Source organism: Microcoleus sp. FACHB-1515, from assembly GCF_014696105.1.
Classification (GTDB): Bacteria; Cyanobacteriota; Cyanobacteriia; order Elainellales; family Elainellaceae; genus JAAUTJ01.
The window spans coordinates 1-108,217 of sequence record NZ_JACJPO010000008.1 but is presented as its reverse complement, the minus strand read 5'-3'; the positions used below and the strand labels follow the sequence as shown (position 1 = coordinate 108,217).

Genomic DNA, 108,217 nt, shown 5'->3' with positions numbered 1-108,217 from the left:
AGCACGCCGAACCAGCCCACGTACAGGCGGTTCTCGGTGCTGGTCACCCACTGGCAGAACCGCTCCCACATCGTGGCGCTTTCGCGCCGCTGTAAGGTGGTTGTCATGGTATTAGAGCCGTTGTCACAATGATTGGTATGAATTCAGGCAAGTTTCTTTGCCCTTGTGTTTAGATTAATGGATTTGTTGAGATTTGTAAAGACCCTGTTTCAAAAAACTTTGTCGGCCACTGAAATTAGCCAGGAGGCCACTGCATCGATCGCCCGCCGAGAATGTGCAAATGCAGGTGATACACCGTTTGTCCGCCATCGTTCCCGGTGTTGATAACGACGCGATAGCCGTTGGTGAGTCCTGCTTGCTCGGCGACGCGCTTGGCTGTCATCAACAAGTGCCCCAAAATTCGATGATCTTCGGGTTGAGCATCTGAGAGTTTGGTGATCGGCTGCTTGGGGATCACGAGCAGATGCACAGGCGCTTGGGGATTGACATCGCGAAAGGCCAGAGCCAGATCGTCTTCGTACACGATGTCAGCGGGAATTTCGCGGCGAATGATTTTGCCAAAAATGGTATCGGTTTCGCTCATGGTAGTTTTGCCAGTCTTGCCCCTGCAATTCTATAGCGCTTCACTGCGCGATCGATCCCGCTGCATTTGTTCAGCCCAATCGATCGCCCTAATTTCAAGAACGACTCAAAAACTGAACAAGCGGTTGGAAGACCAAAATCAAATCGGGCTGGCTGACGAGCAGCGTGGGAAACGATCGATCGCGATAATTTTCTCCTGCTTGTAGCGGAAATATTGGCTCAGGCTCCAGCGGCATCCACATGGCTCCGGCAGCCTGTGCGATCGCCCAAACTGCGGCAATATCCCAGATTTTTGGGGTTGCTTCCACTGCGCCCAGCGTTGCACCTGCGGCCACCGTCAGCAAATTGTAAGTGGCAACACCCAGCATCCGAATTTTGCAGGGAAACGGATTTTTCAAGGCCGAAACGCTGCGGGCGCAAAGATTAAAAAAGTGGTTGGCAGTCAGTTTGTCGCTGCTGACGTGAATGGGCTGGTGATTGCGAAATGCTCCGGTAGGGCCAGTCAGTCCGCTACTGCCGTACCAGTAGCCGTAAAAGGATTGATTGAGCGGCGGCAAATGCACGTAGCCAAAGACGGGTGTTCCCTGATAGAGCAGGCCGATCGAAATGCCCCAGATTGGCAAGCCTCTCGCAAAATTGGTTGTGCCGTCCAGCGGGTCGATCACCCAGCACCAATCACCATTTGGCAACATATGCTCGACTTCTTCAGTGAGAACGCCGTGATCGGGAAATTGAGCAGCGATCGCGGTTCTAATTGCTTCATCTGCCCAGCGATCGGACTGTGTGACCAAGCTACCATCCGCTTTTTCTGCTGCCTGGACACGGCCAAAATCGGCAAGAAGCTGCTGGCCGACCTGCGCGGTTGTCGCTTCAGCAAACTGGAGAACTTCAGTCCAAAAATCCATCGGTGGCAAACTCTGGAGGGGCGGCTTTGCTCAGTTTGCCATAAGTCTTTTGCCATAATGCTAAGGATTCGTTGGAGCAGCTTGGCGATCGCCCCTTAGCTAGCTAGAGCAGAGCCGCCGGAAATATCGAAAATGACTGCCCCAGCAGGGATCGAACCTGCAACCGTGCGGTTAACAGCCGCCCGCTCTGCCACTTGAGCTTTGGGGCAACGAGTTGGTGCGGATACGGTTGGAATTTGAATCCGCATCCTGAGATTGGGTCGCAGCGGCGGGAGTTGAACCCGCAATGACCAAGGTATGAGCTTGGCGCTTTGTCCATTAAGCTACGCTGCAACACAGTGGAGTCCGAGGTGGGAATCGAACCCACGCTGTCAGTTTTGCAGACTGATACCTTCCCACTTGGTGACTCGGACATTGAGGTAAGGATGAAAAACTCAGTCCTCGTTCCTCATTTCAAGCGAGGCTGACCAGATTTGAACTGGCGACTTCCTATTCGACAGATAGGCGCTCTTGACCAACTGAGCTACAGCCCCAAAAATGTCAAAAAGCTGAATGGATCAACTGTTTGACAAGTTGAAAAATGGCATTTTGTTTTCAAGGTTCATGTGGCGATCGCTCGCTCGGTCAATGCAATCAGCCAATCGCCTAAAGCAAGCCGCGCCGTTCCAGAAAATAGAGATGTTCGAGCTTGCGAATGGCTTGGATGCGATCGCTTGAACGAATCCTTTTGTCCTGCATGGGCTGATTCGGTCTGCGCGGTTTCCAAAATCGACGGGCTGGAATGGGATGTAGGAAACAGAGGTTCATCGGGTTGCCTCCTGCCGTGTTCCTTTGATACTACAGTTATACTACAAACGCGCTACAGGTTGTCAAGGACTTTCTGAAACTTTTTTGGAAGGTTTTCTCCAAGCCCGCTTTTCCCTGCGATCGCACCAACTTTAAGCGTCCAAATCTGCTGCTCGTTTGGCTGACGCTTCGACTTTCCACTCGCTTTCAGGCAACCGCCAATATTGACCGCGATCGCGTGCCATCAGCCGATAGCCGATGAATTCTCGTCGCAGCGTAGCCGAATCGGAATGATAGCGCTGCAAAATTTCGTTGAGCGATCGCTCTGAATAAATCCTGTCCGGCTCGAACTTGCGTACCAGCCATTGCAGAACGACAAGGCGCTTTTTCCGACTGGCAGGAATTTCCTTGAGGCGACCATCAACCAAAAAGCTTTGCAATACTTTTTCTTCCCAAGCGGTGCCGTCCACTTCCGCTGTCAGAACTTGCTCAGCAGTCAGCAACATCTGGTTCAGCCGTTGTAGTTCTTCTGGATCGAGGCGATAGAGGTGCGTGTTGCCCTGCGATCGCATCTGCACCAGATTTAGCGCTTTGAGCTTGTTCAAATGATGCGAAACGGTCGGCTCTTTCAACCGCAGCAAGGCCGCCAGTTCCTCGACGCTGCATTCGCGCTGTGCCAAGATGCCGACCAGCTTCAGCCGACTTTCGTTCGCCAGCGCTTTAAAAAAGTTCAGCAACATCTCAAACTCTCGATCGCTCATACTACTTCGACATTCATCTAATTAGAACTATATCGAAATAGGTCAAAGTACGGCACACAAGAATTTCGCTGTCTGGACAAACATGACATCCGGATAAACGTGACAAAACTCTAAATTTCGATGAGATTCTGCCGCCGCGCTTATATTGGTGGAGCGATCGACCATCGGACAGATAGCGAAGGAGCGCAAGCGATGATGATTCGCGGCATTGAAGGCATGACCCCAGAGGCGATCGACGCCGAGCTACAGCGGGGCGCAAAATTTGTGTTGTTTCAATACTGCATTTCCGTTTTGATTTTGACGTTCAAGCGTCCGTCTGACATTTACTTTGTCAAATCGAATGAAAGCGCGATCGTCAAAGGCTTGCGGTTCTCGCTGATTTCCTTCTTTTTGGGCTGGTGGGGTATTCCTTGGGGGCCAATTTACACGATCGGCACTTTCATCGTAAATTTCAAAGGCGGCAGAGACATTACGGCTGAAGTAATCGGCTCATTCAATCAGCCATCTGATGATTGATGAAGGGTTGTTGGCGATCGTCCTGTTGGCTCGTCGATTTGCGATTTAAGCAGTCAAAAAACACTGGCGCACTCTTTGAGCTTCATTCAGTCACTTTTTCTCATCAAAAATCAGCCCGTATTGTCGATTAACAGACAGCACGGGCTGATGATTTTTAAGTCAATCGGGGCGATCGACTAAATTATCGACCGATTCCCAAATAGCGGAAACCTGCTTGCTCTAGGGCTTCTTGGTCAAGGAAGTTGCGACCGTCAATCATCACGGGATGAGTCATCAGCGCCGCCATCTTTGCATAGTCGAGCGTGCGGAACTGCTTCCAGTCGGTGACAAGAACCAGCGCATCGCAACCATCGGCCAAGCGCTCTGCATCGGTTTCGACGATGACGTTTGAGAGACCATGCCGCAATCCGGTCTGCGAAACCAGCGGGTCAAACGCTTTGACCTTGGTGCCCAGTCGGGTCAACTGCTCAATCAGGTCAAGGGCGGGCGCATCGCGCATGTCATCCGTGTCCGGCTTGAAGGTGAGACCAAGCAGGCCGACCGTTTTGCCCTTGAGGATTTTGAGAACTTGCTGGAGCTTTTCCACCGTCACCAAACGCTGACGCTGATTGACGCTGACAGCAGCTTTAAGCAGTTGCGCTTCATAGCCGTAGTCATCGGCGGTGTGAATCAGCGCGGCAACGTCTTTGGGAAAGCACGATCCGCCCCAGCCGATTCCAGCTTGCAGAAATTTACTGCCGATGCGCGAATCGAGGCCAATGCCTTTGGCGACCTGCGTCACGTCTGCCCCAACCCGATCGCAAATATTCGCCACTTCGTTGATAAAGCTGATTTTTGTTGCCAAGAAAGCGTTCGAGGCATATTTCACCATTTCCGCCGAACTGATGTCGGTCACAACAACGGGAACGGTGGGCAGCGATTTGTCTTCGGCAGCTTCGCGAGCGACGATCGGCGCATAAAGCTCTTTCATCAGTGCGATCGCTCGCGGGCTGCTGCTGCCCAACACGATGCGATCGGGGTTGAAGGTGTCGTAGATGGCGCAGCCTTCACGCAGAAATTCCGGATTGCTCACCACATCAAAATCTGCCGTAATTTCCGGCAGCACATCGACGCCACCAGCAGGAATCAGTGATTTTTGCCGTTCCGCAATGCCATCGAGCACGATCATCCGCACCCAGTCGCCCGACCCGATCGGCACAGTGGACTTATTCACGATGACCTTATAGCCGCCGTTGAGATGTGCACCGATACTGCGAGCGACCGCCTCGACATAGCGCGTGTCACTTTCGCCCGTCGGCAGGGGCGGCGTTCCCACTGCAATAAACAGAATTTCACCATGCTCAACGCCTCTGGCGATGTCGGTCGTAAATTCGATGCTTTGCGATTGAATCGCATTCTGCATCAGTTCCGACAGGCCAGGCTCAAAAATGGGCGACTGCCCTGCCTGCATCAGTTTGACTTTTTCTTCATTGTTGTCTACGCAAATGACTTGATGACCAATGTGCGCTAAGCACACACCCGTCACCAAACCAACGTATCCAGTACCAATGACACAAACACGCATGAAGTTAACTCCTTTTGGGTGCAGATGGATAAGGGAAAGGGGGGGAGTGTCAGGTGTTGAGTATCGGGTATCAGCAGGCAGCCGACGCCCGATATTTCTTGTACAAGCCAAACAGGCTGTTACAAAACAGGCTGTGCGGCGCGGGCATCACCCAGGCGAGCACGGAAATCGTCGATCGTGCGCTGAAGGCCATCTTGCAGCAGCACGGTCGGCTGCCAGCCCAGATGAGTTTGGGCACGGGTGATGTCGGGTTTGCGGCGGCGCGGATCGTCTTGCGGCAGCGGCTCAAACTTCAAAGGCACATCAGGATTGACCATTTGCTGCACGGCTTGGGCAAGCTGCAAGATCGTGTATTCGTCGGGATTCCCCAAATTCACAGGGCCGATGAAATCGCCGTTCATCAAGCGCATCAAGCCTTCGACCAGATCTGAGACGTAGCAAAAGCTGCGAGTTTGTGCGCCTTCACCGTAGATGGTGAGCGGCTGACCGCACAAGGCTTGCACAACAAAATTGCTGACGACGCGCCCGTCGTTTTCGAGCATTCGGGGGCCGTAGGTGTTGAAGATGCGGGCAACGCGAATGTCTACATCGTTTTGGCGGTGATAGTCAAAGGCTAAAGTTTCAGCAACGCGCTTGCCTTCGTCGTAGCAGCTTCGGATGCCGATCGGATTGACGCTGCCTCTGTACTCTTCGGGCTGCGGATGCACTTCCGGGTCGCCATAGACTTCTGAAGTTGAAGCGAGCAGAAATCTAGCTTTGACGCGCTTGGCAAGACCAAGCATATTCAGCGTGCCCATCACGTTGGTCTTAATCGTTTTGACCGGATTGTACTGATAGTGAACGGGCGAAGCAGGACAAGCCAGATGATAGATCTGCTGAACTTCCAGACGAATTGGCTCGGTGATATCGTGGCGAATCAGTTCAAAATATGGATGGTTTAGCCACTTGAGGATGTTGCGCCTGTCTCCGGTGTAGAAGTTGTCGAGGCAGATAACTTCGTGCCCCGCTTCCATCAGGCGATCGATCAGATGGGAGCCGATGAAACCTGCGCCGCCCGTGACTAAGATTCTCATGATTGATGTGTTGCGAGTTGAACAAGGTTATAAAAAGGCAGTGTAATACTCGGTTTGAGCCAAGCAAACTTCTTGATGCCTGTTTTTCACCCAAAGCTAACTTCTAGGTTGAATCCTGTCTAGTCCAATTCAGATTTCTGCTGGTCACTCTAGAAACTTAACAGTAATTCCAGAATTGCATTGCGAAATTGTCGAGATTCATTCCAAGATTTACAGGCACTTTACTTTATCTTTATGCTGATTACAGCAAGTCCAAACCCTCTATGCCTCCTGTACCCAAGCTCGCAAAGTTCGCAGTGCTTGGGGCAACCCGATCGCATCGCTATGTTCAAGAAACTGCACGACACGATCGGTAGTCAGCATTGGAAAGGCTTGGCTATTCGGTGTTTCCACGTAGCGATCGCCCTGAAGCTGATAGAAGGTGAGCGTGCCTTTGAGCAGTGCTTCTTCTCCGGCCTGCGTCACATAGCGCCACACTTCAGAAATCTCTAAGGCGGCATAGATTGCCAGCTTGTTAATCGCGCTTTTGGTGATGGCAACTTCGACGACCAGATCCGGCGGCAAATCGCGCATCAAATCTACAACGCGCCGATCGAGCGGGGCAGGGCGATCGAGATAGTAGCTCGAATCGGGTTCGGTCGCGCACAGCAGGTCAGCCCGCTTGAGCAAAACGGCACCTTCTGCGCTGACTGAGACATTCAGTTCATCGGCCAACAGCAAAATCAGCGATTCAATCAGTTGATTGCAGCGCTGGTGTTCGGCTGTGGGCGTCATCAATTCCAGCCGCTTGCGATCGAATGTGAGATAGCTCGTGCGATCGTCGCCGAGTTCTTGCAGCAGCATTTCAAACTGCTGCCAGCTCACGTCTGGTAGAATCACGCGCTGTTCACCAGGAATCGGTTTTTTGCCCATGCCGCTGTCACTGATTGCAATCTTCTATGAGTATGCGGCAAATGGGGTGTCACGAAGTCCGTTCCGGCAGGCCGCGATCGACTGTTGGCTAGTATTCGAGAAACGTAATGTCGTAGGAGGACGGAGTTGAAAGTGCGCTAGGGAGTGCGGGTGCGATCGATCGGGTGCGAATAGCGCTGCGATTTTCTTCAAGAATGGCGCGATCGGTTTCGATTTGGTTCAGGCGATCGCGAATCAAGGCCTGGCGAGCTTCGAGTGTGATTAGCTCTTGCTGAAGGCGGTTTTTTTCGCTGACGAGCTTGTGCAGGTCAAGCAGGATGCTGGCTTCCGTTTGCTGGCGGGGCATCGTGCTGATTTGGGGAGGATTGTGGGGGATCGGATGCATTGCGGTTTGAGAAATCGATGCTGCTAGCATTCCCAAACTCGATCGCATTCTCCTTACCGTGCTCATCTTTTTATACTGCATCGATTCGCTTTGCTCTGCGAAACGAATCGATGCAGAGAATACTCAGCGAACTCGCAAGCAGTACAAATTTTGGGTATGGGTGCGACCTGTCGTGATCCTACAGATGCATCATGTTGGTTCAATGCCAGTTCAAACAACACAAAAAGCAGGCCATTTGGCCTGCTTTTGAACTAGCAAAAACTGCTAGCTGGTGACAAAACGAACTTAGTCGATCGCTTTCTTGATTTTATCTTTGACATCTTCACCAGCGTTGCGAATTTCAGCTTCGCCCTGCTTGGCTTTGCCTTCGGCTTTGTGTTCCGGATCGCCCGTCACATTGCCATATGCTTCTTGAGCTTTGCCTTCAATGTTTTTCGCAGCGTTCTTGGCTTTATCGTCGAGACCCATATCAGTTTCCTCCTGTAGTTTCCATCAAAAGCACTCGATGAAAGTGCCTTGATTTGTTATTAACAATACAAATCATACGAGAAACATCTGCTATCTCAATCCCTCCAGAGTGAGAAGCCGAAGGATAAGGCTGCTCATCCTCAAGAGGCAGATACACAGGCGTTCTAGCTCGCTGATAAGTTCATTCCAAAGAACGATTAATATCGATTAACAAACCATATAGTGTTATACAAACGTTAAGACATCTACAAGTTTTATCAATACTTCAAACCATGTTTTCCACAAACCGAGGACGAATCGCACTCATCTCTGTACATGGCGACCCCGCCATTGAGATCGGTGGAGAAGGGGCAGGCGGACAAAACGTGTATGTCAGACAGGTGGGCGAAGCCTTGGCGCGATTGGGCTGGCGCGTCGATATGTTCACACGCCAAATCGCCGCTGATCAGCCGACGATCGTTCAGCACGCGCCAAACTGCCGCACGATTCGTCTCCAAGCTGGTCCACTGGAATACATTGGTCGCGACGATCTCTTTCCCTATTTGCCGGAATTTGTCGATCGCTTTTTGCGCTTTCAGCATGACGAGCGCACAATTTACCCGATCGTCCACACCAACTACTGGCTCTCGTCCTGGGTGGGCATAGAGATCTGTAAGCGCCAACTCACCAAGCAGGTGCACACCTACCACTCGATCGGAGCCGTCAAATATCAAGCTGTTTCCACGATCCCCATGATTGCCAAAACGCGCCTGGAGACGGAAAAGCGCTGTTTGGAAACGGTCGATCGCGTTGTTGCCACCAGCCCACAAGAAGAAGAACACATGCGGACGTTGATCTCGACGCAGGGCAGCGTGGACATTATTCCCTGCGGCACAGACACCTCAAACTTTGGCAAAATCGATCGCGCTGCCGCTCGTCAGGAACTGGGCTTCTCAGCCGATGACAAGATTGTGCTTTATGTCGGTCGCTTCGATCCGCGCAAGGGCATTGAAACTCTGGTGAGAGCCGTCGGCCATGAAAAACTGCGCGACGTGCCGAACTTGAAGCTGATTATTGCAGGCGGCAGCACGCCCGGACAAAGCGATGGACTGGAGCGCGATCGCATTGAAGGCATCGTGAATCAATTGGGACTGGCCGAAAAAACGATCTTCGCCGGACGACTTGACCACACGCAGCTTCCCGCCTACTATGCGGCGGCAGATGTCAGCGTTGTGCCCAGCCACTACGAACCGTTTGGCTTGGTGACGATCGAAGCGATGGCAAGCGGTACTCCGGTTGTTGCCAGTGATGTCGGCGGCTTGCAGTACACGGTCGTTTCCGGTGAAACAGGTTTCCTGATGCCGCCACAAGATGAAGTGGCGTTTGCGGGCGCGATCGCCCAAATTGTCAGCAGTTCTCAACTGCGCGATCAAATGGGTGCGGCGGCTCGCGATCGCGTCCAGCGGGAATTTAGCTGGGATGGCGTGTCTGAACAGCTTAGCGACCTTTACCTGATGCTGATTGAAGAGTTGTGCAACGAATTCTTCTCGGCTCCGCGTCCGGCACGGCGAGCGAAAGTCAAAGCTGCCGAGGCAGTAGCGGCCAGCGCTGCGGTGGCCGCAGGAACCGTTGCTGCTGTTGCTGCCGGAGCCGTGGCGACTGCGGCAGCAGGTGCGACCGTCAGCGTGTAAGCATCTGGATGGCTCGCTTTAGGTCTTCGGGCGTGCCGATGTCGAGGTATGACCCTTCGGGAAACACTTCAGACTGCACGACAAAACCTCGATCGATCGCCGCCTGAATTACATCTCCGATCGGCAGTTCTCGGCTAGAGGACTGCCGTTCAGTTTCGCGCAGATACTCATGCAAAAATTCAGTGAAGCGCGAACTCCAAGCGGCGATCGCCCACATGTATTTCAAGTCGGTTTGCTGAGGTTTTTCAATAATCTTCAGAACTTGTCCACTGCAATCAAATTCGACCATTCCTGCTTTATTAAACTGCTCGGTTGGAAATAGTCCCAACACAACATCGGCCTGCGTGGTGACAAGTCGATCGAGAATTTTGGCGTAAGCATCTTCCGGTTGAAACAAAATATCAGGAAATCCCAAAACGACGATCGCATTTTGCACAAACGGGTAGGCTTGATCGATCGTATACGGCACACCATGCGACACATGAACGGTTAAATATCCGATGGGCAGATTCACCACTGCCCCATCGCCAAAATAAGCGGGAATATCCCACTTTCCCGGTTTAAGAATAAAAAAAGCTTTGTGAACGCCCGATCGCTGCATTTTCTCTAGCAGATAATGCGCCACGACTTTTGGTCTTCCCTCCGAAAAGCCGATCGGGTAGAGTTCCTTACTTAACGGCAACGGGGCAAGTCGAGTTGCCTGTCCGCCTGCGGGTAAGAGCGCAATAATTTCTGGTGAATCTAAAGAAGTCATAGGAGATAGCAAATTACGATCGCTCCACTCTTTTCAGATGCGAAAAGAAGACATCCGGTAGCTTTCAATTTCCCGACCGAAACTTGATAGGACTAGCCGAAATTCGATCGAATGGGCTAGGTTGGAACTCATGTTGAAGTCTAAGCCCAAAGCTCGATCGCGCAGCAATCCCGGAGCGGTGTCGCCTGCCACGCCAACCGACCCACCGCAATCGCTGAGTTTGAAAGAACGATTGATGCGAAAGCGTAAAGCCGATCGCCTCCGCCAAGCATTGATTCGCTTCACGACGTTCACCGTTTTGTTTGCGACGTTTGTGGGATTTGTCGTTGGGCTGACGATCGCCCCCAAAGCTGGAATTGCCGTTACGGTTGGATTGCTTTACACGGCCTTGTCGTTCAAGTATCCGCGTCAGGCGCTGTGGGCGTTTTTGATCTACATGCCGTTCAGCGGATCGGTGACGTATGCGATCGGCAACAGTCCACTATTGCAGCTTGCCAAAGACGGCTTTTATATTCCAGCTTTGTTTGGTGTAATTCAATATTGCCGTCGCGAAAAACTGCCGATTCTAATTCCGAAACCGCTGATCCCCGCTGTGGGCTTGCTGTTGGCGATCGCGCTGCTCACGCTTATCTTTGTCAATTCACCAGAACAGTTTAATCCTGAAATTCTCGCGCAGGGAGATCAGCCAATTCTGATGGGAATTTTGGGTTTAAAGGTGCTAGTTGGCTATATTCCGCTGATTGTTTGTGCCTACTATCTCGTTCGGAATCGACAGGATTTACTGTTTTTAACTCGGCTGATGATTGCGATCGTCCTTGTCGCTTGTGGACTGGCATTTGTGCAATATTTGCTGCTGAAAATTGGATATTGTGCAGGCACAAGATATTACATCGGTGAAGCACAATTTCGGCCAGATTTAGACGCACGCTGTTTGGTGGGTGGGGCGGTGCTCTACAGTCCCCAGGTCGGACAGATTCGCTTGCCAGGAACGTTTGTTGCGCCTTGGCAGTGGGGCTGGTTTTTGATTTCAAGCTTGTTCTTAACGTTTGCGGCTGCCTTTAACGATCCCCGCAAACGCTGGCGAATTTTGGGACTGACGGCGATCGCTGCTGTCTTCATCATGGCCGTTTTGTCCGGTCAGCGGATTGCGCTGGCTGTCGTTCCCGTCATGTTCGGACTGCTGCTCATTGTGACGGGACAAATGATTTATCTCAAGAAATTTTTGCCGACAGCGATCGCTTTATTTACGCTGCTGGGACTGGTTGCCGTCAACAATCCGCAAGTGCTGCAAGAGCGCATCGCCAGCTTGGAATCGCGCTGGAGTGCTTCACCGCCGCCGCAGTTTGTCTATAACCAGTTTCAGCAGGCGATCGAGGCGCAAACCGGACTGCTCGGCTTGGGATTAGGCCGCGCCACCAATTCGGCTCGCGTCTTTGGCAAAACGGAACTGATCGAAACCTACTATCCCAAGCTGCTGTATGAAATTGGGCTGTTTGGCGTGCTGTCGTTTCTCTTGGTCGTGACGGTTTTGTGCTTCTTGACTCTGCGGGCTAGTCGATCGATTCGCGACAGCAGTTTGTGCAGCTATGGAACGTCGTTTTGGGTGTTTGTGCTGTTTATTAGCTACAACACCTATTTCTATCCGCTTGATGTTGATCCGGTTGCGGTTTACTACTGGTTTTTCGCAGGCGTGATCTTGAAACTGCCAGAAATTGAACGGCAAGAACGGCTCGAAGCCGTTGCTCAAACCAGCGAGACGCCGCTGAGCAAACGCCGCAGACGCCTAAAACGTCCTGGATTTGCTTAGTGGCGATCGCAGGCTATCACCTCGATCGCGCAACAAAAAAGGCCAGTCCGCAGACCAGCCTTTCCTCTGTAACGTTGTTCTCACAAACGGAAAAAATCCAGCCAGCGCGTTCCCACCGCGACGACAAGATTACTTTTCTCTACACATCGATTAATGTGCATTCCAGGAAATAGTGTAGCAGGCTACCGTCCGTCTTGTAACAAAATTTTACAGCTTCTTTGCAAATTTCCCCTGCCGAGCGAAATTTCTGAACCTAGACACTCAACTTGGGCACTTTAAGACCTGCATCTACGTCAAAGCAACGCATTCGCTAGAACTGTATCGTTCATTCATCCAAGGAACTTCGCACATGACCACCTCGACGTGGAATCGCCTGCGCCCAGTTTGCTATTTGAGTGCGTCGATCGCGATCGGCCTGAGTATCGCCGCTCCTGCTCAAGCCAATTTCAAGCAGTCCACGCCCCCGGTGACGAGCGGAACCCGCTTTAGCTGCCAAATGCAAAACGGCCAATACACCGTGATGTATGCCCCAGAAAGTCAGCCTGGACAGCTTTATCCCTGGGCAACGCCGACTGAACTTGGTGGTGGTTGGACGCCCGAACGCCGCTGTGCAGAAATCAGCCGCCGCTTGGAAGAATATCGCCCGGACGGACTGCTGCAACTGCAAACCGGAGTCGAAAATGGTTACAACACCGTTTGCGTCACAACCCAGCAGGTTTCCGGTTGCCGAATTGTGCTGACCGTTCCGCCCGGACAAGACCCGCTGTTGACGCGCGATCGCGTCTTCGAGAACATTGCGGTTGCTGACAGCGGCCAGTCTACTGATGCCGTCACCACGTTTACCGGAGACGATGACGATATTTTGGGTCAAATTGGCAACGTCCTGGGAATTCCGGGAAGCGGGCGATCGCGGCGTCCGGCTGCCAGCATCAATCTCAGGCCGTTTCTCGATCGCGCAGATGGCGGCACGGGAACGCAACTGCGACAAAATTCTCTCAATCCAAATCGCTTCCGTTAAAGCTTGCATGAAGCGGCAGCAATGTTGCGGAGCAGGACGGCGGCGATCGTAGAAACAAACAAACCGTTCGCCGCTAGCCGAATGGCTGTGGGACTCAGTAAACGTGGCACTCGGTAAACGTGATAGTATCCCTGTTGCTGCGTCAATCGGCAACGCGATCGATACCGTTCCGCAAGCAGAGCGATCGCGCCCCACCGTCATTTTTTGTTTTTCCAAAGCCGCCATGCAACTGCAATCTTCGATGCGTCGCACCAAAATTGTCGCAACGATCGGCCCCGCCACGAGTTCACCCGAAGTCCTGCGCGACTTGATCGAAGCAGGCGCAACCACGCTGCGATTGAACTTTTCGCACGGCACGCATGAAGATCATCTACGCAGCATTCGCCTGATTCGCCAAATTTCGTTTGAACTCAATCAGCCCGTCGGAATTCTGCAAGATTTGCAGGGACCAAAAATTCGCCTAGGTCGATTTGAGAATGGTTCGATTATTTTGGCGAAGGGCGATCGCTACATTCTCACCAGCCGCCCCACGCCGGGAACGCAGGAAATTAGCTCGGTGACGTATGAGCCGCTGGCCGATGAAGTTCCGGTCGGCGCAACGATTTTGCTGGATGATGGGCGCGTTGAGATGCAGGTGGAGTCGGTCGATCGCGCCGCTCGTGAACTGCACTGTCGCGTCACGGTCGGTGGCCCCTTGTCGAACAATAAGGGCGTGAATTTTCCAGGCGTCTATCTGTCGATCAAGGCGATGACGGATAAAGACCGTCAAGATTTAGTGTTTGGACTCGATCAGGGCGTAGATTGGGTGGCCTTGAGCTTTGTTCGCAATCCGCAGGACGTGCTGGAAATTAAAGAACTGATTTCCAGCGCAGGCAAAAACGTTCCCGTGATCGCCAAGATCGAAAAACACGAGGCGATCGAGCAGATGGAAGCGATTCTCTCGCTCTGCGATGGCGTCATGGTCGCACGGGGCGATCTGGGCGTCGAACTTCCGGCTGAAGAAGTGCCGATTCTGCAAAAGCGCTTGATTGCAACGGCAAATCGATTGGGCATTCCGGTCATTACGGCCACGCAAATGCTCGACAGCATGGTACACAGTCCCCGCCCGACTCGTGCCGAGATTTCCGACGTGGCGAACGCGATTTTGGATGGAACCGATGCCGTGATGCTTTCAAACGAAACGGCTGTGGGCAAATATCCGATCGAGGCAGTGGCAACAATGGCGCGAATTGCCTGCCGCATCGAGCAGGATGAATCTGCCCGCCGCAATGCCGAAAATGTGCCAGGGCGATCGATCCCGACTGCGATCAGTCAGGCAGTCGGACGCATTGCTGAACAGTTGAACGCCGCCGCGATCATGACCTTGACCAAAACCGGAGCAACCGCCCGCAACGTCTCAAAATTCCGTCCCCGCAAGCCAATTCTGGCCGTGACGCCGCACGTGGATGTGGCACGACAGCTACAGCTTGTTTGGGGCGTGAAACCTTTACTCGTCTTGGATTTGCCTTCAACCGGACAAACTTTTCAGGCGGCGTTGAACGTGGCGCAGGAAAAATCGCTGCTGCGCGAAGGCGATCTTGTCGTCATGACGGCAGGCACATTGCAGGGTGTCGCCGGATCAACAGATTTGATCAAGGTGGAAGTCGTGACGGCAGTGCTGGGTAAAGGCATTGGCATCGGCCAAGGCTCAGTGAGTGGTCGCGCTCGTGTCGCCCACAGCAGTCGCGAGGTCGGCAATTTTAATCCAGGTGAAATTCTCGTCGCGGCCAACACCAGCGCGGACTATGTGGAAGCGATTCGCAAAGCGTCGGGTCTGGTGATCGAAGATGACAGCCTCACCAGTCATGCCGCTGTAATCGGATTGCGGCTGGGCGTGCCTGTGATTGTTGGCGTCAAGAATGCAACTGCACTCATTCGCGACGGGGCAATTTTGACGCTGGATATGCAGCGGGGCTTGGTGTATTCCGGTACGGTTGGCACAATGCAGACCGACGCTGCTTTGTCGCTCTAGCTTGTTCGGCAGGGGCACGGCAGCGCCGCGCCCCTGCCGCTGGTGCGTTTCCAATTTGCAACGTGGTTTACGGGTTCGTTGGAGCGGGTAGGGGCTTGATGTCTTCGTTCTTGCGTAGACGCACCAAAACGTCATAGCGCGTAGTGCGATCGTCCACCACTGCGCCCGTCACGCCGATCGACTGCATTGCCTGAGCAAGTTCGCGGGTCTGCGGCGGCAAGAGGGGAAACAGCAAAAACGGCGTGTCCTGCTGAGTGAGGCGATCGAGGTTGACAAAAAAATGTCCGTTATTCGGAGTCAACGTCGAGTTTGTGGCCGCTTGAAATGCCGGATCAGCCGCGAGTGGCGCGTTGGTTTGCGGCAAGATCGACTGGGCGATCGTGCCATTGAGCGCTAAGAAGGCTACGTTGCCATCCAGCCAGCCGCGCGTGACGCGAATCGCGGAAAACTGCGAAGTCCAGTTGGTTACGGGTTTGCCGCCAATGTCAGCTTGCGATACCTGAAACTGATAGCGCGTCTTCATCGCTTCATCCAGCTTGGCAAGGGCGGCATCGGCAGCGCGGCGATCGCTGGCCTGCACGAGCAGCATTACGCCTGCGCTGGGCGCGGTTCCCGTTTGCGTAAAGGGCACAAGGCCGATCGCAAATTCGCCGTTCATCCAGGCCATCAAGTCTTTGTCCAAGTCGAGTCCGGTTGTGCTGCTGATTGCCCGCCGGAAATTGTCTGGACTCAACTCGCTAGGTGCCGTGACGCGATCGCTGTAGTCCTGCCAAAGCTGCCGCAGATTGCCGCCCGATGCCATCATCAGCGTATCCGCAGGCAAAATGTTGGGCATTCGCTCAGCGGAATTCGTGACGCGATTGCGTACATCGTCGTTCGCTCTGAGCCAGCTTGTGCCCTGAAAGCGAACGCCCTCAGATTCGATCGTGGCCGTTGCCACCATACCCTGATTGCGCTGAAGCGGCGTTAGAATTTGCAGCGGCAGCGGTCGGCTGGCACTGGTTGCCAAAACTGCATTCACAGCAGGGACATTCAGATAGGTTCGGGCAAACGGTTGGGGCGTCTCCAGTCGATTCACGGCCTGCGCGAATCCCGGCGTTTTCACGATCGATGCTCCGCTTTGCTGGGTGTCGATCACCTGCTCGATCGCTTTGGCATCGGGCGAAATCGCAATCAGGCGATTGTCTACAACGGTGTAGGCATAGGATTTTCCGTCGTTTTGAATCGAGCCGATCGACTCACCTTTGTATTCGCGAGTTTGCGCTTGCGACTGACGATTTGAGAAAATTTGCTGCGCTCTGGCGGCGTTGGCAATCGGCGCAAGAATGACCGGAGTTTGCTGTCCCTCGATCGGAGCTTGACTCGACGGTGAGGCAGTGGGATTAGGATTGGACGACGACAAAAACGCGATCGTCACTTCTTCCCCGACCCAAGGCCGAATGTCTTTGCTGTAGTTCAAATTGTTCGCCGTCAACAGGCGATCGCGCCAATCGGCTAAAGCGCGATCGAACGTGGCTTGCGTCTGCGCCGTGCCGAACTGTCGCAGTCTGCGCCACTGGCCTTCATTGGTCGTCAGCGAAATGGTCGCAAGGGCATTTCGCGGCACAACATCTACACCCGCAGGCAATTCTCCCACCGGAACTTGCTGCTGCATCCACCAGTAAGCTCCGCCGCCGCCAGCCGCCAAAGCGATCGCCGTTCCAGCCGCGATCAACACAGGCGCACGTTTTTTCAGCATCTCATTCACTCCTCAAGGGGCGATCGCTTAGACAATCTAGCAGACCGATGGGGTGAATGGGTGTTGTAGTGACAGTATGCGTGACGGACTTTTTGCAGCGATCGCAAGACTGTTGGCAAAATCGCGCAGCACGCATTGCAGCACACATTAAGAGAATCGCCAAGCAAATGCTATGGACGCATCGATCCATCTGGCATAATTGCCCCGCTCAAGCAAGCCCCGGTCAAATCCGCTCCCCACAAATTCGCCTGACGCAAATTGGCATGGCGCAAATCTGCGTCCACCAAACTTGCCTGACTGAGATTTGCCATGCTGAGATTGGCCTGTCTGAGATTTGCCAGCCTTAGATCCGCATGGCTGAGCGTTGCTTCGCGCAAATCCGCTTCGATCAAATTGGCATCCACCAGCGAGGCTGTATAGAGATTTGCCCCAATCAGATTGGCGCCCATCAAGGTCGATCGCGTCAAGTCGGCATGGCTTAAATTCGCCATACATAAATTCGCCATGCTGAGATTGGCCTGCACCAAGTTTGCCTTGAACAAGGTCGCCCCAATCAGATTGGCGATGCAAAATACCGTCCGCCCCAAGTTCGCTTCACGCAAATCTACTTCGCGCAAATTTGCCTGACTCAACGTGGCCTCGCGCAAATCGGCCTGACTGAGATTTGCCATATACAAAACTGCTTGTCGCAAGTCGGCTGTATAGAGTGCGGCTTCGCGCAAATCGGCGCGGCTGAGATTGGCCGCCTGCAAATTTGCCATGCATAAATCCACGTGGCTTAGCGTCGCGTGGCTCAAGTTCGCCTCGCCCAAATCGGCTTCGCGCAGTTTGGCACTGCGTAAATTTGCCATCACCAGCGAAGCCATATGCAGTTTGGCATGGCTCAAATCTGCCTCGATCAGCGTTGCTTCGCGCAGATCAGCACCGATTAAGTTGCTCGATCGCAAATTGGCATGGCTCAAATCTGCCGTATACAGCAGCGCTTCCTTCAAATTTGCGCCCTGTAAATCTGCCGATCGCAAATTTGCCATGCACACGTCCGCACAGGTCAGCGATACTTCGCGCAGGTCAGCTTGCTCCAGGGTAATTTCGCGCAGTTTCGCCTGCTCTAGATCGGCCTGCATCAGGTTAGGGCTGACTTCTGCGTGCTGTTTGCGCCAGTGATTCCAAGTGCCCACTCCTTGCCGAAGCAGCGCCAGATGTTCCGAATTTGCCATGACTGCGCGATCGAGATTTTCCACTTGTAAACCAATCCGCTGGCTTGCACGGTGTCAATTTAGCAACGAGAAGATTGCTGTCAGTAGTATTCCCACGTACAGTCGCTTTCGCTCAGAGCCGGGGCTGACAACGACTCCAATACCTCAATCTAGAAACTGTCACTTGTCGCATTCGGCTCATATTGCTTTCCGTATGAGTGGCGATCGCAGATCTTCTACCTTTTAGCGCTAGTCAGTTGACCTCTTAGTGCTTAGAATATTCGGATAAAAATTTAAGCAACTGCGTCCTTGAGCAGGAAGTATGGTAAATCCTCAGCGCGAAACGCCACATCAGCCGCAAGCATCTCGGTTCTCGGCACAGCTCAAGATGTTTCTCGTTCAGCTTCTCCAGCAGCGCCCCCTGATTTTTTGGGGCGGCATTTGGGCGATCGCACTGATCCTGATTAGCGGATCGATCGCCACGCTGCTCGATCCGACTGTTTCACGCCGCATTGCCCTGCACGAACTGTTTCCACCACCCCAGCCGATCGCCGCGCCCAGTCCAGTTGCCTCTGCTGCTCCCACCACAGCGGTTTCTCCGGCCAGTCCAACGCCGATCGCGACGCCACCTACAATTCAAGCTGAACAGCCGACGATTCCTTATCGATCGCTTGGTGCAATTATTTTAGGGTGTGGTGTAGGTTCAATCGTGATTTCACAACTGATGAATCGATCGCCCCAACCGCAACGCCTGCACAGCGCTTCCTCCACCGCAAAACGTCCGCCTGCGATCGTTCAACCGCCTAAAACGGCTACAAGCAATCTGGCTCAGGCTTCTGCCCCGACTGCTTACCAGATGCCGCCCACTCTAACCACACCGCGATCGAAACCGCGTGTGGCTCAGTCGCAGCCTGCATCCCCCACCGTCACGGTTGTCCCTGCGGAAGCGAGCCATACGCTCGACTGGGACGAAAACAGCTTGGTGAACACGATGGATATTCGCAAGCGGCGATCGCTCTCGTCTTGGATGTAGGGCTTATTGACTGTCAGAGATATCGCGCATCGGCAGATGCAGCGTAAAACAACTGCCTGCGTCTAGCGTAGATTCGCAGGTGATTCGCCGCCGTGCAGCCGAGCCAATCTACGTGAAAGTGCGAGTCCTAAGCCTGTACCCGACGATCGATCGCGGCTCCCGACTTGTTGAAACGGCTGAAACAGCAGATCTTGATCGCTGGGGCTAATGCCAATTCCAGTATCAATGACGGCAAAATCGATCGCAGTGGCCGATTGCGTCACGCGCACAGTAACTGAGCCGTCTTGCGTGTAGCTGACTGCATTGGCAAGAAGGTTGAGCAAAATTTGTTTCAAGCAGCGTTTGTCGGCCATGCAGACGCTCAAATTTGGTTCGATCGCGCAGTGAAGCTGAAGCTGACGAGCATTCGCTTGTTCGCGCACGAGCGACAAAACAGTTTGACAAACTTCTTCGATCGAAACAATTTCTAAAGCTAACTCTTCTTGATTCGCCTCAATCTTTGACAGGTCAAGCAGATCGTTAATTAGCTCTAGCAAATACTGACCAGAGGATTGAATAATTTCAGTATATTGCTGTTGCTTAGGATTGAGTGTGCCAAACGTTTGCTGCAAGATTCTTGAAAAGCTAATAATGCTTGCCAGTGGCGTTCGTAGCTCATGACTAATGTAAGAGAGGAATTCAGTTTTGGCTTGGTTTGCTGTTTCTGAAATTTGTTTTTCCGCTTCGAGTTCCTGAGTGCGCTGCTGCACCAACTTTTCGAGCCGAATTTCACTTTGTTGCAGGACATCTGTTCAAGCAATTTCGGCGCTTGATCGACGACTAAAAAAAGAAGCTAGCAGTGCCAAGACGATGATCAAAAGGGCAGCAACAGCAATTACGATCGCCAGAAAAGCATTATCAATTTCGCTGAAGCGTGACAAACGAATGGTAGCAGCATGAAAAACAGTGGCGTTCATTGCCAGACAGTGCATTCCGCAAACTGCCAGCCCTAGACAAAGCGCTCCGCCCAGCTTGCACTTGTTCTGCATGGCAGGCGGCAATGGCGTTCCGCAAGCTGGCGATCGAGACCTTATCAAAAATCCGAGCGTTGACATTACAACGGCAGATGACGCACTGCGGAATCGAGAGGCGAAACATTCAAACCTTGGCAAACTCGCCGCAAAGCGAGAGAATGAAGATCTGTTGCCTATGATGAGCCTGCTGTGAACCACGTCCGCACTGTTTCTGACACCAAGCGAGCCTTCTACGCGGCTCACACTCGCCCAATCAACTCGATCTACCGTCGCGTGGTTGAAGAGTTGATGGTTGAAATGCATCTGCTTTCGGTCAATGTTGACTTTCGCTATGATGCGCTTTATGCCTTGGGCGTTGTTACGACATTCGATCGCTTCATGCAGGGCTATCAACCCGATCGCGACAAAGAATCGATTTTCAATGCGCTTTGTCAAGCCGTTCAAGGCGACCCGCATCGCTATCGGCAAGATGCTGAACGGTTGCAAAGTGCCGCTGCTCAAATTTCGCTGTCTGATTTGCTGGCTCAACTGCCACAGCCAAGTGACGGCAACAGTTTGGTGAGTGAGCTTCGCTCGATCGCGGCTCAAGACAAATTCAAATATAGCCGTTTGTTCGCGGTTGGTGTCTATGCTTTGCTAGAGCAGATGGACGCCGATCTGGTGAAGGATGAAAAGCGCCGGAATGATGCGCTTGGTGAGCTGTCTCAGGTGCTTCATCTGCCCGCTGATAAAGTCCAGAAAGATCTAGAACTCTACCGCAGCAATCTCGAAAAGATTACGCAAGCGCAGATTGTGATGCAGGACATTCTCAAAGCCGATCGCAAGAAAAAAGAAGAACGTGCCAAGGCAAAGGACGCAGTTGTCACGCCGCCCTCAGACCCAACCTGACGCAGTAGGGCAAACATACTTAGGTTCGACAACTCGCCGATTTGCTGAAATTTGTGAGTTGGTCTTAGCGAAAAAATAGATGCACCCTGTCAGGACGATCGCTAGCAGCGGAAACTCCGAATCGCCGCGACGACTTGCGCTTGCTCGGCTTCGGTGAAGCTGTTGAAGAAGGGCAAGCGCAACAGGCGATCGCTAACCGACTCAGTCACGGGGCAGTTGCCTTCTTTTCCTCCAAATCGGCGGCCCATCTGCGACAGATGCAGCGGCAAATAGTGAAAGACGCTTGAAACGCCTTGCGCCTTGAGATGACCGATCAAGCTTTGCCGTTGCTCTAGCGACGGCAGCAGTAGATAGAACATGTGATAGGCCTGGTCACAATGGGCGGGCACAGTGGGGAGCTGTACGTTCTGCGCTTCAGCCCAGTCTTGCAGATGTTCGTAATAGTACTGCCAAATCTGCTGGCGCTTGGCTTGAATCTGCTGACGTGCTTCAAGCTGAGCGTAAAGATAAGCGGCCAACATATCCGACGGCAAATAGCTGGAGCCAACATCAACCCAGGTGTATTTGTCAACCTGGCCTCGGAAAAAGCGGCTGCGATCGGTTCCTTTCTCGCGCAGAATTTCTGCGCGTTCGATGTAGAACGGATCGTTGATGAGCAGGGCACCACCTTCACCACAGGAAAAGTTTTTAGTGTCGTGAAAGCTTTGCGCGGCCATTGCGCCAAACGTGCCAAGCTGCCTATTTTTGTAGCGACCAAACAGGCCATGAGCATTGTCTTCTAAAACAGTGACGCCGTATTCGGAAGCGGTTTCTAAAATGCTGTCCATTTCGCAACCCACGCCTGCATAGTGAACAGGCACGATCGCTCTTGTTTTGGTATTGATGTGTTTCTCAATCTGCGTTTCGTCCATATTTAAGGTGTCAGGACGAATATCAACAAAAACAGGTTTTGCGCCTCTAAGCACAAAGGGATTGAGCGTTGAAACAAAAGTGAAAGATGGCACAATCACTTCATCACCAGGTTGAAGATCAAGCAGCAACGCCATGATTTCAAGCGCATGAGTGCAAGAGGTTGTGAGCAAAACTTTATTAGCGCCCAATTCCTCCGCAAGTAGCTGGCTGCACTTTCGGGTAAATGCGCCATCTCCTGCTGTATGCCCGCTGGTGACTGCCTGCTGAATATATTCAAACTCTTTTCCAATCGCAAAGGGTCGATTAAAAGGAATGCACAACATACCTTCCTCCATCAGTGAATAGAGACACAACGTTAGTAAATAATTGACTAGAAAAGCCTATTGGTAACTCTGTTTTTGACGATCGAGAGCATGAACAAAATAGAATTAGCAAGTTTGGAGTTTTAGTCAATACTTTCGCAACTGCTAGTTGAATGAAGCTACTTTACGAAGAAAGATGAGCACAGCAGTTGCTATTTTTCTCAAAACTGGGGCAATGTACAAAACGCATTACTGCTTCATTTGGGGAATTGCGAAGTAGTAATCCAACAATCTTTTTTTAGCTTACCGCGCTTTTTTGCGGAAATTACGGAATGTAAGTAGCTTTACGGTAAGTTCGCTATTTTTTCATAAAACAAATAAAAAACCAAAAAACGCACTCAAAGCATGAGTGCGTTTCTCGTGAAATTGACATTGCTAATACCTAACCTAAAGAACCAAGTGATACAAACTCGGCTCGAAATCCGTTAAGCAGCTTGACGAATTGCTGCCACAGATTGACCGCTGTACTGAGCAATTGTCTCTTGCCAAAAACGGTACGGTTCGCGATCGGGAAAATAGCGGCTGATATATTGATGTGCCTGTTCAGAAATGTACGATCGCAATGCTTCGTCCTCAAGCTCGAACAAACATTTTGCTGCTTCTTCTGGTGTTTCTGCTGCCATCGCCGTTTCTCGATGCTGCATACAAAAGTTTGCGCCGCGAGCCGTTTTTCCAACAACCACAATTCCTGCGGCCATCGATTCCTGCGGCGGCAAAGCGCAGCCTTCGACCTCAGCCGAAGCTAAGAAAACTTGAGGACGGCGAAACTGCTGAGCAAGTTCGTGAAACGGCAAGCCGTCAATGCGCTCAAACCGCCAGAACTGCCCGCCCAAGCGCCGATAGCATTCTTCAGTTGCATCAATAAATTTAGGTCCTTTGCGGGGAAAGGCAAACACCAAACCAGACTCGCGATCGCGCTGAGGAATAAATGGAAAGGCAGTGTTGTCCACAATGTTAGGCACAATCGGCACAGGCTTACCGGGATAAGCTTGCTCACAAATCGCCTGCATAAACGGCGAGTCTGTCCAAAGCTGCACGCGATCGCTTTTGTAGTCGAAGTTGGCTTTTGTAAAAAGCGGAACTTGCAGGTAAGCAATCGCTGGCCCTTCGACTTCGTCAATCAGAGCTGTAACAAAATCCGGCACAATGCAAACATCGTCTGGGCGGCGATCAGCCCAGCGAATAAATGGCAGGTTGGCAATGCCCCGCTCTCCGTAGGTGTTGCGCCCCCGCATCGTTGCCAGCACCGCTTCAACGCCGCAACTGCGAGCCGTCTGACAGTGTCGCATCAGATTGAGCGTGCCACCATGTGCGATTTGAACGCGCATTAGTCGATGTCGCATCCAATCATGCAGTGCTGCTGAGGGGATGCGATGCATGGTGCGATCGAATACCTGCCAAGCGAAGCTGGCATCAAGGTCAGGAACTAGAAATACAAAGCGCATTGTGTCCTCCTATATTTATCGTTTGATTTTGTAAGGTTTGTCCCTTTAGCTGATGACCTTAAGGTTTGAGCGAATCGACTTCCCGTTCTGTTCGTACCCACTGCGTCTGAGGCCGTACCAAGAGCGCAAAATAAAGCGGAATTTTCCAAAGCACGTAAAAAGGCACGGCCAGCAGCGTCCGCCCTGAGATTGTTGTGCGACCGTGCTTCGCCCAAGCGCTGACGATCGCCATCAAAATCAGCAGTCCGCCGACTCCCAGCGCGATCGCAGGCCATCTCGACGCACCAAACCAAACGCCAATCACCGCCAGCCCAAACCCTGCTGCCCACAGCATCACCAGCAAAGACAGCGGCGGCACGCTCAAATCCAGCGCGATCGCCAGCAGATCAAATCGCTTTTGCGCGATCGCCTGCGCGATCAAGCGGGGAACCTGCTTCACCAAGGTTTGAATGTGACCGTGTTCCCAACGAGTGCGCTGAGTCTTCGCGGCTTGGCTTGCTTGCGGCAAACGGCCTGTGACTCTGGCTGTCGGGCAAAATTGCGGTGCAGCGTGGGCGATTGCCAAATCCAAACCAAGCTGCATATCCTCAACAATGTTGCCGCTTGCCAACGCTGCACCGCGAATGGTTTTCCAGGGAAACGCCATGCCCGTTCCGGTCAGCGCACAAGGCAAGCCAAACTGCGCCAGACCCGCAGGCCGCACCAAATTTTTCACCAGAAACGCCAGTGCAGAAACAGCATCTTTGGAACTTGGTCGCGCAGGCTGCTCCATCAGATACAACGCTTGAATCGGACGTTGAGCTACTGCTGCCTGCCGTGCAATCTGGTCGATCGCGCCGTCGTGCACCCAGCAGTCTGCGTCCACTGTGACAACGACATCAGGCGGATTTGTTTCGAGCGCACTCAGGCCAAAATCAAGCGCGTAGCCTTTACCGCGCTGATCAATTGACTGCCGCTCGATCACAGTTGCCCCACAGTGACGGGCGATTGCCGCCGTATCGTCGGTGCAGTTGTCCGCCACAACAAGAAGCTGATCGGCGTCGGTCAACTGAGGCTGCAACGCTTCAAGCGTGCGACGAATTTCGATCGCTTCATTGTGAGCTGGAATCAGTACAGCGATGCGGGGACGAGATGAACTGGATGCAGGCGAATGGCGAAGCGGCCACAGTGCGGCCATGCATTCGCCAAACAGCACTGCGATCGGAATGAACAGAACGACAGCCAGCGCGAAAAGCAAGACATTAATAAGCAGCATGACGAACAGCAACTTGAGAGAGGAGCGGCAGATGTGCGGTTGACTTTACTGTATCGGTGAAGCTTTGGACAAATCCGAATTAGCGATCGCAATTCACGCAAACTTCAGCAAAGAGCCTTGAAATTGCCTTGCTATTTGAAAATTTGTTAAAGCGCGAATATTCATTTGTCAGATTGCTCCGCACATCACCCCGAATTTCACCGACCAAATGGCGATCGTCAATGCGGCAACTACCGAATTGAATTGCGCTGGCTCGATCGTGACTTTTGATGACACTGCGGCTAGAAGTGCTTCATTTGCGGCAAAATCAGCGCTAGATTAGAAACTGCTACCGCTCTATTCCCTCGTCGATCGCAACTATGCCGAGATCCCAGCGCAACGACAACTTCATCGACAAAACCTTTACGGTGATGGCAGACATGATCCTCAAGATGATGCCCACCAACAAACAAGCGAAGGAAGCGTTTGCCTACTACCGCGATGGCATGTCCGCGCAGGCAGACGGTGAATACGCTGAGGCGCTTGCCAACTATGAGCAGGCATTGCAGCTTGAAGAAGACCCGTTCGATCGCAGCTATATTCTTTACAACATCGGCCTGATTCACGCCAGCAACGGTGAACACGATCGCGCCCTGGAATACTACTTCAAGTCGCTTGAAGACAATCCCCGGATGCCACAGGCGCTCAACAACGTTGCCGTCATTTATCACTATTTGGGCGAACAGGCCAAAGAAGAAGGTGACTACGAAAAATCCGAAGAAATGTTTGACCAAGCTGCCGAATATTGGGAACGTGCTATCCGCCAAGCGCCGAACAACTACATCGAAGCGCAAAACTGGTTGAAGACCAGTGGGCGATCGAAGCTCGACGTTTATTTTTAGGCGAGGGTCGGCCATCAACAGCCGATGTCTTTGAGCAAAGCTTGGTGCTGTGAGACGGAGGCGATCGAGTTGGCGGCAATGATTCCGCTGGCAGCGACGGCAGGCAGTCCAATTCCAGGAAAGGTCGAGTCGCCGCAGCACAACAGGCCAGAAATGGGTGTGGTTCCGGTTGGAAAAAATCCTTTGGCCGCAGAAATTGCGGGGCCATAAGTGCCGCGATCGCGCCTCAAATAGCGTTCATGCGTCAAAGGTGTTCCGACTAGCTCGACTTCACAGCGCGATCGAATATCTGGAATGATTCGCTCTAGGGCGTGCCACATCACAGCGGCACGCTTTGCTTTTTGGGAAACGTAAGCTTCACTGCGACGGTCAAAATTTTGCCAAAGTTCATACGGCTCGTTTCCCGGTGTATAAACGTGGATTGCGTGTTTTCCCGGTGGCGCAAGTGCAGGATCGAGCAGCGAGGGAATCGAGACAAGAACAACGTTTTGCGGTGCAGTAATTCCTGCTGCCCAATCGTTAACGATGATGTGATGGCAAGCGAGATTAGGCGGCAGGTTGGCGCCATCGATGCCCAAGTGCAAATGCATAAAGCTGGGACAGGCAGGCGTGGCTTGACGTTGAGTTCGATCGCGCTCTGGCAACGCATCCGGCGGCAGCAGCTTCAACGTATCCCACACGGAAGCATTCGAGACGACGGCGCGACGGGCACGCAGTTCTTCACCGCTTCGCAGTCGAATTCCAATCGCTCGATTTTGCTGAACGAGAATGCGATCGACATGAGCATTGAGCCGCAGTTTGCCGCCCAGTCGCTCGAAGCCTTGGACGATCGCATTCACCAGCGCGCCACTGCCGCCGATCGGATAGTCGAGCTTGACGTTGGGACGATACCAGTCGGCAAACATAAACGCCATTTCTGCTGCACTCGTGTCGCTGGCGGGTAGACCCGAAAGCAGGAAGCACAACAAATTTAGCCAGTTTTGAAGAAACGGATCGGTGACAGCTTCGCGCAGAATGCGATCGAATGACCCTGACAGTTTGCCCATCGCGAATCCGTGACGAGCCAGTGAGGGAAGAAACTGACCAATCGTGATCGCGGCTCCCCAGTCATAGCGGAGCGCGGCGGGTGGCAAAGCGATCGCAGCTTGGGCATACGGCTCCATCACGCGCTGTAGATTTTGCCATTCGCGGACGGCGCGATCGCCCCGCAATGTCTGCAACACCTCACAAAATTGCTCTGCACCAACGGCTGTATCAAAGTTGCCTTCAGGCAGAAAGCAGCCCCAGGTGTCGTATTGGGCGCATGGAAGCGTCACTTCGATCGCATCCAAAACTTGCCGCAGCGGATTTGGAGACGGCGAAGACAAGCCGGAAAACAGCGAAGGGCCAGAATCAAAGTGAAAGCCGTTGCGCTCAAAGCTGTGTGCCGCGCCGCCTGCGATGCTGTGACTTTCACATACCAGCACTTCAAATCCGTATCGTGCCAAAATTGCCGCGCAGCTTAAGCCACCGATGCCGCTGCCAATCACAATTACGTCTGCGTCTGCCAAAATGTTTTCTGTCGCTTCAAATCACTCAAATTTTACAATGTGACAATTTTGCAATGGAGATTTTACCGAGATGAGTGTGAAGAGTGGATGGCGTGGTGCGATCGCCGCTTCCAGGCAATTTCTAAACTGAGAATGCAGGCAATCAGCCACACCAAACCCGCCGCATATCCCGCAATCACATCAGTCGGCCAGTGGACGCCCAAATAGAGGCGACTGAGGCCAGTTGCGAAAATCCACAGTCCGGTTACGGCAAGAATGAGCGATCGCCGTTTGGGATACTGCACGGCCAGCCAGTAGCCGATGATGCCCAAAACAACCAGCGACACCATTGCATGACCGCTGGGAAAACTGTGATAGCGCACGTTCACCAAGCGATCCCAAAGTTCCGGGCGGGGACGATCGAAAAACGCTTTGAGCAAAACATTTAGACCGATCGCGCCCGTCGTCGCAATCGCCAGAACGATCGCTTCTGCAATCCGTCTGCGCCACAGCAGCAACAGCGCCAGAATGCCGCTGGAGATTCCCAACGTCCAGGGATCGCCCAAATCCGTAATCAAAATCGCGAGGCGATCGAGCCAAGGACGATGTAGCGTTCGCAGCGTCAGCAGAATATTTCGATCGAAATTCAGCGTTTCTTGCTCCATCACCTCATCGGCAATTTGAGCAAACGCCCACAGTGATAAAGCCGCAATCCCCAAACCGATCGCCCAAACGGTGGAAAGCAGCGGCACAATTTTCGGGCTGATTTGCTGTCGCCAGCGCGAAATTAAATGATGGCTAAACTGTCGCAAAGAAGATGACTCCGATCGAGATTTTTCGATTGAAGCGAATGTTTTCTGCAACACACACCTATCCATCAGCAGATTCTTCGATTGCAGCTTGCGCTTCCAGATAGCGGACGCCCCATTCGTGCATCACAGTGAGCATCGGCTGGAGGGTTTGACCGATCGGCGTCAGCGAATATTCAACTTTTGGCGGCACTTGCGGATAAACTTCGCGATGCAAAATGCCGTCTGATTCCATTTCGCGGAGCTGCTGCGTCAGCATTTTCTGCGTAATTCCCGGTAGGGCACGATGCAGTTCGTTAAAGCGTTTGGTTCCCTGCAACAGTTCGCGCAAAATGAGCACTTTCCAGCGTCCACCAATGATTTCAAGCGTGATCTCGACCGAGCAGGTTGGACGGTTGTGATCTTTAGGAATGTCGATCGCATCAAACGGAAACGATGATTCAGTAGAATTCATTTCTCTCATAGTATCTTTTTGGGTAGTATATTACTTCAAAGTGCATACTTTCCATTTTACCGTTTATTAATCTACACTACAAATAGATTCGATCGAGCTTCAAATATCTGAATTATTCAGTGCAAAATTGCAGTTGATTTGAAGTAGTTTCGATCGCTTTTATTAGAGGTTCAATTATGATTACAATTCGTCCCAGTTCCGATCGCGGTCACGCAAATTTTGGCTGGCTAGACAGTCACCACACCTTTTCATTTGCCAGCTATTACGATCCGGCTCACATGGGTTTTCGTGCTCTGCGCGTCATCAATGAAGACAGAGTGGCTCCCGGTCGCGGCTTTGATACACATCCTCATCGCGATATGGAAATTATTAGCTATGTGCTGTCTGGTTCGCTGGCGCATCGCGATAGTTTAGGCAATACGGCTACGATTACGGCCAATGAAGTGCAGCGAATTACAGCCGGAACAGGCATCGCCCACAGCGAATTTAATCCATCTGAAACCGATCCTGTTCACTTTTTGCAAATTTGGATTTTGCCTGAAGAACGCAATCTGCAACCGAGCTATGCCGAAGCGCAATTTCCAATCGAAACGCGCCAAAGTCAGTGGCGGTTGCTCGCCAGTCGATCGCCCATCGAACAAGCCGTCAAGATCAATCAGGATGTCGATCTCTACGCTGCCGTGTTGAACAGTGGTGAATCGCTAGAGTTTGCGCTGCGTCCCGATCGCCACGCCTGGGTGCAGGTGACACAAGGCAAAATTAGCCTGAACGGACGATCGCTCGAAGCTGGAGACGGAGCAGCAATCAGCCATGAGCAGTTGCTCACATTTGCGGCTCAAGCGGATGCAGAAGTGCTGCTGTTTGATCTCGCTTAGGCGCAAGTGCCGATCGCCCACAACTCTCTCTTTTGGACGGTCGGCACATTCGATCGACCCTGGCTAGAATCGAATCACGTTTTGAGAACAACTGCGGGTATGAAAGCGATCGCCGGATTGGGAGTTTTCCTTGGAACAGCGCTGCTCGGTGTCCAAGCTGCCGATGCGGTGCGTCTATCGGATGGCCGCGTCTATTTTGTGCAGCCGCCTCGACTGGTGAATGCCGTGACGACTGAGCGATCGGCACTCGCCCGCAACGCCACCTACTACTTTACGATCGACGTTCCGGCAAATTCGGATGAACCGCTGGGGCAGGTCGCAATTACGCAGCGCGATGGCGACAGTGCGTCGCGTCGCGTCGAGTTTGAGGTTGAAGATAGCGTGGCGTTTGTGGGAACGCGGAGACAGCAAGGCGCGGAAGTGGCGATCGCCAACACCACCTTTGACGACGAAACGAATACGGTAACGCTGCAATTTAATCCGCCAATTTCGCCCGGAACAACTGTCACGATCGGCGTTGATCCCGAACGCAACCCGCGCACTGGCGGCATTTATCTATACGGCGTAACGGCGTTTCCCGCAGGCGAGCAGCCCTATGGTCAGTTTTTGGGTTATGGCCGCATCGACATCAACGATCCGGGAGATGACCTGTTGTTTTTCCATTAAAAAGTGTGCGGCTTCTGATTTGTGCAAGGCAAGATGGAAGCTGGGCGGCATCGATCGCGTGACACGTGACGCACACGCGATCGACATTTCGAGTTCAGACCAACCTGCGATCGTAGATTGACCGCTGCGAATTGACCTGACAAATGTCCGTCTTGCTTTCTATTGAGCTAGCTTATGTTTCTATTCAAAATTGGCCTCTCTCGACTGTTGGCCTTGTTCATCAGCATCGTGCTGGTGACGATACTGATCACACCCGGACAGGCGACGATCGCTTCACCGCCGCCTGCCGCCCCCAGCATTTCGTTTACCGAAGGTGTGCGCGAAACTCGGCTCGACAATGGTTTAACCGTGTTGACCAAGGAAGTTCACACGGCTCCGGTTGTGACGGTGCAGATGTGGTATCGCGTCGGATCGCGCAACGAAGCTCCGGGCGTGAACGGCATTTCGCACCAGCTAGAACACTTGATGTTTAAGGGAACGAGCGATCGCCCCATTCAGTTTGGCCGCTTGTTTAGCGCGTTGGGCAGTCAGTCCAACGCGTTCACCAGCTACGACGAAACGGCCTATTTTGGCACGGTGGAGCGCGACAAGCTCGAAGCTCTGCTGACGCTGGAAGCCGATCGAATGGAAAACTCGGTGATTGATGAAAACCAGCTAACGAGCGAAAAGCGCGTCGTCGTCTCGGAAGTGCAGGGCTATGAAAATAGTCCGAGCTATCGCCTCAACCGAACTGTGATGCGTGCCGCCTTTCCCGATCGCCCCTATGGACTGCCTGTCGGCGGCACTCGTGCGGATGTCGAGCGGTTCACGGTCGATCAGGTACGCAACTACTATCAGGCTTACTACACGCCGAATAATGCGGTTTTGATTGTGGTAGGCGATTTTGAAACGGAGGCCACGATCGATCGCATCCGTCAGCTTTATGGCAGCATTCCGCAGCGGACGGGAACCGCTTCGAATCCCCAGCATTCTGCCGCAACGGATGTGCCTGTTGTTCAGCCCGGAGAACCGATCGTTCTGCGTCAACCGGGAAGCGCTGCTTTGCTCAACGCCGTTTATCCGCTGCCGGATATTCAGCATCCCGATGTTCCAGCGATCGACCTGATGGACATGATTTTGACGGGAGGCCGCAGTTCTCGCCTCTATCAGGCATTGGTCGAAACCGGACTGGCAAGCTCGATCGGGGCGTATCCGTCTGAAATGATGGAACCTGGCTGGTACAGCATCTCGGCCACTGCCGCTCCTGGCAAGGAAATTGCCGCTGTCGATCGCACACTCCAAGCTGCGCTGACGCAGTTTCACGATGGCGTAACTCAAGAAGAACTCGATCGCGCCAAGGTGCAGCTCAAGTCTTATCTGGTTTTGAGCAATCAAGATATTTCGAGTCAGGCGATGCAGCTTGGCTTTCATCAAATTGCCGCTGGCGATTTCCGCTATAGCGATCGCTATTTGCAAGCGGTCGATCGCGTCACAGTGGCGGACATTCAGCGCGTCGCCCAGACCTATCTTGACCCGAACAAGCGCACGGTGGGTTACTTCGAGCCGACATTGGAAAACGGTCAGCCAGGAACATCAGGCGCAGGTTCCGATCGCGTTGTCGAGAATTTTAGTCCGGGCGCTCCGGTTGATCCTGCGGAGGTGGCTCGCTATTTGCCGCCTGCAACTGAAGCTGCTGACACAACGCCGCAGCCGCTGCCTGAGCAGTTTGCGTTGGAAAACGGCCTGAAAGTTTTGCTGCTGCGCGATCGCTCCACTCCTGCCATCAACCTTAGCGGTTGGGTGGAAGCAGGCTCAGGTTTTGATACCGATGCCAAAGCAGGTGTCGCGAATCTGACAGCGACCAACTTGCTGAACGGGACACGCACCCGCAACGCGCTGGAACTGGCACAAGTCTTGGAAGATGAAGGCGCAAATTTGAGCTTTAGCGCGAACCGGGAAGGCGTTGGCATCAGCGGCAGGGCGCTGTCGGCAAATTTAGGAACGATCGTACAAACGCTAGCCGACACGCTGCAAAATGCTACATTTCCGGCTGACCAGCTTGAACTGAGTCGCCAGCGGGCACTCGTCGGGTTGCAAGCAGAACTCGATGACCCGCGACGATTGGGACGGCGCGTTTTTCAGCAAGCGCTCTACCCCGAAAATCATCCGTTCCACTCGTTCCCAACGCAGGAAAGCTTGACTGGCATTACACAGGCGGATTTAGCCAGTTTCTATCAGCAGCACTATCGCCCGGATACGACCACGCTGGCGATCGTCGGCGATTTCGATCCAGCAGAAGTGAAAAACCAGCTTCGGCAGGCGTTTGGCAACTGGCAGTCCGCAGGAACGCGCCCGACGCTGACCTTTCCCAACGTCGCGCTGCCCGATCGCACGATTGAACTCAGTCAGGTCATTCCCGGTAAGGCTGAAGCCGTCACCTACTTGGGCTATGGCGGCATTTCGCGCCAAGACCCGCGCTACTATGCGGCCTTGGTTCTCAACCAAATTGTCGGAGGCGATACGCTCTCTAGCCGCTTGGGAACCGAAGTGCGCGATCGCCAAGGCTTGACCTACGGCATCTACAGCTACTTTCAGGCCGGACGCAATCCGGGACCGTTCTTGATCTCGATGCAGACCGCGCCGGACGATGCCCAAAAAGCGATCGACAGCACGGTTGCGCTGTTGCAGCAGTTGCGATCGCAAGGCATTACCGAGGCGGAACTGGAAGCGGCGAAGCGATCGATCGCCAGCGGCTATCCGGTTGATCTCGCCAGTCCAGATAGCCTCGCCTCGGTGATTCTTAGCAACGAGATTTCTGAACTGAACATCGAGGAGCTTCGGCAATTTCCCGATCGCATCGAAGCCGTCACGATGCCGCAAATTCAGCAGGCGATTTCTGATTTGATTCATCCGGATAATCTGCTGATTGTGACGGCTGGCCCCGGAGCCGCATCATAGAGTCGATCGGGGGGTTACTCCAACAGAATCTAGGCGGCTTGAGTGGATAAATCAGCAGATTTCTAGCGTTGCCCGTTGGGTCGGCGCGATCGAACACAACTCCAAACCACTCTAGGGTGTGTTCTAAAAGCTTCTGGTGAATCGCATGGCCGTTGGTTGATCCCCCTAAATCTCCCTTGAGAAGGGGGATTTTGAGGATGACTACCTCCTTTTTTATGGGGTTGGGGAGGATCAAAGGGTTTTTAAACACAGCCTAGCCGCTCTAGATTTCCGGCGATCGCGTCCATCCAGCAAAAGCCTTGCCAAAACAGCTCAAACCACAGACGCGATCGCCGGACGCAAACCGCAACAGGATAAGCAAGGCATGAAAAATGGGCGGTACTGGACTCGAACCAGTGACATCCTGCTTGTAAGGCAGGCGCTCTACCAACTGAGCTAACCGCCCGAAACGCAAACTTGTTGCCTTTCGAGAATCCATCATATCACACCAGCAGTAGATTGAAGGTTAGTGTTATTGATTCAACAATCGCGCAATTCCGCTACCAAGCAGATAAAAAATAGCAACAACAACAATTTGAATGAAGTAGGTAATTGCAAGCGACTGATAGAGCTTGAGTTCTTCGGTTTGAAACAGGTCTTTCCAAAGATACCATTTACTTTGAACATAGGCGATCGCAAAAACAATTGCAATGAGAAGAATGCTCCAAAATGGAAATCGAGCAAAGCCTGCATACAGGGCGATCGCGAGTAGGCTAATGCTGAATATTCCTCTCAAAATCATGTCTTCCTCCTAGATGATTTTCTCCGGATTCAATCCAATTTGTTACAAGAGCCAAATCTATCAAAGCAGCAAATTCAAATCGAGCATTGCGAAGAAATTGCCGATTCTGCTTGAGTTGCAATTAAGATTTTTACTCATTCTAAAGAATCGACCACGCGATCGCTTGGCAGTTTAAGGGGTTGTCATGAGCAAGTAGCGATCGCCGAAGTTAACATGAAGTTAAGTTTTAGTAAAAATGGATACTTTTAGGCTAAGGTGAGTGCGCGGGAATGCTGGAACAAATTGCGATCGTGACTGGCGTAAGTTTACTCTGAGCATGAAATTAAAAGCAAAATTCCTGCACTGTTCGTGAAATCTTTGGAGGAATTGAAAATGATCGTTGAAGCCACCGCACAAACTCAGCCAAGCGTTGATTTCTTTGTGTTTGGAGATAGCTTGTCTGATATTGGCAATCTATTTGCAAAGACGCTTCGCAGAATTCCCCCTAGTCCAGATTACTTTGAAGGACGATTCTCTAACGGCTCGCTTGCGGTTGAAATTCTGGCGCAAGATCTTGGCTTGCCGCTGTCTTTGAAAACGAATTTTGCAATCGGAGGTGCCAGAACCGATCGCACCAATAATGTAGATGATTCTACGTTTGGGCTAATTCAGTTTGGTGGATTGCTCACGCAAATTGATTCATTTCAAAGCCAAGCGGCTGAATTGGGTGCGGGCGCAGAAGATTTGTATTTGGTTTGGGCGGGCGGCAATGACTTTCTCAACCTGATTGATAATCCGGCTAATCCAACGGCTGTTGTGACGGCTGCGGTGACGAATATTCTAACCTCGGTGCGATCGCTGGCAGCAGCAGGCGCAAAAAATATTGTGGTGGCGCAAACGCCCAATCTTGGCAGAGTGCCGCTGAGTTTAGAAGCCGGACAACTGCAAAGTTTAACGCAGCTAAGCGTTGCGTTTAATACAGCACTGGCGGCGGCTCTCAATCAGTTTGAGCAGGCGGCTCCAGACAAAAATATTATTCTCACTGATTTATTTACTCCGATCGAAAGCGTTGCCCAGAATCCATCTACATTTGGGTTTACCAACGTTACGGATCCGCTGAAAGACACCGCTGGAGGCAATGCCAATCAGTTTTTCTTTTGGGATGATGCCCACCCAACCACGCGCGGACATGGCGTATTTGCGGAAGCATTTCGCGCTGCAATCGTCACCGGAATTAATGACAATTTGACGCGCAGCGGTTCGGCCACCAGCGATCGACTCGTTACGTTTGCCGGACGCGATACGCTCAACGGACGCAAAGGGGATGATTATCTCGAAGCTAACGGCAGGCAAGATGTTTTGCTTGGCGGCGATGGTGACGATGTGCTGTTGGGTGGCGATGGCAACGATCGGCTAACAGGCGGTGCAGGACGCGACCAGTTGACCGGAGGTGCAGGGCGCGATCGCTTTATCTACACGGGTGCAGGCGAAGGACGAGACACCATTACGGATTTTGAGACCGAGCGCGATCGCATTGACCTAACGGAAATTTTCGATCGTCGTGTTTTCACTCGTCCCAATCGTTTTGAGGCGTATGTTCGGCTTGGTCAAACCACTGAGGGCACGATCGTCCGAGTGGATACGAATGGCAATTTGCGGGGTGGATTCAAAACAATGACTTTGCTGTCAGACGTGAATGCAGGCGATCTGAGTGCGGCAAATTTCCAGGTGAGCGGCTAGATTGCACCCTTCAATCGCCAAGCTGTAAGCTGCTGTGAAAATGGAAAGATGCAATCGTTCGATCGACTCCTGAAGCATTCACTGTACGATCGAACGATTGCATCTCGAACTCGCATCTCACTGTGTATATGCCATCTTCCGTCACGCCCTGCTGTGTCGTCGTTCTGAACCAAGAACAAGAAAAAGTTCATCAGTATTTCAAAGCGTTGGATTCGATCGAATCTGGCTGCCCCAAAATCCAACGCTGCACCGTCATTGAAAACGGGCAGGTCGTGGTCAAGACGCTGCCCGCTTCATGAATTAGCCCGATCGCTGCACTAGCGCAGGGTTCGCAATAGCTGCTTGATGCGACCACCCTGCCGATAGTCAAGGTTTTGCGGAAACTCAAGCTCGATCGCAATTGAATCGACTACGCGCGATCGATCGACTGAAGCTGTAAAGTTCAGCACGGGTGCTTCGACCGTTTCCACTTGGGCAACGAGCCGCTTGGCCTGCGGGTCTTCGGGGTTTTGACTCAGCAGCAGGCCAACAGGCGGCTTCAGTTGACGCATCGCTTCTAGATTGGGCATTGCACGGGCATCAAGTTCGATCCGGATCGATCGCGAACTCATCTCGGTTGCCACCCCTTCATAGAAATGACCTTCCCAGTAAAGCTGGGCGGCAGCGCGAACCTGCTTGCGAACCGTCATTCGATCGGCAGCTCTCGGTTCTCGGAAGGCTCGCATCAAGCCAGTGGCAAGAAAGCGCAGCGAGTCGAAGGGGCGATCGATACGGCGCGGCTGCTGCGAATACCACTCTTCCACATCGGAATAGATCACCAAGCACAACTGGTCATATTGCGCCTGCGTCACATCCACAAAGTCAACCGCGAGAATCACTTGGCTGTCATCGATCGGATCGACGCGGATAATTTTCGCATCGAGAACCGCGACTGCCCCAAAGTCGCCAATCAGCTCTAGTTCGATGATGTCTGGCAAATTTGACCAGCTATCGAGCCGAATTCGCGCTCCGTTTTCGCTAATGTCGATCGTTTTGCCTGTCCAGCTTTCCGCTTGAGAATTGTGAACGATCGCCGTCACTTCTCGAGTTAAACGGTGAGCACGACGCAGTTGCGGCTGTTCAAACGCCACCAGCAGGGCTGCACTGATCAGCAGCAGGTTGAAAATGCTCCACAGTGCGTTGATGACAACGGCTTCCTTTGCTTCTGGCTGCACCAGAAACCAAACTGGAACAGCCAACAGCGAAACCACCAGCAGCCCTGCCATGATTGCCGAGACTTTTGCAGAAGTCCAATCGAAGCTGCGCTTGGTGACAATCCCTCCTTTGCTCGTTACGTTGAAGCTGCCCAGTTTGGGGTTGAGGACAGCCAGCAGCGTCACCAATCCATCTTGGAACGCCATTGCATACTCAAAAATCTCGTTCCAGAAGGAGAATCGCACCGCTTTTGAGGTGACGTAGTTGGCGTTCATCGCCAGCAGAATGTGCGGCAGTGCGTAAACCAGCGTTTCCACACCCAAACCGCGAATCAGGTTGATGCCAAACAGCAGGTACAGAACCGGAGCGAGCGCATACATCAAGCGGGGAAAGCCGAAGAAGAAGTGCGTCGTCGCGGAAAAATAGCACAGCCGTTGCGGAAAAGTAAGATTCAGCTTGGGATTGAGCAGCGGATTTTCGAGCCGCAAAATTTGCGCCATGCCGCGTGCCCAGCGCACCTGCTGCCCGACATAAGACGAAAAGGTTTCCGGCGCGAGTCCGGCCACCATGATTTTGTCGTAGTAAACCGACTCATATTTCTTGGAGTGCAGCCGCAGTGAAGTGTGGCAATCTTCCGTCACGGTTTCCACTGCGATGCCGCCAATGCTGAGTACATAGTCTTTGCGAATGACGGCAGCAGAGCCGCAGAAGAACGCCGCATTCCAAAAATCGTTGCCTTTCTGAATAACTTTGTAGAACAGTTCGTTGCTGACCGGAACGCGCCCTTGCGTCAGCAGATTGCGCTCAAACGGGTCGGGGTTGTAGAACCAGTGCGGCGTTTGAACAAGGGCAACTTTGGGATTCAGGAAGAAGCCGACCGTCTCCTGCAAGAACTGCTTTGAGGGAATGTGGTCGCAGTCAAGAATCAAAATCAGGTCACCTTGCGTCCGCCGCATCGCCGTATTGATATTTCCGGCTTTGGCGTGGTCATTGTTGTCGCGAGTCAGCAAGATGGAGCCTAATTCTTGACACATCTGACGCAGCTTTTCGCGGCGATCGGGAAACTTGCGCCCATCGTCCAGCACGTAAACCCGCTTCTTGGCATCAGGATAGTCAAGAGCAAGCGCGGCGAGTGTGGTTTTGCGAACGATCGCTACATCTTCGTTATAGGTCGGAATGTAAACATCCACACTCGGTAGCTGAGCGGGCGGCATGTGAGCGATCGACACAGACTGGCGATTTCGCAATCGCAGCGTTTGAAAGTAGGACAACAACAGCGTAGCGATTGCATACAGTTCTGCCAGAAACAGCAGAATACTGAAGAAGCCGTTCGTCCAGCTATCAAGATTGAGCGTGTAGTTGGTGCGGTAGTAGAGATAGCGCAGCGTGGTCACGACGCTGAGCCAAGCAAGGAACAGGTGCAGATATTCCGACGCTTGCTGCTGGGTTTGCCGCTGCTCCACCTGAACGGTGAACCAGCCGAGCAAAATCAAAATCACGGCGACGATCGTTTGCTGCCAAACGGTCAGCGGCGTCACGATCAATGGAATTGACAGCGCCAGCAGCAGCACGACGAGGCAAAAGAGCGGCCACTTTCCGGCATTGGGCATTCGCTGCTCAAAGCGAGCAGGCAAATTTAAGAGCCAGCCTGCAAAACCGGATGGGCGACGAGCTTGAGGAACATTCGTCATTTCAGATCTCCTGACGATCGAGCGACGCGATTGAGGTAAAGCTGCGAGAAGACATACAGCAGCAAGGCGATCAAGATGATGCCTGTCGGAATCAAGAACCAGAAGTCTTGCAGGAAGATCGAAAGACGGCTGAAGAATCCGGTGTTGATGATGCGGCGCGGCGTCGCCTGCTGCAAGAATTCTAGGCTGTAGCCCGCTGCGTCATAGGGGGACGGATTTTCTTCTGTGCGACGAATCAGAACGGTGTCGCCGCGCAGTTGCGAAAACAGCGGGTCGCGATCGAGAACGGTTTGCACCTCGCGCAGTCCCGCTTCGGATTGCGCCGTGAGCGCGAGAACCGTGCGATCGCCTTCGGGCAAGACGACCTGCTTAATCAGGCCTTGGGAATCGCCCAGCGTTTGAATGGCGCTTTGCTGCCGCTGGCGGGTAAAGGCACTGCTGAGATTTAAGCCGCCGCCGCTGGTATTGAGCGCTTCGGGAAGCGGAAAGCGATCGCGCGTGCCAATGCCAACAAGCTGACTTTGATTGCGAACTTCGGCAGGCAGCGTTCCGGCTCGGTAAACGTTGAGCTTGACTGAATCGGCTTGTGTCAAGCGTCCCATTCGTTCGCTAAAGGCCAGCAGCGTGTTGACATCCGTATCGTTGGGCGAATCGGGCAGAACGATCGCCGCCGCAGACAAATCTTGCGGAGCCGCGATCGGATATCCGGCCTTGAGCAGTTTCAAATCCGGAAGCTGCACGACGTTATCGCGATTCAGGTTGAACGTGGTGTCGGTGTGAACCGTGCCGTAGAGCGACTGGTCGGTTTCGATGCCGCAAGACGCCGATTCACGCGGATTGAGAACAAACTGCACTTCCAGTTCTGAATCGGGCTGGATCAGCGCTTCAGGCAAATTCACGTTGAACGATTCGCGTCGGCTGGCATTGGCGAACCAGCCGCCCAGCCGTTTTGAGGCGATCGTCGTGCCGTCAAGTCGCACTTCTAGCGCTGAGGTGCGGGGATTCACCTGAGGGCTGTAGCTGTAGTTCAGCTTCATCGTGCTGCCGCGTGAAAAGCGATCGTCGGGCAGCGCCTTGAACGGAATCCGAATCGGCGGTGCATTTGTGCCTTGCACCGTCACTTCCCGGAACGGTTGGCGATCGACATTTTGCAAATCGGCCAGTTGGAAGCTGTCGGCAGTCGGCAAAAAGCCTTGCCACTGGCGCGGGTCGGGCGAATTGACTTCATCGATCGCTGACACCAAAATCGAATTTCCCGTACCAATTTCGCGATCGCCCTGCTGCACCAAGAACTGCACAGCCTTGGTGACGCCTGCGGGCGCGTTTCCAGTCGCGACCAGAACCGGAATATTCCCGTCTGCGGTTTCAGTGGTGGTCAGCATCAAGACGCCGACATCATCGGGAAGTGCGCTGCCGTTTTCCTCTAGCACCTTGCCGCCTTGCAGTCGAAAGGGCAGGTTCAATTCGCGCAGGGCAGGTTGTTCTTCGGGTGTGCCAATCACAACGAGGCGATCGGTAATGTCGGCTTGATTCAAGCTTGTGATCAAACGAGTTTCCAGCGGACGGAAATCGGCTTGACGCCCGATCGCCGCTTGATGACGAGCCGTCGCCGTCAGCCAAGCTTCGCTGTAGGCATTGGGTCGCAGGTAAGTGATGCGATTGGGATCAAGGTTGAGGTCGTCAAAGAACGGATAGGGATAGCTGCCAAAGTCCAGCGGAATCGCTTGCGGCTGATAGTCGAAGGTGATCTTCGAGTCGGGCAGAATTTCGCTCCACAGCGTCGGATCGGCAGGATTGGTGCAGGTGTCCGAGGTTTGCTGCTCGGCCATCAGCGAAATTTCGTTGTAGTCCTGAATCAGATTGGCAGGAATGTTGAACAGGACTTGACCGATTTGCGACTGTGGACGATTCAGCGGCACGCTGCCAACGCTCGTATCATTGACGCGCACCATCAGCACCGATCGATCGGCGAGCAGCGTGGGTGAATGCTGAAAGCGAATGAGCGCTTTGGCCGATTTGACTTCCCAGTTGCGCGGACGAGTAAAGCCAATTCGCGCCTGCGGATAAACGCCTTGCAGCCTCAAGCGGTTGCCGACGATCGGCGATCGATTAAATTCCAGCACATACTGACTGTTCGGCCCTGTATTGACCGGAGTGGCGGCAGTTTCCTGCGGAGTGGGTTCTGGCTCAGGAGTCGGAGCAGACCGCTGTGCAGCCGGACGTGGCGCTACAGGGCGGGGAGCAACCGCAGCCGGACGCGGTTCGCTGCGCTGACGAGGAGCCGGAGCTGCTTCAGGCTGGGTACGCCGACGTGGAGTTGATTCGCCGCTAGATTGACTGCGGCGGCGCGGTTGGGCAGCAGGCGGACGATAAACGGGCGGTTCCGCAGCCGGACGTGGCAGGGAAAATTCTCGAATCACCTGGTCTTCACCTTGCTGAACGCCGCTTTGGGCAGTGGCAACGGTGGGAAGCAGGCTGAGACCGATTCCAATCAGGCAGCAGAGGGCGATCAGCGATCGCCGCCAGAGTCGAGACTTTTGAGCAAACCAGTGACGCAGGAAAACCATAGATTCAAGGTGAATAGTGCAGGTTAGGTGAAATCAAGGCTGAAGCCAGCTTGTGGGAATTTCGATCGGAAAAAACAGTCCAAACCAACTGAGGTTTTGCGAATAGTAAGCGGCGTCGTTGTCCCAAAAGCCATCGCGGTAAGTGGGCAACAGTTTTTCTTGCCGAATCTGCTCGGCCACTTGCGGATCAATTTCCGCAAATGCAGCGTAGAGCATGGCATATTGCGAGGTTGAGTCATAGTTGACGAGTGGCTGCCCCTGCAAATCAATTTGGGCGGGAACTTTTTGCTGCTGCTGCAACATGGATTGCAGCGGTGGCAGGTGCTGCCGCAAGAATTCCTTGGCGCGTGGTTCATCAAACCAGGCCGAGTCCAGCGCAACCCGCCACCAAACGCGGTAGGCGTCAAAGCCGTAGATGCTGCGAATCGAACTGGGTGGCGTGAGCGGCTGATAGCTGCCCGTTGTGGTATCTAGGGCAACCCAATCGCTCGGCAGGTTGATCGCCGACAGTCTTGCCGATTCGTTGAGTACCTCATAGCTGCTGTCCACCAAGTTGAGCCAATCGCGATCGCGATCGACTTGTGCAAACAATCGAAAAGCATAGGGCGCAAGATAAGACGGATTCAGCTTCAGTTCGGTGGGCTGCGGCTGAAACGCAATTTTGGGACCGGGCAGAAAGTAGTTTTTGCCATTGGCCTCAGCCACCGACAGTTCCCACAAATCCGCCAGCTTGGTTCGAGCCACGTCGAGATACTGCGGCTCGTTCCACCGACGGGCAGCAAAAATTAAGGCAGTAATCGCGTCTAAATCGCCATCGCTGGCAAAATTGCTGTCGATCACGCCCCAGTTGCCATCAGCATTTTTGCCCCACTTCCAGCACCACAGCGCATCGCTGCGCCGTCCGCTGGCATCGCGCCGCTGCAAATTTGCTTCTGCCCAGGCCAACGTGCGATCGAACGTATCGCGATCGTCGATCATCACGGCTCGCAGCATTGCGTAGGCTTGACCTTCCGACGTGGTGCGATCGCCTGCCTCGCGATCGATCACGCGGCCATCGTCCTGCACAAAGCGAGCGCGATAGGCCTGCCAGCTTTCCTGCAACAGCGCGAGATCTTCGCTGGCAGATTCAGTTGCAGGCGTCGTGGGACTCGCAGCCACCGGGGATGTTGTTACAGGAGGCGCAGACGGTTTTTCAACCGTGACGCAGCCTGTCAGCAACAGGAGAATGCAGCCTGTTAAAAGCGGCGACACTGTTTTAGAAGCGCCGATCGATCGCAGTCGTGGTAGAAGCTTTTGCACGTTAGAAGCGCTCCCAAGGTGGTTGAAAGCCGCGCTGCTGCAACAAACCTTCTTCGATTTGCTGCCGCTGGCGATCGATTTCGGGATTGGCGACTCCCTGCTGAAGCTGCAACTGCTCAAGCTGCTGGAGAGCCGCGAGCGGACGGCCTTGGGCAGCAGTCAAGCTAATCAGGGACGATCGCGCAATTGGATTTTGCGGTTGCAGTGCAAGCAGTTGACCGTAAGAATTAGCAGCGGCATCAAAGCGGCGCTGCTGGAACTGAATGCCACCCAGCGCGGCAAGGGCATCCGCATTGTTGGGCGATCGCTGCAAAATCGTTTCATAGACATCGCTCGCTTGACTTAGATCGCCAAGCTGCTGCGCCAGTTGCCCCTGCACAAAATAAGTGCCGAGGTTGTTCGGGTCGCGAGCGATCAACTGCTCTAGCTGCGATCGAGCCTGAGCAGGATTGCGAGCCGCCACAACCTGCACCTGCCGTAGTTGCAGTCCGAGGTTATTCGGCTCAACGGCAAGCAAGGCGCTATAAAGTCCTTCAAGCTGAGGATTAGCAGGCAGCGCGGCGACCAGGCTGATCAGTTCAGGCGGTGTGTCGGTGAGCGGGCGCGTCGAAAGCCAACCGTTGAGAACGGCTTCGGCCTGCGCGGGCGAAATCAAATTCGCTTGCAGGGCAAGGCTGGTGCGGCCAAGCTGCTTGGCGACATCTTGCGGATTGCGAGCGATGATTTGGTCATAGAGCGCGATCGCTTCGGGCAATCTGCCCTGCACCTGCAAAATTCCCGCCAGTCCTTGCAAAGCCGCGTTGACAACGCCGCTGTCGGCAGGATTGCTGCTGAGGATCATCTGATAGCGCTGGGCACTGGCGACCAAGTTGCCTTCGCGTCGATCGATTTCGGCCAGCAACAGCATGTTGGCAAATTGATCTTGCGTGCCTTGCGGCGTGGCAGCATAAGCGGCCAGCGCGTTTCTGGCTCCGGCAAAATCGTTTTGCTCAATCAAAATTTGGGCGATGCGGAAGTTCAAAAACGGCTCGTTTGCGCCAGAGGCCAGCAAGCCCTGATAAAGCGGCAAGAGCGCAGGCGTGGGTGAATCGAGGCGCGTGAAGGCTTGGGCGATCGATCGCAACTGACTTGGATCGCTAATTGGCGTTTGCAGATTTGCCTGTAGCTGCTGCTGCAACTGTGCGTCAGTGATTAAGCCAAGCTGCCGAGACAGCACGATTTGCTGAATGGCAAGAGAGCGATCGCCCGGATTTTGCTGCGCCAGTTGCCGATAGATTTCCAGCGCGTAGGCTTGCTCTTGCGGATAGCCACTGAGGACATCGGCAATTTCACGGGCAACGCCAACCGTGAGATTGGGCGTTTGCGAGATCACCTGCTTGTACAGGTCGATCGCCTGCTGTGCATAAACGGGATTGCCACTGGCATCCGCAATTTCGTTCAAGGCGCGAGCCAAAGTCAAACGAGAATCTTGTCGTCCCACGAGTGGTTCTAGCGTTCGAGTCGCCTGATCAAACAGTCCACTTGCTCCATATGCAGAGGCGAGGGCGGCGCGAAGCTGAATTGTGGTGCTGTCAAGCTGGCGAGACTGGCGCAGTTGCGCTTCCAAAATTTGCACGGCCTGAGCCGGATTTCCTGTTTCGCGCAGAGCGTTCGCATAGGCGATCGCCGCTCCTCCGGTGATCTGTCCGCCTCCCTGCCGATAGCGATCGAACAAAGCGAGCGACTGAGCAAAATCGCCGCTATAAGAATAGATCTGCGCTGCGCCTAAAATTGCTTCGGGCGTCGGATTGTTTTGCAGAACGATTTGGTAGTCAGCGATCGCTTCCCCAAATCGACCCTGATAGCCGAACAGCAACGCGCGTTGCGCCAGCGCTTCCGTATCGTTCGGATTCTGCCGCAGCAGCACGTTCAGCGCTTCAATGCCGCGATTTTGCCATTCCGCACGAAATCCGCCCAACACACCGATACTTAATAGTGCCAGTCGATTGTTCGGATCAACTTCTAGGACTCGTTGATAGGCCGCAAACGCATCGGCATCGCGTCCGGCACGACGATATGAAATTGCTAAGCCAAGTCGGGCTTCAGTGGACTGCGGATATTGGCGAACTGCTCGCTCGAAAATGCCGATCGCCTGGTTCACCAAGCCTTGACCGAGCAGCGTGTAGGCTTGACGAATCACGGTTGGGACGGTCTGCGCGATCGCAGGCAGCGGCAGCAGCGCGATCGTCGGAGTGCCCAATAGCGCGATGCCAATCAAACTGCTCCAAATGTGCCTAGATCTTTTCATCTTGGCTATCTCCCCGGAGTGACATCAAATTCCGATCGAACCCGGACTCCCAAAATGGTTTCTGAAAATTCGTCGCGCTGCTGAACGCTGAAGCCCAAGTTCAGATTCGGTAAAGCGCGAAAATCGTAGAACAGTTCTAAAACATCGGGCGTGCGCTCGTCTTGCTCGCGGCGCAGTTGCTCATTCGACAAAGCACGTCCATAAGCGAGACCGAGGCGATCGTTTTGGCTGAACACATCCAGGAAGGTTAAGCCTGCACTGAACGTGTCGCCGCCTTCGCCCAAATCGCGATTTTCATAGTGGCCGTAGCGTCCAAACAAGCCGAGACTCAATTCGGGAATGAAGACTTCCGCATTCACGCCGTAAGATTCTTCGCGATCGTTTTCGTCAATGCCAAACTGTCCGTTACCGCGATCGAGGCCAAAAATTTGGTTGAAGCCGCTGTCTGACCCGGCATCGCGCCCCGACGTGTAAGTGCCGCGAATAATTGCATTGCCAAAACGCGCTCCAATTTCGCCTGCAAAGCCGTCAAGCTGAAAATCCCCGATGCTGCGACTTGATGAGAAAGCGGCAGCACGAGCTTCAAGATTGTCGTTCAAGCTCCAGTTAACCAGCACACCGGGACGTGACCCGATCGCCGCTGCGCTCAACGCCGGATTGGTTTGAAAGATCGGATTGAAAAACTGGCTGGCTCCGTCTTTGGCAAAGCTGTTGCGATCGAAATAAGAAGTCAAATCAAGCTGTCCAATCACAAACCGCAGATTCGGCAAGTTTGGCAGTGAGGCAGCAAGATACAGTTCATTCAAGCTCAGGCCTTCAGTTTGCGAATCTGCAAACGCCTCGCCCTCGGTTAAATCGACCGACCCACCAAACAGCAAGTTCGGCGTGAGCGGATACACCGCAGTCAGCCTTGCCCGTGCCGAAGATTCATCGCCCTGCAACAGATACACGCCTTGCAGTCTCAGGGAAGGCGGTGTTACCGCAGAACTGTCGATGATCGGCTGCGTAGAAGGTGCGATCGGCTGTTGAACAATCGGAACTGGAGCAGGTGGCGCAGTCGGAGCTTGGGGAAAGGGTGTTGGAGCTTGAGGAAAAGGTGCTTGAGGAAACGAACCAGTCGGAGCTTGAGGAAAAGGTGCTTGAGGAAACTGGGGAAACGAACCAATTGGAGTTTGAGGAAAAGGTGCAACCGGAGTAGGTGGAACAACTGGCGACTGAGCAAAGGGTGCTGGTGTCTGCACAAAGGGTGCAGTTAGCGTTGGGCCACCGACAGGCTGTGCAAAGCTAGGCGGCTGAACAAAACTGGGCGATGCAGAGGGCGCGGTTGGAAAGGCGGTTGGAATCGGAGCGATCGAATAGGGATAAGCAGCAGGTGCAGACGGATATGAATAGGGATAGGCGATCGGAGCCATCATCTGCGGCGGATAGCCGATCGGGACTGCCTGTGAAGAATAGGGATAAGCGATCGCAGCCGGAGGTGCTACCTGCGGCGGATACGGATAGGCGAATGGAGCGGGAGCCGCAGCAGGTGGCGCATAAGGATAGGCGATCGCTCCTGCTGGATTCGGATATGGATAAACCCCAGGATATGGATAAGCCGTCGGCGCAGTGAACTGGCTGACGGGAGCAGGTGGAAGTGGTGTGGAAACACCAGCAGCAGGTACATTCGGAACAGGTAGGGGGGGAACAGGTAGCGGAGCTGGTGCAACGTTGGGCACAGGCAGCACTTGGCTCATCGCTGTTCCGCCGATCGACCCGCTTACAGGTGGCACAAACTGCTCAGCGGCAGGCGGTCGAAACTGAAATTGGGCGCTGGGATTAGCAGCGGCAGGCGCGATCGCAGCGGGCATCTGGGGAGCAACAGCACTGGGAGCAGCAGCGATTGGTAAAGGCTGCGGCTCAGAAGCAGGTGCAGCAACAGGCGGTGGGGCGAACGCGAGGGCATCGGCTGGCGCGGCAGTCGGTGTAGCCGGAGTGGAAACGTCAGCACTCAACTCGACTGCATTCGGCTCGATCGTATCTTCAGCAGCAATTGTTGCATCTGACTCGTTCGGTTGAGTCTCCGGCTCGATCGTCGGATTGGCTGAGGCTGCACTGATGAGTGCTAGGCAGACGAAAGCAGGACTTGTAGCTGCCGCAGCAGCAATTGTCCTGATCCAGGAACTAGAGGGCGTCACGATCATGGAACTCGATGGATGAATGAAGTGCAATGCGATACAGGCGCGTTCGGTAGAAGCTTTGTGCGGAACAATCCGCTCAATTCGGTTCGCTGCAATTAATCGCCGCTTCCTGTCTAGACGATTTCGCCTTGATCGTCAACGGTCACCCAGTGATCTTCCTGATTTAAATATGAGGCGATGAATACTGAGATGCTAGAGCTAGAATCATCCAGCTAGACTAAACCCATCGCGGCCATTTCAGCGATTAAACCCTACCACAATTGCTTAGTTATGCAGACAACTCTTCGCTCACGTTACCGTCAGCTTGCCTCGCTCTTATTGCTGCTGGCGATCGTGTTCTGCACAAGCTGTACGGCGATCGAACGGAACACAGCTTCGGTAGAACTTTCGATTCGGCAGGCGCAAGCCACTGGCAGACCAGGCGCGTATGTGGTTTCCGGCAATACAACTTTGCCAAACGAAACGCGAATCACGGTAACGGCAATTCGCGACTTTGAGTCGACAGAAACACCTGTTTATGCAATTCTCGATCGCCAATATGCGGTTGTTGAGCAGGGCAGTTGGCAAGCGGATTTGAATTTGTGGCAGCCTGCTCCGGATGGCCGCTTGCAGGAAAGCTGGCAGCTTAGCGGACTGTCTACTCCTGCTGATCCGGCAGCAACCGTGACCTTTCTCGCCACGCTTGATCCGGCCAATCAGCCAGCAGGATTGAGAGACCAAGTTGAAGCAGAAGACGACGCTACACAAGCATCGCTGGTGCGCTTTACAACCGACGGTGAACTGTATCTCGAAGCCAGCAGACAAGTGAACGTGCCGTTGCCGAGCGGTCGCACTGCTCCACCTGCGCCGACACCTGCGGCTGCTCCGCGCACCAGCGGTAAACCCGTTGAGCAAACGATCGATCGAGACCAACCTTGGAGCAAAACGGATGCTCCACTACGCCCTGACCAACGGTTACAGTGAAGCACCGTCACTAGGAGGCGAGCCGTTGCTGCTGCCAAGCAGGGCTGCTTGCCTGAGAAGCACTCGACCCGATCTGCATCCGCTCGACCTGCGCCATCACCTGCTTGAGATGCGCCATCAGCTCTTGAAGCTGGACTGTGTCTTCCGGTTGAACCGCAGGAGTAGCAGTTTGGGTCGATCGCGCAAAACCTGCAAAGGCTTGGGCTGAGGCGAGTGCGCTCATCGCCTGCAACTGCGCCGCATTCATGGCAGGCTGCTTCACGGCAGGAGCCGAGTCGATCGATTGCGGTTCTGCATTGAGCGTCAGCAGGCCAGCATTTGCTGCTTGCTGGGGCTGCTCTGCATTGATCACCATGTAGGAGGTAGCGTCTTGTGCGGTTGCGACAGGCGTTGCCGACTGGCTCACGGGCAGCACGGTGGGCAACGGGCTTTCATCTTCTTGCAAGAACAACTCTAGACCTGAGGTGCTGAGGCGTTGCTGTGAAAACTTGATGTCTTCAATCAGCGCTTCTTTTTCGCTCAATTGCTGCTTGAGCGTGGACATTTGCGTTTCGGTTTGGCTGAGCTTGCGCGAAGATTGTCTCCAGCCAGAGGTTGCAAGACTGGCCGCGCCAGCAGCCAAGCTAATCGCAGTAGCAAGGCCAATATAAGGAGCAGCAAACTCTTCGACTTGTCCAACAAACACAGGCTTTTCCTCAAGCTGAATCGTCACAGGCTTAGAGCCAAAAGCAGCCAGGGGAAGGGTCATGCCGCAGAAAACGGTTCCAGCTAAAACAGCGGATGAAAGCAAGCAACGGGAAAGGCTCATAATGCTTCTCTTACTCAAGAACGACAAGGAAAACTCGCAAGGGTAGATGAAACAAATGGTCGATCGCGAATGGATTATTTCACTAGCGAACCCAGCGAGATCGAGCATTTCGTGAGATCTACTGAAGTGCTCAGTAGATTTACTTCCTGTATTCAAGTTAATCTGCCCTTCCGTGATTTAGCGTATGGATTTAATGAAGACCCAAGATTTAGCTTGAAGAGGGTATAAAGTTTTTTATTGATTGAAGCTTGCAACCGAAACTCAGCCTCAAAGTCTTACACCATCAGCGTTGTGGAAAAAAATAAGAGATTATTTTTTAGATGGAAAAATAAAATATCAGGCACTTCTAAAGCCGTCAAGCGTCCAGGAAAGCGGCGATCGATCTTGTGAAGACTGAAGCAGTATCCATTTGGAGATTCAGTAAAATTCATCACCTCTTTATGGTGATTTCAATAAAACTTCATCTCCATCTGTCTATTAAGGATTTAGAGGCTGCTCGACTCGATGGCGATCGCTTCTGCATCAACCCAGCAATTTCTCATTTCAATTAGAACGCTGTGAAGCTGCGACATGAATTGAATTGCAATTGAATTGCGCTTCACAATCGGCGGTTACTGCTTACGAGACTCAACCCAACATGGACGATCGCAACTATGTCATCAACTGCTCAAAATAGATTCATGCAGATTTGGCAGCGTCGGCTGACTCGCTGGCAGCGTCAAGTTTCGATCGGTGTAATGACGTTTGCCTTAATGCTTGGATTCGCTTGGCAATCCAATCTCACGCTGGCTGAATCTGCCGTTTCAATTCCGCTGCCGCTCTCGACCCAAAACGCGAATATCATCGACGCCAATCGTCGTCCTGTTTTGTTGCAGGGCGTCAACTGGTTTGGCATGGAAACAGATTTGAATGTGCCACACGGACTTTGGCTGCGCGACTACAAGGAAATGCTGGCGCAAATTAAGCAGCTTGGCTACAACTTTATTCGCCTGCCGTTCGCGCTGCAAACGCTGCGATCGAATTCAATTCGCGGCGTTGATTTTGCAATCGGCAGCAATGCCGATCTGCAAGGGAAAACGCCGCTGGAAGTGATGGATCTAATTATCGAAGAAGCCGATCGCCAAGGCTTGATGATCTTGCTGGACAATCACCAGATTACCTACGCCGAAATTCCGGAACTTTGGTACGGCGAAGGCTTCACCGAAGAAGACTGGATTAACACCTGGACAATGCTGGCCGATCGCTACCGCAACCATCACAACGTAATCGGTGCAGACTTGAAAAACGAACCACACGGGCGAGCCAGTTGGGGGACGGGCGATCGGGCAACCGATTGGCGACTGGCCGCAGAACGAGCCGGAAACGCAATTCTAGAGGTTAATCCGAACTGGCTAATTGTCGTGGAAGGCGTCGAGAACAACGTCCCCGGTCAACGACTGGCGACACACTGGATGGGCGGCAATCTAGAAGGCGTGCGCCAATTTCCCGTCCGGCTCGATCGACCGGGAAAACTCGTATACTCTCCGCACGAATACGGCCCCGGTGTTTTCCCGCAGCCTTGGTTTTCCGAACCGGATTTTCCCGGAAATTTGCTTCAGCGCTGGGAAACCGGATTTTTCTTTATTGCTCGCGATCGCATTGCCCCAGTTTTAATCGGTGAATTTGGTGGGCGGCAGGTCGATGAACAGTCGGCTGAAGGTCGCTGGCAGCGGAAGCTCGTTGATTTCATTCGCCAAAACCGCCTCAGCTTTGCCTACTGGAGCTGGAATCCGAACAGCCGCGACACAGGAGGCATTCTGATGGACGACTGGCACACGGTTGACGCTCCCAAGCAAGCCCTCCTGAGTACCCTACTGCCGGGAGGAACACCGATCGCCATTGCATCACCCACTCCCACTCCGGTCACAGCGCCAAGTCCAACTCCGGCTGCAACGCCGACTTCCACGCCAACCCCGATCGCTCAGCCCAGTTCGATCGAAGCTTCGGCCTCGCTGCAAACTGAATTTCAAGTGCAGTCTGACTGGCAGGCTGGATTTTGCGTCAGCTTTCGTGTGGTGAACGGCAGCAATCGATCGATCAACAACTGGCGATTGCGCTTCACAATGAATCAGGCCGACATTTCGCAAAGCTGGAACGGCAGCTTTACGCCGCAGGAAAGCCGCTACACCGTTACGCCGCCAGATTGGGCGCGATCGATCGCGCCCAATCAAAGCGTTGACATCGGCTTTTGTGCCAACAAGCGCGGCACAGATTATCTACCCCGCGATATTCGAGCCGAATCAATCTAAGTTCTACACTGAATAGTAGATTGCAAAAAAGCAGCGTTTCGGAAACCTGTCACACGTCGATGTGTTGCAGTGAACTGACGGATCGGCTGCTTTTTTGCGAGCATCTGAAGCAGTGTGTGGAAGCTCCAATGTCGCCCAAAGACAAATCGATCGCTCTTAACGACCCGCAGTATTACTTCAATCGCGAATTAAGCTGGCTAGAGTTTAACCAGCGGGTTTTGCATGAAGCGATCGATTCACGCACTCCGCTTTTAGAGCGCTTAAAATTTGCCGCCATTTTTAGCTCAAATCTCGATGAATTTTTTATGGTGCGCGTCGCCTTACTGAAACAGCGACTTCGTGCCGGAATCGATCGATTTCCGCCCGATGGCCTGTCGCCACAGGCACAGCTTGAGGCGATCGCGCAGCGGCTTCGCCCGATGGTGGCCGAACAGCATCGCCATTTTCAAACGTTGCGTCCGCAACTGATTGAGCATGGCGTTTATTTACTTGACTATGCTGATTTGAATGAGGTGCAGCAGCGATCGCTTCAAGATTATTTTGAACGCCGTATTTATCCGGTTCTGACACCGCTGGCAGTCGATCCGGGGCATCCCTTTCCGCAGATGTCAAACTTAAGTTTGAACCTAGCAGTTGTCGTGCGCGATCCGGCGACTGGCAAATCTCATTTTGCGCGAGTTAAGGTTCCCAGCAGCCTACCCAGATTCATTTCGCTCTCAGATTTTCAGCCGAAAGAAAAGCGATCGATCGTGTGGGCAGGTGTGCCAATCGAACAGGTCATTGCTCATAACTTAAAGCTGCTATTTAAGGGCATGGCGATCGAATCTTACTCGCTGTTTCGCGTCACTCGCGATATGTATATGGAGCTTGAAGAAGACGAAGCAGGCGATTTGCTTTCGGCCATTCAGCAAGAACTACGAACTGTTCGGCTAGCGGGTTCTGTGATTCGGCTGGAAGTGCAATCAACGATGCCAAAAAAAGCGCGGCAAACGCTAACGGAGGAACTAGAGCTTACCGAACAAGACCTTTATGAGATTGAAGGGTTGCTTAATCTGCGCGACTTGATGAGTTTGCTTTCGCTGCCTCTACCTGACCTGAAAGACCCACCTTGGAGTCCGGTGATTCCAGCGCGGTTGCGATCGCTAGATGAATACTATTCCCTCTACGATTCTCCGACATTAGGCGATGGCGAAGACTTCTTTTCGATGATTCGCAGCGGCGATTTACTAGTGCATCATCCGTATGAATCTTTCAACGCTTCGGTTGAGCGATTCATCGCAGAAGCCGCACATGATCCAAAAGTTTTGACGATTAAGATGACGCTGTATCGCACATCGGGAGATCCGATCGTCAATGCCTTGATTGCGGCTGCCAATAATGGCAAGCAAGTTGTTGCGCTTGTTGAACTGAAAGCGCGATTTGACGAAGAGAATAACATCGCTTGGGCGCAGCTTCTGGAAAAAGCAGGTGTGCATGTTGTCTATGGTTTAGTTGGTCTAAAAACTCATACAAAAATCATTTTGATTGTGCGACAAGAAGGCGAAGAACTACGTCGCTATGTTCACATCGGCACGGGAAATTACAATCCCAAAACTGCTCAGCTTTACACGGATTTGGGCATTATTAGCTGCCGCGATGATTTGGGTGCAGATTTAACCGACTTATTCAACCACCTGACAGGCTATACTCGTCAAGATAGCTATCGCAAACTGCTAGTTGCTCCAGTGAATTTGCGCGATCGCATGATTGCAATGCTTCGCCGCGAAGCTGATCAGCACGTAAAAACTGGTTCAGGATACGTCATTGCCAAAATGAATGCGCTGGTCGATCCGCTAATCATTAAAACGCTCTATGAAACGTCACAAGCTGGAGTCAAAATCGATTTGATTGTGCGTGGAATTTGCTGCCTAAAGCCTGGAATTAAAGGCGTTAGCGAGAACATCCGCGTTATCAGTATTATTGGACGATTTTTGGAACATTCTCGCATTTTTTACTTTCACAATGGCGGAGCCGAAGAATTCTATATCGGCAGTGCTGACTGGATGCCGCGCAACCTCGATCGCCGCGTCGAGGCAATTACGCCGATCGAAGATCCAACGGTTGCTCAAAGGCTCAAGGAAATATTAGATGTGATGTTGGCAGACAATCGCCACGCTTGGGAATTGCAGCCAGATGGGTCTTACAAACAGCGACATCCGGCAAAAGATGAACTCGATCGCGCCGCGCAAACTCTGCTGATGGAAGCAGCACTGCGATCGAGCAATCAACCACAGTGATTAAATCACACTATGAAGATTGTTCTTCCCGATCAAATTGATATTCCCGATTCCGATCGCACAGCGTTAAAAGAGCTTGGCGAAGTTGAAATTTATGATGATATTTGCGTCGATGAAGCGGTGATTCTCGATCGTATTCGAGACGCAGAAATAATTACAGCAGGCTGGTTCCAAGTCAGTCGATCGCTGATGCACCATGTGCCCAACTTAAAATATATTGTTGTTCCTGGCGTTGGTTACAATAACGTAGATATCGAGGCAGCATCAGCCGCAAATATCATCGTTTGCAATTGCCCTCAGCACAATTTGAATGCGGTTGCCGAGTATACGATCGCTCTTATTTTCGCCGTCACTCGTCAAATTGTCGCAGCAAACTTTGCTCTACGAAACAATCAGTGGAATCCAGGCGATCATAAAGGGATTGAACTGCGCGGCAAAAAACTCGGATTAGTTGGGCACGGCGGCATTGGCAGCAGAGTTGCAAAACTTGCCCAAGCGATCGGAATGCAAGTTGAGTTTGTGAATTCTCGTAGTTCTGCGCCAGAAATCGATCGCCTCATTGCTACCTGCGATATTTTGAGTTTACATCTTCCGGCAACCGCACAAAGTCGTCACTTGATTGATGAGCGACGTTTGAATTTGATGAAGCCAACGGCTTATTTAATTAATACAGCGCGAGGTGCGATCGTCGATCAGGCTGCTTTGCTCAAACTGCTTCAGCAAAAACGCATTACGGGAGCCGCTTTGGATGTGTTTGAAAATGAGCCGATCGCCGGAACACCCAATGCAGAAATTCAAGCTTTAGTGCAGCTTGAAAATGTAGTTGCAACGCCACATAACGCCTACAATTCTGAGGAAACTGCGGCGAACTTAGGTGAAGAATTGCTGTCAGTGGTTCGTGCCTGCATTTCCGGATCGCCAATCAATGTAGTGAATTGAGAAGCGCTTTGATTTGGTAGCTTGGGTTACTTTCTTGGAAGAAGCGATCGGGAATGATTGCCTTAGCATTCGCCCCACAAAGGAATTTTCTCATGAGTCAGTCACCTCGGTTTGTCACTCGCCGACACGCCATTCAAATCATCGCTGGCGCAACAGGCGGACTGATGCTGCACGCCTGCACCCAACAAACGAACACGTCTGCTCCAGCGCAAAATGAAGCGTCTCCGGCTGCCTCGGCTGAACCTGTCAAGGGAACCAACGGCAGTACGCTTTGGATTGGCTACACGCCGCTATATGTTGCGATCGAAAAAGGCTTTTTCAAAGAAGGCGGTTTGGAACTAGAACACAAAGCTTTTAGTTCAACGGGTGAAGGAAATGCGGCGCTGGCCGCAGGTCGAATTGACAGCATCAACAACGTGACTTCCGAAATGGTTGCGTTTGCCGCGAAAGGCCAAGATTTTCGGGTTGTGCAGGTCGCCGATAATTCGATGGGTGGCGATGGCATTTTGGCACGCAACAGCGTCAAAGATATTGCCGATTTCAAAGGTCGTCAAGTTGCCGTTGAAATTGGCAGCGTCAGCCATTTTTTCCTGCTGCAAGTGCTGCAAGAAGCTGGACTATCGGGCGATGATGTCAAGATTACAAACGTTACACCGGATGCTGCCGCCGCAGCTTATTCCTCTGGCCGCGTTGATATTGCCGTCACCTATTCGCCCTTTTTGCAGCAGTCCAATCAAGCTCAAAAAGATGGCCGCATCATCTATGATTCCTCAAAAATGCCAAATGCAATTCTAGACGTTTATATGTTTTCAACGCCGTTTGTGCAAAATCATCCGCAGGCAGTTCAGGCATTTGTAAACGGCATCTACAAAGCTCAAGAATTCCTTCAAACGAATCAGGATGAAGCTTATGCGATCGCTGGAAAAATGCTGGAACTCAAACCTGAAGAAGTCGGACAAGAATTGAAGGGAGTGCAGCTTACGAGTCCTGAAGATAATGTTAAACTGCTCTCCGATACAAGCAGCGATATGTATCTTGGCAAGCATATGGAATCGCTGGCGACCTTCCTCAAAGATCAAGGCCAAATTCCGCAAGCCATGACGATCGATCAGCTAAGCGCTTTGATCGATCCGACCTTTGTAAAAGCAGCAGTGGCATAGTGTTTGAGCGGTGCGATCGCAAGGGCAAAAGGACATTATCACTTCTGCCCTTTTCTTGATTTCTATTTCGCCAACTCCCGCTCGATCGCTTCAACTAATTCTGGCGAAGTGGGCGCCACGCTGCTGCGATAGCGACCAACCACTTCTCCCGATTTGCTCACCAAAAACTTCTCGAAATTCCATGACACTTCGCTGGAAGGCGCGATCGCTTCCGTCAGACGAGCATAGAGCGGATGCTTTTGCGATCCTTTGGCGCGAACTTTATCGAAAATCTCGAAGGTGACACCGTAATTGCGGTCGCAAAACGCTTGAATTTCTGCGATCGTTCCGGGTTCTTGTGCGCCAAAGTCGTTGCTGGGAAACGCCAAGATGCGTAGGCCGCGATCGCGATATTGCTGATTTAGCTGCTCCAAGCCTTTGTATTGCGGCGTGTAGCCACAGTAAGAGGCGACATTGACAATCAGCAAAACCTGTCCAGCATATTCACTGAGAGATTTTGCCTGTCCGCTGGCCGTATTGACCGAAATATCTGCGATCGAATTCATGAAGAAAAGTTAAGCACATCAGTTTCGATCGTACCTTCGATCGGACAGCAAACCAAGGCGCACCGAGGTACGCCCTGTGTCGCGAAGTTTTGAGGATGCAATCTTAGTTGCCGCTGACCTGAACGCCCGTACCCGTCCAAGGCGTGTCGTCGGGCTTACGCTTCCAGTTGCCGCTTTCGTCTTGGCGATAGTCGTTCTTGATGGTGTTCCAGGCGACTTCCATCGCTCCTTCTTGGCTCATGCCGTTGTCCATCGCGCTTTGCATTGCGGCTTTGAAAATGTTGGCAGCACCATCTTGCAGCTTGTCTTGCAGATCAGCGGGCAGTTCCATCGCTTGCTCAGCCATTTGTTTTGCTCCTTTTCGTCAAATTCATCACAGTTAGCTCAATCGTAAGGAAGCAGCGCGATCGCCTCATCTTTCCAAAGAAAGGCTTGTATCATCTACCGAACGACTCGATCGCGCAAGTGCCGGATCAGGCTGTAGCCAATGGGCAAATTCCTCGGTGAAGCGATCGCGCAGGATTGATTCACGAATGCGGCGCGTAAAGCGAATCAGTTCGGTGATGTTGTGAATCGATAAAAGCGTGTAGGCCAAAATTTCTTGCGCTCTGAGCAAATGGCTGAGGTAGGCGCGGGTGAAATTTTGACAGGTGTAGCAGTCGCAGTCGGCATCGAGCGGGGTGAAGTCCGTTTTGAAGCGGGCGTTTTTCAAATTCCAGCGTGCGGCTCCGCCGATCCCGTTGGGATCGCCTTTCACGAGGGCGCTACCGTGTCGGGCAAGTCGAGTTGGAATCACGCAGTCAAACACATCGACCCCGGAAGCGATCGCCTGTGCCATTTCGCGATAGGTTCCCACGCCCATCAAATAGCGCAGCTTATTCTGCGGCAGCAGCGGAGCCGTCACCTGCACAATTTTCTCGATCAGATCCGCAGGTTCACCGACGCTGACACCACCGATCGCATATCCCGGCAAGTCCATCTCAACCAAGGCACGAGCGCAAGCCTGCCGCAGATCCGCATATACTCCACCCTGCACAATGCCAAATAAAGCTTGATCCGATCGTTGATGCGCTTGGATGCAGCGTTCTAGCCAGCGAACCGTGCGACTTGTGGCGCGTTCGACCGCTTCGCGCGTGGCGGGATACGGCGGACATTCATCGAACGCCATGATTACATCCGCTCCCAGCGCGTTTTGAATTTGGATCGATCGCTCTGGCGTCAGGTGAATCACGGCTCCATCGCGCGGTGATTTGAACGTGACACCATCTTCGGAAATCGATCGCAATTCGCTGAGGCTAAATACCTGAAAGCCGCCGGAGTCCGTCAACATCGGCTGATTCCAACCCATAAAGCGGTGCAGTCCACCCGCCTGCTGCACAATGTCTTCTCCGGGCTGGAGATGCAGATGGTAGGTGTTTGACAGCACCATTTGCGCTCCGGTGGCAGCAAGCTGAGCGGGCGTTACAGTTTTGACATTGGCAAGCGTGCCGACAGGCATAAAGCGCGGCGTTTCCACGATGCCGTGTGGCGTTGTGAAAACTCCGGCTCTGGCCTGCGTATGACTACAGCGTGCCTGACAATCGAAAGTAAACATTTGCTAATAGAAGTGAAGCCATCTTCTATGATGACAGCCGTATGATGACAGCCGCGAGGCGATCGCCCTTCGATCACGCCTGCTGCCGAACAAACTTCCGTCATGAGTCAGATTTCAGGCTGCATCAGTGCGCTAGGATTTGCCTAGACAAATTGAGTTCAAAGATTCGCGCCCAACCGCAACTCGCGCGAGTCGAAACGAGGAGAACACAATGGAATCCACTCAAATTAACTGTGCTGAAGCCTGCAAAAACGGTTGTGTGTTAGGCGATCGCTGTCCTAACAAAGAATATGTTTCTCAAGCTGCCAGCTTCATTCAAGAAAAGTCGCTTGACGATATGCTGGCGATCGCAGAAGAAGCTCGCCGCAAGAAGTTAACGGCTCCACCCAAGTGGATTCTTCCAGACGAAATTTAAGCAGAAATGGGCGATCGATTCTATTGCGATCGCCCTGCAATTCCCTAGATAGTGTTACCCAGACAACGTTACTTAAGCAATGAAAGAATCGCTCGTGAGGCTGCCTGCCTGAATTGAAGTGAGCGAAGCTAATAGATCAGTTCCAAAAGAAATTTGGGTGGCATTGTTGGCTTGAGCGATCGTCAAATCTGCAAAGGTCAATCCTTCCGTAAGCTGAAGCTTGGTTTGTCCAACAATGAAGTTATTGATGGTGTTGAAACCGCTTCCCGATGCTAAGGTAATCACATCTTCACCACCTCCTAGAAACAGCGTGTTGTTGCCTTCACCTGAATCGATAAAATCATTGCCGGAACCTGTGTAAATTACATTGTCGCCTGCTTCAATCTCGATCGTGTTTGCCCCTTCACCTGCATAAATCAGATTGGTTCCACCTCTCAGGCGGATCGCGTCGTTTCCTGCTCCAGCAAAAAAAGTGTTGTTGCCAACACCCAAATCGGCGCTGTTGTTGCCTTCGCCTGCAAAGATGATGCTGTCGGTGTCGAAGCCAGTTAAAAACTCATCATCTCCTGCACCTGTATAAATCGTGGTGATGCCCTCACTTCTACCAACTGCGATGATCAGGTTAGATCCCTCGCCCGCAAAAATCGTGTCGCCACCAGAGAAAACGAAAATTTGATCATCGCCTGCTCCAGCAAAAATCGTATCTTTGCCAGCGCTGAATGCATCGATGATATTGTTGCCTTCACCTGCAAAGATAGTGTCGCTTTCAGGCGTGCCAAAGAGTGTATCGTCGCCGGACGTGCCAAAAACAATTGCCATGTTTAAAGATTAGTTAAGATCGATCGAAAGTGAAATTGGAAAAGTAATTTTCCTGATTCAATGCAATCGCAGTTTGTCGCAAATGATACCGTTTTGTTAAAAATCTTTTTACTGTTCTAAAAAAATAGAGGCGATCGATTTCGATCGCCTTCACTCACGTCAAATTAAAATTCTTAGAACACACGGAAAATGAACGGATAGCGGTATGGCTGTTCTGGCGTACTGAGCGCCTGCAAAATTGCAAAAATCGGCAGCGTCCAGTGAGCAACAAATAAAATCGCCAGCAGCGGCCAGCCAATCAGCACCCAGCACAAAATGCCGAAGATGATTCCATACAGCCAAACATTAAAGTGAAAGTTCAGCGCTTCTTTCGCACTTTCTTTCACCACCGGATCTTCAGAAACAAACCAAATCGCCAGCGGTAGACCTGCCGAGATCAGCAGCGCACTTCCAAAGATTGAGGCGTGGCTCAAAATTGAAAGAATCTTGCGCTTGTCGTTGTCGTAAGTGTTGTACATATCAATTTCCCCATTGGGTCGGCTTAGCATTGCCTTTACATTTGATCATACGGCGTCGATCGCGCCGCTTTCGTCCTGCCCAAGGTGGGAATATCCGGCCTTTCTTGAGAGTGAGAACTGGCGGCGATCGATTCTGCGATTGTGTCGCTCAAACCAACCAAACAACACCGGACTATGGCAATCTGGAAGCACAGAGGATTTTGACGTTTTTGTGACAAAAACTTGCTGCTATGCAGACTTTACCTAGCCCGATTGCCGCGCCTGCTTCGACTCCTGTTGATACCGCGATTCGTCGTCGCAAAACTCGGCCTGTTCCGGTCGGCAGCATTACGATCGGCGGCGGCAATCCGGTTGTCGTCCAGTCGATGATTAATGAAGACACGCTGGATGTAGACGGCTCAGTGGCAGCAATCCGCAGGCTGCATGAAATCGGCTGCGAAATCGTGCGCGTCACGGTTCCCAGCCTTGCCCATGCGAAAGCGATGGAAGAAATTCGTGCCAAGCTCTATGCCACATACAAGCCTGTTCCGCTCGTGGCAGACGTGCATCACAACGGCATGAAGATTGCGCTGGAAGTTGCAAAGCATGTCGATAATGTGCGGATTAATCCCGGCCTGTATGTGTTTGAGAAGCCGAGTGCAGAGCGGACGGAATATACGAAAGAGGAGTTTGAGGCGATCGGCTCCAAGATTCGTGAAACTCTCGAACCGCTCGTCGTCTCGCTGCGCGATCAAAATAAATCGATGCGGATCGGCGTCAATCACGGGTCGCTGGCGGAACGGATGCTGTTTACTTACGGTGACACGCCCGAAGGCATGGTCGAATCGGCCTTGGAATTCATCCGCATCTGCGAATCGCTCAACTTCTACAACATTGAACTTTCGCTCAAAGCTTCCAGAGTGCCCGTAATGATCGCCGCAAATCGCCTGATGGTGAAGCGGATGGACGAATTGGGCATGGACTATCCGCTGCATCTGGGCGTCACCGAGGCCGGAGATGGCGAATATGGACGAATTAAATCAACGGCAGGAATTGGAACCCTGCTGGCAGATGGCATTGGCGACACGATTCGCGTTTCGCTAACCGAAGCCCCCGAAAAGGAAATTCCGGTGTGCTACAGCATCTTGCAGGCGTTGGGCTTGCGGAAAACAATGGTTGAATATGTCGCCTGTCCGTCTTGTGGCCGGACGCTGTTCAACCTGGAAGAAGTGCTGCATCAGGTGCGCGAAGCGACGAAGCATTTGACCGGACTCGACATCGCCGTGATGGGCTGCATCGTGAATGGACCGGGAGAAATGGCAGATGCCGATTATGGCTATGTCGGCAAGCAGGCCGGATTCATTTCGCTGTATCGCGGACGCGAGGAAATCAAAAAAGTGCCGGAAACGCAGGGCGTGGAGGAGCTAATCAATTTGATTAAGGCAGATGGCCGCTGGGTCGATCCTTAAGAGATTGTATCGATCGATCTGCTACTCCCAACCCACTCCGATCTTCCCGATTCGGCTGTGCTAAATTGGGCGTACTCTTCTTGCTATTTGGGACGCGATCGCAACTATGGTCATGATTAAGCGCGGACTGATTCTGGGCGCAACCGCCGTTGCGGTCGCCGCCGTCACCGTCATGGGAGCCGGAGTTCACCTGTCGCAGGGGCAGTCGTTCTTTCAAGAAAGCCCGAAAGAGCTGGTCGATGAAGTGTGGCAGGCGGTCGATCGCACCTATGTCGATGCCACGTTTAATCAGGTCGATTGGCGAGCCGTCCGGCAGGAATATCTCAACCGCAACTACACCAGCAACGAACAAGCCTACGAAGCAATTCGCGAAATGCTTGCCAAGCTTGACGATCCGTATACGCGCTTCATGGATCCAGAAGAGTTCGAGAGTATGCGGATCGAAACGCAAGGGCAGTTGTCTGGCGTTGGGATTACGCTGTCACAAGATGAAGAAACCAATGAGCTAGTCGTGGTTTCCCCGATCGAAGGATCGCCCGCTGCCGAGGCGGGAATCGTCGCCCGTGACGTGATCGTTAAAATTGACGGTGAAAGCACTGAGGGCATGGACATCAACGATGCTGTTTCGCGAATTCGCGGTCAGGAAGGCACGCAGGTGACGCTGACGATCAAGCGGGGCGATCGCGAAATCGAGTTTCCCCTCACCCGCGCCAACATTGAACTGCATCCGGTTCGTTACGAAAAGCAGTCGAGTCCGCAAGGCGACATTGGCTACATCCGCCTGACGCAGTTCAACAACAACGCCGCTGAAGAAATGGAAAAGGCGATCGAAGACCTCGAACGCCAAAACGTGACAGGCTACATTCTCGATTTGCGATCGAATCCCGGTGGCCTGCTCGATTCCAGCGTCGATATCGCCCGCATGTGGTACGACGACGGCTTGATTGTCTCGACGGTCAACCGCCAAGGCATTTCACAGCAGTACAGCGCAGACAACTCGGCGTTAACCGATAAGCCGCTTGTCGTTCTGGTCGATAAAGGTTCGGCCAGCGCCAGCGAAATTCTTTCGGGTGCAATTCAAGATAACGATCGCGGCACTTTAGTCGGCACGGGAACCTTTGGTAAAGGTTTGGTGCAGTCGGTGCGGGGCTTGAGCGACGGGCGATCGGGCTTGGCGATCACGGTTGCCAAATATCTCACGCCCAGCGGTCGCGACATCAATCAGTCCGGAATTGCGCCGGATGTGGTAATTGAACTGACGGAAGAGCAGCGCGAAGAGCTTGCCAGCAACAACGACGAGATTGGAACATCCGCCGATCCGCAGTATGTCCGGGCGCTGGGTGTGCTGACCGAAGCAATCGCCAACGGCCAAAATTCCACGCAGGCGGCTCAGTGAGCGATCGGGGAAGCCCTCAAAGTTCCCCATGCATGGGGAACTTTGAGGAGGGTTTGCGGGTGCATCTGTGATCGAGCGGATCGACGGGCTAGCCTCAAAGTCCCCTACGAGTGGGGGATTTAGGGGGCTTCCCCGATCGTTTCTCCCAGCACCTTGAGCCGCACCGTGCGCGAAAAGCTGCCATCAGCATCGCCAAGTTGCAGTTCCAAGATTTCACCAGAGAGCGGGTTGAGTCCAGACAGGAGCGATCGCAGATTTGGCGTACTTGCGCCGCTGTCAAGATAAACCCGTTCGGCCAGCGTGTTCAGCCGCTTCCAGCTTGTGTAGAGTTTGGCGATCGCTTGCTCTAGCTGCGCGGCTTGATTGACCAGATCGGCAGTCGAATTCAGGCAGCCGATGCGAAGCGCTTCTTCGAGGGCGGATTCGAGGTCGATCGCATCGTGGTTCAACGTTTGTACTTGTGCGGCGGCGCTGAGATATTTCGCGAGATATTTTGCCTCAGCCGTAGCCTGCTTCAGCGTTTCCACATCAGGATTTTCGGCAACTTCGGCTTGCAGGGCGCTCTGGTGAGCGGCAGGCAGCTTTTCCAATTCGCGCACAAGCGGAGCCACATATCGCATCGGAATCGTGTTGTTGGCGGCTTTTTCCTTCACCTCAACAGGCAAAAGATCCGAACTCATCGCCGTCCACTCGTCCGAAATTTGCTTTACCTCGCGCCGAGTGATTTTGTCGCCGCGCCGAACGGCTTCACTGACAATCTGCTGCACTTCCGCCTCAGCCTGCGCCGTTTCCACAAACGCCCGCTTGCTGAACTGATTCACGTCTTCTGGCTCCAGCAAATTGCCGTCTAGCAAAGCGTCAGCACTGTCTGCCAGTTCGATCAGCGAGTAGGCTTGCGTTTTGCTGATTTCGCGGTCTTTGAGCCAGTTGAGAAAGCCAATCGATACCGTTCCGGAAGCGCTTCGCGATCGCCCCTCACCGCCGCGCCGCTCGCGGTCGCGCACCGCCCGCAAAATTCGTCCGCGCCAAATTTCCGTCTGTAAATCTACGCGATCGCACACCTGCCAAGCGCGATCGATCTGCTGCTGAAACTCAAACTCCGAAATTCGATCGTCTTGCGGATTTGGCAAATTAAAGCTGAGATCGGCGCGATCGATATCCGTTGCGAGGCTGGCGGGATAGGAACCGTCGAGATGAGGAGCAGAAACCATGAGGATGCTGACAAGTGGGCTGACATTGGCCGGATCATTATGCCACGCTTTCTGTAGAAGACAAGTGGGGAGAGTTCAACCGCTGCCTGAGCGATCGCTCGATCGTTAAAAGTGCTTTACGGTAACTTCATGGTGCTAGAGTGCGCTTCATTGTACATCCCGTTTCAAGCCTATGATGATAACTTGTGTACATCGCACTTTTACACGAGCGTTACGCGGTGCGGGACAGCTTGTTTTGATCCGTCTCCAGCCTGTTTAACGAAAGAAGAACTTCAACATGCTTGTTTGTCCTCACTGTCAGTTCAGCAACCCAGACGACCACAAATTCTGTCAGCGCTGCGGCACTTCTTTGACCGAGATTACCTGTCAAGCGTGCGGAGCCGCTGTTGAATTTGTGGCGGAGCAGTGTCACAAGTGCGGCGCAGAAACGGCGATCGAGTGGCGAGCAATTTTGACGCCCAAGCTCGCCGATTGGCCTGCTGCCTCGCCCAATTTTCTAGATGAGCAACAGCGCTATCGTCTGCAAGCACCGCTGCCCACACCGTTGACGAGTGAAATTGAAATGACGGTGCGGGATTGCCAACCGTTTCAAGCGTCGCTGATTGAACTGCTCGAAGCCGAGCCGCTTGAAGCTGAGCCGCAGTTGGCCGCCGTTGCCACCCAAGCGATTCCTGCTGTTGCTCAGCCTTACGTGGAAGTGCGATCGCAATCGCCCGCGCTGCCGCAAATTCACGATGCGATCGAGCAGGCCGAATTCACAGTGGTAATTTTGCAGGATCGATCGCAACTGCCGCCCTTGACGGAAATGTGGAGCAGTGACGAAGTGCTGCCGCTGCAAATGCTGCACTGGATGCACGAAATGGTCGAACTTTGGGGCATTTTGCAGCCGATCGGCTATGCCCACAGTTTGCTGAAGCTGGATAATTTGCGCGTGGACGAAGACCAGCTTTTATCTTTGCAGCGGCTTCATGCGGATGGAACCGATCGATCGCTCGACCTGCGCGATCTCGGCACGCTCTGGCAGCAGCTATTCGCCCAGTCACAGCGGACGCAGATCGGCTCAATCGCGCAGCTTTGCCAGGAAGTTGCGGTTGGGGAACTGAGCGGAATCGATGCGATTCACCAGCAGCTTGAAGCGATCGCCGATCAGTTTCAGCCGACTGCCGATCCGATTATCCTGCCGGATTTGCCGGAAACCGATTTTGCCGCCGCGCCTGAGCCGATCGCGTCCAGTTCAATGCGGCTAGAAATGGGCAACGCGATCGAAGAAGTCAGCAATGAAGGTGACGACGCGCCGACTGTTGTTTTGCCGATGAAGCTGCTCAATCTGGAAGACGCCGGGCGCACCGACATTGGCCGCCAGCGCGAGCGCAACGAAGATTACTTTGCTGTTCACTCGGAAGTGAAAAAGCTGGAAAGTCCGAGCGGGCGATCGCTTCAGGCCAAAGGACTCTACATTTTGTGCGACGGAATGGGCGGCCACGCTGCCGGAGAAGTCGCAAGCGCTTTGGCAACCGACACGATTCGCCAATATTTCGAGACGCACTGGCAAGACCAGCTTCCCAAAGAAGCCCAAATTCGCGAGGCGATCCAGCTCGCCAATCAAGCGATCTATGACCTTAATCAGCAAAACAACCAGTCCGGCAGCGGTCGCATGGGCACAACCTTGGTGCTGGTGCTGATTCACAGTACCGAAGCGGCGATCGCCCATGTCGGAGACAGCCGCCTCTACCGCTTCAGTCGGCGGCGCGGCCTCGAACAAATCACGATCGATCACGAAGTCGGCCAGCGCGAAATTCAGCGCGGTGTGGAACCGGGAATTGCCTATGCCCGCCCGGATGCCTATCAGCTAACGCAGGCGCTTGGCCCCCGCGACGAAAATTTCATCAGCCCCGATGTGCAGTTCATGGAACTCAATGAAGATTTGCTGCTGCTGCTCTGCTCGGACGGACTGACGGACAACAACCTGATCGAAAATCACTGGCGCACTCATCTTGAACCGCTGCTGAATTTCCAAAATTCACTCGACCAAGGAGCCAATCAGCTAATCGATCTTGCCAATCAGTACAACGGCCACGACAACATCACCGCCATTCTGATTCGCGCCAGAGTCCGCCCGAATTTGGACGCGCTCAAGCCGTAATGAATGCGAATTCGCCTGGAACAGCCATCCGATCGCTCCGCCATCGCCACCCTTGTCACTGCCGCCTTTGGTCGATCTGCCGAAGCCGACCTGATCGATCGCATCCGCCACAGCGATCGCGCTTGGCTGAGCCTTGTCGCTGAACAAAACAACCAGATCGTCGGTCACGTTCTGCTGAGCGAAGTCGATTTAATCGGGGAATCGGTGCGATCGGTTTGGGCACTCGCGCCGATCGCCGTGCATCCTGACTGTCAGCGGCAGGGCATCGGGACGGCATTGGTCGCAGCGGCCAGCGAACAAACCACTGCCACCGACTATCCGCTGATCGTCGTGCTGGGACACGCTGATTTCTACGCCCGCTGTGGATTTGCAGAAGCGGCAACGTTCGGAATCACGGCTCCGTTTTCTGTGCCGTCGCCTGCCTTTCGGATCAAGCGATTGCCTGCGTACAAAGGAGAATGGGGGGCGATCGCTTATCCCGCTGCCTTTGACGGACTGTGATTCTGATCGACCTGCTCGTTCTCAGAATTATTTTTCGTCAAATATTGACAATTACTCTCAATAAGACTAAATTAATTTCAGTGTTCTCCTCTCAAAGGATCGGCAGGTGGGATTGGTCGTGGACTAATCCCGCTTTTTTTTGCTTTGAGGGAATGCACAGGCGGCTAGACAGCCTGATAGATTGAAAGATGAAGTTTCTTTTGCCTTGGTAATGTCTGCCGTTTTGCCTACCCCAGATGCGATACCGTTCCGGGACGCCACGATCGAGCCGCGCTTTCCCAGCGGGTCTGAGTTTGACGTGATTGTCATCGGCGCAGGCATGGGCGGTTTGGTGACGGCAACGCAGCTTTCAGCTAAGGGCGCACGAGTTTTGGTGCTGGAGCGCTACATCATTCCCGGTGGCAGTGCGGGCTATTTTGAGCGCGAAGGCTATCGGTTTGACGTGGGCGCGTCGATGATTTTTGGCTTTGGCGATCGCGGCACGACCAACCTTTTGACTCGCGCTCTTGCCGCCGTTGACGCCAAAATCGAGACGATCCCCGATGCCACGCAGGTTCACTATCATCTGCCCGATGGACTGGACGTGAAAGTCGATCGCGACTATGAGAAATTTTTGCAAGAATTGGGCGATCGCTTTCCGCACGAGCGCGAAGGCATCCGCAAGTTCTACGATGAATGCTGGCAAGTCTTCAACTGCCTCAACTCGATGGAACTGCTCTCACTGGAAGAACCGCGCTATCTGACGCGCGTATTCTTTCAGCGTCCGTTTTCCTGTTTGGGCTTGGTCAAATATCTGCCGCAAAACGTCGGAGATTTTGCCCGCCGCTACATCCAAGACCCGACACTGCTCAAGTTCATCGACATGGAGTGCTACATCTGGTCGGTTGTGCCTGCCGATCGCACCCCGATGATCAATGCGGGAATGGTGTTTAGCGATCGACACTATGGTGGCATCAACTATCCCAAAGGCGGCGTCGGCCAGATTTCACAAAAGCTGGTGGAAGGCTTGGAAAAGGCTGGAAGCCACATCCAGTATCGATCGCGCGTCACGGAAATTTTGCGAGAGGGCAATCAAGCGGTGGGCGTGAAGCTGGCGAGCGGCGAAACCTACCGCGCCAAACGCATCGTCTCCAACGCCACGCGCTGGGATACCTTCGAGAAACTGTTGCCCGCTGCCGATCTGCCCCGTCGCGAACAAAGCTGGCAGCAGCGCTATCAAAAATCGCCCAGCTTCGTCAGTCTGCACTTGGGCGTCAAAGCAAACGTGCTGCCTGCGGGAACCGAATGTCACCACATTTTGCTGGAAGACTGGAGCCGCATGGAAGCCGCCGAAGGCACAATTTTTGTTTCAATTCCTACCCTGCTCGACCCGGATCTTGCACCTGCGGGACACCACATCATCCACACCTTCACGCCAAGCTGGATCGAAGACTGGCAAAACCTTTCGCCCACAGCTTATCAGCAGAAAAAAGAAGCCGTCGCCGCGCAGATGATCGATCGCCTCTCTGCCCTGTTTCCCAATCTGGAAGCCGCGATCGACTATCAGGAAGTTGGCACGCCGCGCACCCATCGCCGCTTCCTCGGTCGCGATGACGGCACATACGGCCCGATTCCGTCCCGCAAGCTGCTCGGCCTGCTGGGAATGCCGTTCAACCGCACAGTCGTACCGGGACTCTACTGCGTTGGTGACAGCACCTTTCCCGGTCAAGGCTTAAACGCCGTTGCCTTTTCCGGCTTTGCCTGCGCTCATCGGATTGCGATCGATTTGCGATTGTAATACTGCGTCTTTTTCGGATAGTTGATTTACTTTGAAGGCTTGCTGAGTGCTTCAACAAAATCATTTTTCTTCATCTTGCTGATGCCAGAGATTCCTCGCTGCTTCGCCATGTTTTTCAAATCGGTTGTTGATAGCGTTTTGAGAATAGCGGTGTCAGTAATTGTCTCTGACATCGGCTGAGGAGTGAGGTAAAACACTTGCTTTAGAGCATCGAGTTTTTTGCCTTTTGTAATGCCGCATTTCAGGGTCGTAATTGGCTCCAAGTTTTTCCAGTATTGGCGGGGTGCTTCGTCAATTCTGCTGGTTGCGACCGCCAATCTTACTGATTTCAAAGGGCTTCCGGGCTGCTCGATCAAGAATTGCAGCGCGGCCATGATTTCATCTCGCGATGCTTTTGAAAGATTGATTTTTGGGGTTTGTTCGCCAGCCAAAACTTTCGTAATTTCAGCGGTGTCTTCGCTATCATCTGCAACAATGCACCAAACTCGATCGAGTCCAGCTTCTTCTGCGATCGCATAGATGAATGAATTTCCAATCACCTCATATTGATCTTCACCTGTTTCCTTAACGATGACGGGAATCCAATTGCGTCCACCTTTTTGATTCAGCAAATGTGCAGAAGCTTGAATCAAAAATTCCGGCGCATCCGTTTCTTCACCTGGTTCAATTTCATCCAGATACAAATGCATCAATTTTCCAATGCTGCTGAGGCTACTCATTGTAAAAAGTACTCCTTTGCTAAGTCTTTGTAGTAATCATGGGCTGCTCTGTCTCGATAAACCGCAGGAACACGAGAAAAAGCTGAACTTGCAATGTTCGCGTAGCTCGGTAGTTGATGAATGTGTAAATCTTTTCGGGAAGTGGTGTACTTCGGATAGAAGTAAGGTAACAAGTCACATCCTTCCTTCTTAGCAGTTTTGAGAATGTTGGTGATTTCTTGCTGGGCAACTGCTAGCTGAGGCGCAGTGATTTTTTCTCCATTAAAGAAGATTGGCAATGGAACTGGACTACCATCACCTTTTTCTGCTTGCATTTCAGGAATAAATTTCTTCATTGCTGTCGCTGCATTTTCCAGTGAGAAAAGGTTGTTATGCTTTGTGGGAATGAAAACAACATCGGCAGCGTAGACAGCCTGTTTGCTGAACAGTCGCCAATTTGGAGGCGCATCAATCAAAATGTAATCATACTCTTGCCTTGCGGGGGCTAAGTTGCGATAAAGCGTATTGGGTTTGAAATAAGACTCCAAAAATTCTTCTGATTTACTAGCCAGCATTTGATCAGCAGGAATGATGTCAAACTTCAATTCAGTGTTCGCTCGTCTGACTGGAAAAGAAAAGGTCTGTGCAGTGCTTTGAAACTCTATATCTTTTTCAGTAAGAGCCTTAAAGACTTGATCTTCGCTTAAAGAAAGACCCAGAGAACTCGTCAAATCTTGCTGGTTGGGGTCAAAGTCGATCGCCAAAACTTTCTTACCCAAAAATGCCAGAATAGCTGCAAGGTTGACAGTTGTAGTTGTTTTCCCGACTCCTCCTTTGTTGTTGTAGACGGCGATCGTCAGCGCTTTAGCTGGATTTTCAATTTTTTTGCGAATCGAAGCAACAATCTCATCAATGTTCTCATCATTGAGAGCAAGACACTGTGTTGCTGGAAAAACTACCTTTCCATGCTTCCGAAACAGTTGAATATGACATGAGTTTGTGATGATGCCCCACTGTGCTGTTTTACAATTTGGTGCAAGCAAGTATCGCTTCAACTGATTAACAGTTTTTTGGTAATAAGCAGATTCACTGGATAAATTGATATCTCTGCCTTTTAGCTCCACTAAAAGATAAGAATTTGATTTTGTATAAAGAAAAATGTCATCTCCAACTGTCTTTCGAGCAGCTTTGTCAGCGGCTCCATCACCTGTTGGAAATTGAGGATGAATTTCTTGTGATTGAAAACCTAAAGCTTCGAGTAGCTGAGTTGAAAAATTTGAATCAACAACTGCTTCCGGTGCGTTTTCAGGAAGACTTTGTAGGGCAGATTGAAGGCGTGTGGTTGTCATGCTCATGAGAGGAAGCGGCTTCAGCGATACCTGATGCTATTGTGTGCAATTCACATCGATTATTTCTTCGATTTATCAACAATTCATCAGGAAGATTACCGAAGCTTTATACACTCCTCATCGTCCCAGCAATTCAATTTCCTGATCATTTCCCTTGACAACTTCCGCTCAGCCCAAACTCGATCGCTTGACAAAGCCTCGCGAATCCTCTACCTTCTCTATTTAACGTTGCTTTCCGGCGACGCCACTGAACCTAAAAACTTAGCACGCCGCCCAGGTAAGCTCGGCAAAGCCCCTGAGCAGCTAACCCCCAAACTGGATAGAGGCCAGTGCGGAGGCTAATGTTGGATTTTAACATCCTGCTTAGCCGCCTCACTTCTTGCTGCGCTTGCAGCACCAGACGGGGCGGCTAGGTTTTTGGGTTTTTCCTATCCACTCAACCAGGAGAAAACCCAATGACAGACTCGAATTCAGGCGAATCCAAACCGAAAAAGCGCAAAGCCGAAATGGTGCGAATCGTGATTTACGGAACGCAAGACGGAACCGAGCAAATCATCCGCGAATTTTATCTGTGTCGCTTTTCTGCGCCGAGCGAATGGGGGCCGATCGTTCCCGTTTCCGGCAGCAAAACAGATGAAGTGTCGCGCACCTACACGCGCCGATTGCGCTAGTTGATGACACACGGGCGATCGACCTCAAAGCCTTCTTTAAGGATTTAGGGCGCTTTCGATCGCCCCAAACACAAACGCATCAATCAGCTTGCGAGCGATGCTAATTCTGGGTGGAATCGGCGGCAAATTGTGTTTGTGAAACCATTTTGCATCGGCAATTTCTTTTTCTTCAAGAGCGATCGAACCGCCCGCATAGTCTGCCATAAATCCGATCATTAATGAGTTTGGAAACGGCCAAGGCTGCGACCCGAAATAACGAATATTTTTCACCTCAATGCCGACTTCTTCACGCACTTCGCGCACAACTGTTTCTTCTAGCGATTCTCCCGGTTCCACAAATCCAGCGAGGAGGCTGTACATTCCAGTCGGAAATCGATGAGCGCGAGCCAGCAAAATTTCTTCACCGCGCGACACCAGCACAATCATCGCAGGCGAGAGGCGCGGATAGTTTACCAAGCCGCAGTTTGGACAGCGCTTCGCTCGCTCATCCGGAAGCTGAGTCATCGGCGTGGCGCAGTGTCCACAAAATTGATGCGTCCGATCCCACGCGATAATTTGGACGGCGCGACCCGCGATCGCAAACTCCTCCTCAGTCAAACTGCCGTAAAGCTCTCGTAGTCCCAACAGCGCAAAGCCTTCCGGCGCGATCGCATCTTTCGCCAGTTCCGCCGAAAAGCACGATCGATCGCCCAACTGTCCGAGGTACTGAGTCCGAATCGGTGCGAGATCGATCGCGCTGGGAATTTCGTAGCGCTCCCCAACTTGCCGCACCAAAAGTTTGTTGCCCGCAAACGCAAACCACAAGCTTGATTGCACTTTTTCGGGCGGCGCAACTCCAGAAACAAACGATCGAGACATCATTGCTTTATAAATAGTTCGATCGCCATTATTGCCGATTGCTCAAAATCGCTACACTGAACCACGAAAAGTTGTTGATGCTTTATGAGTGCTGCCAATTCTGATTTGCCGCCGCTGTATACGCAAAATCCCCGCGATCGCTTTTCCAACCGTGCCGAAGACTACAGCCGCTATCGTCCGACTTATCCGACTGAGGCGATCGACTGGACTCTAGATGGACTGAGCGATCCCGCGACTTTAACGATTGCCGATATCGGGGCGGGAACCGGAATTTCCTCGCGGTTGTTGGGCGATCGCGGTGCAACAGTTTGGGCGATCGAACCGAATGAAACAATGCGATCGGCAGCCGAACCGCATCCGCGAGTCGAGTTTCGATCGGGCACGGCAGAAGCAACCGGACTCGATGCAAACTGCGTAGATCTAATTACGTGCTGTCAGTCATTTCACTGGTTTGAGCCGATCGCCACTTTACAAGAATTTCACCGCATCCTTCGATCGGGCGGGCGAGTTGCCCTGATGTGGAACGAACGCGATCAGGCCGATCCCTTCACGGCAGAGCATACGGCTGTGATTCGCAAAGCGGCGGCAACTGACTTTTTTGATCATCCTAGCCGCAAATCGGCTGATCCTTTGTCTGAGAGCGATCGCTTCACCGACTACCGCAAGCAGTCTTTCCCCAACCAGCAACCGCTTAGCCTCGACGCGATGATCGGCCTTGCCCTCAGCGCTTCCTACATTCCCAAATCTGGCGCAGTTTACGAACAGCTACTCGTTGATTTGCGGGATTTGTTCGATCGCTGGAATCAAAATTCGATCGTGACGCTGGTTTATCAGACAAACGTTTATCTTGCCGAAGCAATCACGCAATCTTGATATGCTGAAGATCGATTCGCCCATTTGATTGACATGCCTGCAACCGTCCCAACTGCTTTTCCGCTGACTGCCGTTGTCGGCCAAGACGCGATTAAACTTGCGCTTTTGCTGGTGGCGATCGATCCCGCTTTGGGCGGCGTTGTCATTGCCGGACGGCGCGGAACCGCCAAATCTGTAATGGCTCGTGCCCTTCATGCGCTTCTGCCACCGATCGAAATTGTCCAGGGATCGCGCTGCAACGCCGATCCGACGCAGCCGCAAAACTGGGACGATGAAACGAAATTGCAGATGGACGATACCGTTCCGGGAGCGCTACGCGATCGTACCGACATCCCGACAACCGTGATCCCCGCGCCATTCATCCAAATTCCGCTCGGTGCAACGGAAGATCGCCTGTTGGGATCAGTGGATGTGGCGCAGTCGATCAAGACCGGAGACACCGTATTTCAGCCGGGACTGCTGGCCGAAGCGCATCGCGGAGTCCTTTATATTGACGAGATTAATCTGCTGGATGACTCGATCGCCAATTTGCTGCTGAGCGTGTTGACCGATCGCCGCAACCAAATTGAGCGCGAAGGCATCAGCTTTTCCCATCCCTGCGAACCGCTGCTGATCGCCACATACAATCCCGAAGAAGGCGAACTGCGGCAGCATTTGCTCGATCGAATTGCGATCGCCCTGTCTGCCGATGCCGCTTTGGGATTGGATGAGCGCGTCATGGCGGTGGAGCAGTCGATCGCCTACGCTGCCTCTCCTGCCGATTTTCTGGCTCAGTATGAAGAAGAAATTGACGGGCTGAAAACGCAGATCGTGCTGGCTCGCGAATGGCTCAAAGACGTGCAGATTCAGCCGGAACAAATCGCCTATCTCGTCAACGAAGCGATTCGCGGTGGTGTGCAGGGACATCGCGCTGAACTGTTTGCCGTAAGAATTGCGAGGGCACATGCTGCGCTCGATGGTCGGACGGTCGTGAATGCGGATGATCTGCGGCGGGCGGTGGAGTTGGCGATCGTGCCGCGCTCCACCATTGTCCAATCTCCCCCTGAAGAAGCTCCGCAACCACCTCCGCCGCCGCCACCACCTCCACAAGATCAGCAGCCGGACGAAACCGAGGACGACAAAGACGAAGAGGACGAAGACGACCAGCAGCAGGAACCACCCAGCATTCCGGAAGAATTCATCTTTGACCCGGAAGGCGTGATTCTCGATCCGACCGTCTTATTCTTTGCTCAAATGGCGAATCGGCAAGGCAAATCTGGCTCCAACAGCTTGATCTACTCGGAAGATCGAGGCCGCTATATCAAGCCGATGCTGCCGAAAGGTCAAGTGCGCCGAGTTGCAGTCGATGCCACATTGCGGGCAGCAGCTCCCTATCAAAAAGCGCGACGGCAGCGGCAACCGCATCGTCGCGTCGTGGTGGAACAAACGGACATCCGCGCCAAGCGTCTCGCTCGCAAAGCCGGATCGCTGATTATTTTCGTCGTCGATGCGTCCGGCTCGATGGCGCTAAATCGAATGCAGTCGGCCAAAGGTGCAGTTTTGCGGCTGCTAACGGAGGCGTATCAAAATCGCGATCAGGTTGCCCTAATTCCGTTTCGGGGTGAACAGGCCGAAGTTTTGTTGCCACCGACGCGATCGATCGCCGCTGCTCGTCGCCGCCTCGAACGAATGCCTTGCGGCGGCGGTTCTCCCCTCGCGCACGGTTTGACGCAAGCGGTACGAGTTGGGGTGAATGCGCGGCAGTCCGGCGATGTGGGTCAAGTGGTGATCGTGGCAATTACGGATGGGCGCGGCAATATTCCACTGGCGCGATCGCTCGGTGAAACGATTCCTCCCGATGAAAAGCCCGACATCAAAGCGGAACTGCTTGATATTGCGGCCAAAGTGCGGCTCAGCGGCATTCAGCTTTTGGTGATCGACACGGAAAACAAATTCGTCTCAACCGGATTCGCCAAAGAACTCGCCAAACATGCCGCAGGTAAGTATTACCATCTGCCGAAAGCGAACGATCAGGCGATCGCCGCGATGACAAAAGGCGCGATCGCAGACTTAAAGCGCTAGACCCTTCAAAGTCCCCTACTCGCGGGGGATTTAGGGGGCGCTCCAATCTGTGCTGCTAGGGATCGGTTTGCACCGACTGCGGCTGAAGCATCGCCATCATCTGATCGAGGCCGCGCTGAATTCGGCGCGTCACGGTCATCGGACTAACACCAATGCGGGCAGCAGTTTCTTTGCGCGTCAAGCCGCTGAAGAAAACAAATTCGATCGCCGCTCTGGTTTTGTCTTCAAGCTGCGACAGAGCGCGATGAAGCTGCTGCGAATCTTCTTCCAATCGCTGCAAAGCTTGGTGGTGCGTGTCGGGCAAAATTTCACCGAGCGTCACGGTAGAATCGATCGACTGACTGACGGTGGCATCCAGGCTGAGGGGCGATCGATTCTTCATCGCGATTTTCAGTTGGCTCCACTCCTGCGGGGAAAGATTGATCGCAGCGGCAATTTCCGCATCTTGGGGGGGGCGACCCAGCGTTTTTACCAGTTCGCCTCTGGCTTTTTCGCTGGCCTTGTGAAGTTCTTGCCAGCGACGGGGCAGTTTTACGGCACTGCTGCGATCGCGTAAGTAGTGCAAAATCTCGCCGCGAATATACGGAACGGCAAACGAGCTAAAGGCGCAGCCCTGAGCCGGATCGAAACGCTCGATCGCCCGAATCAATCCGAGGTAGCCAATCTGTTCGAGGTCTTCGTAAGGCTCCGCGCACTGGTGGCTGAGGCGATGCGCCAGCTTGCGGACTAAACCCGCATTCAGGCTAACCAGTCGATTGCGAAGCTGGATTGACGGATTTTGCTGATATTCAATCAGCAGATCGAGAGCGTGCGAGCGAAGGGAATGGGGAGCCGTCATCTGAAGATACCTTGCGTCCGATTTGGCTCAATTGTCCGTATTCCTCTGGGTAGACACCATCGTTAATTCACGGTGATCTCGTCAGGCGATCGCTCTGCGCCCCGTGTAACCACGCAATCTGCCTTTGGGTAGAGAAGAACGCCCGACTAGCAGGTTCATCGGTTCGTGCGTCAAAATAGGCTCAAGTTTAGTTTGACCAAATTTTTGGGAGAAATACTTGTGGCGAATACCAGCAATTTCCGCAGCGCCATTCGAGACGCGAAAACTCAGGCACTTGTCGGCCCCAACGTCATCAAAAAAGCGCTGCCTTTCTTAGGCGGCGGTTTGGTGCTGACGGCAGTGGGAACGTTTGGCGGTTTGAACGTTTTGGCGAGCAATCCAAGGTTGTTTATGACAACCTTCTGGGTGGCAATTATTTTGAATCTCGTGTTGTTCTTCGTCGCCAGCAGTGTGGCTCACAAAGGCAACAACAGCACAGCCCTGCCGCTGCTGGCAACCTACAGTTTGCTGACGGGCTACACGCTCAGCGGACTGGTGTTTGTCGCGCTGGGAACGTCGGGCGTCGGCATCGCGGGCGTTGGCTTTGCGGCCTTGGGCTGCGGCGTGACGTTTGCGATCGCTCGGCAAATCGGCTCAAATCTAGGAGAGCGCGATGGCCTAGCCCTAACGCAAACCGTCAGCTTGGGCATGATCGCGCTATTTGTCGTGATTCTGCTTCAGCTTGTCCTGAGCTTTTTTGGCATTTTTACACCGACTGCGCTTGAAATCGGAATTTCTGCGCTGGGCGTTTTCCTGTTTGCCGGAGCTGCGGTTGTGGATTTCTTCATTCTGCCGCGCAGCTATCGCGACGATCAGTATCTGCCTGCTGCTTTGTCGATGTATCTGACCTACGTGAATCTGTTTGTCTTTATTCTGCGGCTGCTGATTGCGTTTAATCGCGATTAGATTCGGACACAGCTTAAACGTCCAACAGCTTAAATCGTAAGAAGAAGGGGCGATCGTACACTGTGCGATCGCCCCTTCTTCGCAAATTAAAACTTAGAGAGTTCTACTGCACGGTGATTTTGCCAACCATGCCTGCGCCTCGGTGAGGAGCGCAGTAGTAGGTGTAGTCTCCTGCGGGCACATCCGAGAAGGTGATGTCAAATGATTCGCCCGGAGAGAACATCAGTTGATCGTGCGACAGCTTGGTTGCCAGCGCTTTGTCGCCGCCGGGAATCGATTTGTCATCAAAGATGACGTTGTGCGGAGGCAATTTGTTGTTGCTGAATTTGACGGTGTCACCTTGCGAAATGGTCAAGGTGGGCGGGTCAAACTTCAACATGCCATTGTCAGCGCCTAGTTTGACGGTGTAGGTTTCAGCCGAGGCTGGCGAAACGACCAGCAAAAAGCTGGTGACGAACACAACCACCGTACAAACAACTAGGCTTAAACCCCGTGTGACTAAAGCAGTCAATTTCATGTGTACCTCAAGGAGATTTAAGCGAATTTTGTTGCTTTATCTCGATCTTACCCTGGAAATATGACGATTTTGAAACGCTGGCCGGGGAATTTCGACAGGCTGTCGTAGAAGCCGAACTTTTGCGATCGAAAGTTATTCCTAGAACTTTGCTTGACCCCAGCCGGGCGCTTTCTCTGCCGCCCGCAAAATGAACGCTGAAAGATTTTCGACTTCCGCCTGCGACATCCAGCTTTCTGGGACTTGCCGACACCAAAAGGTTTCTTCGCTGCCGTCGTAGGTCATCGGCTGACGCAGGAAAGCAACCAAGCTGCTGATCGTGTCGCGAGGCGGGGTGGCCTGCTTGAGCGCGTCGATCGCCAAAGTCACGGTCGGCTCTGGCAAAGTCGCGCCGCCGACATGACAATTGAGGCAGCTATCTTCAAACAGCCGTTTGCCTTCCGAAAGATCCTCGATCGTGAAAGTACGAGTTTGATCGCCATCGATCGCCAATTCCACGGGTTCCCGCGCATCGAGATAGCGGGAAACATACGGATCGATCGCGGCCTCTGCCATCGGACAAATCGCGAGCCATAGAATTGCCAGCAGAACAGCACAGCGAATCTTGATCGAGAAAAATGATCGCCACATATTGCACATCCGATTTAGGCATGAGAAAGGGGCAGGCGATCGAAATGCACTGCCCCAGTAAACCAACAGCTAAACGAAGCTAGCCGAATTTAGTAGTAGATTTTGCCGCCGCCCCAGCGATCGCCCAGCACTTTTGGCTGAAGCAGAATGTGACCTGCAATGCTTTCGAGGTCGTCTTCGGTCAGGTTTCGCATCTTGGGGAAGATGTCGGTGCTTTGCGTGCTGGGGTGCAGCTCAGCGATCGAATCTTGCCCATCATAGGTGGTGGGGTTGTGCATGTAATCGACCAGCGCTTCGACGTTATCGCGACGCGGCGAGGCGAGCGCGAGAGCTTCGGGGTCGAGGCCGACGTTGGGGTCGGTTTTGGTGACGCCGCCAACGTGACATTGGCCGCAGGCATAGTTAAACAGGCGCTTGCCTTCTGCCACTTGTTCTTGCGAGAGGGTGATTGTGTCACCGTCTTCGTTTAGGGGAATGGTGCGGGTCGCCGCATCGAGTTCAGCAGCGATCGCGCCATTCACAAAAAGCTGCAAGGCCAAGCAAATCGTGACTACAGCAAGCCAAACAAACCGCTTCAGCATGGTTCTCCTTCAACACGTAGCTTTGTTCGCAGCAACTCAACTTCAGCAAAACTCAATCTTATGAATGGGTGAAACCAGTCTGAGAATTGACTGACTGGGCATCGTCAGTTCGTTCGGGATCGATCTGACCAAACCCAAATTGTTATTAAGGACGGGGCACAAAATTGAGTTGCTTCTTTCAATATCATGCCATCGATTCGCTCTCTTTCCCCAGGCTGATGCGGTTGGGATCAATTGCGTTTAGCGCGATCGGCACAATTACTTACTGTGATTTCAGATACAGATTGTGGAGCTTAGCGGTAGAGAGAAAAGCTTTTTCTGTGAGGGAGCGATCGAGGTTGAGATTGCTTCTTGTTTCCGAGCCAGTGGAGGCTAGGGGCGTTGCCCCCACACACACCTCCAACCCCAGCAGGGAGATTGCATTTCCCTTTGCTACGCAAGGTCGTACTCGTGGGTGTCAATGTGGCGCTTCGCATTGGCTGTGCCGACCGCGACCCTCGTTTCCGAACCGCTGCCTTCTGTTTACCTGCCTTTTGTCAACACTTAATCCCTAACTCCTAACCCCCGACTCGATCGGCAGCCAAACTTGCAGCCAAGCTCCGCCTGTCTCTGGATGGTTGTCGGCTGTGACCTTGCCTGCGTGAGCTTCGATGATTTGCTGGACGATCGCTAAGCCAAGGCCGCTGCTGCTGCGGTGTTGCGGTTCGGTGCTGGCGTTGGAGGAATCGGGCGATCGCGCTCTGGCCGGATCAGCTCGGTAGAAGCGCTCAAAGATATGGGGGAGATCGGCTTCGGCGATGCCCAGGCCAGCGTCGATTACTTCGAGGTGGGCGCAGGCTTGGTGATTGTCAGTTTGAAGGTTGAGCTTGACCTGAATGGTTTGACGGGGCGGGCTGTATTTGATGCTGTTGTCGAGCAGGTTAATCAAAACGCGAAACATGCGGGGTTCGTCGATCGCCAGCACCAGTGCATCAACGCCGCAGTAGGCGAGTTGCAGATGCTTTTTGCTAGCAAGCGGTTCTAGGTTCAGCCAAGCGGCTTCAATCAGTTCGACCAGATCGACCTGCTTGAGGTTGAGGCGATGCGGCAAGCCTTGGTCAAGCTGGCTGAGGTCAAGCAGGTCTTGGACGAGGTTTCCCAACCGAATCGTTTCGTTGACCAGTCGATCGATCCAGCCGCGCATTGAAGGGTGTACTCGCGTTTGCAAGGTTTCGGCTACAAGGCGAATCGAGGTGAGCGGCGTTTTGAGTTCGTGCGCCACGTCGGATGCCCAGCGATCGCGCTGCTGCATCAGCGTGGCGGCTTCGAGGCGATTTTCGAGGAAGATTCCCACCTGCCCGTCGGGGAGGGGAATGCCGTAGCCGCGCAGCGGATATTCGACCTGGGGCTGGCTGGCGTCGGGGCTAACGGGAAAGAATGTCCAGTCGCGATCGCGTCGTTTTTCGGTTTGCCGAGTTTGCTCGATCAGCTGATCGAGTTCATACGATCGCACCAGTTCCAGCAGCAGGCGCGGCGGCACATAGCGCTCTTGGGGAATTTGCAAAATCTGCTGTGCCAGTTCGTTGCACCACAAGAGGCGGTTTTCATCGTCTACCTGCAAATAGCCAGTCGGCGCAACCTGCAAAATTTGCTGATAGATGTCGATCTGCTGTTCTAGCTTTTGCTGAATGCGCTGCTGGTCAGCGATCGCCAAAGACAGTTGTGACTCGCTGGGCAACGCTGATTCATAAGCGCTTGTTTGCAGTTTGCGTAGCAAAAAGCGCATCTTGGCTTGCGATCGTCGCTGTTGCCACCACAGCAGCAGCAGCCCAAGCAGTAAGCCAAAGAAGAACCATAAAATTTGCATTCGACAGCGATCGCAGCATTTCCGTTATTTTAGTCTGGTGCGGATTGCGATCGCCTCGGCCTGCCAAATCGTCTGCTGTGGATCGTGAATCAAATCCAAAACTGGTGTCTAGAAAGTGAAACAAAGCCGCACTTTACTAAATACAAAAACCTAGTTTTAAAGAATTCGTGATCCTACTTATCGATCAGCCGAAGCGGTAGCCAAAGCCGCGCACAGTCATGAGATATTGCGGATGGCTCGGATCGGCTTCGAGCTTTTCGCGCAGCCAGCGGATGTGCACGTCAACCGTTTTGCTGTCGCCCATAAAGTCCGGTCCCCAAACGCGCTCGATCAGTTGCTCGCGCGACCAAACGCGGCGCGGATGGCTCATAAACAATTCCAAAATCCGAAATTCTTTCGGCGACAGGGCGATTTCTTCGCCGCGAACGGTGACGCGACATTCCTGCGGGGAAAGCTGGATGTCTTGATATTTCAGCGTTGAATCAGATTGCGGCGGCTGGCGGTGGCGATGACGACGCAGCAGGGCGCGACAGCGAGCAACCAGTTCGCGCATTCCAAATGGCTTGGCGAGATAATCGTCTGCGCCCACTTCCAGACCAACAACGCGATCGGTTTCGCTGCCTTTGGCACTTAGAATCAAGATCGGAACGCTGCTTCCGGCATGACGAATCAATCGGCACAAATCCAGCCCGTTCACGTAGGGCAGCATCAGGTCAAGGATAACCAGATCGAACGAGGCGAAATCGAGGTAGCTGCTTTCGCCTGTTTTGCACACCAAATCCAGCGCACTGCGGCCATCTTCGAGCGGAACCACTTCGTAGCCTTCTTCCGCCAAAGCCAGAGTCACGGTTTCGCGAATTAACGCTTCATCTTCAACCAAAAGGACTCGCCCCAATTTGACATCGTTCTGCGGTTTCGATGCTTCTAGCGTTAGCATAAAGTGCTGGATTGAGAATTTGGCAATTCCACTTGATCTTACCAACGAGTGTTGAATTTTCGTTGACCCCAGCAGAAATCCTTCATTTTTTTGTCATATTCGCTACAGCTTCGGATTTCTTCGGGCAAAAGCGCGATCGCCTCGGCCAAATCTTGCTACGATTTGCGGTATTTGAGCAGGCGATCGCATGGTTGAGCAAATTCTCAGGGTCTTAAACAACACGGTTTTCAAGCTGCGACCGGAACTGGCAGCAGACCTCCAGCCCGAAGAACTCTACACGGTTCAGGCTGGAGCAACGTATGAAATCGCCAACTATGCCTATGCGGGCGTGAATGGCGACTTCAACGGCCACATCAAATTTGCCTTGAAAAACACGGCCATTCGCGGCCTGAATACCTGGTACGTCTATCGGCTCGATGCTCAGGTTGAGTTTGACGGCGAAGTGGTCTACCCGCGAGAAGACCAGGAAGCGCTGCCGATCTTGCGAATTAATCAAAACACGTTGTTTAAACAGCGTCCTGTTGATTCTGACCAGCTTGCGGCAACTGAAAAAGCCGCCGTCACGCGAGGCCAAAGTTTCCGGCTCAACTCGTATGCTTATGCAGATGCTCAGGGTGATTTCAGCAATCACGTCAAGTTTGCCCTGCGCGATCAAAAAGACTTTATTCGCGGGCGAAACACCTGGTTTGCCTACGATCAGCACATCTACATCGAGTTCGACGGCGAGATCGTTTATCCGCCTGAACCTGCCGATATGCCGATTTTGCGAATCACGGAAAATACGGCGTTTAAGCGGCGACCGATCGCACAGTCCAGCCTGCCTGCCAACGAAGTCGCTCCCGCCTCAGACGGCAGCACCTACAAGCTGTTGTCCTACGCTTATGCCGATGCCAGCGGCGACTTCAACAATCACATCAAAGTCACGTTTCGCTATGAGAAGGACTACATTCGCGGCCTGAGTACCTGGTATGTGTACGATCGCCATGCTCGTGTCGAACGCGCAGGCAAAGTCGTCTATCCACAGCCCAACCCAACGCCTTCGCCGTCACCAACTCCCACACCCCTCTACAGCGGCAAAGCTTTTAAGCTACCGGGCAACGTCAGCACGTTCTACACCGACCAGCCGATTGTTCCGGGCGGCAGTTTCACCTGGGGCGAAGCGACCAAGGATGCGACGCGCATTCCCGCCAACGAAGACGTTGTGGACAACATCATTGCTCTTGCTCGCCAGCTTCAGCGTGCCCGAAATCAAATCGGGCGTCCGTTTTTGATCAATTCCTGGTATCGTCCGCCTCGCATTAATCAAGCGGTCGGCGGCGTTTCCAACAGTCAGCACCTCTACGGCAGAGCAGCGGACATTCAAGTGCCCGGATTCAGCGGGCGGCGAGTGGCGAATGCTGTGATTAGCTGGTGGCCGGGGGGCATTGGCATCTATAGCCATTTGCCCAACGTGGTGCATCTCGATGTTGGGCGGCGACGGACTTGGGGAATTTAAGGGGGTGCATGAATCGATCGCTCAGGAACGATCGATCGGGTAGGATTCTTCGGCGGTCGAATCGTCCCATTCGGGCGCTTCGGGGTCGTAGGGGTCACGATATTCGGGCGGATATTCGTCTCGGTGCGATCGATGCGATCGATTGTCAAAGTCGATCGATTGGCGGGTGCTGGCGGGCAAACGATTGGCTTCCGGTTCGCGATCGAGCGATCGGCGCGGGGGACGGCGAAAGGTTTTCCAGGCGGCTTTCACGCCTGCAAACACGCTGCGAGTGGTGGTTTGGGCTTGCTGTGCCTGTCGCTGTACGCCGCGCAAGCTTTGATCAACTTGCTTGACGACCTGTCCGGCAGACTGGACGCCCTCGCTGACTTCATCTGTTAAGTCAGTGATTTCAATTCCGGTCAGGCGAATCGATTCGAGCGTCGGCGGCAGTTCGCGATTGAGCGTGTCAAACAGCTTTTCGGCACTGCGGGCGGCGCGAGCCAGTTCGCGAAAGGCGGGCAGGGCAGCAAACAGCATTGCCGTTAAACTCACGGCAACCAGCAAAATTGACAGGCCAAGCCAAAAGAGCGGATCAATCACGGTTCCGATCGAGCATCACGAACAGGACGAGCTTCGGCGGTGCGCGGTTCTATGCGGCTTTCGTCTTGCCGTTCGCGCTGGCTAGCTTCGATTCCGGCTGCGATCGATTCTTTCAATCGCGCCAGCGTGCCGTCCCAATTTCGCAAAGCGGATTCTGAAAGGCGATCGGCCTGAAGCTGCACGCTAGTTGAGAGATCTTCGGCGAGTTCGGGCAGGGCGTCGGCAGATTTTTTGAGCAGTTGGCGCGTTTCTCGACCGGGGCGCGGAGCGATCAGCAGACCAGTGACGGCTCCCATGACGGCTCCGACCAGCATTCCGCCGACAAATAATCCGGATGAGCCTCGATTGTCTGACATGGTTTTTTCTTGAGAATCGCGATCGCTAGCTTCAATCATAAGAGGCTTGGGCAATTAGCGGCGCAGTCTTTTTCGCGATCGCAGTCTGGGTCGCCAAATCGATCGACTCAGGCCAAGCAGCAGCAGTCCGCGCTGCATTCGCTGAAGTTGCAGTCCCGATCGCTGGTAGGCTTGCCGCAGTTCATAAAGTCCAAGCTGGCCGTTGCGGATGTTTTCAGGCGCACCGTAGAGAACTTCGTGGGTGTTGCGTTCGGCTTCGGTCAGGGTGAAGGTGATGTCGGCAAGCGATCGCCGGAGTTGCAAAAAGCTCCAAGCGCCAAGTAGACACAGCAGGGCGATCAGCAGGTTGAGGACAATGACGAGGGTAATCATGACTTGGAGGGAACGTTAGTTTTCATGATATCGAGGGGTTGGGGAATCGATCGCTTCTGTTGATGCCTACAGAAGCGATCGCCTCAACAGACTCCAACAGAATCGATCGAGGTTTAAACTGCTTCTGGTTTCCGAGCCAGTGGAGGCTAGGGGCGTTGCCCCTCCTCCACACCTCCAACCCCAGCAGAGGACGATTGCATCTCCTCTGCACTCCTACGCAAGGGGCTACTCGCAAGGTCAATGTGGCGCTACGCATCGGTGGGTCGTCCGCGTCTTTCGTGTTGCTTGCTTTCGCTTTATTCCCTCTCTGCCGATACCCCTTCTGAAGGTACAATGACATCGCCCAATCACCTTAATCAGCATGGTGCAGTCGGCGGCGATCTATTATGTGAATCCGCAAACGGGAAATGATGGCTCGGCGGGCGGGCAGGGAAGTCCGTTTCGATCGCTCACTCGCGCATTGCGGCAAGCTGGCGTGGGGGGAACGGTGCGGCTGAGTGCGGGAACTTACAGCAGTGCGACGGGCGAGGTGTTTCCGATCGTGGTTCCGGCTGGTGTCAGTGTAATTGGCGATGAGGCGAGTAAGGGTAGCGCGATCGTGATTAGCGGCAGTGGGGTATTTGCCAGTCCCACGTTTGGGCAGCAAAATGTCGCAGTGCGGCTCGAATCAAACGCGCAACTGCGGGGTGTGACGGTGAGCAATCGGGCAGAGCGCGGCACGGGCGTTTGGCTGGAATCGACTGCACCAACGATCGCCAACTGCACGTTTACAGGTTGCGGACGCGAAGGAATTTTTGCGACGGGGGCGGCAAATCCCGACATTCGAGACTGTGTGTTTAGCCAAAATGCGGCGAGTGGCATGTCGATCGCTCGCAATGCTAAAGGCGAAATTCGTCGCAATACCTTTCAGCGGACGGGTTACGGCATTGCAATTAACGATAATGCTGCTCCCTTGGTGGCAGATAATCGAGCGACAGACAATCGGGCGGGCATCGTGATTGCAAATCTGGCGCGTCCGGTGCTGCGAAACAATGTGCTAACCGGAAATGGGGAGGGCTTGGTTTTGCTGAATACGGCTCTGCCGGATATTGGGCAAACGCAAGATCCAGGTGGCAATGTGTTTGCCAACAATCAAACGATCGATCTGCGGAACAGTACGTCAGCGGCGATCGTTTCAGTTGGCAATCAAGTCAATCCAACGCGCATCAGCGGCAATGTCACGCTTGGTGTCAGTTTGGTGACGGCTCCCGCTCCTATGCCTGCCCCCACGCCTGCCCCCACTCCTACTCCAACGCCCACGCCGATCGTCCCCGGCCAATTTCCGGACATCAGCGGCCATTGGGCAGCGAGCTTCATCAATGGATTGGTATCGCGCAACATCTTGAGTGGATTTCCGGACGGCACGTTTCAGCCTGAGCGCAACATCACTCGCGCTCAATATGCCGCTGCGATCGCGCAAACCTACAATCTCTCTGCCCAACGACCGGACATCCGCTTTGTCGATATCCCGCCGAATTTTTGGGCGGCAAATGCGATCGCCAAAGCTCAGCAGATGGGCTTCATCGCTGGATTTCCCGACGGCACGTTTCGCCCCAGCCTCAACCTAACGCGCATCCAAGCGATCGTCTCGATCGTCAATGGCCTCGCGCTCACAGGCGGCACTCCCAACCTCCTCAGCGTATATCGCGATCGCGCCGAAATTCCCAGCTACGCCACAACTGCGGTTGCTGCTGCCACTGCCCAACGCCTGATCGTGAACTTTCCCCAGGTCGATCGCCTCCGCCCGCTTGTAGACATCACCCGCGCCGAAGTCGCCGCCATTCTCTATCAAAGCTTGGTCGCTGCGAAGCAAGCTCCGGCAGTGAGTTCGCCTTACATCGTGTCAGCTTAGAAGCGACATCGACCCAATTCCTAATCCCCAACTCCTCTATGTCAAACGATCGCCACAACTGGACACACTCCGAAATTCTCGATCTCCTCAAACTGCCCCTGCTCGATTTGGTTTATCAGGCGCAAACCGTTCACCGTCAGCACCACACGCCCAACCAAATTCAGCTTGCCACGCTGCTCAGCGTCAAAACCGGAGGCTGCGCGGAAAATTGCGCCTACTGTCCGCAGTCTGCTCACCACGAAACGAGCGTCAGCAAACAACCAACGCTTGCAGTTGACCAAGTGCTGGCGGCGGCAGAACGAGCGAAAGAACTGGGAGCGAGCCGCTTTTGCATGGGCTGGGCATGGCGCGAAATTCGCGAGGGCGAAGCGTTTGAGCAAATGCTGGCGATGGTGCGCGGCGTTCGATCGCTTGACCTGGAAGCCTGCGTCACAGCCGGAATGCTCAATCCCTCGCAGGCAGAACGTCTGGCCGAAGCGGGCTTGACCGCCTACAATCACAACCTCGACACCAGCCCGGAATTCTACGGAGACATCATCACAACGCGCACCTATGTCGATCGCCTCGCCACGCTCCACCATGTCCGACAGGCGGGCATCACCGTTTGCTGCGGCGGCATCATCGGCTTGGGCGAAAGCCTGGACGATCGCGCCCGCCTGCTGGAAGTCCTCGCCAATCTCAATCCGCATCCTGAAAGCGTGCCGATTAATGCGCTGGTGGCGATTGAGGGAACACCGCTGCAAGACCAACCGCCAATCGAACCGTTTGAACTTGTCCGGATGTGCGCCACTGCCCGAATCTTGATGCCCAAATCTTTTGTCCGCCTCAGTGCCGGACGCAACAACCTGACACCAGAAGCGCAAGTTCTTTGCTTTTTGGCAGGCGCAAATTCAATTTTCTACGGCGAAACGCTGCTGACAACCGCCAATCCAGCACGCGATCGCGATCGCCAGCTACTCGACTCGATCGGCGCAGTTTGCGCTTAGCAGATGTTAAAAAGCGATCGAAATCAATAAATGCCGAGGGGAAGTTTTGCAATCGCATTTGATTCACCAGAGGCGATGAAGCAGTAAGAAAGAGCCGATCGCTTTTTCGTGGGGCGATCGATTCCTATTCTAAAATTGAAGAAAGGTCGATTTGCTCAGGCAATTATTGAAGAATATCAGGGCTTGTGCGAAGCAGATATTCGAGCGTGTTTATTGTTTGCAGCACGATCGCTAGAATGAGCGATCAACTAACAAAATCGCAACATGGCAACGATTGCTCGATCGCTACCTCAATCAACTCATGATAATTTCGTTGTCGTTACTGAAACACAAGTTCGCTTTGGTCGAGTGTGAGCGATCGAATCACGGCAAAGTAAGTGCATGGCTGCTAAATCAATGGCAAGAAGGCAACACATAATCAACCCAACATTCGGAATTCATTTGCTAAGAATAGGTAGCATAATATCAACACACAGACGAGAAACAATCCATTCGTCAAGCCATAAAACAAGTAAAATAATTTCGACTTGCCAAAAAACATGAGGCAGATATGCCACAGCCACGCAAATAAAATTCCAAAGACAGAGAATACGAAGAATCTATCGAGTACAAAATCACAGTCTGTGGTGTGTCGAGCGCAATAAGCAAAAGATTCTGAAAATTCGATTGTGCTGGAAATTCCAAACGCACTAACAATCATAAGTAGATTGACCAAGGCAGGCGCAACTCGCAACCAAACCGGAAGAATTTGTTTGCGAGTCGATCGTCTAAACATCATCTAATTTCCAGAATCTTTTGCTTAGATTCTATCAACTGACATAGTCCTGAATTGCTTTGACTTCGAGCGGTTGGGACTGGAGCGATCGAATTGCCGCAGCCGTCGCCTTTGCACCCGCAATGGTTGTAATAATCGGGATTTTGTAAGACAAAGCGGTGCGGCGGATGATGCGATCGTCCACCTGAGCCGTTTGACCGATCGGCGTGTTGACGATGAGGTGAACCTGCTGGTTTTTGATCGAGTCGAGAATATGCGGGCGGCCTTCATGAACTTTTAACACGAGTTCTACGTCGAGTCCGTGTTCTTTCAGCGTCCGGCGTGTGCCCTCGGTGGCGATGATTTTGAAGCCCAGATCGATCAGGTCTTTGACGACCGGAACGGCAGCGAGCTTTTCGCGATCGTTCATCGAGACAAAAACCACGCCCTGCATCGGTAAGCGCTGGCTGGCTGAGAGTTCGGCTTTGGCGAAGGCTTTGCCAAAGTCGCTGTCGATGCCCATGACTTCTCCGGTCGATCGCATTTCTGGCCCCAAAATCGTGTCAGTTCCGGCGAATTTCTCAAACGGCAGGACGGCTTCTTTGACGGCAATATGCGGCGGGATCACTTCTGAGGTGAAGCCCAAAGATTCGAGAGTTTCGCCAGACATGACGCGGACGGCCATTTTTGCGAGGGGAATGCCGATCGCCTTGGACACAAACGGCACGGTGCGCGAGGCGCGGGGATTCGCTTCGAGGATGTAAACGCGATCGCCCTGTACGGCAAACTGAATGTTCATCAGGCCGATTACCTTGAGGGCTTTGGCAAGCTGGACTGTCCAAGTGCGAATCGTTTCGAGAATCGGTTCGGGCAGGGAAACGGTCGGAATCGAGCAGGCCGAATCGCCAGAGTGAATGCCCGCCTGTTCGATGTGTTCCATGATGCCGCCGATCACCACGTTTCCGGTGTGGTCTGCGATTGCGTCCACATCGACTTCAACCGCATTTTCCAGGAACTTGTCGATCAAAATTGGGTGATCCGGCTCGACCTGCACAGCATAGGTCATGTAGCGATCGAGTTCTTCATCGGCATAGACGATTTCCATCGCTCGACCACCCAAAACGTAACTCGGACGGACGACGACCGGATAGTTCACCTGACGAGCGACCTTGACGGCTTCATCGTAGCTGCGGGCAATGCCGTTGGGCGGCTGTTTGATGTCCAATTCGCGCAAAATTTTCTCGAAGCGTTCGCGGTCTTCGGCAATGTCGATCGAGTCAGGCGAAGTACCCCAAATCTTCGTATTGGGCAGCTTGCCGCTCTCCAAATAGTCTTGCAGCGGCACAGCCAATTTCAGCGGCGTTTGTCCACCAAATTGAATGATCACGCCTTCGGGCTGTTCGGCTTCAAGGATGTTCAAGACATCTTCTTTGGTCAGCGGCTCGAAGTAGAGTCGATCGCTTGTGTCGTAATCAGTCGAAACCGTTTCGGGATTTGAGTTGACCATGATCGTCTCAAATCCTTCGGCCTGCAATGCGTAGGAAGCGTGACAGCAGCAGTAGTCGAACTCGATGCCCTGCCCGATCCGGTTGGGGCCGCTGCCCAAAATCATCACTTTGCGCTTGGTGGACGGCAAAACTTCCGATTCCGTCACGGATTCAACTTCTTCGGTGAGTCCGATCGCTTCCGACTCATACGCTGAATAGTAGTAGGGCGTGAACGCCTCGAATTCTGCCGCGCAGGTGTCAACGGTTTTGTAAACGGGAATCACACCAAGTTCTTTGCGGCGATCGCGTACCTGATCCTCAGTCGTCTTCGTGGCGTAGGCGATTTGGCGATCGCTAAAGCCTTGCTGCTTGACGGCCAGCATTTCTTCTTTGCTGAGCTTACCGAGTTCCGATCGCTTCAAAAACTTCTCGGTTTCCAGCAAGCCTTGCAGCTTATCGAGGAACCAGGGATCGATCGCCGTTAGTTCGTAAATTTCATCGACGCTCATGCCCATCTGCATCGCGTGACGGACGGTGAAGATGCGATCGGGGTTTGGCGTTCTCAGTCCAGCGCGAATCTGTTCAAGGCTCGGCAGCTTCTCAGCTTTATCGCAGCCCCATCCGGCGCGGCTAATTTCCAGCCCGCGTAAGGCTTTTTGAAACGATTCTTGGAACGTCCGCCCGATCGCCATCGTTTCGCCAACCGACTTCATTTGCGTGGTCAGTGTGGGCGTGGAACCTGGGAATTTCTCAAAGGCGAACCGGGGAATTTTGGTGACGACATAATCGATCGTCGGCTCAAAGCTGGCCGGAGTTTTCTTCGTGATGTCGTTGGGAATTTCGTCCAATGTGTAGCCGACTGCCAGTTTTGCGGCCATTTTTGCGATCGGAAATCCGGTTGCTTTCGAGGCGAGCGCGGAACTACGCGACACACGCGGATTCATCTCGATCACAATCACATCGCCCGTATCGGGATTGATTGCAAACTGAATGTTCGATCCGCCCGTCTCAACGCCGATTTGCCGAATAATTTTGATCGAAGCGTCCCGCAAGCGCTGATATTCCTTGTCGGTCAGGGTTTGGGCGGGCGCGACCGTGATCGAATCTCCCGTATGGATGCCCATCGGATCGAGGTTTTCGATCGAGCAGATGATCACCACGTTATCGGCCAAATCGCGCATCACCTCAAGCTCATACTCCTTCCAGCCCAGCAAAGACTGCTCGACCAAAATCTGTGAGACGGGACTGGCATCAAGTCCAGACTGCGCGATCTCTTCGTATTCTTCCTGGTTGTAGGCAATGCCGCCGCCCGATCCGCCCAGGGTGAACGCGGGACGGATGATCAGCGGGTACGAGCCGATTTTCTGCGCGATCGCCTTGGCTTCGTCCATCGTTTCCGCCAAGCCGGACGGACAAACGCCAACGCCAATTTTCTCCATCGCTTCTTTGAACAGCTTGCGGTCTTCTGCCATTTCGATCGCCGGAAGCTTCGCGCCGATTAGCTCCACGCCAAATTTTTCCAATGTGCCGTCCTTGGCAAGGGCAACGGCCAAATTCAACGCCGTCTGTCCGCCCATCGTTGGCAACAGCGCGTCCGGGCGTTCTTTTTCGATTACCTTGGCGACGATTTCTGGCGTCAGCGGTTCGATGTAGGTGCGATCGGCAGTTTCCGGGTCGGTCATGATCGTCGCCGGATTCGAGTTAATCAGCACAACTTCATAGCCTTCGTCGCGCAGCGCTTTACAAGCTTGCGTCCCGGAGTAGTCGAATTCGCTGGCCTGCCCGATCACGATGGGGCCAGAACCGATGAGCAGAATTTTGTGAAGGTCGTCGCGGCGAGGCATGGCAGGGCAACAGATTTAAAATCCCACTCATTGTAGAGGGAATTTTCTTCTGATTGCGTGTCGTGATTAGCGGAACGATCGCCGCGATCGCGCTAGCCCTTCCTAAACTGTTGCAAAATATTTCTGGCAGCATCAAGAACTTGACTGAGCAATCTGGCCTCCGCTACGGTCAGAAGGTTGGAAGTTGTTAGGAATCTGTTGCATTAGCGCGTCAGCCTTGGCAGCGATCGCGCCGAATTTAGCAACCCATCAATCTTGTTCAAAATTTGGGATTGAGTTGGAATCATGAAACGAATTAGCGCGGTTGCGATCGGATTTGCTCTGTTGCTCGCGACGGGATGTCAAACCGCTCAAAATGCAGAAGGTGAAAGCGATGTCCGCGAAGTCAACGTTTATTCGTCGCGACACTATGACAGCGATGACGAAATTTATCAAGAATTTACCGAGTCAACGGGCATTCGCGTCAACCTGATCGAAGGCAAAGACGATGAACTGATCGAGCGCATCCAAACGGAAGGAACGAACAGTCCTGCCGACGTGCTAATCACCGTTGATGCCGGACGCTTATGGCGAGCAGAGCAAGCAAAAGTGTTGCAGCCTGTGCAATCAGAAACACTGGAAGCCGCGATTCCCAACAATTTTCAGCATCCTGATAATCTCTGGTTTGGCCTGACGCAGCGGGCAAGAGTGATCGCCTACAACAAAGCCCAAGTGCAACCGTCTGAACTTTCGACTTATGAAGCGTTAGCAGAACCGCAGTGGCAAGGGCAAGTGTGCATCCGCAGCTCCACAAACATCTACAACCAATCGCTGCTTGGCTCGATAATCGAAACGGTTGGCGCTGACAAAGCTGAAGCGTGGGCAACAGGCTTGGTGAACAATTTGGCACGCGAACCGGAAGGCGGCGATGTCGATCAAATCAAGGCGGTCGCGGCAGGAGAATGCAAAGTGGCGATCGTCAATCACTATTACTGGGCGCGAATGATGGCTTCAGACGATGCCGAAGACCGAGAAGTCGCTGAAAAAGTTGGCCTGTTTTTTCCAAATCAAACCGATCGCGGCACCCACGTTAATATCAGCGGTGCGGGCGTTGTCTACGATGCGCCCAATCGCGAACATGCGATCGCCTTTCTCGAATTTCTTGCTAGCCCCGAAGCTCAGGAAGTTTTTGCCAAGGGCAGCTATGAATTTCCGGTTGTCGAAGGCGTGGAGACAGATGCGATCGTCGAAGGACTCGGCGACTTCAAAGCGGATGCCGTCAACGTTTCCGCCCTCGGACGCAACAACCCCGCAGCCGTCGAGATTGCCGATCGCGCACAGTGGAAATAATCGATCGAGCGCTGTGAGGTGAGCGGCTCGATCGATCACTTCTCGCGATCTGACTTCCTACTGCGAAGCAAGCGACAGCGTTGTCTCCGGACTGGTTTCGTTGCCGCTGCGAGCCGTTGCCCGCACGGTGTACTGCGTTGGCACGGGCAGACGCGGTGCGGGAACATCGATCTGGAAGCGTCCACTGCTGTCAGCAGTCACTTCGCGATCGACCAGCGTTGAGGTTTGCCCCAAATTAATTCCCAAAACAGAAACGCGACCTGTCACATTCACGCGAACACGGGCATTTGGACGAGTTTGACCAACAAGCGTAAATCCTGCTGGGACGCGATCGCCGTTGCGGTGACTCGTAAAGGTCGGTTGCAGCGTAGAAGTGTCGGGCGTCGGCGTCGGCGTCGGCGTTGGGGTGGGCGTCGGCGTCGGCGTGGGAACCGTGATGGGAGCGTTGAGAAGCACGGGAGCCGAAGCTGCCGCATAGGTGGACTGGTTGTTTTGCCGTAGACGAGCGATCGCAACGCCATCCAAGACGCGATCGCGGTTCGATACGGTAAGTCGCGCTTCATACACGCCATTGGTAATTTCACGGGCAGGCAGTTCGCGCACCGTGCCGCCTTCGACCAAAAGAACGCTAGCCTGTGCGCCTGATGTGCCGTTGAAAGAAACGATCAGCGTTGCTCCGGTGCTGAGTGAGGCGGTGGCGTTGTGCGTAACGCTGGTGATTTGGGCAGTCGGTGCGGCTGCAACAGTAAAATTCCACGTGGCGCTGCGGGCATCTCCGCCACTGCCGCGATAGTCAACTCGGACGCGCACGGTTCCGGGAGCAAAGGGGCGATCGGGACGATAGCTAAAGAAGTTGCGGGTGATTGTGCTGCGACTGGTGACATCTTGATCGTTGACGAAAACTCGCACCGAAGCGGGATCAACAGGCGCATCAAACTGAGCCGAAATCGAATCGGGAGAGGCAACTTGGCTGTTGAGTTCTGGGCTAGGATCAACAACACGCTGTGCAAAGGCGGGAACAGCCAGCCCCACCGTTCCAGAAAGCAGCATTGTCATGAACAGCGTCAATAATGGTTTCGACATCGCGGTATTCTCGATTACACGATCGCAATTTCACAAAATAAACAGGGTACGATTAGGGGACTACCTGGTGCAGCAGATGTTCCCTCGCTCCGGCAGCACTGCCACCCCTAGCAAATACGGTCTTCCCTGTGACCATTCTTAGGCAATTGCGTCACCAGCGGTAGAAATTGGTTGATACTAGAACAAGCGTTTTTCCAACCTTTGCAGTTGGACAGATTCGATCGACCTCATGAATCAGTAGCATCTCGTGCCTTGTTGCTCCGCCTACTTGCGACCTTGTGCTTATGTTGCCTAGCTTGTTAGAGCAGTTACGCCCTTTGTGCCGAGATGAAGCTGCATTCGTGCAGATGCAGGCCATTCTAAATTCCAAATTTGAACAGCTTCATCGCGAACAAGACGCGCTCTCTCATGTCATCGCCAAAATTCGCGCTTCCTTAGACCTCGAAACCATCTTCAAAACAACAGCGATCGAAGTGCGTCAGTTGCTCGATGCCGATCGCGTCGCGGTCTTTCGCTTTGATCCTGAATCGGGCTGGAGCAGCGGCGAATTTGTTTCCGAAGCGGTCTTGCCGCAGTTCAGCGCGGCGCTTGCTGCTCAAGTTTGCGATTACTGCTTTGGCGATCGATTTGCTGCCGACTATCATCGCGGTCGAGCACAAATTGTAGAAGACATCTACGCCGCCAATTTGAGCGACTGCCACATTGCAATTTTGGGTCAGTTTCAGGTGCGAGCAAATTTGGTGGTGCCGCTGATCAAAGGATTCGACCTGTGGGGCTTGCTGTGCGTTCATCAGTGTCATGCACCGCGCCGCTGGCGATCGAACGAAATCAAATTTGCCATGCAAATTGCCGATGAGCTTGGCGTTGCCCTTCAGCAAGCCGAACTCTTGCAGCAATCTCAGCAGCAAGCCGACGAACTGTCAGAAGCGCTCACGACGCTGCAAAATACGCAGATGCAGCTAATTCAAAGCGAAAAAATGTCTGGTCTGGGCGAGCTGGTGGCAGGCATCGCCCATGAAATCAACAATCCCGTCAATTTCATCTACGGCAATCTCAATCACGCTACGCAGTACGCTAGCGATCTGCTCAAGCTGCTGGCGCTCTATCAGCAATCGGCTTCGCCTGACGAGATTGCCGCTTGCGCCGAAGCGATCGATCTGCCGTTTTTGATGCGCGATTTTCCGCAGCTACTCGGCTCCATGCAAATTGGTGCTCAGCGTATCCGCCAAATTGTGCTCAGCCTGCGTAACTTCTCTCGCCTCGACGAAGCCGAAGTGAAGCCTGTTGATATTCACGAAGGCATCGAGAGCACCTTGCTGATCTTGCAGTATCGCCTCAAAGCCAAAGCCGGAACAACGGGAATTCGCATCCTCACGGACTATGGCAACCTGCCCCTGGTGGAGTGCTATCCCAGTCAGTTGAATCAAGTCTTCATGAACTTGATCAGCAATGCGATCGATGCCCTCAGCGAAATTGCGGCACAGCCACTTCACTCCTGCCCCTACTGCCAAATCACCATTCGCACTCGCCTAATCGAGCGGCCAGCAGGCAACATGGCTGCGATCGAAATTTCCGACAATGGCCCTGGCATTCCCGCTCACCTGATGCCCAAACTCTTCAATACCTTTTTCACCACGAAACCGCTCGGCAAAGGCACCGGACTTGGCCTTTCAATCTCCCGTCAAATTGTTGTCGATCGACACGGTGGCGAACTGCGCTGCATCTCGGAAGTGGGGCAGGGAACAACGTTTGCGATCGAAATTCCAATTCAGCAATCAGAAGGAGGAGGTCAAGTGTTGGATGTTGAGGAGTCACCGCTCGCTGATCGCTTGCAGGCGATCGACCGCCAGACTTCATCAAGCTATTCGTATCCAGCCGACCTCAATCACACGACGCGATCGTGGCGTGTCGGATCGGATTCGTCCACACCCGACACTCGACACTCGACACCCAACCCATGACCTTTCATCTCGGCTGCGCCATCTGGAGCTACAAAGACTGGGTGGGCGATCTATTTCCCGCTGGCAGTCGCAGCCGCGATTTTCTCTCGCTCTATAGCCGCCGCTTCACAACCGTCGAGGGCAATACAACGTTTTATGCCGTGCCGGATGCGGCAACGGTTCGCCGCTGGAAGGCGGAAACACCGGACGAATTTAAGTTTTGCCTGAAGCTGCCCCGCGATATTTCGCATCAGCGATCGCTAATGCCACAACTGGCTGCTGCACAGCAATTTTTCGATCGCGTTTCTCTGCTCGAATCGCGCTTAGGATTGCTGTTTTTGCAACTGCCGCCCCACTACAGCCCCGCCCAATTTGACGATCTCGCTCGGTTTTTGCAGGCATGGCGACCAAACGTCAAGCTGGCTGTTGAAGTGCGTCATCCCGATTGGTTCACCGCTGCTCAAATCGAAAAGCTCGATCGCCTCTTGCGTGAATTGAACGTGGGTCGGGTGCTGCTCGACAGCCGCCCAATTTATCAAGAAGCCAAAACTCAGTTCGATACCGTTCCGGGAGCGCTTCGCGATCGCCGTAAGCCCAAGCTGCCCCTGCTCCCTGGCTTGACCGCTGATTTCACCTTGATTCGCTACGTCAGCCACCCCGATCGCGCCAAAAACGCCGCCTTTCTCACCGAATGGGCAACGCATCTGCAAACCTGGCTTCCCAGTACGCAAATTTACTTCTGCGTCCACTGCCCGATCGAGGTGCAGTCCCCCACGAATGCCCATTTCGTCCAGCAAGTGCTTGAGGAACAAGGCGTTTCCGTGCCCCGTTTGCCCTGGGATGCGATCGAACAAACCGCCCAGCTTGATTTGTTCTAGGTCGCTCGATGCCCGATCGAGCCGCTGGCGATCGATTTTTCAAACACCATCAAATGCTGCTGCGGCAGGCCGTCAAACGTTTTCACCCAGCGCAAGCCGATCGCCGCCATTTCGCGGCGTACCTGTCGCTGCGTCATTTTGTGCAGTCCTTTGATGGGAATGAACGGATTTTCGCCACGATATTCAGCCAAAATCACCTGTCCGTGTGGACTGAGCGATCGCACGATTGCCGTCATCACTTCATAGGGATACTCAAATTCGTGATAGGCATCGACGATCAGGACGCGATCGATGCCGTTGGGCAAATGTGGATCGGTAGGCGTCGCCAGGATTGGCTCGACGTTTTCGACGTGATCTTCCGCTTTTAAGAAGTTGAGAATTTCAACCATTTCGGGCTGGATGTCAACAGCAAAGACTTTGCCCTGCGGCACAAGCGGCGCAATCCGAAAGCTGAAATAGCCTGTTCCCGCTCCGATGTCCGCAACGCGATCGATCGGCTGCAAATCCAGCGCATCGATCAGCTTTTGCGGCTGTTCTTCCCAACTGCGGCTTGGGCGTTCCAGCCAGCTTGCGCCCGTATGTCCCATAACGCGAGCAATTTCGCGACCTTGATAAATTTTGCCGATGCCGTCACGGTGAGGCGATCGCGTTTGGTAAATTGCCGTTGAGTCTGCCGCAGCAGTCAGCGTCCAAACAGATAGAAGGGCAAGCGTCAGAAAAACGCTGAGCAGAATGGCGGCAATCCACCAGGGCGGCTGCTTGACGGGTTGACGGCTCATGACGTGATTGGTGCATCGAGGATGGATCGATCGTACCGCAGCCCGATCGCCTACCTGGTTCGATCGGGCTTCAGACAGCGGTGTGCCGCAGACGGAACTACCTACAATGAGGAGGTTGCTTTCTTTGAACGAATGCTGAGTGCGCTTTTGTTTGATCTCGACGGCACGATGGCAAACACCGACCCGATCCACTATCGAGTTTGGCAAACCGTGATGCGCGAATTTGGCCGCGAGATCGATCCGGTGTTTTATCAGGCGCGATTTAGCGGACGGCTCAACGAAGAAATTATTGCGGATTTGCTGCCCTGGCTGACGCAGGAAGAAAACAATCAACTCGCCGATCGCAAAGAAGCGATGTTTCGCGATTCCGCCGTCACTCTCCTCCAGCCGATGCCCGGACTGCTCGAACTGCTGGACTGGATCGATCAGCATGGCCTGAAGCGAGCCGTCGTGACGAATGCACCCCGCGCCAACGCCGATTTTATGCTGGACGTGCTGGCCGTGCGCGATCGCTTCCCGCTAGTCGTGCTAGGTGAAGAACTCTCGGAAGGCAAACCCGCCGCCATGCCGTATTCAACTGCCGTTGCCAAGCTAGAAATTTTACCGGAGGAGGCGATCGCGTTTGAAGATTCGCATTCCGGTGTGCGATCGGCGGTGAGTGCAGGCATTTATACGATCGGCGTTGCTTCAACGCATCCGCCTGTTGAACTGACAGCCTTGGGCGCAAGCTTTGCGATTCACGATTTTACCGATCGCCGCCTGCTCGACTGGCTGCAAGAAATGATCGCACCCGCGCCAGCACCTTGAGGCAGTCAGCACCCTGAGACAGCCAACACCTTGCGGCAGATGTGAGCGTTCCGCAATCGCAGATACTAAATACAGAAGCGATCGAGGAAAGTATCTGTGCTGCTGTCAAAAGGATTTGAAGTCGAGATGTACACGGGCACGCCAGCGGGCGATATTGTGGGCTTTGCCGATCGCATCGTCGCTGACCTTGATGGCTTTGTGCGCGAACCCGACAGCCGCAACGTCGAATACACAACGGCTCCACGCTACCGATATGAACGCTTGCTGTGCGATCTAGTGGAACCGCGTCAGCGACTGCGAGCCTACCTGCGGCAGTTTGGCGACTATACGTTAATTCCAGGCAGCACATTGGCCTTGGGCGGCAGCGATCGCTTCCATCGCTCTGACCCCAACAATCCCTATCACGCCTACATCGAACAGACCTACGGCACAACGGTTGTTACCGCCAGCATTCATATCAATGTCGGCATATCCGACCCAGAAGTGTTGATGCAGGCTTGTCGGCTGGTGCGGCTGGAAGCTCCGCTCTATCTTGCGCTGAGTGCCGCCTCACCATTCATCGACAGCAAACCGACGGGCTATCATTCGACGCGCTGGGGCGTCTTTCCCAAAACGCCCGCTGATGTGCCGCTGTTCAGCAGCCACGCACACTTCATCGAGTGGACAGAGGCGCAGTTGGCAGCCGGAACAATGCAAAACGTGCGGCATCTTTGGTCAGCCGTCCGGCCAAATGGCGATCGCCGCCCTTACAATCTCAACCGCCTAGAGCTTCGCATCTGTGATTTGGTCAGCGACCCGATCGCACTGCTGGCAATCACCGCCCTGCTCGAAGCCCGTCTGCTGCAACTGATCGAAACCCCAACTCTCGATCCGCTCAAACTCAGTTCGCTTTCGCCCGAAGAACTAGTGGCGATCGCGGATGCCAATGAAACTGCCGCTGCCAAAGCTAGCCTTGATGCAACGTTGCGACACTGGCAAGATGGCCGCGAAATTTTGGCTCGCGATTGGGTGGCCGCGCTCTATCAGGAAGTCAGCCCGATCGTCAAGCGACATGGCTTTGGCTGCTTCCTCTTGCCGATTCAGAAAATTCTGCGCGAGGGCAATGAAGCTCAGCGCTGGCTGCGGCAGATCGAACAAGGGCAAGACAGTCGAGCGGTGTTGCAGCAGGCGATCGCGGCGGTTGAGCAGCAAGAACAGCTTCTCGCGCAAGACCTCTGCCAGCAAGCTGCCTAACACAGGCAGCTTAACAATCGTGCGTAGCAAATTTTTCGATCGTCTGCCTTCAGATAGACTTTACAGATAAAAGATCTCTATCGATCGATTCGATTACGAGTCGATCGCGTCCCTGCTTTTGGGAACCATAAGGAATTTGCTGCTGTTGCTTATGCCTCAAGTTGTTTTGGTCAATCCGCTAATCCCGCCAAATACCGGAAATATTGCTCGTACCTGCGCTGCAACTGATACAGAGCTACATCTAGTTGGGCCGTTGGGATTTGAGATTAGCGATCGCTATCTAAAGCGTGCCGGACTGGACTACTGGCCTTATGTGAAGCTACATGTTCACGATGATTTAAATGCTTTTCAGGCGCATCATCGATCGCGAGGCGGTCGCTGGATCGGCTTTAGCACTTCAGGCGCATCTAGCTATATAAAGTATCAATTTCAGCCGCAAGACTGGCTGCTGTTTGGTAGCGAAACCAAGGGACTGCCGCCTGCTGTGCTCGCCGCTTGTCAGGCAACTGTCTACATTCCCATGAGTCAGTCGGGAGTACGCAGCCTCAATCTTTCCGTCAGTGCGGCGATCGGTCTGTTTGAAGCGCGGCGGCAGTTAGGATTGCTGGAATAGGGCGATCGCTGTTCTGCATTAGTGCCTGTGCTCGAATTGTTGCTGAATTGTTACTCAAAAGTGATGAAGCGCCTTTGAGCGGCTAATTGCAACCGATCGATGCTGGATTGAGCGGTGCAATCCGCGTAGGTATGCAGAAAATGCAATTGAGAAAATTGATTTCTACTTTAGTCGGCTACAATACAAAATCCTCGTTCTTTTGATAAGAAATTTCTATTCTTGAGCATTTCTCATCTCAGTCTGGAGTCAGAGGCTAATTTTTTTGTGGCCACCCAAAATTCTCGCAACTTTGCATCTGAAACTTCGTATTCATCAGCAGTTTCGCCGATTGCGATCGCCCTTAAGTTTTCGATAGCAACGCTCGCTGAGGCGTTATTTTGAACACGTCGAACCGCAAAAATCTTGCTAACGCAATCGATCGATGAAACCGATTCGTGCAGCGGCTTTGCGCTTCTTTAGAAGATCGCGGCTTCTGAAAAATCGCGCAGGTTGCCAATATTTTTCTACAAAAATTTATTCCTTCCACAAGAAGGGGATTGCATTTCTGAAAGAGTGGGGTAAACTTAGCGATTGGTTAGGCAATAACTCAAGCCGCACCGAGCCTGCACCTACCGATCGAATGAACTAAATCGATCGCCGCTAAACTCCCAATTTACGAAGGGGTGAATTTTTCAAAAGCTGGTGTAGGCTTGTCTAAACTCAAAAAGCGGGGTAATCTTACCTACGTTACGAGGTAGACAGTGATTTCGTTCTCGACTATGGTGTGATACGAATCACTGACGTCCTTCGAGTTCAGTGGCTTGAGGACAGTTAAACGCTGGTCATTAGGAGGTCGTTCTTTGAAACGAGCAATTTCCCAGAAGATAAAGCTTGTTGCATCGCACAGTAGCCCAGAAGCGGCGGAGCCTGCCAGTTCGATCGCTTTAGGAGCACACCGCAGGTCTCGTACCTCTGCGGCAATGGTTGGTCTTGCGCTGTCGATGGGTGCGGCCAGTCTGCTGCTCCCACGTCAAAATGATGGGGCAATCGCCGCAGAACCGCAGGCCGCAGAACCACAAGCAGCGATCGCACCCGCCGAATCGCCAGCCGCCGTTGCTCCCCCAGAAGCTGCGCCTGCGCCAGAATCGGCCAATCTTCACCGAGTGCGTAGCGGTCAAACGCTCCGACAAATTGCCCGCAAATACCGAGTGGATCTCCAAGCCCTCGCCACTGCGAATGGCCTATCGCCCAACAGCACTTTGACTTCCGGGCAGATGCTCACAATTCCCGCAGATGCTGCCCCGGAAGCTGCGATCGTTCCCGTCAGCGCACCTGCTGCTGACAATCTCAAGCTTGAGCAAGACCGCGCTCTTGCCTCTATGCGTCAAGAGCGCGATCGCCTTGAGGCCAATCTTTCCGAGTTCAAAGTTGAATCTTCGCCTCCAGAAGTTGCGCCCGCCGCAGACGAAGCAATTTCCAGTGAAGCTGCACCTAGTGAAGTTGCGTCCAGCGCCAGCTTGCCCGTTGAAGAAGCGACTGTAGAGCCATCTGCCGCCGTCGAATCCCCTGCGGCCATTGAGCCGTCGATCGCGCGTGCGCCCGCTTTGCGTCCAGAACCGATCAGCCAGCCTCAGGCAATCTCCCATCGTGTAACTCCGGGTGATACGCTCGGCAAAATTGCTGATCTTTACAATATTTCCCAGCGCACCCTGGCAGAAGCAAACGGCCTGAGCAACCCCAACCTCATTGTGGTCAATCAGGTGCTTACGATTCCGACCAGCACCCTGCCGCCCGAAACAATTCAGTCTGCTAGCACCAGCAGGCTCGATCCCGATCCAGCCGTTGCAGGCAATTCGAGCCAGTATTACCCGATGGTCACGGTTCCGACCGTACCGAATGCTCCCAGCCCAGCCGCCTCGCCCTCTGGTGCGATCGCTGCTGTGCCGCCTGCCGCCGAACTGACTGAAGCAGATACAGCGACGGTTGCAGTTGCCAGTCCCAGCGCTGCGCCCGCTGTTGTGCCTGTTCAACCTGCTACGGCTAGTTCAGAAGCAGCGTCCAATCCGTACATCGAGCGGCTGATGGCTGAAATTGTAACGATGCGCGAACGCTACCGGAATGGTGAGCGTGCCGCTGCTCAGCCTGTGGTTGTGCCGACTGTGCCTGCTCCAGTTCAAGTTGCTGCCGCGCCGATTGCTCGTCCACCCGCCGCGCCGATCGATCAACCCAACGCTGCAACTCCGCCAGTTTCGCCCGCAGCTAGCCCAACATCACCGTCGGAACAGCTTGTTGCCGTTGCTCCGCTGGGTGCCCAAAACTATACCTCGCCTGTCACTGGACGATTGGTTTCACCGGATTTGCCGCCGCTGCCAAGTGCAGAAGCTTATCTGCCGCAAGGTGCTCCTGTATTCAACGGCTATCGCTGGCCTGCACGCGGCGTTCTCACCTCTGGCTATGGCTGGCGCTGGGGCAGAATGCATCGTGGCATTGATATTGGTGCTCCGACTGGAACTCCGGTTGTAGCTGCTGCTGCTGGCGAAGTTGTTTTCGCTGGCTGGAACTCTGGTGGCTTCGGCAACCTGGTTGATATTCGTCATCCAGATGGCAGCCTGACACGCTATGCCCACAACAGCCGCATCTTGGTTCGTCGCGGGCAGCAGGTCGAGCAAGGCCAGCAGATTTCTGCGATCGGAAGTACAGGCAACAGCACCGGACCACACTTGCATTTTGAGGTGCATCCGCCGAATCGAGGTGCGGTCAATCCAATCGCCCTTCTGCCTCGCTCTCGCGACTAGTCTTTCGTCAGCCGCAAGCTTCGATCGAGCAACCTTGCGGCTGACAAAATTTAAACGAAGTTCGCGATTGCTTCTGGTAATGTGCTAGATTAGTTAACTGAAACCACGTTGCCAGTGGATATGGCTCAGTAGCTCAGTGGTTAGAGCAGGGGACTCATAAGCCCAAGGTCGCAAGTTCAAATCTCGCCTGAGCCATCTTTTCAGCGTTTATAAAACTCTCGTAACCCAATTACAGCAAGGGTTGCGAGAGTTTTGTTTTTTCCTAACCATCCTCAACCATCCCTAACCATCCCTAATACTCCACTCTTTTTTAGGCACGATTTAGGCACTGGCATGATTGAGGGAAAATTAGCGCAAGCAAACGGACGGCTACGGTCAGCAAATGTTGGCGTGACGATTACCCAAAAAGGGAATCATCTTTATCTGCGGGCGACACTGCCACCGAGACCGGGAAGCGATCGCACTCGTGCTTTTCAGCAGCGCATCTCGCTGGGCTATCACGCAAATCCTGCTGGCTTGAAGCTGGCCGAGCAGGAAGCACGGAAAGTTGGAGCGCTGCTGGACTGTGGCGAGTTCGATTGGAGCGTGTATGTCAAAAGTGAGGTTGAAAATAACATACAGACTGTTGCTTATTGGATCACACGTTTTGAGGCGGACTACTTCACTCGAAGACGGCGATCGCCGCAGAGTGAGACGACTTGGAAGGATGACTATCTGAAAGTCTTCAAAACGCTGCCGAGTGAGCAACCGCTGACGGTTGAACTGCTGAGGTCAGCAATTGACTCGACAGAAGCCGACAGCCGGACGCGGAGGCGATTTGTAGATGTTTGCTCACGATTGGCTGACTTTGCGAGCCTAGACGCGAATTTCAAGCCGCTGCGTGGAAGTTATTCAGCCGCTTCGACTGAGGTAAGAGATATTCCTTCCGATCGCTTGATTGCACAGTGGTTCGATCGCATTCCCAATGCGGCATGGCGCTGGGTATTCGGCATGATGGCAACCTACGGACTGAGGAATCATGAGGTTTTTCACCTTGATTTCTCTAAGTTCCCCGTGCTGATGGTGTTAGATGGCACCAAAACAAATTTTCATCGTGTCTATCCGCTCTACCCAGAGTGGGCAGAGGTTTGGGAACTCGAAAAGGTACTCATTCCAAATTGCTCAGGCAAAAATAATTCTGATTTAGGCAATCGAATTACTCACGCTTTTAAGCGCTATGGCGTTCCGTTTCCTCCCTACAATCTGCGGCATGGTTGGGCCATCCGATCGCTGGAGTTTGGAATGCCGATCGAGCTGGCCGCTCAGCAGATGGGCCACTCGATCGGCGTTCACACGCAAACCTATCACCGATGGATTAGTGAAGAGGTTCACCAGCGGGCCTATGAGGTGATGATGAACCGAGGCGATCGCCCGCTTCCACCCCGTTGAAGTTACCGTTCCTCCTTCCGGGTTTCGAGTAGTTTGCGGATGCGATCGAGATGCCAGCGGTAAGTAGGCCTTGCTGCGTGAGGACTGGCGATATTTCTCCAGTGCGTCCCTTCCCTCAGCGAACCGTCGTCACGCAGCTTCCAGAGATGCTTTGGTTTGAAGCCGAGGGATTTGCAGACTTCACCGCTGGCAACCCAAGCGCTGCTGATTTTCTTAACCATCGCGATCGCCTCCCCTGCTCACGAACTTCACCTGCGCGATCGCATACGTGCGAGTGATATGCCATCCCTCGCCTTTCACCCTCACCAAATCACCTTCAACCGATTCGACCGTGACGAGTTTTCCCCAGAACTGGCCAGATCGAATTTCAACGCAATCACCCTGTTGAATAGCGGAGTGATCACCCTGGTTCTTTTGTTGAATAGGCGGAAGGCTTGCTGTGTCTGCGTTCTGAGATTCTTGTTGAATAGAGTTGAATTGTTGTTGAAAAGCCGAAATGCTTGCTGTGTCTGCGTTTGAGGCTTGTTCGTGGCTATATTCAACAATTTCTCTTTCTGGCAAGGGATCAAAGGTGATCAAACTGTCACATGTGCCAATGTGATCACTGATCACCTTTGGGGTATTAAGGGAAAAATCATTTTTTGTTGAATAGTGGCCTGTATCGCTGTCTGAGTCTGGATTTGCGCTATTCAACAGCGTATTCAACAGTTGAATAGTGTTGAATAGCGCAAGACGGTAGGTATAATTACGCCGCGTCCCTTCTTTGATGACGCGATCGTCAGCAGCATCAACGGTTTGCAGCCTCGCCAAAACTTCATAGAGCGACTTTTTAGGGATTTGTGTCGCAATGTGAATGTCATCGAGTGATGACCGTTGAACTTGCTTGAGATATTCAACAACTCGCTCTTTCTGATCACCTACGATCACTGGCTGCCACTGGCCGAGCAGTCGCCACGTGAGCGTGTTGGCATCGAGCAGAATGCTGAGGTCATGTTTCCCCCAACCGTTTTCCACACAGAGGCGGAAGTTGCGTTCGCCAGCGGCAATGATCAGCGAGCCACGACACACGGCGCGAATCGAACTAGAGCCGCGAATCGTGTCGAACACGTCGATCGTCCCAGCATTTTCTGCTGAGACTTTGTTGGTATGGTGCACCAGCAGGACGCAGCAGCCGATTTCCTGCGCGAGTTCTTGCAGTGGCTCCAGCGCTTGACTCATTTCAGCAGACGATTCAGAAATACTGCCGTCGCGAATTCTGCTCAGGGTGTCGAGAACGATTAGGCGTGGATCGAGTTCTTTGGCGAGTTCTCGAAGCTGGTCAATCTCGGAGAGTTTGAACTTGTCGAACCACGCGACGGGGAGGCCACGAGTCCAACCTTGAGCTAGTTCCCGCTCTTTCGTCTTCGCTTCCCCGTCTTCGCAGCGGACATACATGACTGTGCCCTGCGTCACAGGTCGATCGAGAAACGTATCGCCAGCAGCAACGGCGCGGGCCAGCGTCATCGCCATCAGCGATTTACCTGCTCTGGGGCCTGCTGCCAACAAGAAAAGCTCGTCCGCCGTCAATAAGTCGGGGACGAGCCATTCGGTGTAGTCGGGAGCCGAATCTAGTAATTCATCATTCCACTTCAGTCGATCGCGCAGCTTGTTGGGCTTCTGAAGCGGTTTGACGGCGATTGTAGCGCTGTTGGCTGCGTGAATGATGTCTTGCAGGGTGAAGCCGCCATTGAGCGCGTCTGAGATGTCCCAACCGTGACTCTGGCAGTTGTCGGGCATGGGGACGGCAGCGATGCGAGCGCGATCGCCCAATGCCTCTGCGACTTTTTTGGCACCCTCTTCACCGGGAATCTTGCCGTGCTTGTCGGGCTTGTCGTTGCGATCGTAAAAGATGCTGACCGTTCCCGGTAGCTTGTCGAGTTGCTCCAGTGGCGGAACTGTGCCACATCCGCAGGTGAAGCAAGCGACGGCGATCGGTAGATCGGCGTGTCGCATCTGCCAACCCAGCAGCATTGCATCCCATTCCCCTTCGCAGAGGAAGGTCTGCTCTGCTTCAACCGGACGCCAAGTGAACCAGACCCGCGCGGGAATGCCAGCTTGTGACCAAGCGCGATAGTCGCGCGGACGGTCGGACTCGCTGAGCCAGGGCGCGACTCGTTTCTTCTGGTGATAGGCAGTACCGTCGTCATTCGCAGGTAGGGGAATCGCGATGCTGGGCAGATGGCGATCGCCCACTTTCGATCGGGCAAAGCCCAACTGATAGCGGGCAATAATCTCGTCCGTAATGCCGCGCTGGTGGAGCCACTGCTTCGCTGGCCCGTTCGACTTCATCAATTCCTGATGGGAGGCCAGCATTTTCTGCGGTGAAATGGTCAGAGATTTCGCAGCCGGGGAAGGCGCGGCCAGCGCAGCGGGAATTTGCTGAGGCTTGGGAGTGCCCAACGCAGCACGAATATCAGCAGGGGAACAACCGCGAAAACACTTGTAGGCCCCATTCTCTTGAACAGAGAGATTCGTGTTTTTCGCTTTCCCATCGACTGCACAGCAGGGACAAGCACCCCTACCCTTAGAATTAAATTCGATGTAGTTTTTGATGTCGAAGTTCATCAGGAACGCTCCAAATCTATAATTGGGCTGCCTCAGTGGAGGCAACTGACACGAAAAAGCCCGATCGCACGCCTGAGAATGTCGCGATCGGGCTTTTGGGTTATCGAGTGTAGTTGCGCCTGAGCAGTGAACAGGCTGAGCAACGACGGAGGCTTGCTAGTCGAGGCTGAGCGCAGCTTTCACAGATGACGATGCGTGGCTCGGTGATGACTGAGATGGCCGGACGGTGACGCTGTTTAATCACGAGTCGCAGCCTCCCAAGCATCCGTGAGGCGATCGATATTTGCTTCGACCGTTTCAAGGTCATCGTTCTCGTATCGCTGTTTGCCTTCCCTGAGCAGGTAGGCCACCAGCGTGCTGATGTCGAGACTGCCGCAGTCGCCAACCTTGGCTCCGGCAGCAACGATCACCTCTGCCGCCAATTGCAGCGCGTTCATTTGAGTTCCAATCGTGTCGAGCATTTGTGCGCGATCGAGCGAGGCCATGATGCTGATTTCGTCAATCGCTCCAGTGGCGTGCTGTTGCAGCACGTTCCACAGTTGCTCAGCGCGATCGCCTTCAACTTGAATGACATCGCCACAGGGAAAGCAGACCCAAATTTGCCGAGGTGATTCGTCCAGCCGGACGTGGGACACTTCTGCGAGGTTGATCAGCCTATTCTCGAATCGAATGAAGGTGCTCATGGTTTAGAATCCTTGGATTAGGTTTGGTGAAGCGCAAACTCACAAAAAGGCCACCAGCGGCATCGTGCTGGTGGCCTTTTCTATTGGTTTCAATTTCTCTTCAGCATCTTTCCCTCCTGCGGCTTGACAGCCCGTTGGTTTGCGGTTGTGAGATTCCCAGCGATGTGGGAAAAGTGTGTCTTCCCTGCTCAGCAGAGAATTGGGGAATGCAAGCCGGAATTCCGACCACGACATCAGAGCCGACTTGCCCCGTTGTTTATCTCCGTGACATATCACGGTGACTAGTCATTATGATATGGTAGATTCAAGCAAGTTTCAATTCGAGGAGGGAAAGTCCCCCTTGGCAACACTTCGAGATCTGTTAGGAGGTATTTCGCAGGAAGACCTAGCTAGAAGGCTAGGAGTAACGGTTGTGACCATCAGCAGGTGGGAACGTGGCGTTACTCCTACAACTCTGACCGTGCCTCAAGCAAAAGCCCTTCAGCGCGAACTTAAGTCAATTGGTATGGATATCGCAGACTTGCCGGACGACTTGAGTAAATTTCATTCCAGCGACCCCGCTGATCGCAACTGACGATCTATCCCCCTGATCGCCAGTCGCTAACCCCATCCCTATCTCCGTTAGGAAGGAGCTGCCGTCCATCATGACCACGAATCCACCAGAAGGAGTCGATCGCAGCGTCAATCAGATGATTGAGGCCATTGATGCGATCGTCGCGGAACTCAACCAAACTGTGAATGCTCTGCATTCTGCCGTCGTTGAAACTGCGGATGCCTATTCACTATCTCGAACTGCTCTTAAGAAGGTGCGAGAGCATCGCAACGAGGTTGTTGCAATGGTTGAGAATTTGCGAGGCGATCGCTAACCGCACACGAACCGCACATCGATCGCACAGTGTCCGCACAGACTACGCACAAGTCCGCACACTTGCACAGACTGAGTTTGAGCCAATTCACAAACCGGAGACGCACAAATGCAGCACATCCAAGCGCACATCGAGCGCACATCGAGCGCACAAGCCCGCACATATACCGCACAAGCGATCGCCGCTGAGCACGAAGACCTCGCCAAAGAGGTAACAATTCGCACCCGTTGGTATCCCTGGGTTGCCAAAGTTGCCCCAGAACCACTGCTGAAGACAGAGCATGGCTACACCGAATTGGCGCGATCGCTGTTTGCCGACTATGCACAGCACGTCAAGCGCGACGGTATGGCACCCATAAGCTGGGTTGAATCCGCCAAAGCTCGCTACTCCCAAGAGTGGCAGTCTGCGGGCGTGATTGAAGCCGAAGTTTTGCCGCCCGAAGTGGGCGGAACGCTTGCACTGGCAAGCGTCCAAGTTTCGACTCTGACCCAACGCGGGGAAGAGCGAAAAGCGCGACTGCTCAAACTGATTGAGCAAAATCGATCGGCTGAAGGCAACCTCAGCCAGTCGCGTCGCGAAATCGCTGAGCAGCGAGGCATCAACGCCGCGCTGGATGAATTCGAGATTGAGCTAGAGTCCAAAACCCGCACGCTCAATCAACTGCGTCAACTCAGCGATTACTAAACCCGTTACGGCTAGAGGGGAACTTGCAGGGACACCTCTAGCCGTGACTCCACTACAGGAGCTACTTCAAGTGAACCAAATTCTGAAGCCGGATAATCCGGCAATTCTGCGATCGATCGCCGTTTGCACCGTTGCCAGCGCGATCATCGCAGCCGATGCCATCAGCCCGATTCCGCCAGCCGGAGCAGACGACTACACCTACAGCCGTGTCGATCGCCATTGCG

At 53.3% G+C, this 108,217-nt stretch carries 96 protein-coding genes, 6 tRNA genes and 1 pseudogene; 45 read left to right on the top strand and 58 right to left on the bottom strand.

Features of this window, described 5'->3' with window-relative positions:
• The 9 genes and pseudogenes from H6F67_RS01055 to H6F67_RS01015 form a co-directional block, all read right to left on the bottom strand.
• Positions 1-107: pseudogene (locus H6F67_RS01055) on the bottom strand (photosystem II q(b) protein); the annotation flags it as partial.
• A 128-nt stretch (positions 108-235) separates the two neighbouring features.
• Entirely contained in the window at positions 236-583 is a 348-nt protein-coding gene (locus H6F67_RS01050) for a histidine triad nucleotide-binding protein (RefSeq protein WP_190762434.1), read from the bottom strand.
• A gap of 94 nt (positions 584-677) precedes the next feature.
• Positions 678-1,487 carry an inositol monophosphatase family protein gene (locus tag H6F67_RS01045; protein ID WP_190762432.1) on the bottom strand — a complete coding sequence of 270 codons (810 nt, stop codon included), beginning with the start codon at positions 1,485-1,487 and terminating at the stop codon, positions 678-680.
• Between the two features lie 136 nt (positions 1,488-1,623).
• Positions 1,624-1,696 (bottom strand) — tRNA-Asn (locus H6F67_RS01040).
• Between the two features lie 51 nt (positions 1,697-1,747).
• A tRNA-Ile gene (locus tag H6F67_RS01035) sits at positions 1,748-1,820 on the bottom strand.
• A gap of 6 nt (positions 1,821-1,826) precedes the next feature.
• Positions 1,827-1,900 (bottom strand) — tRNA-Cys (locus H6F67_RS01030).
• Between the two features lie 45 nt (positions 1,901-1,945).
• Positions 1,946-2,020: transfer RNA gene (locus H6F67_RS01025), tRNA-Asp, on the bottom strand.
• 112 nt (positions 2,021-2,132) lie between these two features.
• On the bottom strand, positions 2,133-2,294 hold the full coding sequence (locus tag H6F67_RS01020; RefSeq protein WP_190762430.1) for a hypothetical protein: 162 nt from the start codon (positions 2,292-2,294) through the stop codon (positions 2,133-2,135).
• Between the two features lie 131 nt (positions 2,295-2,425).
• Positions 2,426-3,013: a metalloregulator ArsR/SmtB family transcription factor gene (locus H6F67_RS01015; RefSeq protein ID WP_199304177.1), complete on the bottom strand. Its 588-nt coding sequence runs from the start codon at positions 3,011-3,013 to the stop codon at positions 2,426-2,428.
• A gap of 141 nt (positions 3,014-3,154) precedes the next feature.
• On the opposite strand from H6F67_RS01015, the gene H6F67_RS01010 reads away from it, so the two are divergent.
• Positions 3,155-3,550 carry a hypothetical protein gene (locus H6F67_RS01010; RefSeq protein ID WP_199304176.1) on the top strand — a complete coding sequence of 132 codons (396 nt, stop codon included), beginning with the start codon at positions 3,155-3,157 and terminating at the stop codon, positions 3,548-3,550.
• Between the two features lie 181 nt (positions 3,551-3,731).
• Here the strand turns inward: H6F67_RS01010 and H6F67_RS01005 are convergent, their stop codons facing one another.
• From H6F67_RS01005 to H6F67_RS00985, 5 genes are all read right to left on the bottom strand, one after another.
• Positions 3,732-5,114, bottom strand: coding sequence for a UDP-glucose/GDP-mannose dehydrogenase family protein (locus tag H6F67_RS01005; RefSeq protein ID WP_190762427.1), 1,383 nt, complete (start codon positions 5,112-5,114; stop codon positions 3,732-3,734).
• A 119-nt stretch (positions 5,115-5,233) separates the two neighbouring features.
• On the bottom strand, positions 5,234-6,187 hold the full coding sequence (locus H6F67_RS01000; protein ID WP_190762425.1) for a UDP-glucuronic acid decarboxylase family protein: 954 nt from the start codon (positions 6,185-6,187) through the stop codon (positions 5,234-5,236).
• A gap of 261 nt (positions 6,188-6,448) precedes the next feature.
• Positions 6,449-7,099: a Uma2 family endonuclease gene (locus H6F67_RS00995; RefSeq protein WP_190762422.1), complete on the bottom strand. Its 651-nt coding sequence runs from the start codon at positions 7,097-7,099 to the stop codon at positions 6,449-6,451.
• Positions 7,100-7,187: 88 nt separating this feature from the next.
• A complete protein-coding gene (locus H6F67_RS00990; RefSeq protein ID WP_190762420.1) occupies positions 7,188-7,550 on the bottom strand; it encodes a hypothetical protein in 363 nt (120 codons plus the stop codon).
• Between the two features lie 219 nt (positions 7,551-7,769).
• Complete coding sequence (locus H6F67_RS00985; RefSeq protein ID WP_190762418.1) at positions 7,770-7,952, bottom strand: CsbD family protein; 183 nt, start codon at positions 7,950-7,952, stop codon at positions 7,770-7,772.
• A gap of 272 nt (positions 7,953-8,224) precedes the next feature.
• Here H6F67_RS00985 and H6F67_RS00980 point away from each other — a divergent pair, with 272 nt between their 5' ends.
• Positions 8,225-9,622: a glycosyltransferase gene (locus tag H6F67_RS00980; RefSeq protein WP_190762416.1), complete on the top strand. Its 1,398-nt coding sequence runs from the start codon at positions 8,225-8,227 to the stop codon at positions 9,620-9,622.
• Here the strand turns inward: H6F67_RS00980 and H6F67_RS00975 are convergent.
• Positions 9,612-10,376: a sugar phosphate nucleotidyltransferase gene (locus tag H6F67_RS00975; protein WP_190762415.1), complete on the bottom strand. Its 765-nt coding sequence runs from the start codon at positions 10,374-10,376 to the stop codon at positions 9,612-9,614. The genes H6F67_RS00980 and H6F67_RS00975 overlap by 11 nt on opposite strands.
• 130 nt (positions 10,377-10,506) lie before the next feature.
• Between H6F67_RS00975 and hpsL the strand changes: the two genes are divergently transcribed.
• From hpsL to pyk, 3 genes are all read left to right on the top strand, one after another.
• Entirely contained in the window at positions 10,507-12,183 is a 1,677-nt protein-coding gene (hpsL, locus tag H6F67_RS00970; RefSeq protein WP_190762413.1) for a hormogonium polysaccharide biosynthesis protein HpsL, read from the top strand.
• Positions 12,184-12,532: 349 nt separating this feature from the next.
• Positions 12,533-13,201, top strand: a complete 669-nt coding sequence (locus H6F67_RS00965) for a COP23 domain-containing protein (RefSeq protein WP_190762411.1) — start codon at positions 12,533-12,535, stop codon at positions 13,199-13,201.
• A gap of 223 nt (positions 13,202-13,424) precedes the next feature.
• A complete protein-coding gene (gene pyk / locus H6F67_RS00960) occupies positions 13,425-15,212 on the top strand; it encodes a pyruvate kinase (RefSeq protein ID WP_190762453.1) in 1,788 nt (595 codons plus the stop codon).
• A 67-nt stretch (positions 15,213-15,279) separates the two neighbouring features.
• On the opposite strand, the gene H6F67_RS00955 is transcribed toward pyk, so the two are convergent.
• Both H6F67_RS00955 and H6F67_RS00950 read right to left on the bottom strand, forming a co-directional pair.
• Complete coding sequence (locus H6F67_RS00955) at positions 15,280-16,950, bottom strand: DUF3352 domain-containing protein (RefSeq protein WP_190762409.1); 1,671 nt, start codon at positions 16,948-16,950, stop codon at positions 15,280-15,282.
• Between the two features lie 170 nt (positions 16,951-17,120).
• Positions 17,121-18,167 (bottom strand): pentapeptide repeat-containing protein, encoded by a 1,047-nt coding sequence (locus H6F67_RS00950; protein ID WP_190762407.1) that lies wholly within the window; start codon positions 18,165-18,167, stop codon positions 17,121-17,123.
• 301 nt (positions 18,168-18,468) lie between these two features.
• On the opposite strand from H6F67_RS00950, the gene H6F67_RS00945 reads away from it, so the two are divergent.
• Entirely contained in the window at positions 18,469-19,179 is a 711-nt protein-coding gene (locus H6F67_RS00945; RefSeq protein ID WP_190762405.1) for a hypothetical protein, read from the top strand.
• Positions 19,180-19,241: 62 nt separating this feature from the next.
• Here H6F67_RS00945 and H6F67_RS00940 read toward each other — a convergent pair whose 3' ends face one another.
• The gene (locus tag H6F67_RS00940; protein WP_199304175.1) at positions 19,242-19,928 is read right to left on the bottom strand and encodes a HAMP domain-containing sensor histidine kinase; all 687 of its coding nucleotides are present in this window, start codon (positions 19,926-19,928) and stop codon (positions 19,242-19,244) included.
• Between the two features lie 42 nt (positions 19,929-19,970).
• Positions 19,971-20,207 carry an MHYT domain-containing protein gene (locus tag H6F67_RS00935; protein WP_190762403.1) on the bottom strand — a complete coding sequence of 79 codons (237 nt, stop codon included), beginning with the start codon at positions 20,205-20,207 and terminating at the stop codon, positions 19,971-19,973.
• A 174-nt stretch (positions 20,208-20,381) separates the two neighbouring features.
• Between H6F67_RS00935 and psb29 the strand changes: the two genes are divergently transcribed.
• Positions 20,382-21,080, top strand: coding sequence for a photosystem II biogenesis protein Psp29 (psb29, locus tag H6F67_RS00930; protein WP_190762402.1), 699 nt, complete (start codon positions 20,382-20,384; stop codon positions 21,078-21,080).
• 101 nt (positions 21,081-21,181) lie between these two features.
• Here psb29 and rffA read toward each other — a convergent pair whose 3' ends face one another.
• The 3 genes from rffA to H6F67_RS00915 form a co-directional block, all read right to left on the bottom strand.
• Positions 21,182-22,315, bottom strand: a complete 1,134-nt coding sequence (rffA, locus tag H6F67_RS00925) for a dTDP-4-amino-4,6-dideoxygalactose transaminase (RefSeq protein WP_199304174.1) — start codon at positions 22,313-22,315, stop codon at positions 21,182-21,184.
• Between the two features lie 464 nt (positions 22,316-22,779).
• Positions 22,780-23,799: a glycosyltransferase gene (locus tag H6F67_RS00920; RefSeq protein WP_190762398.1), complete on the bottom strand. Its 1,020-nt coding sequence runs from the start codon at positions 23,797-23,799 to the stop codon at positions 22,780-22,782.
• 58 nt (positions 23,800-23,857) lie between these two features.
• The gene (locus H6F67_RS00915; protein WP_190762396.1) at positions 23,858-25,054 is read right to left on the bottom strand and encodes a glycosyltransferase family 2 protein; all 1,197 of its coding nucleotides are present in this window, start codon (positions 25,052-25,054) and stop codon (positions 23,858-23,860) included.
• Positions 25,055-25,413: 359 nt separating this feature from the next.
• Between H6F67_RS00915 and H6F67_RS00910 the strand changes: the two genes are divergently transcribed.
• The gene (locus H6F67_RS00910) at positions 25,414-25,935 is read left to right on the top strand and encodes a photosystem I assembly protein Ycf3 (RefSeq protein ID WP_190762394.1); all 522 of its coding nucleotides are present in this window, start codon (positions 25,414-25,416) and stop codon (positions 25,933-25,935) included.
• A gap of 14 nt (positions 25,936-25,949) precedes the next feature.
• Here H6F67_RS00910 and H6F67_RS00905 read toward each other — a convergent pair whose 3' ends face one another.
• The 3 genes from H6F67_RS00905 to H6F67_RS00895 all read right to left on the bottom strand — a co-directional run bounded on the left by H6F67_RS00905 (position 25,950) and on the right by H6F67_RS00895 (position 28,727).
• Positions 25,950-27,485: an NAD(P)/FAD-dependent oxidoreductase gene (locus H6F67_RS00905; protein WP_190762392.1), complete on the bottom strand. Its 1,536-nt coding sequence runs from the start codon at positions 27,483-27,485 to the stop codon at positions 25,950-25,952.
• 62 nt (positions 27,486-27,547) lie between these two features.
• Positions 27,548-28,276, bottom strand: coding sequence for a phosphatase PAP2 family protein (locus H6F67_RS00900; protein WP_242020432.1), 729 nt, complete (start codon positions 28,274-28,276; stop codon positions 27,548-27,550).
• A gap of 58 nt (positions 28,277-28,334) precedes the next feature.
• Positions 28,335-28,727, bottom strand: coding sequence for a helix-turn-helix domain-containing protein (locus tag H6F67_RS00895; protein WP_190762388.1), 393 nt, complete (start codon positions 28,725-28,727; stop codon positions 28,335-28,337).
• 176 nt (positions 28,728-28,903) lie between these two features.
• Between H6F67_RS00895 and H6F67_RS00890 the strand changes: the two genes are divergently transcribed.
• From H6F67_RS00890 to H6F67_RS00880, 3 genes are all read left to right on the top strand, one after another.
• Positions 28,904-29,602: a pirin family protein gene (locus tag H6F67_RS00890; protein ID WP_190762386.1), complete on the top strand. Its 699-nt coding sequence runs from the start codon at positions 28,904-28,906 to the stop codon at positions 29,600-29,602.
• A gap of 6 nt (positions 29,603-29,608) precedes the next feature.
• Entirely contained in the window at positions 29,609-30,268 is a 660-nt protein-coding gene (locus H6F67_RS00885; RefSeq protein ID WP_313926743.1) for a DUF2808 domain-containing protein, read from the top strand.
• 174 nt (positions 30,269-30,442) lie between these two features.
• A complete protein-coding gene (locus H6F67_RS00880) occupies positions 30,443-33,205 on the top strand; it encodes a pitrilysin family protein (RefSeq protein WP_190762384.1) in 2,763 nt (920 codons plus the stop codon).
• A gap of 372 nt (positions 33,206-33,577) precedes the next feature.
• Here H6F67_RS00880 and H6F67_RS00875 read toward each other — a convergent pair.
• Positions 33,578-33,650 (bottom strand) — tRNA-Val (locus tag H6F67_RS00875).
• 66 nt (positions 33,651-33,716) lie between these two features.
• Complete coding sequence (locus H6F67_RS00870; RefSeq protein WP_190762382.1) at positions 33,717-33,986, bottom strand: hypothetical protein; 270 nt, start codon at positions 33,984-33,986, stop codon at positions 33,717-33,719.
• A 372-nt stretch (positions 33,987-34,358) separates the two neighbouring features.
• Between H6F67_RS00870 and H6F67_RS00865 the strand changes: the two genes are divergently transcribed.
• Positions 34,359-35,705: an SGNH/GDSL hydrolase family protein gene (locus tag H6F67_RS00865; RefSeq protein WP_190762380.1), complete on the top strand. Its 1,347-nt coding sequence runs from the start codon at positions 34,359-34,361 to the stop codon at positions 35,703-35,705.
• 128 nt (positions 35,706-35,833) lie between these two features.
• Positions 35,834-36,004 carry a hypothetical protein gene (locus tag H6F67_RS00860; protein WP_190762378.1) on the top strand — a complete coding sequence of 57 codons (171 nt, stop codon included), beginning with the start codon at positions 35,834-35,836 and terminating at the stop codon, positions 36,002-36,004.
• A gap of 18 nt (positions 36,005-36,022) precedes the next feature.
• On the opposite strand, the gene bcsA is transcribed toward H6F67_RS00860, so the two are convergent.
• From bcsA to H6F67_RS00835, 5 genes are read right to left on the bottom strand one after another with little or no spacing between them, the layout of a single operon-like run.
• Positions 36,023-38,590 carry a UDP-forming cellulose synthase catalytic subunit gene (gene bcsA, locus H6F67_RS00855; RefSeq protein WP_190762376.1) on the bottom strand — a complete coding sequence of 856 codons (2,568 nt, stop codon included), beginning with the start codon at positions 38,588-38,590 and terminating at the stop codon, positions 36,023-36,025.
• Entirely contained in the window at positions 38,587-41,157 is a 2,571-nt protein-coding gene (locus tag H6F67_RS00850) for a cellulose biosynthesis cyclic di-GMP-binding regulatory protein BcsB (protein WP_190762374.1), read from the bottom strand. The genes bcsA and H6F67_RS00850 overlap by 4 nt, the downstream gene beginning before the upstream one ends.
• A 33-nt stretch (positions 41,158-41,190) precedes the next feature.
• Entirely contained in the window at positions 41,191-42,456 is a 1,266-nt protein-coding gene (locus H6F67_RS00845) for a glycosyl hydrolase family 8 (RefSeq protein ID WP_313926742.1), read from the bottom strand.
• A gap of 1 nt (position 42,457) precedes the next feature.
• Positions 42,458-44,743: a tetratricopeptide repeat protein gene (locus H6F67_RS00840; RefSeq protein WP_190762372.1), complete on the bottom strand. Its 2,286-nt coding sequence runs from the start codon at positions 44,741-44,743 to the stop codon at positions 42,458-42,460.
• A 5-nt stretch (positions 44,744-44,748) separates the two neighbouring features.
• The gene (locus H6F67_RS00835) at positions 44,749-46,926 is read right to left on the bottom strand and encodes a carbohydrate porin (protein ID WP_190762370.1); all 2,178 of its coding nucleotides are present in this window, start codon (positions 46,924-46,926) and stop codon (positions 44,749-44,751) included.
• A 267-nt stretch (positions 46,927-47,193) separates the two neighbouring features.
• Between H6F67_RS00835 and H6F67_RS00830 the strand changes: the two genes are divergently transcribed.
• Positions 47,194-47,886: a hypothetical protein gene (locus H6F67_RS00830; protein ID WP_190762368.1), complete on the top strand. Its 693-nt coding sequence runs from the start codon at positions 47,194-47,196 to the stop codon at positions 47,884-47,886.
• 10 nt (positions 47,887-47,896) lie between these two features.
• Here the strand turns inward: H6F67_RS00830 and H6F67_RS00825 are convergent, their stop codons facing one another.
• Positions 47,897-48,694: a hypothetical protein gene (locus H6F67_RS00825; RefSeq protein WP_190762366.1), complete on the bottom strand. Its 798-nt coding sequence runs from the start codon at positions 48,692-48,694 to the stop codon at positions 47,897-47,899.
• 275 nt (positions 48,695-48,969) lie between these two features.
• Positions 48,970-49,125 carry a hypothetical protein gene (locus H6F67_RS00820; RefSeq protein WP_190762364.1) on the bottom strand — a complete coding sequence of 52 codons (156 nt, stop codon included), beginning with the start codon at positions 49,123-49,125 and terminating at the stop codon, positions 48,970-48,972.
• Positions 49,126-49,347: 222 nt separating this feature from the next.
• Here H6F67_RS00820 and H6F67_RS00815 point away from each other — a divergent pair, with 222 nt between their 5' ends.
• The 4 genes from H6F67_RS00815 to H6F67_RS00800 all read left to right on the top strand — a co-directional run bounded on the left by H6F67_RS00815 (position 49,348) and on the right by H6F67_RS00800 (position 55,357).
• Complete coding sequence (locus tag H6F67_RS00815) at positions 49,348-50,982, top strand: cellulase family glycosylhydrolase (protein WP_199304173.1); 1,635 nt, start codon at positions 49,348-49,350, stop codon at positions 50,980-50,982.
• Between the two features lie 128 nt (positions 50,983-51,110).
• Positions 51,111-53,258 (top strand): polyphosphate kinase 1, encoded by a 2,148-nt coding sequence (gene ppk1 / locus H6F67_RS00810; RefSeq protein WP_190762362.1) that lies wholly within the window; start codon positions 51,111-51,113, stop codon positions 53,256-53,258.
• 12 nt (positions 53,259-53,270) lie between these two features.
• Positions 53,271-54,197 (top strand): D-isomer specific 2-hydroxyacid dehydrogenase family protein, encoded by a 927-nt coding sequence (locus H6F67_RS00805; RefSeq protein ID WP_190762359.1) that lies wholly within the window; start codon positions 53,271-53,273, stop codon positions 54,195-54,197.
• A gap of 92 nt (positions 54,198-54,289) precedes the next feature.
• Entirely contained in the window at positions 54,290-55,357 is a 1,068-nt protein-coding gene (locus tag H6F67_RS00800; protein WP_190762357.1) for an ABC transporter substrate-binding protein, read from the top strand.
• Positions 55,358-55,419: 62 nt separating this feature from the next.
• Here the strand turns inward: H6F67_RS00800 and H6F67_RS00795 are convergent, their stop codons facing one another.
• The 3 genes from H6F67_RS00795 to tgt form a co-directional block, all read right to left on the bottom strand.
• On the bottom strand, positions 55,420-55,902 hold the full coding sequence (locus tag H6F67_RS00795; RefSeq protein WP_190762356.1) for a glutathione peroxidase: 483 nt from the start codon (positions 55,900-55,902) through the stop codon (positions 55,420-55,422).
• A 103-nt stretch (positions 55,903-56,005) separates the two neighbouring features.
• Positions 56,006-56,248, bottom strand: a complete 243-nt coding sequence (locus tag H6F67_RS00790; protein ID WP_190762354.1) for a ChaB family protein — start codon at positions 56,246-56,248, stop codon at positions 56,006-56,008.
• A 66-nt stretch (positions 56,249-56,314) separates the two neighbouring features.
• Entirely contained in the window at positions 56,315-57,496 is a 1,182-nt protein-coding gene (gene tgt / locus H6F67_RS00785; RefSeq protein ID WP_190762352.1) for a tRNA guanosine(34) transglycosylase Tgt, read from the bottom strand.
• Positions 57,497-57,707: 211 nt separating this feature from the next.
• Between tgt and H6F67_RS00780 the strand changes: the two genes are divergently transcribed.
• The gene (locus H6F67_RS00780; RefSeq protein WP_190762351.1) at positions 57,708-57,911 is read left to right on the top strand and encodes a hypothetical protein; all 204 of its coding nucleotides are present in this window, start codon (positions 57,708-57,710) and stop codon (positions 57,909-57,911) included.
• Positions 57,912-57,983: 72 nt separating this feature from the next.
• On the opposite strand, the gene H6F67_RS00775 is transcribed toward H6F67_RS00780, so the two are convergent.
• Complete coding sequence (locus tag H6F67_RS00775; RefSeq protein WP_190762349.1) at positions 57,984-58,730, bottom strand: calcium-binding protein; 747 nt, start codon at positions 58,728-58,730, stop codon at positions 57,984-57,986.
• A gap of 173 nt (positions 58,731-58,903) precedes the next feature.
• Entirely contained in the window at positions 58,904-59,278 is a 375-nt protein-coding gene (locus tag H6F67_RS00770) for a DUF4870 domain-containing protein (protein WP_242020431.1), read from the bottom strand.
• Positions 59,279-59,478: 200 nt separating this feature from the next.
• On the opposite strand from H6F67_RS00770, the gene ispG reads away from it, so the two are divergent.
• The gene (gene ispG, locus H6F67_RS00765) at positions 59,479-60,696 is read left to right on the top strand and encodes a (E)-4-hydroxy-3-methylbut-2-enyl-diphosphate synthase (protein ID WP_190762347.1); all 1,218 of its coding nucleotides are present in this window, start codon (positions 59,479-59,481) and stop codon (positions 60,694-60,696) included.
• Positions 60,697-60,802: 106 nt separating this feature from the next.
• Positions 60,803-62,092 carry a carboxyl-terminal processing protease CtpC gene (ctpC, locus tag H6F67_RS00760; RefSeq protein WP_190762345.1) on the top strand — a complete coding sequence of 430 codons (1,290 nt, stop codon included), beginning with the start codon at positions 60,803-60,805 and terminating at the stop codon, positions 62,090-62,092.
• Positions 62,093-62,211: 119 nt separating this feature from the next.
• Here ctpC and H6F67_RS00755 read toward each other — a convergent pair whose 3' ends face one another.
• Complete coding sequence (locus H6F67_RS00755; protein WP_199304172.1) at positions 62,212-63,303, bottom strand: hypothetical protein; 1,092 nt, start codon at positions 63,301-63,303, stop codon at positions 62,212-62,214.
• Positions 63,304-63,580: 277 nt separating this feature from the next.
• Between H6F67_RS00755 and H6F67_RS00750 the strand changes: the two genes are divergently transcribed.
• The 3 genes from H6F67_RS00750 (at position 63,581) to crtH (ending at position 67,724) form a co-directional block, all read left to right on the top strand.
• Positions 63,581-65,446, top strand: a complete 1,866-nt coding sequence (locus H6F67_RS00750) for a serine/threonine phosphatase (RefSeq protein WP_190762342.1) — start codon at positions 63,581-63,583, stop codon at positions 65,444-65,446.
• A gap of 3 nt (positions 65,447-65,449) precedes the next feature.
• Positions 65,450-65,947, top strand: coding sequence for a GNAT family N-acetyltransferase (locus H6F67_RS00745; RefSeq protein WP_190762340.1), 498 nt, complete (start codon positions 65,450-65,452; stop codon positions 65,945-65,947).
• Between the two features lie 211 nt (positions 65,948-66,158).
• Entirely contained in the window at positions 66,159-67,724 is a 1,566-nt protein-coding gene (gene crtH / locus H6F67_RS00740; protein WP_190762338.1) for a carotenoid isomerase, read from the top strand.
• A gap of 26 nt (positions 67,725-67,750) precedes the next feature.
• Here the strand turns inward: crtH and H6F67_RS00735 are convergent, their stop codons facing one another.
• Positions 67,751-68,443 carry a Rho termination factor N-terminal domain-containing protein gene (locus H6F67_RS00735; protein WP_190762336.1) on the bottom strand — a complete coding sequence of 231 codons (693 nt, stop codon included), beginning with the start codon at positions 68,441-68,443 and terminating at the stop codon, positions 67,751-67,753.
• Positions 68,440-69,771 carry an AAA family ATPase gene (locus H6F67_RS00730; RefSeq protein ID WP_242020430.1) on the bottom strand — a complete coding sequence of 444 codons (1,332 nt, stop codon included), beginning with the start codon at positions 69,769-69,771 and terminating at the stop codon, positions 68,440-68,442. The genes H6F67_RS00735 and H6F67_RS00730 overlap by 4 nt, the downstream gene beginning before the upstream one ends.
• A 455-nt stretch (positions 69,772-70,226) precedes the next feature.
• Here H6F67_RS00730 and H6F67_RS00725 point away from each other — a divergent pair, with 455 nt between their 5' ends.
• Entirely contained in the window at positions 70,227-70,442 is a 216-nt protein-coding gene (locus tag H6F67_RS00725) for a hypothetical protein (RefSeq protein ID WP_190762332.1), read from the top strand.
• A gap of 36 nt (positions 70,443-70,478) precedes the next feature.
• Here H6F67_RS00725 and nudC read toward each other — a convergent pair whose 3' ends face one another.
• Complete coding sequence (gene nudC / locus H6F67_RS00720) at positions 70,479-71,303, bottom strand: NAD(+) diphosphatase (protein WP_199304171.1); 825 nt, start codon at positions 71,301-71,303, stop codon at positions 70,479-70,481.
• A gap of 81 nt (positions 71,304-71,384) precedes the next feature.
• Between nudC and H6F67_RS00715 the strand changes: the two genes are divergently transcribed.
• Both H6F67_RS00715 and bchD read left to right on the top strand, forming a co-directional pair.
• Entirely contained in the window at positions 71,385-72,173 is a 789-nt protein-coding gene (locus tag H6F67_RS00715) for a class I SAM-dependent methyltransferase (protein ID WP_190762331.1), read from the top strand.
• A 33-nt stretch (positions 72,174-72,206) separates the two neighbouring features.
• Positions 72,207-74,234, top strand: a complete 2,028-nt coding sequence (gene bchD, locus H6F67_RS00710; protein ID WP_190762329.1) for a magnesium chelatase ATPase subunit D — start codon at positions 72,207-72,209, stop codon at positions 74,232-74,234.
• A gap of 55 nt (positions 74,235-74,289) precedes the next feature.
• Here bchD and H6F67_RS00705 read toward each other — a convergent pair whose 3' ends face one another.
• Entirely contained in the window at positions 74,290-75,072 is a 783-nt protein-coding gene (locus H6F67_RS00705; protein WP_190762326.1) for an RNA polymerase sigma factor SigF, read from the bottom strand.
• A 219-nt stretch (positions 75,073-75,291) separates the two neighbouring features.
• Between H6F67_RS00705 and H6F67_RS00700 the strand changes: the two genes are divergently transcribed.
• On the top strand, positions 75,292-76,017 hold the full coding sequence (locus H6F67_RS00700; protein ID WP_190762324.1) for a Bax inhibitor-1 family protein: 726 nt from the start codon (positions 75,292-75,294) through the stop codon (positions 76,015-76,017).
• A 103-nt stretch (positions 76,018-76,120) separates the two neighbouring features.
• Here H6F67_RS00700 and petE read toward each other — a convergent pair whose 3' ends face one another.
• The 5 genes from petE to H6F67_RS00675 all read right to left on the bottom strand — a co-directional run bounded on the left by petE (position 76,121) and on the right by H6F67_RS00675 (position 80,525).
• Positions 76,121-76,534, bottom strand: a complete 414-nt coding sequence (gene petE, locus H6F67_RS00695; RefSeq protein WP_190762322.1) for a plastocyanin — start codon at positions 76,532-76,534, stop codon at positions 76,121-76,123.
• Positions 76,535-76,672: 138 nt separating this feature from the next.
• Positions 76,673-77,161: a photosystem II cytochrome PsbV2 gene (psbV2, locus tag H6F67_RS00690; protein WP_190762320.1), complete on the bottom strand. Its 489-nt coding sequence runs from the start codon at positions 77,159-77,161 to the stop codon at positions 76,673-76,675.
• An 89-nt stretch (positions 77,162-77,250) separates the two neighbouring features.
• On the bottom strand, positions 77,251-77,742 hold the full coding sequence (gene psbV, locus H6F67_RS00685; protein WP_190762318.1) for a photosystem II cytochrome c-550: 492 nt from the start codon (positions 77,740-77,742) through the stop codon (positions 77,251-77,253).
• Between the two features lie 550 nt (positions 77,743-78,292).
• A complete protein-coding gene (locus H6F67_RS00680; protein WP_190762316.1) occupies positions 78,293-79,588 on the bottom strand; it encodes a cell wall metabolism sensor histidine kinase WalK in 1,296 nt (431 codons plus the stop codon).
• Between the two features lie 184 nt (positions 79,589-79,772).
• The gene (locus H6F67_RS00675) at positions 79,773-80,525 is read right to left on the bottom strand and encodes a winged helix-turn-helix domain-containing protein (RefSeq protein WP_190762315.1); all 753 of its coding nucleotides are present in this window, start codon (positions 80,523-80,525) and stop codon (positions 79,773-79,775) included.
• 187 nt (positions 80,526-80,712) lie between these two features.
• Here H6F67_RS00675 and H6F67_RS00670 point away from each other — a divergent pair, with 187 nt between their 5' ends.
• Positions 80,713-82,020, top strand: a complete 1,308-nt coding sequence (locus H6F67_RS00670) for a D-Ala-D-Ala carboxypeptidase family metallohydrolase (RefSeq protein ID WP_190762313.1) — start codon at positions 80,713-80,715, stop codon at positions 82,018-82,020.
• Between the two features lie 21 nt (positions 82,021-82,041).
• On the opposite strand, the gene H6F67_RS27550 is transcribed toward H6F67_RS00670, so the two are convergent.
• From H6F67_RS27550 to H6F67_RS00655, 3 genes are read right to left on the bottom strand one after another with little or no spacing between them, the layout of a single operon-like run.
• Positions 82,042-82,602, bottom strand: coding sequence for a hypothetical protein (locus H6F67_RS27550; protein ID WP_190762311.1), 561 nt, complete (start codon positions 82,600-82,602; stop codon positions 82,042-82,044).
• Complete coding sequence (locus tag H6F67_RS00660) at positions 82,599-82,958, bottom strand: YtxH domain-containing protein (protein ID WP_190762309.1); 360 nt, start codon at positions 82,956-82,958, stop codon at positions 82,599-82,601. The genes H6F67_RS27550 and H6F67_RS00660 overlap by 4 nt, the downstream gene beginning before the upstream one ends.
• Positions 82,959-83,012: 54 nt before the next feature.
• Positions 83,013-83,330 carry a hypothetical protein gene (locus tag H6F67_RS00655; RefSeq protein WP_190762307.1) on the bottom strand — a complete coding sequence of 106 codons (318 nt, stop codon included), beginning with the start codon at positions 83,328-83,330 and terminating at the stop codon, positions 83,013-83,015.
• 361 nt (positions 83,331-83,691) lie between these two features.
• On the opposite strand from H6F67_RS00655, the gene H6F67_RS00650 reads away from it, so the two are divergent.
• Both H6F67_RS00650 and bioB read left to right on the top strand, forming a co-directional pair.
• The gene (locus H6F67_RS00650; RefSeq protein WP_190762305.1) at positions 83,692-85,221 is read left to right on the top strand and encodes a DUF1565 domain-containing protein; all 1,530 of its coding nucleotides are present in this window, start codon (positions 83,692-83,694) and stop codon (positions 85,219-85,221) included.
• 38 nt (positions 85,222-85,259) lie between these two features.
• Positions 85,260-86,207: a biotin synthase BioB gene (gene bioB / locus H6F67_RS00645; protein WP_190762303.1), complete on the top strand. Its 948-nt coding sequence runs from the start codon at positions 85,260-85,262 to the stop codon at positions 86,205-86,207.
• Between the two features lie 809 nt (positions 86,208-87,016).
• On the opposite strand, the gene carB is transcribed toward bioB, so the two are convergent.
• The gene (gene carB / locus H6F67_RS00640) at positions 87,017-90,292 is read right to left on the bottom strand and encodes a carbamoyl-phosphate synthase large subunit (RefSeq protein ID WP_190762301.1); all 3,276 of its coding nucleotides are present in this window, start codon (positions 90,290-90,292) and stop codon (positions 87,017-87,019) included.
• A 285-nt stretch (positions 90,293-90,577) separates the two neighbouring features.
• Between carB and H6F67_RS00630 the strand changes: the two genes are divergently transcribed.
• A complete protein-coding gene (locus H6F67_RS00630; RefSeq protein WP_190762291.1) occupies positions 90,578-91,621 on the top strand; it encodes a Fe(3+) ABC transporter substrate-binding protein in 1,044 nt (347 codons plus the stop codon).
• Positions 91,622-91,678: 57 nt separating this feature from the next.
• Here the strand turns inward: H6F67_RS00630 and H6F67_RS00625 are convergent, their stop codons facing one another.
• Positions 91,679-92,704 carry a hypothetical protein gene (locus H6F67_RS00625; RefSeq protein WP_190762289.1) on the bottom strand — a complete coding sequence of 342 codons (1,026 nt, stop codon included), beginning with the start codon at positions 92,702-92,704 and terminating at the stop codon, positions 91,679-91,681.
• 284 nt (positions 92,705-92,988) lie between these two features.
• Between H6F67_RS00625 and H6F67_RS00620 the strand changes: the two genes are divergently transcribed.
• Positions 92,989-94,665: a sensor histidine kinase gene (locus tag H6F67_RS00620; protein ID WP_190762286.1), complete on the top strand. Its 1,677-nt coding sequence runs from the start codon at positions 92,989-92,991 to the stop codon at positions 94,663-94,665.
• Complete coding sequence (locus H6F67_RS00615) at positions 94,662-95,522, top strand: DUF72 domain-containing protein (RefSeq protein WP_190762284.1); 861 nt, start codon at positions 94,662-94,664, stop codon at positions 95,520-95,522. Before H6F67_RS00620 ends, H6F67_RS00615 begins: the two co-directional genes overlap by 4 nt.
• On the opposite strand, the gene H6F67_RS00610 is transcribed toward H6F67_RS00615, so the two are convergent.
• Entirely contained in the window at positions 95,519-96,301 is a 783-nt protein-coding gene (locus H6F67_RS00610; RefSeq protein WP_190762282.1) for a class I SAM-dependent methyltransferase, read from the bottom strand. The genes H6F67_RS00615 and H6F67_RS00610 overlap by 4 nt on opposite strands.
• A gap of 21 nt (positions 96,302-96,322) precedes the next feature.
• On the opposite strand from H6F67_RS00610, the gene H6F67_RS00605 reads away from it, so the two are divergent.
• From H6F67_RS00605 to H6F67_RS00575, 7 genes are all read left to right on the top strand, one after another.
• Positions 96,323-97,108 carry an HAD family phosphatase gene (locus H6F67_RS00605; protein WP_313926741.1) on the top strand — a complete coding sequence of 262 codons (786 nt, stop codon included), beginning with the start codon at positions 96,323-96,325 and terminating at the stop codon, positions 97,106-97,108.
• Positions 97,109-97,204: 96 nt separating this feature from the next.
• Complete coding sequence (gene gshA / locus H6F67_RS00600; protein ID WP_190762280.1) at positions 97,205-98,341, top strand: glutamate--cysteine ligase; 1,137 nt, start codon at positions 97,205-97,207, stop codon at positions 98,339-98,341.
• A gap of 151 nt (positions 98,342-98,492) precedes the next feature.
• On the top strand, positions 98,493-98,954 hold the full coding sequence (locus tag H6F67_RS00595) for a tRNA (cytidine(34)-2'-O)-methyltransferase (RefSeq protein WP_190762278.1): 462 nt from the start codon (positions 98,493-98,495) through the stop codon (positions 98,952-98,954).
• A 421-nt stretch (positions 98,955-99,375) separates the two neighbouring features.
• On the top strand, positions 99,376-99,582 hold the full coding sequence (locus H6F67_RS00590) for a hypothetical protein (protein WP_190762277.1): 207 nt from the start codon (positions 99,376-99,378) through the stop codon (positions 99,580-99,582).
• A gap of 211 nt (positions 99,583-99,793) precedes the next feature.
• A complete protein-coding gene (locus H6F67_RS00585) occupies positions 99,794-101,728 on the top strand; it encodes a peptidoglycan DD-metalloendopeptidase family protein (protein WP_190762276.1) in 1,935 nt (644 codons plus the stop codon).
• Between the two features lie 122 nt (positions 101,729-101,850).
• Positions 101,851-101,923 (top strand) — tRNA-Met (locus tag H6F67_RS00580).
• A gap of 138 nt (positions 101,924-102,061) precedes the next feature.
• Entirely contained in the window at positions 102,062-103,156 is a 1,095-nt protein-coding gene (locus tag H6F67_RS00575; RefSeq protein ID WP_190762275.1) for a site-specific integrase, read from the top strand.
• A gap of 2 nt (positions 103,157-103,158) precedes the next feature.
• Here the strand turns inward: H6F67_RS00575 and H6F67_RS00570 are convergent, their stop codons facing one another.
• The 3 genes from H6F67_RS00570 to H6F67_RS00560 all read right to left on the bottom strand — a co-directional run bounded on the left by H6F67_RS00570 (position 103,159) and on the right by H6F67_RS00560 (position 106,443).
• Entirely contained in the window at positions 103,159-103,377 is a 219-nt protein-coding gene (locus H6F67_RS00570) for a DNA-binding protein (protein ID WP_190762274.1), read from the bottom strand.
• Complete coding sequence (locus tag H6F67_RS00565; protein WP_190762273.1) at positions 103,370-105,595, bottom strand: AAA family ATPase; 2,226 nt, start codon at positions 105,593-105,595, stop codon at positions 103,370-103,372. The genes H6F67_RS00570 and H6F67_RS00565 overlap by 8 nt, the downstream gene beginning before the upstream one ends.
• A gap of 401 nt (positions 105,596-105,996) precedes the next feature.
• The gene (locus H6F67_RS00560) at positions 105,997-106,443 is read right to left on the bottom strand and encodes a hypothetical protein (RefSeq protein ID WP_190762272.1); all 447 of its coding nucleotides are present in this window, start codon (positions 106,441-106,443) and stop codon (positions 105,997-105,999) included.
• 295 nt (positions 106,444-106,738) lie between these two features.
• Between H6F67_RS00560 and H6F67_RS00555 the strand changes: the two genes are divergently transcribed.
• The 4 genes from H6F67_RS00555 to H6F67_RS00540 all read left to right on the top strand — a co-directional run.
• Complete coding sequence (locus H6F67_RS00555; RefSeq protein ID WP_190762436.1) at positions 106,739-107,017, top strand: helix-turn-helix transcriptional regulator; 279 nt, start codon at positions 106,739-106,741, stop codon at positions 107,015-107,017.
• Positions 107,018-107,087: 70 nt separating this feature from the next.
• Positions 107,088-107,309 (top strand): hypothetical protein, encoded by a 222-nt coding sequence (locus H6F67_RS00550; RefSeq protein WP_190762270.1) that lies wholly within the window; start codon positions 107,088-107,090, stop codon positions 107,307-107,309.
• Positions 107,310-107,417: 108 nt separating this feature from the next.
• Positions 107,418-107,993, top strand: a complete 576-nt coding sequence (locus H6F67_RS00545) for a hypothetical protein (protein WP_190762269.1) — start codon at positions 107,418-107,420, stop codon at positions 107,991-107,993.
• A 43-nt stretch (positions 107,994-108,036) separates the two neighbouring features.
• Positions 108,037-108,217: hypothetical protein (locus tag H6F67_RS00540; RefSeq protein WP_190762267.1), on the top strand; the 181-nt coding region annotated here is incomplete at its 3' end.

Bases quoted from the DNA above. Each gene is read 5' to 3' on its own strand.
- nudC (WP_199304171.1), bottom strand. From the start codon at position 71,303: ATGATGTCTCGATCGTTTGTTTCTGGAGTTGCGCCGCCCGAAAAAGTG.
- ppk1 (WP_190762362.1), top strand. From the start codon at position 51,111: ATGTCGCCCAAAGACAAATCGATCGCTCTTAACGACCCGCAGTATTAC.
- ispG (WP_190762347.1), top strand. From the start codon at position 59,479: ATGCAGACTTTACCTAGCCCGATTGCCGCGCCTGCTTCGACTCCTGTT.
- H6F67_RS00835 (WP_190762370.1), bottom strand. From the start codon at position 46,926: ATGATCGTGACGCCCTCTAGTTCCTGGATCAGGACAATTGCTGCTGCG.
- H6F67_RS00990 (WP_190762420.1), bottom strand. From the start codon at position 7,550: ATGAGCACGGTAAGGAGAATGCGATCGAGTTTGGGAATGCTAGCAGCA.
- H6F67_RS00935 (WP_190762403.1), bottom strand. From the start codon at position 20,207: ATGCAGAACAAGTGCAAGCTGGGCGGAGCGCTTTGTCTAGGGCTGGCA.
- H6F67_RS00550 (WP_190762270.1), top strand. From the start codon at position 107,088: ATGACCACGAATCCACCAGAAGGAGTCGATCGCAGCGTCAATCAGATG.
- H6F67_RS00975 (WP_190762415.1), bottom strand. From the start codon at position 10,376: ATGACTTCTTTAGATTCACCAGAAATTATTGCGCTCTTACCCGCAGGC.
- H6F67_RS00730 (WP_242020430.1), bottom strand. From the start codon at position 69,771: ATGACAACCACACGCCTTCAATCTGCCCTACAAAGTCTTCCTGAAAAC.
- H6F67_RS00865 (WP_190762380.1), top strand. From the start codon at position 34,359: ATGATCGTTGAAGCCACCGCACAAACTCAGCCAAGCGTTGATTTCTTT.
- H6F67_RS00575 (WP_190762275.1), top strand. From the start codon at position 102,062: ATGATTGAGGGAAAATTAGCGCAAGCAAACGGACGGCTACGGTCAGCA.
- H6F67_RS00590 (WP_190762277.1), top strand. From the start codon at position 99,376: ATGAAACCGATTCGTGCAGCGGCTTTGCGCTTCTTTAGAAGATCGCGG.
- psbV2 (WP_190762320.1), bottom strand. From the start codon at position 77,161: ATGTGGCGATCATTTTTCTCGATCAAGATTCGCTGTGCTGTTCTGCTG.
- H6F67_RS00560 (WP_190762272.1), bottom strand. From the start codon at position 106,443: ATGAGCACCTTCATTCGATTCGAGAATAGGCTGATCAACCTCGCAGAA.
- H6F67_RS00950 (WP_190762407.1), bottom strand. From the start codon at position 18,167: ATGGCAAATTCGGAACATCTGGCGCTGCTTCGGCAAGGAGTGGGCACT.
- H6F67_RS00595 (WP_190762278.1), top strand. From the start codon at position 98,493: ATGCCTCAAGTTGTTTTGGTCAATCCGCTAATCCCGCCAAATACCGGA.
- tgt (WP_190762352.1), bottom strand. From the start codon at position 57,496: ATGTTTACTTTCGATTGTCAGGCACGCTGTAGTCATACGCAGGCCAGA.
- H6F67_RS00570 (WP_190762274.1), bottom strand. From the start codon at position 103,377: ATGGTTAAGAAAATCAGCAGCGCTTGGGTTGCCAGCGGTGAAGTCTGC.
- H6F67_RS00895 (WP_190762388.1), bottom strand. From the start codon at position 28,727: ATGAATTCTACTGAATCATCGTTTCCGTTTGATGCGATCGACATTCCT.
- H6F67_RS00775 (WP_190762349.1), bottom strand. From the start codon at position 58,730: ATGGCAATTGTTTTTGGCACGTCCGGCGACGATACACTCTTTGGCACG.
- H6F67_RS00995 (WP_190762422.1), bottom strand. From the start codon at position 7,099: ATGGGCAAAAAACCGATTCCTGGTGAACAGCGCGTGATTCTACCAGAC.
- H6F67_RS00965 (WP_190762411.1), top strand. From the start codon at position 12,533: ATGACCACCTCGACGTGGAATCGCCTGCGCCCAGTTTGCTATTTGAGT.
- H6F67_RS01050 (WP_190762434.1), bottom strand. From the start codon at position 583: ATGAGCGAAACCGATACCATTTTTGGCAAAATCATTCGCCGCGAAATT.
- H6F67_RS00745 (WP_190762340.1), top strand. From the start codon at position 65,450: ATGCGAATTCGCCTGGAACAGCCATCCGATCGCTCCGCCATCGCCACC.
- H6F67_RS01005 (WP_190762427.1), bottom strand. From the start codon at position 5,114: ATGCGTGTTTGTGTCATTGGTACTGGATACGTTGGTTTGGTGACGGGT.
- H6F67_RS00980 (WP_190762416.1), top strand. From the start codon at position 8,225: ATGTTTTCCACAAACCGAGGACGAATCGCACTCATCTCTGTACATGGC.
- H6F67_RS00750 (WP_190762342.1), top strand. From the start codon at position 63,581: ATGCTTGTTTGTCCTCACTGTCAGTTCAGCAACCCAGACGACCACAAA.
- H6F67_RS00705 (WP_190762326.1), bottom strand. From the start codon at position 75,072: ATGACGGCTCCCCATTCCCTTCGCTCGCACGCTCTCGATCTGCTGATT.
- bcsA (WP_190762376.1), bottom strand. From the start codon at position 38,590: ATGACGAATGTTCCTCAAGCTCGTCGCCCATCCGGTTTTGCAGGCTGG.
- H6F67_RS00870 (WP_190762382.1), bottom strand. From the start codon at position 33,986: ATGATTTTGAGAGGAATATTCAGCATTAGCCTACTCGCGATCGCCCTG.
- H6F67_RS00815 (WP_199304173.1), top strand. From the start codon at position 49,348: ATGTCATCAACTGCTCAAAATAGATTCATGCAGATTTGGCAGCGTCGG.
- ctpC (WP_190762345.1), top strand. From the start codon at position 60,803: ATGGTCATGATTAAGCGCGGACTGATTCTGGGCGCAACCGCCGTTGCG.
- carB (WP_190762301.1), bottom strand. From the start codon at position 90,292: ATGCCTCGCCGCGACGACCTTCACAAAATTCTGCTCATCGGTTCTGGC.
- H6F67_RS00655 (WP_190762307.1), bottom strand. From the start codon at position 83,330: ATGATTACCCTCGTCATTGTCCTCAACCTGCTGATCGCCCTGCTGTGT.
- H6F67_RS00605 (WP_313926741.1), top strand. From the start codon at position 96,323: ATGGATCGATCGTACCGCAGCCCGATCGCCTACCTGGTTCGATCGGGC.
- bchD (WP_190762329.1), top strand. From the start codon at position 72,207: ATGCCTGCAACCGTCCCAACTGCTTTTCCGCTGACTGCCGTTGTCGGC.
- bioB (WP_190762303.1), top strand. From the start codon at position 85,260: ATGTCAAACGATCGCCACAACTGGACACACTCCGAAATTCTCGATCTC.
- H6F67_RS00755 (WP_199304172.1), bottom strand. From the start codon at position 63,303: ATGGTTTCTGCTCCTCATCTCGACGGTTCCTATCCCGCCAGCCTCGCA.
- H6F67_RS00725 (WP_190762332.1), top strand. From the start codon at position 70,227: ATGACAGACTCGAATTCAGGCGAATCCAAACCGAAAAAGCGCAAAGCC.
- H6F67_RS00920 (WP_190762398.1), bottom strand. From the start codon at position 23,799: ATGCGCTTTGTATTTCTAGTTCCTGACCTTGATGCCAGCTTCGCTTGG.
- rffA (WP_199304174.1), bottom strand. From the start codon at position 22,315: ATGTTGTGCATTCCTTTTAATCGACCCTTTGCGATTGGAAAAGAGTTT.
- H6F67_RS00630 (WP_190762291.1), top strand. From the start codon at position 90,578: ATGAAACGAATTAGCGCGGTTGCGATCGGATTTGCTCTGTTGCTCGCG.
- H6F67_RS01045 (WP_190762432.1), bottom strand. From the start codon at position 1,487: ATGGATTTTTGGACTGAAGTTCTCCAGTTTGCTGAAGCGACAACCGCG.
- H6F67_RS00805 (WP_190762359.1), top strand. From the start codon at position 53,271: ATGAAGATTGTTCTTCCCGATCAAATTGATATTCCCGATTCCGATCGC.
- H6F67_RS00795 (WP_190762356.1), bottom strand. From the start codon at position 55,902: ATGAATTCGATCGCAGATATTTCGGTCAATACGGCCAGCGGACAGGCA.
- H6F67_RS00620 (WP_190762286.1), top strand. From the start codon at position 92,989: ATGTTGCCTAGCTTGTTAGAGCAGTTACGCCCTTTGTGCCGAGATGAA.
- H6F67_RS00675 (WP_190762315.1), bottom strand. From the start codon at position 80,525: ATGCTAACGCTAGAAGCATCGAAACCGCAGAACGATGTCAAATTGGGG.
- H6F67_RS00945 (WP_190762405.1), top strand. From the start codon at position 18,469: ATGGTAAATCCTCAGCGCGAAACGCCACATCAGCCGCAAGCATCTCGG.
- psbV (WP_190762318.1), bottom strand. From the start codon at position 77,742: ATGCTGAAGCGGTTTGTTTGGCTTGCTGTAGTCACGATTTGCTTGGCC.
- H6F67_RS00780 (WP_190762351.1), top strand. From the start codon at position 57,708: ATGGAATCCACTCAAATTAACTGTGCTGAAGCCTGCAAAAACGGTTGT.
- H6F67_RS00660 (WP_190762309.1), bottom strand. From the start codon at position 82,958: ATGTCAGACAATCGAGGCTCATCCGGATTATTTGTCGGCGGAATGCTG.
- H6F67_RS00820 (WP_190762364.1), bottom strand. From the start codon at position 49,125: ATGAATTTTACTGAATCTCCAAATGGATACTGCTTCAGTCTTCACAAG.
- H6F67_RS00830 (WP_190762368.1), top strand. From the start codon at position 47,194: ATGCAGACAACTCTTCGCTCACGTTACCGTCAGCTTGCCTCGCTCTTA.
- petE (WP_190762322.1), bottom strand. From the start codon at position 76,534: ATGAAATTGACTGCTTTAGTCACACGGGGTTTAAGCCTAGTTGTTTGT.
- H6F67_RS00545 (WP_190762269.1), top strand. From the start codon at position 107,418: ATGCAGCACATCCAAGCGCACATCGAGCGCACATCGAGCGCACAAGCC.
- H6F67_RS01020 (WP_190762430.1), bottom strand. From the start codon at position 2,294: ATGAACCTCTGTTTCCTACATCCCATTCCAGCCCGTCGATTTTGGAAA.
- H6F67_RS00670 (WP_190762313.1), top strand. From the start codon at position 80,713: ATGGTTGAGCAAATTCTCAGGGTCTTAAACAACACGGTTTTCAAGCTG.
- H6F67_RS00800 (WP_190762357.1), top strand. From the start codon at position 54,290: ATGAGTCAGTCACCTCGGTTTGTCACTCGCCGACACGCCATTCAAATC.
- H6F67_RS00840 (WP_190762372.1), bottom strand. From the start codon at position 44,743: ATGAAAAGATCTAGGCACATTTGGAGCAGTTTGATTGGCATCGCGCTA.
- H6F67_RS00625 (WP_190762289.1), bottom strand. From the start codon at position 92,704: ATGTCGAAACCATTATTGACGCTGTTCATGACAATGCTGCTTTCTGGA.
- H6F67_RS00615 (WP_190762284.1), top strand. From the start codon at position 94,662: ATGACCTTTCATCTCGGCTGCGCCATCTGGAGCTACAAAGACTGGGTG.
- H6F67_RS00955 (WP_190762409.1), bottom strand. From the start codon at position 16,950: ATGCTGAAAAAACGTGCGCCTGTGTTGATCGCGGCTGGAACGGCGATC.
- H6F67_RS01015 (WP_199304177.1), bottom strand. From the start codon at position 3,013: ATGTTGCTGAACTTTTTTAAAGCGCTGGCGAACGAAAGTCGGCTGAAG.
- H6F67_RS00850 (WP_190762374.1), bottom strand. From the start codon at position 41,157: ATGGTTTTCCTGCGTCACTGGTTTGCTCAAAAGTCTCGACTCTGGCGG.
- H6F67_RS00910 (WP_190762394.1), top strand. From the start codon at position 25,414: ATGCCGAGATCCCAGCGCAACGACAACTTCATCGACAAAACCTTTACG.
- H6F67_RS00715 (WP_190762331.1), top strand. From the start codon at position 71,385: ATGAGTGCTGCCAATTCTGATTTGCCGCCGCTGTATACGCAAAATCCC.
- H6F67_RS00735 (WP_190762336.1), bottom strand. From the start codon at position 68,443: ATGAGTAGCCTCAGCAGCATTGGAAAATTGATGCATTTGTATCTGGAT.
- H6F67_RS00825 (WP_190762366.1), bottom strand. From the start codon at position 48,694: ATGAGCCTTTCCCGTTGCTTGCTTTCATCCGCTGTTTTAGCTGGAACC.
- H6F67_RS00790 (WP_190762354.1), bottom strand. From the start codon at position 56,248: ATGGCTGAGCAAGCGATGGAACTGCCCGCTGATCTGCAAGACAAGCTG.
- H6F67_RS00770 (WP_242020431.1), bottom strand. From the start codon at position 59,278: ATGCTAAGCCGACCCAATGGGGAAATTGATATGTACAACACTTACGAC.
- H6F67_RS00860 (WP_190762378.1), top strand. From the start codon at position 35,834: ATGCCATCTTCCGTCACGCCCTGCTGTGTCGTCGTTCTGAACCAAGAA.
- hpsL (WP_190762413.1), top strand. From the start codon at position 10,507: ATGTTGAAGTCTAAGCCCAAAGCTCGATCGCGCAGCAATCCCGGAGCG.
- H6F67_RS00610 (WP_190762282.1), bottom strand. From the start codon at position 96,301: ATGAGCCGTCAACCCGTCAAGCAGCCGCCCTGGTGGATTGCCGCCATT.
- H6F67_RS00880 (WP_190762384.1), top strand. From the start codon at position 30,443: ATGTTTCTATTCAAAATTGGCCTCTCTCGACTGTTGGCCTTGTTCATC.
- H6F67_RS01010 (WP_199304176.1), top strand. From the start codon at position 3,155: ATGAGATTCTGCCGCCGCGCTTATATTGGTGGAGCGATCGACCATCGG.
- H6F67_RS00915 (WP_190762396.1), bottom strand. From the start codon at position 25,054: ATGCTGCTTATTAATGTCTTGCTTTTCGCGCTGGCTGTCGTTCTGTTC.
- crtH (WP_190762338.1), top strand. From the start codon at position 66,159: ATGTCTGCCGTTTTGCCTACCCCAGATGCGATACCGTTCCGGGACGCC.
- H6F67_RS00650 (WP_190762305.1), top strand. From the start codon at position 83,692: ATGGTGCAGTCGGCGGCGATCTATTATGTGAATCCGCAAACGGGAAAT.
- H6F67_RS00890 (WP_190762386.1), top strand. From the start codon at position 28,904: ATGATTACAATTCGTCCCAGTTCCGATCGCGGTCACGCAAATTTTGGC.
- H6F67_RS00985 (WP_190762418.1), bottom strand. From the start codon at position 7,952: ATGGGTCTCGACGATAAAGCCAAGAACGCTGCGAAAAACATTGAAGGC.
- H6F67_RS00680 (WP_190762316.1), bottom strand. From the start codon at position 79,588: ATGCAAATTTTATGGTTCTTCTTTGGCTTACTGCTTGGGCTGCTGCTG.
- pyk (WP_190762453.1), top strand. From the start codon at position 13,425: ATGCAACTGCAATCTTCGATGCGTCGCACCAAAATTGTCGCAACGATC.
- H6F67_RS00555 (WP_190762436.1), top strand. From the start codon at position 106,739: ATGGTAGATTCAAGCAAGTTTCAATTCGAGGAGGGAAAGTCCCCCTTG.
- H6F67_RS01000 (WP_190762425.1), bottom strand. From the start codon at position 6,187: ATGAGAATCTTAGTCACGGGCGGCGCAGGTTTCATCGGCTCCCATCTG.